This is a genomic window from Dyadobacter pollutisoli, assembly GCF_026625565.1.
GTDB classification, from domain to species: Bacteria; Bacteroidota; Bacteroidia; order Cytophagales; family Spirosomataceae; genus Dyadobacter; species Dyadobacter pollutisoli.
In genome coordinates this window covers 7,034,699-7,150,041 of sequence record NZ_CP112998.1, presented here as the reverse complement: position 1 = coordinate 7,150,041, position 115,343 = coordinate 7,034,699, and the positions used below count along the sequence as shown (strand labels likewise).

Annotated in this window: 100 protein-coding genes and 1 tRNA gene (1 of these 101 cut by a window edge); 45 read left to right on the top strand and 56 right to left on the bottom strand. The window is 44.4% G+C overall.

Going from position 1 to position 115,343, the window contains the following annotated elements; genetic code table 11:
* Positions 1-47 precede the first annotated feature (47 nt).
* From ON006_RS29715 to ON006_RS29700, 4 genes are all read left to right on the top strand, one after another.
* Complete coding sequence (locus tag ON006_RS29715) at positions 48-1,562, top strand: type IV secretory system conjugative DNA transfer family protein (protein ID WP_244822236.1); 1,515 nt, start codon at positions 48-50, stop codon at positions 1,560-1,562.
* A 33-nt stretch (positions 1,563-1,595) separates the two neighbouring features.
* Positions 1,596-2,366: a hypothetical protein gene (locus ON006_RS29710; RefSeq protein ID WP_244822237.1), complete on the top strand. Its 771-nt coding sequence runs from the start codon at positions 1,596-1,598 to the stop codon at positions 2,364-2,366.
* 174 nt (positions 2,367-2,540) lie between these two features.
* Positions 2,541-5,276 (top strand): MobF family relaxase, encoded by a 2,736-nt coding sequence (gene mobF, locus ON006_RS29705; protein ID WP_244822238.1) that lies wholly within the window; start codon positions 2,541-2,543, stop codon positions 5,274-5,276.
* Positions 5,260-5,658: a hypothetical protein gene (locus tag ON006_RS29700; RefSeq protein WP_244822239.1), complete on the top strand. Its 399-nt coding sequence runs from the start codon at positions 5,260-5,262 to the stop codon at positions 5,656-5,658. Before mobF ends, ON006_RS29700 begins: the two co-directional genes overlap by 17 nt.
* A gap of 67 nt (positions 5,659-5,725) precedes the next feature.
* Here ON006_RS29700 and ON006_RS29695 read toward each other — a convergent pair whose 3' ends face one another.
* The 6 genes from ON006_RS29695 to ON006_RS29670 all read right to left on the bottom strand — a co-directional run bounded on the left by ON006_RS29695 (position 5,726) and on the right by ON006_RS29670 (position 9,648).
* Complete coding sequence (locus ON006_RS29695) at positions 5,726-6,049, bottom strand: hypothetical protein (RefSeq protein ID WP_244822240.1); 324 nt, start codon at positions 6,047-6,049, stop codon at positions 5,726-5,728.
* A gap of 60 nt (positions 6,050-6,109) precedes the next feature.
* The gene (locus ON006_RS29690; protein WP_244822241.1) at positions 6,110-6,439 is read right to left on the bottom strand and encodes a hypothetical protein; all 330 of its coding nucleotides are present in this window, start codon (positions 6,437-6,439) and stop codon (positions 6,110-6,112) included.
* A 111-nt stretch (positions 6,440-6,550) separates the two neighbouring features.
* Positions 6,551-6,958: a hypothetical protein gene (locus tag ON006_RS29685; protein WP_244822242.1), complete on the bottom strand. Its 408-nt coding sequence runs from the start codon at positions 6,956-6,958 to the stop codon at positions 6,551-6,553.
* Positions 6,959-7,258: 300 nt separating this feature from the next.
* A complete protein-coding gene (locus ON006_RS29680) occupies positions 7,259-8,224 on the bottom strand; it encodes an ArdC family protein (protein WP_244822243.1) in 966 nt (321 codons plus the stop codon).
* Positions 8,225-8,463: 239 nt separating this feature from the next.
* Entirely contained in the window at positions 8,464-9,378 is a 915-nt protein-coding gene (locus ON006_RS29675; RefSeq protein WP_244822244.1) for a DUF8464 domain-containing protein, read from the bottom strand.
* A gap of 75 nt (positions 9,379-9,453) precedes the next feature.
* Positions 9,454-9,648 carry a helix-turn-helix domain-containing protein gene (locus ON006_RS29670; RefSeq protein ID WP_244822245.1) on the bottom strand — a complete coding sequence of 65 codons (195 nt, stop codon included), beginning with the start codon at positions 9,646-9,648 and terminating at the stop codon, positions 9,454-9,456.
* A gap of 349 nt (positions 9,649-9,997) precedes the next feature.
* Here ON006_RS29670 and ON006_RS29665 point away from each other — a divergent pair, with 349 nt between their 5' ends.
* Entirely contained in the window at positions 9,998-10,456 is a 459-nt protein-coding gene (locus ON006_RS29665) for a hypothetical protein (protein WP_244822246.1), read from the top strand.
* 161 nt (positions 10,457-10,617) lie between these two features.
* Here ON006_RS29665 and ON006_RS29660 read toward each other — a convergent pair whose 3' ends face one another.
* The 4 genes from ON006_RS29660 to ON006_RS29645 form a co-directional block, all read right to left on the bottom strand.
* A complete protein-coding gene (locus tag ON006_RS29660) occupies positions 10,618-10,812 on the bottom strand; it encodes a hypothetical protein (RefSeq protein WP_244822247.1) in 195 nt (64 codons plus the stop codon).
* A 62-nt stretch (positions 10,813-10,874) separates the two neighbouring features.
* Complete coding sequence (locus ON006_RS29655; protein ID WP_244822248.1) at positions 10,875-12,203, bottom strand: delta-60 repeat domain-containing protein; 1,329 nt, start codon at positions 12,201-12,203, stop codon at positions 10,875-10,877.
* 49 nt (positions 12,204-12,252) lie between these two features.
* The gene (locus ON006_RS29650; RefSeq protein WP_244822249.1) at positions 12,253-12,945 is read right to left on the bottom strand and encodes a recombinase family protein; all 693 of its coding nucleotides are present in this window, start codon (positions 12,943-12,945) and stop codon (positions 12,253-12,255) included.
* A gap of 243 nt (positions 12,946-13,188) precedes the next feature.
* Positions 13,189-13,377 carry a hypothetical protein gene (locus ON006_RS29645; protein ID WP_244822250.1) on the bottom strand — a complete coding sequence of 63 codons (189 nt, stop codon included), beginning with the start codon at positions 13,375-13,377 and terminating at the stop codon, positions 13,189-13,191.
* Between the two features lie 508 nt (positions 13,378-13,885).
* Between ON006_RS29645 and ON006_RS29640 the strand changes: the two genes are divergently transcribed.
* Complete coding sequence (locus tag ON006_RS29640) at positions 13,886-15,574, top strand: hypothetical protein (protein ID WP_267609927.1); 1,689 nt, start codon at positions 13,886-13,888, stop codon at positions 15,572-15,574.
* A gap of 36 nt (positions 15,575-15,610) precedes the next feature.
* Here ON006_RS29640 and ON006_RS29635 read toward each other — a convergent pair whose 3' ends face one another.
* From ON006_RS29635 to ON006_RS29585, 12 genes are all read right to left on the bottom strand, one after another.
* Complete coding sequence (locus ON006_RS29635; RefSeq protein WP_244822252.1) at positions 15,611-16,030, bottom strand: toxin-antitoxin system YwqK family antitoxin; 420 nt, start codon at positions 16,028-16,030, stop codon at positions 15,611-15,613.
* A 130-nt stretch (positions 16,031-16,160) separates the two neighbouring features.
* A complete protein-coding gene (locus ON006_RS32375) occupies positions 16,161-16,244 on the bottom strand; it encodes a hypothetical protein (RefSeq protein ID WP_374761303.1) in 84 nt (27 codons plus the stop codon).
* A 40-nt stretch (positions 16,245-16,284) separates the two neighbouring features.
* Positions 16,285-16,731, bottom strand: coding sequence for a toxin-antitoxin system YwqK family antitoxin (locus ON006_RS29630; protein ID WP_244822253.1), 447 nt, complete (start codon positions 16,729-16,731; stop codon positions 16,285-16,287).
* A gap of 483 nt (positions 16,732-17,214) precedes the next feature.
* Entirely contained in the window at positions 17,215-17,610 is a 396-nt protein-coding gene (locus ON006_RS29625; protein ID WP_244822254.1) for a toxin-antitoxin system YwqK family antitoxin, read from the bottom strand.
* A 118-nt stretch (positions 17,611-17,728) separates the two neighbouring features.
* Positions 17,729-18,478: a metallophosphoesterase family protein gene (locus ON006_RS29620; protein ID WP_244822255.1), complete on the bottom strand. Its 750-nt coding sequence runs from the start codon at positions 18,476-18,478 to the stop codon at positions 17,729-17,731.
* A gap of 33 nt (positions 18,479-18,511) precedes the next feature.
* Entirely contained in the window at positions 18,512-19,591 is a 1,080-nt protein-coding gene (gene arsB / locus ON006_RS29615) for an ACR3 family arsenite efflux transporter (RefSeq protein WP_244822256.1), read from the bottom strand.
* 2 nt (positions 19,592-19,593) lie between these two features.
* Positions 19,594-20,007, bottom strand: a complete 414-nt coding sequence (locus tag ON006_RS29610; protein WP_244822257.1) for an arsenate reductase ArsC — start codon at positions 20,005-20,007, stop codon at positions 19,594-19,596.
* 11 nt (positions 20,008-20,018) lie between these two features.
* Positions 20,019-20,513: a GNAT family N-acetyltransferase gene (locus ON006_RS29605; RefSeq protein ID WP_244822258.1), complete on the bottom strand. Its 495-nt coding sequence runs from the start codon at positions 20,511-20,513 to the stop codon at positions 20,019-20,021.
* A 25-nt stretch (positions 20,514-20,538) separates the two neighbouring features.
* Positions 20,539-21,102, bottom strand: coding sequence for a DUF6428 family protein (locus ON006_RS29600; RefSeq protein WP_244822259.1), 564 nt, complete (start codon positions 21,100-21,102; stop codon positions 20,539-20,541).
* Positions 21,103-21,151: 49 nt separating this feature from the next.
* Entirely contained in the window at positions 21,152-21,484 is a 333-nt protein-coding gene (locus ON006_RS29595) for an ArsR/SmtB family transcription factor (protein WP_244822260.1), read from the bottom strand.
* An 88-nt stretch (positions 21,485-21,572) separates the two neighbouring features.
* Positions 21,573-22,814, bottom strand: a complete 1,242-nt coding sequence (locus tag ON006_RS29590; protein WP_244822261.1) for a hypothetical protein — start codon at positions 22,812-22,814, stop codon at positions 21,573-21,575.
* Between the two features lie 49 nt (positions 22,815-22,863).
* Positions 22,864-23,433 (bottom strand): hypothetical protein, encoded by a 570-nt coding sequence (locus ON006_RS29585; RefSeq protein ID WP_244822262.1) that lies wholly within the window; start codon positions 23,431-23,433, stop codon positions 22,864-22,866.
* Between the two features lie 477 nt (positions 23,434-23,910).
* Here ON006_RS29585 and ON006_RS29580 point away from each other — a divergent pair, with 477 nt between their 5' ends.
* The 3 genes from ON006_RS29580 to ON006_RS29570 all read left to right on the top strand — a co-directional run bounded on the left by ON006_RS29580 (position 23,911) and on the right by ON006_RS29570 (position 29,391).
* Positions 23,911-25,107, top strand: a complete 1,197-nt coding sequence (locus tag ON006_RS29580) for a tyrosine-type recombinase/integrase (RefSeq protein WP_244822263.1) — start codon at positions 23,911-23,913, stop codon at positions 25,105-25,107.
* Between the two features lie 187 nt (positions 25,108-25,294).
* Positions 25,295-27,511, top strand: a complete 2,217-nt coding sequence (locus tag ON006_RS29575; protein WP_244822264.1) for an AAA family ATPase — start codon at positions 25,295-25,297, stop codon at positions 27,509-27,511.
* Positions 27,493-29,391, top strand: coding sequence for a UvrD-helicase domain-containing protein (locus tag ON006_RS29570; protein WP_244822265.1), 1,899 nt, complete (start codon positions 27,493-27,495; stop codon positions 29,389-29,391). The genes ON006_RS29575 and ON006_RS29570 overlap by 19 nt, the downstream gene beginning before the upstream one ends.
* Before the next feature lie 25 nt (positions 29,392-29,416).
* On the opposite strand, the gene ON006_RS29565 is transcribed toward ON006_RS29570, so the two are convergent.
* Positions 29,417-30,622: a site-specific integrase gene (locus ON006_RS29565; RefSeq protein ID WP_244822266.1), complete on the bottom strand. Its 1,206-nt coding sequence runs from the start codon at positions 30,620-30,622 to the stop codon at positions 29,417-29,419.
* Between the two features lie 390 nt (positions 30,623-31,012).
* Between ON006_RS29565 and ON006_RS29560 the strand changes: the two genes are divergently transcribed.
* The 5 genes from ON006_RS29560 to ON006_RS29540 all read left to right on the top strand — a co-directional run bounded on the left by ON006_RS29560 (position 31,013) and on the right by ON006_RS29540 (position 36,893).
* On the top strand, positions 31,013-31,363 hold the full coding sequence (locus tag ON006_RS29560; RefSeq protein ID WP_267609907.1) for an ISAon1 family transposase N-terminal region protein: 351 nt from the start codon (positions 31,013-31,015) through the stop codon (positions 31,361-31,363).
* Positions 31,359-32,342 carry an ISAon1 family transposase gene (locus tag ON006_RS29555; RefSeq protein ID WP_445440921.1) on the top strand — a complete coding sequence of 328 codons (984 nt, stop codon included), beginning with the start codon at positions 31,359-31,361 and terminating at the stop codon, positions 32,340-32,342. The genes ON006_RS29560 and ON006_RS29555 overlap by 5 nt, the downstream gene beginning before the upstream one ends.
* A gap of 87 nt (positions 32,343-32,429) precedes the next feature.
* Positions 32,430-32,780, top strand: a complete 351-nt coding sequence (locus ON006_RS29550; RefSeq protein ID WP_374761296.1) for an ISAon1 family transposase N-terminal region protein — start codon at positions 32,430-32,432, stop codon at positions 32,778-32,780.
* Positions 32,776-33,759, top strand: a complete 984-nt coding sequence (locus ON006_RS29545; protein WP_445440915.1) for an ISAon1 family transposase — start codon at positions 32,776-32,778, stop codon at positions 33,757-33,759. Before ON006_RS29550 ends, ON006_RS29545 begins: the two co-directional genes overlap by 5 nt.
* A gap of 191 nt (positions 33,760-33,950) precedes the next feature.
* Positions 33,951-36,893, top strand: coding sequence for a DEAD/DEAH box helicase (locus ON006_RS29540; RefSeq protein WP_244821776.1), 2,943 nt, complete (start codon positions 33,951-33,953; stop codon positions 36,891-36,893).
* Between the two features lie 139 nt (positions 36,894-37,032).
* Here the strand turns inward: ON006_RS29540 and ON006_RS29535 are convergent, their stop codons facing one another.
* From ON006_RS29535 to ON006_RS29525, 3 genes are all read right to left on the bottom strand, one after another.
* Entirely contained in the window at positions 37,033-38,328 is a 1,296-nt protein-coding gene (locus tag ON006_RS29535) for an adenylosuccinate synthase (RefSeq protein ID WP_244821775.1), read from the bottom strand.
* Positions 38,329-38,406: 78 nt separating this feature from the next.
* Positions 38,407-38,910 (bottom strand): Fur family transcriptional regulator, encoded by a 504-nt coding sequence (locus ON006_RS29530; RefSeq protein ID WP_244821774.1) that lies wholly within the window; start codon positions 38,908-38,910, stop codon positions 38,407-38,409.
* Between the two features lie 126 nt (positions 38,911-39,036).
* Positions 39,037-41,325: a RelA/SpoT family protein gene (locus ON006_RS29525; protein ID WP_244821773.1), complete on the bottom strand. Its 2,289-nt coding sequence runs from the start codon at positions 41,323-41,325 to the stop codon at positions 39,037-39,039.
* Positions 41,326-41,495: 170 nt separating this feature from the next.
* Between ON006_RS29525 and ON006_RS29520 the strand changes: the two genes are divergently transcribed.
* Positions 41,496-41,577, top strand: a tRNA-Leu gene (locus tag ON006_RS29520).
* Between the two features lie 167 nt (positions 41,578-41,744).
* Entirely contained in the window at positions 41,745-43,094 is a 1,350-nt protein-coding gene (tig, locus tag ON006_RS29515) for a trigger factor (RefSeq protein ID WP_244821772.1), read from the top strand.
* 58 nt (positions 43,095-43,152) lie between these two features.
* On the opposite strand, the gene ON006_RS29510 is transcribed toward tig, so the two are convergent.
* Positions 43,153-43,530 carry a helix-turn-helix domain-containing protein gene (locus tag ON006_RS29510; RefSeq protein ID WP_244821771.1) on the bottom strand — a complete coding sequence of 126 codons (378 nt, stop codon included), beginning with the start codon at positions 43,528-43,530 and terminating at the stop codon, positions 43,153-43,155.
* A gap of 251 nt (positions 43,531-43,781) precedes the next feature.
* On the opposite strand from ON006_RS29510, the gene ON006_RS29505 reads away from it, so the two are divergent.
* From ON006_RS29505 to ON006_RS29485, 5 genes are all read left to right on the top strand, one after another.
* Positions 43,782-44,456: a ClpP family protease gene (locus tag ON006_RS29505; protein WP_244821770.1), complete on the top strand. Its 675-nt coding sequence runs from the start codon at positions 43,782-43,784 to the stop codon at positions 44,454-44,456.
* A gap of 263 nt (positions 44,457-44,719) precedes the next feature.
* Positions 44,720-45,964 carry an ATP-dependent Clp protease ATP-binding subunit ClpX gene (gene clpX, locus ON006_RS29500; RefSeq protein ID WP_244821769.1) on the top strand — a complete coding sequence of 415 codons (1,245 nt, stop codon included), beginning with the start codon at positions 44,720-44,722 and terminating at the stop codon, positions 45,962-45,964.
* Positions 45,965-46,070: 106 nt separating this feature from the next.
* Complete coding sequence (locus tag ON006_RS29495; RefSeq protein ID WP_244821768.1) at positions 46,071-46,847, top strand: SDR family NAD(P)-dependent oxidoreductase; 777 nt, start codon at positions 46,071-46,073, stop codon at positions 46,845-46,847.
* Between the two features lie 133 nt (positions 46,848-46,980).
* Complete coding sequence (locus ON006_RS29490) at positions 46,981-47,940, top strand: 1-phosphofructokinase family hexose kinase (RefSeq protein ID WP_244821767.1); 960 nt, start codon at positions 46,981-46,983, stop codon at positions 47,938-47,940.
* A gap of 66 nt (positions 47,941-48,006) precedes the next feature.
* On the top strand, positions 48,007-49,068 hold the full coding sequence (locus ON006_RS29485; RefSeq protein WP_244821766.1) for a 6-bladed beta-propeller: 1,062 nt from the start codon (positions 48,007-48,009) through the stop codon (positions 49,066-49,068).
* A gap of 30 nt (positions 49,069-49,098) precedes the next feature.
* On the opposite strand, the gene ON006_RS29480 is transcribed toward ON006_RS29485, so the two are convergent.
* Positions 49,099-49,824, bottom strand: coding sequence for a hypothetical protein (locus ON006_RS29480; RefSeq protein ID WP_244821765.1), 726 nt, complete (start codon positions 49,822-49,824; stop codon positions 49,099-49,101).
* Positions 49,825-50,014: 190 nt separating this feature from the next.
* On the opposite strand from ON006_RS29480, the gene ON006_RS29475 reads away from it, so the two are divergent.
* Positions 50,015-52,336, top strand: a complete 2,322-nt coding sequence (locus ON006_RS29475; protein WP_244821764.1) for a TonB-dependent receptor — start codon at positions 50,015-50,017, stop codon at positions 52,334-52,336.
* A gap of 36 nt (positions 52,337-52,372) precedes the next feature.
* Positions 52,373-52,927 (top strand): hypothetical protein, encoded by a 555-nt coding sequence (locus ON006_RS29470; protein WP_267609925.1) that lies wholly within the window; start codon positions 52,373-52,375, stop codon positions 52,925-52,927.
* A gap of 52 nt (positions 52,928-52,979) precedes the next feature.
* Here ON006_RS29470 and ON006_RS29465 read toward each other — a convergent pair whose 3' ends face one another.
* Positions 52,980-53,390 (bottom strand): Fur family transcriptional regulator, encoded by a 411-nt coding sequence (locus ON006_RS29465; protein WP_244821762.1) that lies wholly within the window; start codon positions 53,388-53,390, stop codon positions 52,980-52,982.
* Between the two features lie 200 nt (positions 53,391-53,590).
* Between ON006_RS29465 and ON006_RS29460 the strand changes: the two genes are divergently transcribed.
* A complete protein-coding gene (locus ON006_RS29460) occupies positions 53,591-53,983 on the top strand; it encodes a MerC domain-containing protein (RefSeq protein WP_244821761.1) in 393 nt (130 codons plus the stop codon).
* Positions 53,984-53,988: 5 nt separating this feature from the next.
* On the opposite strand, the gene ON006_RS29455 is transcribed toward ON006_RS29460, so the two are convergent.
* Positions 53,989-55,239 carry a serine hydrolase gene (locus tag ON006_RS29455; protein ID WP_244821760.1) on the bottom strand — a complete coding sequence of 417 codons (1,251 nt, stop codon included), beginning with the start codon at positions 55,237-55,239 and terminating at the stop codon, positions 53,989-53,991.
* Between the two features lie 113 nt (positions 55,240-55,352).
* Here ON006_RS29455 and ON006_RS29450 point away from each other — a divergent pair, with 113 nt between their 5' ends.
* Positions 55,353-57,071, top strand: a complete 1,719-nt coding sequence (locus ON006_RS29450) for an IlvD/Edd family dehydratase (RefSeq protein WP_244821759.1) — start codon at positions 55,353-55,355, stop codon at positions 57,069-57,071.
* A 60-nt stretch (positions 57,072-57,131) separates the two neighbouring features.
* The gene (locus ON006_RS29445) at positions 57,132-57,929 is read left to right on the top strand and encodes an SDR family NAD(P)-dependent oxidoreductase (protein WP_244821758.1); all 798 of its coding nucleotides are present in this window, start codon (positions 57,132-57,134) and stop codon (positions 57,927-57,929) included.
* 5 nt (positions 57,930-57,934) lie between these two features.
* Here the strand turns inward: ON006_RS29445 and ON006_RS29440 are convergent, their stop codons facing one another.
* The 4 genes from ON006_RS29440 to ON006_RS29425 all read right to left on the bottom strand — a co-directional run bounded on the left by ON006_RS29440 (position 57,935) and on the right by ON006_RS29425 (position 62,203).
* Positions 57,935-58,648, bottom strand: a complete 714-nt coding sequence (locus ON006_RS29440) for a hypothetical protein (RefSeq protein ID WP_244821757.1) — start codon at positions 58,646-58,648, stop codon at positions 57,935-57,937.
* A 76-nt stretch (positions 58,649-58,724) separates the two neighbouring features.
* Positions 58,725-59,285, bottom strand: coding sequence for a gliding motility lipoprotein GldD (gene gldD / locus ON006_RS29435; RefSeq protein WP_445438765.1), 561 nt, complete (start codon positions 59,283-59,285; stop codon positions 58,725-58,727).
* An 86-nt stretch (positions 59,286-59,371) separates the two neighbouring features.
* Positions 59,372-61,210 (bottom strand): glutamine--fructose-6-phosphate transaminase (isomerizing), encoded by a 1,839-nt coding sequence (gene glmS, locus ON006_RS29430; protein ID WP_244821755.1) that lies wholly within the window; start codon positions 61,208-61,210, stop codon positions 59,372-59,374.
* Positions 61,211-61,396: 186 nt separating this feature from the next.
* Complete coding sequence (locus ON006_RS29425) at positions 61,397-62,203, bottom strand: glycogen/starch synthase (RefSeq protein ID WP_244821754.1); 807 nt, start codon at positions 62,201-62,203, stop codon at positions 61,397-61,399.
* A 207-nt stretch (positions 62,204-62,410) separates the two neighbouring features.
* Between ON006_RS29425 and panC the strand changes: the two genes are divergently transcribed.
* Positions 62,411-63,253: a pantoate--beta-alanine ligase gene (panC, locus tag ON006_RS29420; RefSeq protein ID WP_244821753.1), complete on the top strand. Its 843-nt coding sequence runs from the start codon at positions 62,411-62,413 to the stop codon at positions 63,251-63,253.
* 61 nt (positions 63,254-63,314) lie between these two features.
* Here the strand turns inward: panC and ON006_RS29415 are convergent, their stop codons facing one another.
* Positions 63,315-64,793 (bottom strand): Gfo/Idh/MocA family protein, encoded by a 1,479-nt coding sequence (locus tag ON006_RS29415; protein ID WP_244821752.1) that lies wholly within the window; start codon positions 64,791-64,793, stop codon positions 63,315-63,317.
* 310 nt (positions 64,794-65,103) lie between these two features.
* On the opposite strand from ON006_RS29415, the gene panD reads away from it, so the two are divergent.
* From panD to ON006_RS29395, 4 genes are all read left to right on the top strand, one after another.
* On the top strand, positions 65,104-65,454 hold the full coding sequence (gene panD, locus ON006_RS29410) for an aspartate 1-decarboxylase (RefSeq protein ID WP_244821751.1): 351 nt from the start codon (positions 65,104-65,106) through the stop codon (positions 65,452-65,454).
* A 45-nt stretch (positions 65,455-65,499) separates the two neighbouring features.
* The gene (locus ON006_RS29405) at positions 65,500-66,534 is read left to right on the top strand and encodes a lysylphosphatidylglycerol synthase transmembrane domain-containing protein (protein WP_244821750.1); all 1,035 of its coding nucleotides are present in this window, start codon (positions 65,500-65,502) and stop codon (positions 66,532-66,534) included.
* 83 nt (positions 66,535-66,617) lie between these two features.
* Complete coding sequence (gene rfaE2, locus ON006_RS29400; protein WP_244821749.1) at positions 66,618-67,106, top strand: D-glycero-beta-D-manno-heptose 1-phosphate adenylyltransferase; 489 nt, start codon at positions 66,618-66,620, stop codon at positions 67,104-67,106.
* Between the two features lie 7 nt (positions 67,107-67,113).
* Positions 67,114-67,794: a zinc metallopeptidase gene (locus ON006_RS29395; protein WP_244821748.1), complete on the top strand. Its 681-nt coding sequence runs from the start codon at positions 67,114-67,116 to the stop codon at positions 67,792-67,794.
* A 90-nt stretch (positions 67,795-67,884) separates the two neighbouring features.
* On the opposite strand, the gene ON006_RS29390 is transcribed toward ON006_RS29395, so the two are convergent.
* Positions 67,885-69,054: an FG-GAP repeat domain-containing protein gene (locus ON006_RS29390; protein WP_244821747.1), complete on the bottom strand. Its 1,170-nt coding sequence runs from the start codon at positions 69,052-69,054 to the stop codon at positions 67,885-67,887.
* A 127-nt stretch (positions 69,055-69,181) separates the two neighbouring features.
* Here ON006_RS29390 and gcvT point away from each other — a divergent pair, with 127 nt between their 5' ends.
* From gcvT to ON006_RS29350, 8 genes are all read left to right on the top strand, one after another.
* Complete coding sequence (gene gcvT / locus ON006_RS29385) at positions 69,182-70,264, top strand: glycine cleavage system aminomethyltransferase GcvT (RefSeq protein ID WP_244821746.1); 1,083 nt, start codon at positions 69,182-69,184, stop codon at positions 70,262-70,264.
* 36 nt (positions 70,265-70,300) lie between these two features.
* Positions 70,301-71,011 (top strand): 2-phosphosulfolactate phosphatase, encoded by a 711-nt coding sequence (locus ON006_RS29380; protein WP_244821745.1) that lies wholly within the window; start codon positions 70,301-70,303, stop codon positions 71,009-71,011.
* Positions 71,012-71,033: 22 nt separating this feature from the next.
* A complete protein-coding gene (locus tag ON006_RS29375) occupies positions 71,034-73,025 on the top strand; it encodes a hypothetical protein (RefSeq protein WP_244821744.1) in 1,992 nt (663 codons plus the stop codon).
* A 76-nt stretch (positions 73,026-73,101) separates the two neighbouring features.
* Positions 73,102-74,886 carry a PorZ beta-propeller-like domain-containing protein gene (locus ON006_RS29370; protein ID WP_244821743.1) on the top strand — a complete coding sequence of 595 codons (1,785 nt, stop codon included), beginning with the start codon at positions 73,102-73,104 and terminating at the stop codon, positions 74,884-74,886.
* Positions 74,887-74,941: 55 nt separating this feature from the next.
* Complete coding sequence (locus ON006_RS29365; protein WP_244821742.1) at positions 74,942-75,580, top strand: uridine kinase family protein; 639 nt, start codon at positions 74,942-74,944, stop codon at positions 75,578-75,580.
* A 43-nt stretch (positions 75,581-75,623) separates the two neighbouring features.
* On the top strand, positions 75,624-76,355 hold the full coding sequence (locus ON006_RS29360) for a hypothetical protein (protein ID WP_244821741.1): 732 nt from the start codon (positions 75,624-75,626) through the stop codon (positions 76,353-76,355).
* Positions 76,356-76,489: 134 nt separating this feature from the next.
* Positions 76,490-76,639, top strand: coding sequence for a hypothetical protein (locus ON006_RS29355; protein ID WP_244821740.1), 150 nt, complete (start codon positions 76,490-76,492; stop codon positions 76,637-76,639).
* A gap of 432 nt (positions 76,640-77,071) precedes the next feature.
* Positions 77,072-78,628, top strand: coding sequence for an asparagine synthase-related protein (locus ON006_RS29350; protein WP_310590308.1), 1,557 nt, complete (start codon positions 77,072-77,074; stop codon positions 78,626-78,628).
* Between the two features lie 34 nt (positions 78,629-78,662).
* Here the strand turns inward: ON006_RS29350 and ON006_RS29345 are convergent, their stop codons facing one another.
* From ON006_RS29345 to porU2 (ON006_RS29335), 3 genes are all read right to left on the bottom strand, one after another.
* A complete protein-coding gene (locus tag ON006_RS29345) occupies positions 78,663-79,253 on the bottom strand; it encodes a collagen-like protein (RefSeq protein WP_244821738.1) in 591 nt (196 codons plus the stop codon).
* 288 nt (positions 79,254-79,541) lie between these two features.
* On the bottom strand, positions 79,542-82,865 hold the full coding sequence (gene porU2 / locus ON006_RS29340) for a putative type IX secretion system sortase PorU2 (protein WP_244821737.1): 3,324 nt from the start codon (positions 82,863-82,865) through the stop codon (positions 79,542-79,544).
* 78 nt (positions 82,866-82,943) lie between these two features.
* Entirely contained in the window at positions 82,944-85,955 is a 3,012-nt protein-coding gene (porU2, locus tag ON006_RS29335) for a putative type IX secretion system sortase PorU2 (protein ID WP_244821736.1), read from the bottom strand.
* Between the two features lie 389 nt (positions 85,956-86,344).
* Here porU2 (ON006_RS29335) and ON006_RS29330 point away from each other — a divergent pair, with 389 nt between their 5' ends.
* Complete coding sequence (locus ON006_RS29330; RefSeq protein ID WP_244821735.1) at positions 86,345-87,868, top strand: malate:quinone oxidoreductase; 1,524 nt, start codon at positions 86,345-86,347, stop codon at positions 87,866-87,868.
* A gap of 237 nt (positions 87,869-88,105) precedes the next feature.
* Positions 88,106-91,030, top strand: a complete 2,925-nt coding sequence (locus ON006_RS29325; RefSeq protein ID WP_244821734.1) for a TonB-dependent receptor — start codon at positions 88,106-88,108, stop codon at positions 91,028-91,030.
* 93 nt (positions 91,031-91,123) lie between these two features.
* Here the strand turns inward: ON006_RS29325 and ON006_RS29320 are convergent, their stop codons facing one another.
* From ON006_RS29320 to ON006_RS29275, 10 genes are all read right to left on the bottom strand, one after another.
* Positions 91,124-91,501 carry a penicillin acylase family protein gene (locus ON006_RS29320; RefSeq protein ID WP_244821733.1) on the bottom strand — a complete coding sequence of 126 codons (378 nt, stop codon included), beginning with the start codon at positions 91,499-91,501 and terminating at the stop codon, positions 91,124-91,126.
* Between the two features lie 122 nt (positions 91,502-91,623).
* Positions 91,624-92,613: a phage tail-like protein gene (locus ON006_RS29315; protein WP_244821732.1), complete on the bottom strand. Its 990-nt coding sequence runs from the start codon at positions 92,611-92,613 to the stop codon at positions 91,624-91,626.
* Between the two features lie 129 nt (positions 92,614-92,742).
* Positions 92,743-93,336 (bottom strand): Uma2 family endonuclease, encoded by a 594-nt coding sequence (locus ON006_RS29310; RefSeq protein WP_244821731.1) that lies wholly within the window; start codon positions 93,334-93,336, stop codon positions 92,743-92,745.
* Between the two features lie 41 nt (positions 93,337-93,377).
* The gene (locus tag ON006_RS29305) at positions 93,378-94,223 is read right to left on the bottom strand and encodes a sugar phosphate isomerase/epimerase family protein (RefSeq protein WP_244821730.1); all 846 of its coding nucleotides are present in this window, start codon (positions 94,221-94,223) and stop codon (positions 93,378-93,380) included.
* A gap of 3 nt (positions 94,224-94,226) precedes the next feature.
* On the bottom strand, positions 94,227-95,438 hold the full coding sequence (locus ON006_RS29300; RefSeq protein WP_244821729.1) for an FG-GAP repeat domain-containing protein: 1,212 nt from the start codon (positions 95,436-95,438) through the stop codon (positions 94,227-94,229).
* Between the two features lie 86 nt (positions 95,439-95,524).
* Positions 95,525-99,094 carry a PVC-type heme-binding CxxCH protein gene (locus ON006_RS29295; protein WP_244821728.1) on the bottom strand — a complete coding sequence of 1,190 codons (3,570 nt, stop codon included), beginning with the start codon at positions 99,092-99,094 and terminating at the stop codon, positions 95,525-95,527.
* A 108-nt stretch (positions 99,095-99,202) separates the two neighbouring features.
* A complete protein-coding gene (locus ON006_RS29290) occupies positions 99,203-101,197 on the bottom strand; it encodes a glycoside hydrolase family 140 protein (protein WP_244821727.1) in 1,995 nt (664 codons plus the stop codon).
* Between the two features lie 261 nt (positions 101,198-101,458).
* Positions 101,459-102,700 carry a DUF6786 family protein gene (locus ON006_RS29285; RefSeq protein ID WP_244821726.1) on the bottom strand — a complete coding sequence of 414 codons (1,242 nt, stop codon included), beginning with the start codon at positions 102,698-102,700 and terminating at the stop codon, positions 101,459-101,461.
* A 14-nt stretch (positions 102,701-102,714) separates the two neighbouring features.
* Entirely contained in the window at positions 102,715-103,797 is a 1,083-nt protein-coding gene (rhaT, locus tag ON006_RS29280; protein ID WP_244821725.1) for an L-rhamnose/proton symporter RhaT, read from the bottom strand.
* An 82-nt stretch (positions 103,798-103,879) separates the two neighbouring features.
* Positions 103,880-106,129 carry a T9SS type A sorting domain-containing protein gene (locus ON006_RS29275; RefSeq protein WP_244821724.1) on the bottom strand — a complete coding sequence of 750 codons (2,250 nt, stop codon included), beginning with the start codon at positions 106,127-106,129 and terminating at the stop codon, positions 103,880-103,882.
* Positions 106,130-106,234: 105 nt separating this feature from the next.
* On the opposite strand from ON006_RS29275, the gene ON006_RS29270 reads away from it, so the two are divergent.
* From ON006_RS29270 to ON006_RS29260, 3 genes are all read left to right on the top strand, one after another.
* Positions 106,235-107,539, top strand: coding sequence for a UDP-N-acetylmuramoyl-tripeptide--D-alanyl-D-alanine ligase (locus ON006_RS29270; protein ID WP_244821723.1), 1,305 nt, complete (start codon positions 106,235-106,237; stop codon positions 107,537-107,539).
* Positions 107,540-107,757: 218 nt separating this feature from the next.
* Entirely contained in the window at positions 107,758-108,309 is a 552-nt protein-coding gene (locus ON006_RS29265) for a peroxiredoxin (protein ID WP_138366086.1), read from the top strand.
* A gap of 23 nt (positions 108,310-108,332) precedes the next feature.
* Complete coding sequence (locus ON006_RS29260; RefSeq protein WP_244821722.1) at positions 108,333-108,923, top strand: carboxymuconolactone decarboxylase family protein; 591 nt, start codon at positions 108,333-108,335, stop codon at positions 108,921-108,923.
* Between the two features lie 132 nt (positions 108,924-109,055).
* Here the strand turns inward: ON006_RS29260 and ON006_RS29255 are convergent, their stop codons facing one another.
* From ON006_RS29255 to ON006_RS29225, 7 genes are all read right to left on the bottom strand, one after another.
* Positions 109,056-109,814: a carboxypeptidase-like regulatory domain-containing protein gene (locus ON006_RS29255; protein WP_244821721.1), complete on the bottom strand. Its 759-nt coding sequence runs from the start codon at positions 109,812-109,814 to the stop codon at positions 109,056-109,058.
* A gap of 3 nt (positions 109,815-109,817) precedes the next feature.
* Entirely contained in the window at positions 109,818-110,645 is an 828-nt protein-coding gene (locus ON006_RS29250; RefSeq protein ID WP_244821720.1) for a TapB family protein, read from the bottom strand.
* A gap of 31 nt (positions 110,646-110,676) precedes the next feature.
* On the bottom strand, positions 110,677-111,156 hold the full coding sequence (locus ON006_RS29245; protein WP_244821719.1) for a hypothetical protein: 480 nt from the start codon (positions 111,154-111,156) through the stop codon (positions 110,677-110,679).
* The gene (locus ON006_RS29240) at positions 111,143-111,463 is read right to left on the bottom strand and encodes a hypothetical protein (RefSeq protein WP_244821718.1); all 321 of its coding nucleotides are present in this window, start codon (positions 111,461-111,463) and stop codon (positions 111,143-111,145) included. The genes ON006_RS29245 and ON006_RS29240 overlap by 14 nt, the downstream gene beginning before the upstream one ends.
* Before the next feature lie 36 nt (positions 111,464-111,499).
* On the bottom strand, positions 111,500-112,969 hold the full coding sequence (locus tag ON006_RS29235; protein ID WP_244821717.1) for a right-handed parallel beta-helix repeat-containing protein: 1,470 nt from the start codon (positions 112,967-112,969) through the stop codon (positions 111,500-111,502).
* A gap of 148 nt (positions 112,970-113,117) precedes the next feature.
* Positions 113,118-113,840 carry a LytR/AlgR family response regulator transcription factor gene (locus ON006_RS29230; RefSeq protein WP_244821716.1) on the bottom strand — a complete coding sequence of 241 codons (723 nt, stop codon included), beginning with the start codon at positions 113,838-113,840 and terminating at the stop codon, positions 113,118-113,120.
* Positions 113,841-113,846: 6 nt separating this feature from the next.
* On the bottom strand, positions 113,847-114,947 hold the full coding sequence (locus tag ON006_RS29225) for a sensor histidine kinase (RefSeq protein WP_244821715.1): 1,101 nt from the start codon (positions 114,945-114,947) through the stop codon (positions 113,847-113,849).
* Positions 114,948-115,246: 299 nt separating this feature from the next.
* Here ON006_RS29225 and ahcY point away from each other — a divergent pair, with 299 nt between their 5' ends.
* A protein-coding gene (gene ahcY, locus ON006_RS29220) for an adenosylhomocysteinase (RefSeq protein ID WP_244821714.1) crosses the window boundary here: on the top strand, positions 115,247-115,343 show its start. It continues 1,220 nt past the right edge of the window; the window shows 97 of its 1,317 coding nt (coding positions 1-97); it begins with the start codon at positions 115,247-115,249; its stop codon lies off the right edge, out of view.

Genomic DNA, 115,343 nt, shown 5'->3' with positions numbered 1-115,343 from the left:
TTTTTGAATTAATCCTCTATCAGTTACATCGTTAAGCATGCGCATCTATGAATCCGTTCGATTTAGACCGGCCAATCATTGAGCTGGCCTCAAGCAACGAAAAAAGTTCGTGGACTTTACGCCACGCCGTTGAAGGCGTCCAAATTTTCGGCGGCATAGGATCTGGCAAAACATCTGGATCAGGACGTATGCTTGCGTTGAAATATTTGTCTGCTGGATTTGGCGGATTGGTACTGACAGTAAAGCCGGACGAAAAGCAGGCATGGCAACAGTACTGTAAAATTGCTAACCGTGAGAAAGACCTTATTTGCATTGAACCAGGTGGCGATCATAGCTTCAATTTTCTTCAATATGTTTCAGCTAATGCTGACGGCAAAGATGCGATCACCGAAAATATTGTCGATGTACTCAAGACGGTCATCCGTGCCGGGGATTCCAAAGGTGGTGGTAAAACCGATGACGCATTTTGGGAGACTGCTCTGGACTTGCTCATTTTTAATGTGATCGATCTTTGCAGGCTCGCCTATGGCAAAGTGTCCATTCAACAGATGTATGATATCGTGCTGTCTGTCCCTAAAAGCCAGGATGGTGTCATCATTGAAACGCCAGGCGACGAAAACAAAGCGTTTCAAAAAGCGCTGCGCCTTGCAAGTAGAAATGTGGTCGAAAAAATCGACGCGTGGGAAAAAAGCCAGTCTGATGAATTCCGTGAACGTATGATGGAAGACCCCACCGGTTACGAAGCGGAGATGTTCGATGCAGTACCACAATCACGCGTACTTCGATTTGTAGACCAGTTTTTTACGGATAACCTCATTACCCTCAATGAGAAAACCCGTTCGATCATAGACTTCTCCTTTTCCGGATTTTTATTCAGGTTGCTTCGAGAACCGATTTATTCTCTGTTTTGTAAGTACGGATCGACTGTGACCCCGGAAGATAGCCTGAACGGTAAAATCATTCTTTTGAACCTTCCTGTAAAAATCTATCACAAGGTCGGAAGAGATTGCCAGGTACTTTTTAAATACATCTGGCAACAGGCAATGGAAAAAAGAAATGTCAACGAAAATTCGCGGCCAATGTTTCTCTGGGCGGATGAAGCGCAAAACTTTCTCCATGAGCACGATGCAAGTTATCAGGCTACCGCAAGGAGCAGCAGGATTGCAACGGTCTATATCTCGCAAAATCTCCCAAATTATTTCGCATCCATGGGAGGCGAAAAATCAGAACAACGTGTCAAAAGCTTCCTTGGCACACTCAGCACAAAAATTTTTCATGCGAACGCGGATATTGAGACAAACTCCTATGCGTCAAATCTGATCGGGAAAATTTACTTTATTAATGAGTCCGATCAAACCGGCCTCACACAACAATATTCAAAAAGCGTATCAAAATCGGTTGTTCTGGAACATGCCGTAAGATCAGAACAACTCATTCAGCTCAAGACCGGAGGGCCTCAGAACAAATTTATCGTAGAAGGGTATATGCACAGGCAGGGGGATACATTGTTCGGAAACCGCAATCATCTCAAGATGAACTTTAACCAGAATTATCAACCCTAAACATATCAGTTCCACTTTTACCCTTCTATGACTATGAAAAAAAACCTGTATTACCGCACAGTACTGCATCGTTCAAACCCGGTCAAAAATTTCTTCTTTGATCTTTTTACCGCTATTGCGTCCTGGCCGCGATTGTTACTTGAAGTGTTCATCCGCACCAACTTTGGCGAGCGGTATTTCTCGTTCTCCAGTTCGATTATCATGTTTGTCCTGCTTGCCGTTACGCCCCTCTTGATTTCAGCTTTGGGTTCAAGCAGCTATTATGGCGGTTTTGATCCCAAAGAATTCCTCATGGGCAACATTACCTGGTACTTGTTTCTTGCAGGGTTTCTTTACTGCGCTTTTCGACGGAGACAAGAAGTCAAACGCCTCCCCAGTGTATTTGACTTTGCCCGTTTCAGTCTTTCATCAGGACGTATCCACCCCTTATTTTATACCATCGTCATTAACGGAAAGCGCGTGGACAGTCGCATGATCGAGACCCTGTTTGAGCCTTTGTTCTTCTTCATCATCGGATTTTTCTTTATGCTCTTTGGTCAGATTGTCGGTATTCTGATCGTCGTATGCAGCATAGTCTATTCATTCAGCTACATGGCGGCATACAGCGTTGGGGACAATTTTGTCATGGATAAAATCGACGAATTGATTTGCAACCAGGAGCTTTACAATGCATTTGTTGACGGTGTAGATCCTAACAATACGCGTGGTGTTAATTATTATGGACGCCGTCCCGCAGATCCCGAAGCACGCCGAAAAGTTGCCGACACCTTTATGGAGGAAGAAGAAACTGTGGACGCGATGTAATGCCTAAGCACTCTTAGGGCAGATGTCTGTGGAAAAAGTATTTACGGAACCCATCCCCCTGAAAAGGCCCCGATATGCGCTCTGAACGCTTAACGGAAGTTATAGTTCTGTAACAAAAATAGAAAAATACCAAAGTCGATACGAACACGTATACAACGCTTTGTCATGATCCGAATGATACAAGTATCCTCTTCGGACAATGCGAAATCCTATTATACCGACGGACTTTCAAAAGGTGATTATTACCTGGATGATCAAGAATTAGCAGGGAAAATCAAGGGAAAACTTGCTGAACGTTTAGGCATCTCCGGTGATGCAGACAAAGACATATTTTATGCCTTGTGCGACAACCTGGATCCCAAAACTGGCGAACAGTTAACCCCGCGAATGAAGGAAAACCGTATCGTCGGATATGATATCAATTTCCATTGTCCGAAAAGTGTCTCGATTGTGCACGCACTTTCGAAGGACACCCATGTGTTGGATGCTTTCGAAGAAGCCGTTAATGAAACGATGGCCGATATCGAAAGCGACGCGAAAACACGTGTCCGCACGAACGGGCGCGATGAAGACCGGGATACGGAAGAACTTGTGTGGGGGCAGTTTATTCACCAGACGGCAAGGCCAGCGGATAAGCTGGCCCCCGACCCTCACCTCCACGCACACTGCATTGTTTTTAACGCGACCTATGATCCGGACGAAGAACGGATCAAGGCGGCGCGTTTCCGGTACATCAAACGCGATATGCCCTATTACCAGGCGATGTTTCACAAACGGCTTTCGGACCGGTTGATCGATCTGGGCTATGATATTCAAAGGACAAAAAAGTCCTTTGAAATCGCCGGTGTCCCTGCCCGTATTACCAAGCACTTTTCAAAACGCACCGATGAAATCGGACGGTTTGCAAAGGAAAAAGGTATTACTGATCCCAAAGAACTGGATCAGCTGGGGGCGCGCACGCGCTCAAAGAAACAAAAAGGGTACACGATGACCGATCTCAAAGCCGAGTGGCGGCGGCAGATCCGGGAATTAGGCAATAGCGGTGATGGCGAAGGAAGCGAAGCGGTACGCTTTGCGCCTAAAAAGGATAAAGAGCGGTATTCGGCCAAGGAATGTATTGATCATGCAATAACGCATGAATTTGAACGAGCTTCGGTCAAGCAGGACCGAAAATTGCTCGCTGCTGCCTATCGCCATTCAATCGGCGATGAGCAAACGAAAGTGGGCACCATCGACGAAGCGTTCGAAGCTGATGAGCGGATCATCCGCGTCAAGGAAAATACTGAGATGCTCTGCACAACGCACGAGATCCTGGCCGAAGAACGCTATATGGTCAAGATTGCCCGAAGGGAACAAGGGAAGCTTTTGCCACTGTACAAAAAGCTGCCGAAAATCCGTGCGCAAGATGATCAGCGCAATGCAATCGAGCACATCCTGTCTACTACAGACAGAATTTCCATCGTACGCGGCGGAGCCGGCACGGGGAAAACCACCTTGATGAAGGAGGCAGTGGAACATCTGGAGAACGCAGGAAAAAAGGTTTCAGTGGTCGCCCCGATTGCAAAAACGACAAGGGAAGTTTTGCAGGGGGATGGTTTCGAAAACGCTCAAACCGTCAGTAAACTGCTTAATGACAAGCAGCTGCAGAACGATCTTAAAAATCAGGTACTCTGGGTGGATGAAGCTGGTCTATTATCAAACAAAGATATGATCTCGCTGATTGAATTGGCCTCGACAAAAAACGCCCGGCTCATTCTGGGAGGGGATACCAGACAGCATACCGCCGTGCAACGCGGCGATGCGCTTCGTATCCTGAACAAAGTCGGGAAAATCAAGGCTGCGGAAGTCAACAAGATATTTCGCCAGCAAAATGATCTTTACCGGCAAACGGTTCAGTTCTTGTCCGATGGCAAGGTAAAAGACGCGTTCCACAATTTGGATAAAATGGGAGCTATCGCTGAAATCGATAAAGAAAACCCGCAGCAGGGTATTGTCGGAGACTATCTCTCCTCGGTCAAAAGCGGGCATTCGTCCCTTGTCATTGCACCAACCCATCAGGAAGGTGAACTAGTCACCAAGGCCGTCCGCACCGCCCTGAAAGCGGAAGGATTGATCGATCAGCAAGATGTCAAAACACGACGTTTGACCGCCCTCAATTTTACCGCTGCCCAGAAGACGGATTGGCGCAACATCGAGAAAGGCCAGATCATCCAGTTCAGTCAGAATGGGGTTGGCATCAAACGCGGAAGCCAATGGAAAGTGGTTGAAAGCACCGAACGGGACATCATCATTGCAAATGAGGAACAGAAGCAATTGAGCCTGCCTGTTCACCGCGCTGAACACTATGACGTTTTTGCCGAAGAAACCATTGATCTGGCAAAGGGGGACAGCATCCGCATAACCCGCAATGGTATCGACCGACACAAAGATGTGATGAGCAATGGGCAGATATTTAAAGTGGGGCAGATCCATGACAATGGGGATATTGAGGTTGAGAATTCAAAAACTCAATCATCCCACCGATTGCCGAAAGATTACGGCCACATAGCCCATGCCCATTGTATCACCAGTCATGCGAGTCAGGGTCAGACCGTTGATCGCGTCTTTGTTTCGGTGCCCGCTTCAAGCTTCGGTGCCACCAATTTAAAACAGATGTACGTCTCGGTCTCCCGTGGCCGTCACGGCGCACGGATCTACACCGATGACAAAGAAGCCTTGATCCAGCAAGCATCGAAAGCCGGTGACCGGGAATCTGCCATTGAGCTTGTGGCCAAACACTCTGATGACGACACCGTCCGTCATCAGCTTCGCGAGCAAATGGCTAGAAATAATGTCACGGAAAAGGAACCAGTGAGAGCACCGTTCGAAAGACCAAAATCTAGAAGTCGCGGCTATGAACCAGGGATTTAAATTACGATACGACGAATTACGGGAGAATGATCCGACCGGTGCGGCTGACAAGCAAGCACCGGTCGGTCATGGTCATTTATACACCGGCCAAAGCTATGCGCGTAGCCTTTGTTTTGTGTGGCCGGATGGAAAAAGGGTGCTGATGAACTACGCCTATTTCGTCAGTGCTGAATTCGATATCGCTCAGGAAAAGAATTGGATACGGTTGAACTTCTCCACAGCAGCCATTTTACTCTCTGGCTATCGTCTGGAAGAACTGTTTTTGCAATTGTTGGAGCATGTCCCGCGCATCATTGAAGTCATTGATGAACGCTACACCGACGTTGAGAATTCAATAGTAGGCGTGGTTACTGATATTACTATTGAAAGAAAAGACACGTAATGGTTGAAAATTACACCACAAATCTAAAAGATGAAGCCTCAAATTAAGAGGCTTCATTTCAGAAAATTTATAAAAAGTACGGAGTTTCGGAAGGGAACTGCTTGTTAAGCAGTTTAACAATCCTTTTCGGAAGATACTCACGTGGATCGTCATAACCGACCGTTACCTGATCCGGAATTTGCTCAATACCATTTCGTTTGATACTTGTGATAATTGTATTATGCATTCCCCAGTCCTGTACGACAACTTCATATCCCGCTTCTGTTAGGGTATCTTCCACAGTGTACGTCTCTATTTGTCCGTCGCCGTCGGAGAATCCGAATTTGCAAAAGGCTTCCTCCCAATTCCACTGTATCGTTCCACCGCATATGTTGCATTTTGTGATAGGCATTTCATTTCTCCATCATATTTGAGGTTAAAGTCCGGGCAGCGAATGGCTGCCCGGTTGTGGTTAGCGTTGCGTGTTCTTGCGAACAGTCAGTGAAACGCGTTGTCCCAAGGAATCCAGTGAGAGGTTCATCCCTTCATTGTCCTGGTGTTCCCAAGCGACACCTGCTTTAATCCATTCGGATTTACCTGTGCTTTCGTTTTGTTTCACGAAATAAACGGTATGGGTTGGATATTTAGTTGTGGTTTCGTTTTGGTCAGTCATCATCAAATCTCCTTTGTTTGTTGTTGATGATGGAAGCAAAAAGGCCCCGTCAGGACGGGGTAGCTCCCCGGAGTCAAAAAATCGATGCGCAGCGTCTATTTTTTGACGCAGTCGCCAGAGCTTTTTCATGAAATGAAAAAGAGGGATAAGCGTATCACGGCATGAGGGGTCATGCTGACATCATTCAAAAAACAACAAAGAAAGGAGATTTGATTTTAAAGGCTGATCAAGGAACACGTCCTATCTGAACCCATTCGCTGTGTAGAAAATAAGTTGAGAGCTATTGGCTGGGAGGGCTGTATTATGGGTGCTTATGGTTCCGACTCTGCTGATTAGAAATTCGCTGCCCCTGAAGTCAACTTCCATATTTTGAAGACTATATGGTAGCATCAACATATCGCTTCCAAATCTCTGTAATTCACGTGTGAACATTTCAAGCGTCTCCTGATCCGGACTACGAAAGCAGGATAGGTAAAAACTGCCCTTCTCCCATCTCGGGAAAATTCTGATCAGATCCAGTTCGCCAGGATTGGTCAGATACCAATAGGACGCAGGCTCACCAGAGCCGGACTGATAGCGGGAAAGCAACTTCGCTCTTGGCCAGAATTTAACAATAGCTGTATTCAGGGTGTTGATGATGTCTTTCAAAGCTTAATTTCGGTTTGGCGTTGCTTGATAAATTCCCTTGCTTCTTTCCCGTAGAGTTCTTTCAGATGTTTGTTTTTAAACTCGTCATAGTAAAAGAGCCAAATCATCTCTTCGGACACGATTATATATTTAATTGCCTTCATCTCGAAAAATCTATCAGATCAAATATATTGGAATAAATCCATAAATATGGATTTATTCCAATATAAATTTCTGCTTGTCGGTTACTGGATGTGATAGAGCTATTTAGCCAAACAAGCCGGGCAATTTAACTGCCCGGCTTGTTTGAAAGCTTCATCGCTATGATAGAACGTAATTCTCCACTCTCTGGAATCTCTGAATATATTCAACCGCCCTTTGAGCATGAGACGCTGCTGAAAATATAAACCGCTTATTTTCTTGAAGCTCTTTCGTCCAGGATTGAATGTAAGCTGCATGTTCTTCTTCCGGTATCGGCTCAAAACCAAGAATAGCAGCAAGGAAACAGGCTCCTAGCTCAGCTACCAGTTCTTCCTTCGCGTAACCTTCATCACCATATTTTTTTCTTCCAAAATCACGATCCAATCGTTTTGGATGCTTGGTCCAGTGAGTTACTTCATGGGCTAATGTTGCATAGTAAGCAATGACACTTTCGAAGCTTTGGAAAGGCGGCATCTGGATTTTATCAGCGGTCTGGTTGTAGGAGGCCTGACTACCTGTGTAGATCTCGGCTTTTGTCTGGGCGAAAAAGTACTCAAGCTCTTCATTACGTTGTAGCGAACTGGCCGCATTTGCTTCCGGCATTTGATAAAAGCTTTCCGGCAACCCATCAATCTGGGAAGCATTGAAAACAGAATAGCATTTTAGATAAGGGATTTTGTTGATCTTGGTTTCACCATCTTTCTCTTCCTCTTTGACGAGTTTGTCAGCATACACAACTTGTGTCCCTTTTTCACCTTTACGAACATTGGCTTTTAGCTTGATCGCCTGATCGAATGTCATCCAATGAGGAAATTGGTATTCTTTTTCGGCAGCAGTTCCCCAAAGCATAATGGTGTTAATGCCTGTGTAAGGAATATTGTTCCAGCGGAGCGGCAACATGACCTGACTCGCCAAGTGATCAGAATTCCAGGGCTTGCGCCATGTGAGATTTCCTTTTTCAAGATCGGCGAGAATCTTATTGGTCACGCGGGCGTAGATATCATCTTGAGAAACGGTTTGGGTCAAATTCTTCTCCTTGTAGTTGCTGTAGGGTTTCTTGCGATTTTGTGTTGAAGTGCTAGGCATTTCCTTTTCTCCATGCGGTTGGGATGACGGCGTTGGATCGACCTGACGGTTAGTGAGTGAACCGGCAAGAATTTTGCCTCGCGAGGAATGCCGCAGGCAGGGGAAAATTATTGTTGGTGGAAGGAGCGACGTCAGGTACAACGCAGGCTAAAATCCCGACCTTGCTCAGGAGAAAGGACGTTGCCATTTCGTAAACAATTGTCGGAAAGCGGGAGTACAATCCGGGTAAGAAGTGAGCCTTATCCGAGTTTCAACTCGTGCATATGCCAGGCATTGACATCTTTATGCGCCGCATAGAGACTGTTCATCGGAATATGTGTCAGACATTCTTCGGCTTTGAAAAACTCTGCCAGGGCTGATGTTGCTTTTTCACCTGCCGGATCATTATCCAGCCATGTGTAGGCAGTGCGATAACCGTATTTGTGAATATAAGCCATGGCCTGTTTAAGAAGAGCCACGGAATGCAAGATAATGGTGTCGCCTTTCAAGGGTCTCCCATTCAGCATGGCGACCGCAGATAAATAATCGAACCCAGCTTCGAAGATGTGTATAGCCTCTGGCTTTGCAGTTCTACCACGAACAAAGCTGATGGCTTTTGGTCTTAGACAGGCTTTGAAAAGCGGGTTCCGCAATTCAAAGCCGCGTTCCTCGTTCTCAAAACCGAGTGCAATAAACCGTTTGCCGGTATTGCGATTGTGAACCCGAAGCTCCCGAAAATATCGTTTCCCCAGCTCCAATGGGATGCCTCGTTTTTCCATGTAACGAATAAGGCCAAGATTTTCGAGGGGTCGATTTGATTTCAGGGTAAGCGGGCTGTCCTCTCTTTCAAAATGCCGCTCTTTCGCACGAGGAAAGACGGCTATCTCAGGGATGGTGCCAGCCATATTGTTCAGCCATCGTAGAGCGTCGCTTACTGTACAGTCCTGATTTTGTCGTTCTAAATAGGTTTGAGCAAAACTAAGGGGATCACCTCCGATCCCCTCCCCATGATCAAACCAGACATTGCCGTCAATATTCACGTAAAAGCTTGGTGTTTTTTCATTACGCCAAGGGGATAGGTAGCGAAGCTCCTTTTTGCCGGGATTTTCAGGTAAAAGATTAAGCTTGCTCAGTATTTCGGAAATAGGTATACGTTTCGAATGTTCGATATTCATTTGCGATCCTCAAAGAAAACGGTGGTGTTGGGCTAGGGAAGGAGAAGTTTTCTAAGAACTTTTCTTTCCCGACTTTTATCGGACCAGGCGGCGTTCGATAAAATTATCCAGGTCAGAACGACGATAGCGAACCGCACGACCCACTTTTAAGGGTCGAAGATCGTACCGCTTCGTACAATCCCAGACGGCCAACGTCCCTGGTGACACGCGTAAATACCGCGCAGCTGTTTTCCGATCGAGCAATTGCTCCATTTCTGGCTTATTAGGCATTTCAAAATTCCTTTCAATAATAAAAAAGTGCTTTCAGAAACAATTGAGCGTTCTGAAACCGCAAAAATGGATAGTGATTTTATCTGCGCGATGCAATACAAACAGAGTTTGATTAATGAATAATAAAAATCATTACTGTCTGGTAAGATAAAAACGTCGGAAACTGTTAGACGATTTTTATTCAAATGTTTTATGTCGTGATGGTTTGGATTATAGAAATCGAAAATTGCATCGAACCCATGTTTTTGAGCTTATCGTCTAAAATAACGCATTTTGTTTTTATCGGTTACTTAGATTTTATAAATTTATATGACTGACAATGAACATATTGACCTAACCAACAAGCAAGATGGATGACAGTTCTAATTTCCGGGAAAAAGGATATCCCATTTCGGACGAGTTGTGGAAAGTTCTTGTCTGCAACAAACCCCTTAAAGACGCTGAGGTGCTGTACAAAAGAGAAGCCATCCTCCATTTTATCAGCATTGGAATCGATATCGTTCGTGGAGATGGGAGAATACTTGGATATAATGCCAAAAACGACCGGTTTTACGATTCAATGCAGTATATGGGACAAGAAAACCATGGCCCGATGAACCATCTAGCGAAAATTGTCGCCCAGGGAATTGCGGGAATGTTCATTTTTGGCCTGACAGGAGTTGCCGCCCGTTACTTTCTTTGGAAAAACAACCTTCCCATGACACCAGCAATGATGGAGTTCATGCCTTTGCCGGTTCGATTGGAATATTTAGAAAAGGAAGCCGCTCGCATGGATTCGATCAACGCAGCAGAAATAAAGAACAACTAGGTTTTTCTAACATTAGTAACCGTCTATGAACGGGCAAAGGCAATCAGATTAATGTATCTCCCTCTACCCGCCAAAGCAATAACCCTTGCATACATGCTTCAAGGTATAAAATAAAAGCCATGTCCTGACTGAACATGGCTTTTAACACGAAATAACGACAATTACTTTCTGGTTTTTTCATCCAAGCGACTAAGCGAAATGTTGTGCGTTTTGTCGCCGTTTCCAAATTTTGTCCAACTACCCTCTTTCTCTGCCGATCGATATCCGTTCTTACCGACATACTTGTCTTGTTCTGACGACGACGCTCTAAAACCGTTGGATTTCAGAACTTTTTCTTCTTGTTTTGTCCAGCCCATAAAATAAATGTTTAGATGTTAAAAAAATTGATTTAGTAAATTCTTAGCAGTAGATCAGCAGATTACTTTACGTTAAGGCGAGCAATGGCATAAGAATGACTGCTATTCAGAATGTTCCCCGTGACAAGAAGCTTATCATTAGATTGCCTGAAAAGATTTTTCAAAGCGCTCTTGCTATCTGCAATATTATAGGAAGCCTTCGGTACGCCGTTACTATTGTATAGGGAAATATGTGTGTTATCCCCATTACTGAATGCATTTGATAGCGTAACAAAACTATTGTCGTCTCGAACAATTATGCCAATCGGATGGTTGGTTATCGTATTGACACCCAACGTCTGATCAATGGAACCGTCCGCGTTCAGACGCATCAGATTTAGAAAAGGATACTGGGTGTCCCGCTGGCTTTCGCTTACAAGAGCATTGAAACTTCCGCCCACCAAAATTTTCCCATTTTGTTCCGCAAGGCAAAGAGGGTCGCCTACACCTCCATTTATCGACTCTTTAAAATCAAAGCTTTCATCAAGACTGCCATCACTGTTGATTCTTGCAACATATCGGCGTTTGTTAAAAAACTTTACCCCTCCACACACCATCAGCTTCCCATTGGACAACTGAATAATATCATTGATCTCATTAGAGCCGATGATATGGGTATCGTCATTTACCCTTCTAATCCATGCTCCTTCAACGGAAAACGCCACTGTCCCGTTTGCATTGAGACCGAAAATGCCATTATAACGAAGGCTCAGCGAAGAATTAAACATTGATTGGCTGAAAACGATTTTACCGTCCGCCAAAACAAGCAAATTTGATATGGTTATTGTGTAAGAGGTTAACTTGGTTACATCGTAAGGCGTAAAACTATTATCCAATACCCCTGAGCTCGTAAGACGGATAATAGAACAGGTCTTACCGTTCACCAGGAACTCACCTGCCAGGATGACTTTTCCATCTTTTTGAACAGCAATATCATTCGCTTTTCGGATAAACCAACTTTTATCTTTCCCTGTGTCAAAATCCGCATCGTGTTGACCATCTTTAGTAACTCGGAACACCTGCTCAGCAGTTTTTTCGGAGCTGCCCCAGATAACAACTTTTCCATCAGGAAGCATTGCGGAAAAATTGGCTTTGCCTTCGTAAAGGGGGAAAGTCGGATCATAATCAACGAGATTATTTGTTCCCGGATTTGTACCAGGGTCGGGTTCCTCCTTCTTGGGGTCAGGTGCCGGATCATCTTTCTTCGCGCAGCCATACAAAGAAATTAAAGTTAGAGCGGTCATCAACGTGCTCAGCGAGCGCCGTTTCAGTAAAGATGGAAAGAAAAGGTTGAGCAAAACTCCGAACCCTTTCGCGCCGACATGCGGCGTCAAAGTAAAGTCATTTTTCATTTGAGATTTAGTTACGGTGAGTTTATTCTTTGTGAAAGTTTTTATAGTTTCAATATTCCATTGCCTGGCCGCCTGCCCATTTCAAGCGGTTCATTAATGTGTACACAGTACTTGGGTGCCACTGGCCCTCGCCACGAAATGTCGGAATCCTCCTTTTGTTCAGTTCCCTGGAAACGGCGCGTACGGAGGTTATTCCTTTGCTGCCAAGTCTTTTAATAATAGGTGACAGCTTATGGGCAAATTCCTCCGCTGCTTTTTTATTTGCCAATGAAAGTACCTTCCCATTTTTCCCGAGGATAACCCCTCTTTCCTTCGCTGCAACCAATGCCTCTTTTGTCGTATCGCTGATCCTCTGACGCTGTTCCTCTGCAACCGCCGCCAGAATATGGATCGTGAACCGGTTGGCGTGAGGATTATCAGTGACAACAATCGCAACATTCGACTTTACTATCCCGGCGATTTGTTCGACATCCCGACCCAATCGGTCAAGTTTTGCGACAACCAGTGTCGCTTTCAGTTTTTTACAAAGAGTAAGTGCCTCCAAAAGCATACTCCGGCATTTACGCGTTGACTTAACTTCTATGATTTCACTAAGCAGCTCGTAATCATTAGTCTGACAATAATTCAGTACCGCGATCTGCTGCGCGGCCAGCCCGAGACCACTTTTTCCCTGTTTCTGCGTTGAAACCCGATAGTACCCGATTGCCTGTTTCATAGCCTCTTCACTTTCGCTACTGTTCACGTGTAAACCATGGTTAACTTTGTAACACTTTGGTCTTAAAATCACGTTACTGGCCTTGAAAAAGAGGCGAGTTTACAGCAATTCGGGGGCAAGAAAATTCGAAAACTCGCATTCACCGTACATGTATATACGATCGTTTACTGATATACAAATTATCGTATCTATAATATGTGATAAACTTCACATACACTGTGGGTTGGTTTGCTTAGAGGATGTCTCGAGGTCGAGACATCCTCAACATCGTTATTTTTTTGTCATCTCGTTTAGTCTTTCAAGCGAGATGTTGCGCTTCATGTCACCATTGTGAAACACTGTTTTATTTTGTGTTGTGCGCGAGACAGTACCTTGCGTTCCAACAAAGGAATTGGCCCGGGACGCGGATTCGCGCATGCCGTTAGCCTTCATAGCATCTACTTCTTTTTTCGTGAACATGTCTGATAATATTTAATAGTTTAGAATACGCTAGTCTATCTAAACATCGGTCGCGATTATTGACGTATGCATCCGCTATCACCGTTAAATGCTTAATTAGAAGCTGGGACAAATTTATAATTAACTGTATATCAGCTCAAAAATCTAATACTTTAATATAGACGACAAGATCACTAATTAATTTCTGCAGACATTTTTTGTTGATATTTGAGCAGCTTCTGCAACAATGAAAAAATAAAAAATATTTTCTCTGCAGATAATTAAATTTTATCTGCAGAGAATTTCCAACTAACTGCAGTTTTTTGTATCTTATTGTCCTCTAATTTAGCATGTCATGTCACCCGTTCCCGCATACTACATGTTCCTACCGTGGCAAGTTTTGCTACGATATATCGGAAGTTTAGATAGGCCAACAGATTCCGGAGCATTATGCTACGCGATCCAAGCCTGTGACGATGCTGACGTATCCCCAGATGAAGCAGATTTCAGATCTGAACTTGGCATCAAAATGAAAGAATTTAAAAAAATCAAAGGCAAATACCAAGGGAAAGTATGCTATAAGATTGAGGAAATTTGGCACAAAAGGTTCCACAAAAATGACAGCATCATTAGTTTAGAAGGTTTCCCTGACTTCGTCAGGCTAGGAAAAGATGTCATTGAGTTTAAAGAGCACGGTTATCCTAAGGGTGGTAGAAGTCGATTTCATGCCGATATCGATACAATGCTTAGGTTACATCGAGATGATGATGTGCGGTCTCGCTTAGCGCTAGTCATCTGCGGGATGGCTCTGGATGCAATCAGTTTAAATAGCAAAATCGCCGATGCATCCATCGTGAAAGCACTCCAGATGACAATTCAGAAGATATATGAAGATAAGCCTGTTGCAGTCGCTCGCACCAAAAAAGTGAATGATAATGAACTGGTAACGTCAGACTTTTTGAAAGAGTTTGAAAACACCAATTGGCAGTGCTACGAACGCAAGGATACTAAACAAGGTGACAACTGGGGCATTGCTGTAAGCATTCTCAAAATTGGGAATTCACAATCGGGAGACTTCATTCGTCTCTACGATAAGATAGCAAAGCCTACTAAACCAACATACACCGGTACCGGTCATTATCTGTCACATTCCTCATATCTGGAAATACGCTTAGTCAGTAAAGAAGTTCCTGGAAAAATCAATTTTCTCTTGTTAAAAATTGGAGAAAAACCAATAGAGCAATCCGTTCTTATTGGTTTTTCTTTGAAATTTTCCCGTTCCTACAACCGGTACCTCACAAAGACCGTATACCTTAAGAAAAAAGACATAAATCATAAGTACAAGCCCCATGAAGTCCAAGAGTCTGATAACAACCTCATCCCATACACGTTATTCGAGAAAACGAGCTCAGAAGAGAGCGTGAACTACTCAGTTCCTGATAAATCGAAAGAAGTAGAAGTAGAAGAAGAAAAAGTAGAAAAAAAGAAAGTTCCACTAGAGGAGATAGATCTCGAGATAAGACAATTCTTGTGGAATAGGAGACGGAATCGAATGTCAATGCCAGCTGACATTTCAAATGCAAATCCAAATGATAATGAAAGCTCAATACAACATTGGCAAGAAAAGCGCTTTCAGGAAACAATGTCGGAAGATTTACTTACAACACTGGTTCGTAAATTCTTAGTAGTCTATCAAGGTTACAATGGTGTAGAAACAAAACCGGCGAGTGCTCAAAAATTACGAAAGGAAGTCCAGTATGACTCCCTTGAATTACGGAAGAATCCGGTCTCAATGATTTTTGAGGCTTCCTATAAACATAGCATAACAAATAGTCCAGGAGATGTAACTGTTATGGAGTTCGTTGGCAAAGCTCGTCGTAGTGGCACAAATGCCCAAATTATATTGGAACAGAAGAAATCTAATAAACCTCATGAAGGAATTTTGACTGGCACTTCCACGCAAGGCAACTATATTCTAATAAATTTTAGCATTTGGGAGCCAGTAACACACGATACCGTCATTGAAGGTTTACTCACTAGAATCGTGGATGATCGAACTGGCCCGGCATGTTATCGGTGCTTTTTGGTAGTAGACAAGAGAAAAAATGGCAGTGAGAGCTCCGATGAAAGTTGCGTCCCTAAAATGATAAAATCATTTCTCCAAGGAACAGAAAACTCTCTTACTATGAGCGTGCCTATCAAGAAGAGAACTTTTTAATCCCATAACATAAGCTTTTAACTTTAACAAATTGTCTCACAAAGATAGCTCGGGGTGCGCGAATAACGGTTTCTTGCCAGAACTCAACGCTTTCTCGACAATATAATTTCGATCTCGTAAAAAATCAGCCATCATATCCAAATGCTGTTCGTCGAAGTTAATGAACCTCCCTTTGTCAAGATAGCGCTTCTCAATTTTCCCCATCTTGTCTACATTAATTTGCACTCCATGCTCCACGTGATCCACGTAATCTGTTCTCCTGCGCATTTTGCCGTTTCGATACCATTCGGTAATTTGACCATTAAGCCGACCTTCAACAACTTCCGCAAAGAGTTTAGGTTTCCCATTTTTCCACCAGATTTTATGAGTCCCATGGACTTTGTCACCTAATAAGGGCATCTCACTTTTCAAGATGCCGTTTTCGTAATATTCTCTTTCAACGCTATATTCTGGCATAGTGCCCTCCTACGGCGGACATCGTATCAAAATTGAGACCTTATGTCAATGCCATAATCGGCTGTCGCTAAGATTTCACTGTCAGGAGCTCATTCCAATCCGTTGTGAAATGAGCTGATCTCATGTTTGCCTACGTTTTCCAGCTTGCATTGAGGCCAGATCTTCCTATTTCCGGCCTTTCTCTGCCAAACCGATGAATTATGCTGTCCAACATCTTCATCAGTTAGGCCAGTCGAGTATTTCAAGCACAATCCCTAATCCAGTTTTCTATTTAGCACTTTCGCCTGAGCAGCAGATGGATGATCGGCGTTATAATTCTCCAAAAAATCCGCCATTAAACTAGCATGCTGGGGATCAAAAACGACCTCGACACCATGCCAAAAGTATTTTGTTTCTGAAACCTTGTTGTACTTGTACCATTTGTGAATTCCATGAGGAATTCCCATTTCAAACGACTTCTCGGATTTCAAACTGCCATTTTTGCCCCAACACTTTTCTATTCCATGTGCTAGATTATCCTTGAATGGAATTGAGGCTTTAAGTTTTCCATCTCTATACCAAACTCTCAACTCTCCCTGACAAAGCCCGTTTACGCGAGTGGATTCACTTTTAATTTGGCCATCTTCATAATAATTAATAAACGTTGCTGGATCATAGGTCATGATATCCTCAAGCTCCTCTTGAAATCGAATAAACGACATATCATGCTTTTTCTGTTATGTCAAGGACAAGCCTGGGAAGCTTTGAATGAAAAACAACGAAGCATTAAATTTTATTTACTTTAACGCTGAGGGCAATACCAGAGGAATACTACACATGACTAAGCAACATAAACCTAATTAAGTGATTGAATTTGGTGAGCGTAACAGGATTTGAACCTGTGACCCCTTCCATGTCAAGGTAGCGGTATATCATTCTCATATTCAGATGCATCTATTAGAAAATCAACCTTCCGAGGAACACTAAATAGACTTAACGATAGCCAGACTGGGCCTATAAGCTATCGATGCCTGATCGTGAAGAAACATGAAGACGATGAGAACACAGCTTTCAAGGAAATACCGGATTTCGTTATTAAACACTTTGTTGAGTCCTTTGGTAGGAACTCTATTTCCTAATTGCTATCACATTCTGCCAACTAGCGAAATCGCGACGTTGCCCAAAAGATTGCAAACGCCAAAATCTTAGCAATTGCCCGGATTGTTTCCCTTGCCTTTGACAAGATGGTAACCATGTCCTTCTAAGAAGTCGACCATCATTTCAATATGGTTTTCATCAAACTCGAGATACTTCCCGTTATCAAGGTAAGTCTTCGTTACATTTCCATTTTTGTCGATTGCAGTCGATATCCCGAAACGCATATTGTCTCTAAATGTTTCTACCAGACTTAACTTTCCATTTCTATACCAGTGTTTAGCCTCACCACAAGCAGCCCCATCTACATAATCGCCGAAGTACTTGGGATTGCCATTTTTCCACCACGTCTTGTAAGTTCCGTGTGTCTTGCCATTCAACAGCGGGTTTTCAACCTTCAAAACGCCGTTATCGTAAAATTCTCTTTCAATGCTAATTTCTGGCATAGTGCCCTCCTGCGGCGGACAGCGTATCAAAGTCAAAATCTTATGTCAATGCCCTAATCAAGGAGAACTACATTCACGTTATCCAATATTGTATTGCAGCCGGTGACCATCCACCTGTCTACATTGCTCTTCGAAGCCTATCAGCCAGATCATCCGGCAATAAGCTTAACTCTATTGCCTGAGCTGCCTTCTCTACATCATATTGGACACGAATAAAATCAACCTTAACTCCATCGGGATTGGCAAAGTCTGCCGCTTTATCAACTGTCAGCAGCACATAGCAAGCACGTGGGTCTTCATCTTTCGGTTTGCCGACAGAACCTATATTAATCAGGTGATGAAAATGAGGTTTGGAGTCACTGCCCGAGCGGACAATTCGATGGTAGGGCTTGTGCGAATGACCAAAACATAGGATGTCTGCTTTATATTCTTTCAGCATAGCAAGCACGTAATTCTCTGGCAGATCTTCAAGAAGATATTCATTGATACTGCGCGGGCTTCCATGGACAAGCAATACATCAACGCTTTCATTGTTGAGCTCAAATGTGAGCCTTAAATGCTTCGGCAAAGTGAGCAGGAAGTCTCGCTCATTCTTACCAACCAGTTTATAAGCATAGTCCGTACTGTCCTCCCTGCTGCATCCAGTTTCTGAGGGATGTATTTTAGACACTTTGAGATCGTGATTTCCAGCAATGGTCGCAATCCGATGCGAACGGATTAGGTTGATGACCTGATTGGGCCAGACGTTATAGCCAATCAAGTCACCGAGACAGTACACGGCGTCAGGGCTTTGCTTTGATATATCATCAAGCACCGCTTCAAAGGCAGGTAGGTTCGCGTGAATGTCGGATAGAAGTGCTATTTTCATTTTTAGATCAATCTCATCAGAGAAATGCGCATTCTACTGAGAAGGAATTGTTGTTTTATAATATTTGTCCCGAAGCCAGAAGGCTACATTAACCAAGGCGATCAGCGCCGGTACTTCCACAAGCGGCCCGATGACACCCACAAAAGCCTGTCCAGAATTGATCCCGAAGACACCGATTGCGACCGCAATTGCCAATTCGAAGTTGTTACCGGATGCAGTAAACGCTATTGACGCATTTTGGGAATAGTCAGCACCGCGTGATCTAGCGACAAAAAAGCTTATCAGGAACATGACGACAAAATAGATCACAAGCGGTATGGCGATCAGCAATACGTCGCCCGGCAGCTGGACAATCAATTCACCTTTCAAACTGAACATAAGAATAATCGTTGCTAACAGCGCAACGAGCGTGATTGGAGAAATCAGCGGAATAAATTTCGCTTCATACCATTGTTCCCCTTTCAAAGCTGTCAATCCAAAACGACTCAGCATTCCAGCGGCAAATGGGATACCCAAGTAAATGCCGACGCTTATCGCTATTTCAGTAATCGTGATATCAACTTCCAGACCTTTCAATCCGATTAAGGGTGGTAGAACAGTAATGAAGAAGTATGCGTAAACACTGTAAAGTAAGACCTGAAAGACACTATTCAAGGCAACAAGTCCTGCGGCATATTCCCGGCTTCCCTCTGCAAGTTCATTCCATACCAGAACCATAGCGATACAACGTGCGAGCCCAATAAGAATCAGTCCAATCATGTAGTCGGGATGATCACGAAGAAAGACGACCGCTAGCACAAACATGAGTACAGGGCCAACAATCCAGTTCAATATTAGGGAGACACTCATCACCCTGGTATTTTTGAAAACCTCGCCCATCTTGTCATACTTTACCTTGGCAAGCGGTGGGTACATCATCAAAATCAGCCCCAAGGCGAGCGGAATATTTGTTGTACCGCTTGAAAAACGATTGATGTATTCAGGAACCGACGGAACAAAGTTCCCTAACACCACACCAACAGCCATCGCCAGAAAAATCCATAACGTAAGATATCGGTCCAAAAACCCAAGTCTTTTACGATTTGCCGCAGGGGCGCAATTAGTTGCAGACATGGTTAGAGATTTTCTTTCACAAATGTTTCGGAGTAATTCTTAATCATCTCACGAACGTTCCTGAACTCCGTGAGTATTTCCTGATAACTACCGGTAGCCTTGGCTGGATCAGGAAAATTCTGATGAAGTTTTTTAGCATTCGTTGGAAAATAGGGGCAGCGTTCCTTCGCATTGTCACACACAGTAATTACGAAATCAAAATCAACATTGCCGTATTCATCGATGTTGTTGGATGTGTGTTTCGAAATGTCGATCCCATCTTCGGCCATAATGGCAATAGCCTTTGGATTGACACCATGCGTTTCGACCCCTGCGCTGTATATGACAGCCTTATCGCCTGCAAAATGCCTGATATAGCCCTCGGCGATCTGGCTTCTGCAACTGTTCCCCGTGCAGAGCACTAATACTTTTTTCATTTGTTCTCCTTTTAATTTGTTCCTATTCGATTACTTCTGCGTTCGAGAAGATTGACATCACGCCAGACGCCTTGCATCTTTCCAATCCGTTCACGATAACCAATGATCCGGAAGCCATTTTTCTGATGAAGCCCGATGCTGGCCTGATTTTCCGGAAATATTCCGGCCTGCAATGTCCAGTACCCTTTTTCTTCGCTTCGCGTGATGAGATGCTTCAAAAGCATATCGCCTACTTTCTGTCCGCGATATGCGGAAGCGATATAGACACTAACCTCAGCAACACCTGCATAGACACATCGACCTGAAACAGGTGTGAGCGCTGCCCATCCTGCAACATCACCATTGTCAACAATAGCAACATAGCGCAAGTCAGATACATGGGATTGATCCCAGCTTTCCCATTCGGGAGGGCTTGACTCCAAAGTAGCTTGGCCTGTCGCTATACCATCGGCATAAATTTGTCTAACGATTGGCCAATCAGTCGGCACTAATTCTCTTATGATCATTGGTAAACTGCACAGGTTACAAAGACTAACAGCATCCACTTCCCGGCGTGCAGGCGGAAGCCTCCTCGCCTACTTCAACTAGTTGCGGCTTCTCCAGAACGGCCGGGCCACAGCACGCAGCACTTCCCGAATTTGTGCCACAGCTTTGATCACGTGTTAGCGCTTTGCATTGGGTGAAGTCTGGCACCAGATTAACCGTGAATGCTTCATCTCCTGAGACGAACTCACCTGGATACATCTGCCGCGTATCAAACTTCGAGTTTCCGAATTCGATTTTAACAATCGCATTTGGGTTCAAAGGCAAAGATTTTTCTACGAGATTGACGATTTTAAGGGCTTTGCCAACTTTCATTGAGCGATCCGCTTCTTTTACCGACGGTTCCCACAATTGTACAATCACTTCTGTCCAGCTATTCATTTGCCCGCCGCAATCAACCGAAACAATCGGTGCCTGTTTGATTTCAGTAATGTGATAAGAGCTGTCCACATATTTGCCCTCCTCATATTGGAATTGCAAATGTAGATCGGGGTTCTGTTCCAGGGTGTTTTTAAATTCACCCCAGGTCATTGGATTTAATTGGTTCATCATGACTCCTATAGTTTAAATGTAATATTACGATTGATTAGCTCAAATTTTTTTAGTTACAGCATGCTGGGGACGTTTCAAAGCTATCCAGCAAAATACCAAAGGCTTTCCTCGCTTCTTCCCAGACGATTGGATTAATACAGTAACAAACGCGGGGCGGATTGATCTCACCATGAATGATACCGATGCGCTTCAATTCTTTCAGGTGCTGCGAAACAGTCGCCTGGGCCAGTTCCAGCTCATCAACCAAGTCACCGCACACGCAAGCTTTCCGCGCCACCAGCAACTGGAGTATTGCTACTCGCGCCGGATGTGCAAAAGCCTTGGCCAGATCCGCGATACGGTTCTGCTGGTCGGTGAATATCTCGGTTTTTGTAAGTCCCATAATGCAAATATAGCACGAGAATTATCAATTGCAATATTACGATGAATAATTTTTTTGATACTTTAATTAATTCCGAAAAGCGCTTCTACTACTCACCTAGACTATCATTTTCGCTACTGTCCCGGACTTTGTTCTTCAAGTCGTAGGCATGCCCAATATAGTTTAGCACAACTTGCCATCCTCCGAATTTGTGCCCGCGAACGACGGGCAGGTTTTCCTTGTCTACATATTGGACGCGAAAAACGAATAAATCTGTAAGATCATGTCCCAGGACATTTAGTGTAAGACGGCACATAATATTAGTTTCATAAGATGCTTCATCATCGATTTCAGTGATTTCGGCATCGTGAAGAACAATGCCTTCCATGCATTCACGAATTTCTCCAGCACGCTTAGGAACGGTTCGCTCAACGTAATACAGACTTTGCTTTCCCATTTCACCATAATTACCTTTATGCCAAGCTTTCAAAAAGACTTTTAACGTCGCCTCAGGAGATAAGCTGCTTATTTCTTCTAAGGAATCAGTAGACAACGTCCAGCCAGACAAATGGTCTTTGGGCCTGGGTGACCATTCATTAAGCATTTTTTCTTGGATGCGTGTTTCCTCGCGCATCGCAATCGTTTCTTCCCATGATAACTCAGGTTCGGGCTTGGCATTGAGTCTATCTTCTCTCGCCCTGACAATATCCCTGACACATGATAAGTATGACCATGCTTTTGATACAACCAGCCTGTTGCCGTAGTTATTATCGCGACCATGCAATATTCCATTTCTGAATGGAATTGTAATTTCTTTATTATTGAACGCTTGACGTCTTCTTGCGAAAGTCGCCGTTAGCGACTGCAATCCTTCGGAATGTCCAGCAATGGCGTTCATCTCACTAAGATCCAATCCGTCTCGAAAGATACTCAAACCAAAAATATCCTGACCGACACCGTCTGCAACAAGGAGAATTAACGGGATTGCCGCGAGATATCGTTTCTCTTTTGTCAGTGCAAAAGCCTCGTTGAGTATATTTTCTCGTTTGAAAAAATAATCTGAACCTCGCAATCGCATGGATAAAAAATCCAAATTATCCCCTTCAAAATCCGTGCATAGCATTTGTTCCGCTTCGTCCATTTTATGCTCATCCACCAGCTGTAACGCCATACGGGCGGTTTCAAGGTTGGTTGACTCGGATGCGATCCATCCCAAAGGCTGGAAAACGTTGTCAAAACGCGTCAGTATCGTAACAATATCATCAGCTGCTGCCTTCATTGCTTTCAGCTCATCTCTCTGCTGTCGCGAAAACGCAATCTTACCAATTGGCGAGGATAGCAACAATTCCATCTGTTCGAATTGTTCAATCGTCTTCTGAAATTTCGGCGGAAGGCGCTTCCTAATTGTGCTCATGATCGTTGCCTTCCCGGGTTAATCGTCCTCCATTTTGACAAAACATAAGAGAATACCCTCGCTCATCCCCACCCGTTTTTATCTCGATAAAAATGCCAACCTGATAACACAGTGCATCGTCAAGTTCATGTCGTGTGTACGAACGAAGTTTGATCTCATCGTATTCCATCCCTACAAGGCTCGTTGTTTTCTTGATTTCAATGATGCATAAATTATCATCGTTATGACCACGCTTGTGAACAATGATATCCGGGTATGCGGATCTTTCGATAAGTTGATCGGCTAAAAAATCTTTTTCGATTTCTCGAAGTTTAAGTTCAGCTGCTAAGAGTTGCTCCTTGACCATTTGGACTTTCTTTCTTGCATAAACCTCTCCTCTCATCGCGCCATTATATTCACAATCCACACAATAGCCGTCAAAGAGGTGTTGAAGGTGACAAGCTAAGCGATGCGCGATTGACCTCTCACTGAGATCGTTTTTCAATAGCCAATCGTCCTCTTTTTCTAAGATTTTCAGGCCTTCATGGACAATTTCGATAACTTCTTCTTGTTTCATAACATGTCACTAACTTTAAGTGCTTGGTTGGAGGATTGGATAAACTAAGCCTACATTTCTCCGTCTTTAATGAAAGCAGATTCGGCGAATTTTTTAGCCATTGAAATCCAGATTTAACGTGTTAGAATCTAAACGGAGTTAAACGGGCATTGATCGGTTTTGAGGGTCACTTTGGGGGCACAAAAAAAATCGGCTGATGAGAAAATGTTTTAAATCAAGGGACTAAGGAAATAATAGTGATCACCTGCTCGAGGAGCCATTGTCTTTTTATCCTAGATAAATTGTTCTTATCAAAGTTGGAAAAATTCCGTTTTTCCAAGCTTTTGGCGTACGTTCTTTTCATCCGAGTTTCACAGACATCTATCCGCATTAACGCGATACCGGGGTCAAAATGGGGTCAAATTCATGATTTCCATAATGTCATGCCCCTAAATCTTAGTCAACCATCTGAAAACAAAAGAAGAAAGGACGTACCACATGCCTCTATGTGACGCTCAATGCCGCGCCTCAAAACCAACAGAAAAGCGCTATAGACTTTACGATCAGCAAGGCCTGTATTTAGAAGTATCGACTTCCGGTTCCAAACTTTGGAGACTGAAATATCGGTTCAATGGCAAGGAAACAAGATTAAGCCTCGGCCATTATCCTGCCGTCAGTCTTCAAGACGCTCGAACACACAAGGATAAAATTCGAGAGCAAATAAAGAACGGGATCGACCCTGTGGTTTCAAGAATTCAGGAAAAACTCATCAGGTCCCTGGACAATGCGTCGACCTTCGAACTCATTGCAAAAGAATGGCATTCGAAAAACGTCCCTGCCTGGAACCCGCGCTATGCGCAGACAGTCCAATATAGACTAGATAAATATGCCCTGCCCTCCATCGGTCGCTTTCCGATCACGCAACTCAAACCACCAATAATTCTGGCTTGTATCCGGAAAATCGAGCCCACAGCCCCAGAAATGGCGAGGCGCGTAAAAAACATGATCAGCCACATATTCAAATACGCAATCGCAACTGGCCGGGTTGAAACCGATTATACTTACGGATTAGAATTCGCTCTGACGAAGTACAAGAAGAAAAACTTTGCATCAATAGATATTGACGAACTACCAGAGCTCTTGGATGCGATTACTAAATGTAAGGCACAACTATACCGACAAACATACATTGCAATCTGGCTCATGTTGCTTACTGCACTTCGTACGTCTGAATTGATTGAAGCCCGTTGGTCAGAGATTGATTTTGAAAAAGCAATGTGGACTGTGCCTGCCGAGCGTATGAAAATGAAAAAACCGCATTTGGTCCCTCTTGCGACACAGACAGTTGACCTTCTAAGAGAGCTTCACGAAATCACTGGCCATAGAGAACTGATGTTTCCGAGTGTACCTCGTCCAAGAAAAGCAATGAGCAAAGGAACAATCTTGGTTGCTCTGAAACGAATGGGATACAGAAACAAGATGACTGGCCATGGTTTCCGGTCATTGTTTCTCGGAGTTGTGAAAGAGAAGCTTGGATATTCGCATGAAGTTGCTGACAGACAGCTCGCTCATGCACCGAAGAGCAGTGTTGACCGTGCCTATGACCGCGCCAAGTTTCTTCCACAGCGTAAAGCAATGATGCAGGAATATGCCGATTACCTCAAAACTATGCAAAATGACCAATTTGCTACTTAGGCATGCGTATGATTATTCCGCTACCCTTCAATAGCCAAGACAGTAATGTCAACAATTACCGTTGGATAATTTTCTTATGCGACACAAGGAAAGTTTCGGTTATAATCCCTTTACTTAGTGAATCTGCCCTACTTCGATGCGATGGCTGAGACTTATCTAACAAACTACCCTCTCTTTTAGGCATGCAATGAAGATTTCAAAAATTAAAGTACAGAACTATCGGCTTCTTAAAAAGTTCGAACTGGATCTTGAAGAGGATCTTTCCTTAGTAATAGGCAAGAATAACTGCGGAAAAACTTCCCTACTTTCTATTCTCAATAAGTTTATTAATGATAAAAGGTCAAGCTCCCGATCATCATTCACGTGCGACGACTTCAATATAGATTTTCAAAAACACTTAAAACAAAAGATCGAAGAAAATCAGGACTTCGGTGATAATTTCCTTGGATTGTCTCTAAAATTATTTATCAGCTACGATGCAACCGACGATCTGTCTAATCTCAGCAAAATATTGATGGATCTTGATCCGCTAAACACGTCCACAGTATTGGCTTTTGAGTACAGTATGTCGGATGAAGACTATCAAAAATTCAAAACTGCCTATAACGAATTTAAAATACTTAAAACTGCAAAAATAGAGGAACGATACAGTGATGCCGGAATCATCACCCCGGAGGAGCTTGCCGCGCGTCAAATACTAAGGGATCAGAAAAAACAACTCATCTTCCATGATTTTCTAAAAAACAATCATCAGACGTACTTCAAACTAAGGAAGAAGTCAGTACTGTTTGATCTAGCCAAAGGGATCGAAGATGATAGTAACTTCATAGATCTTATAAGTGAAGGAATTCAAGTCGATAAGATCATCAATCTGAATATAATCGAAGCAAGGCGTGATGTCTCCAATAATGACAAAGACAAAACACTCTCATTCCTCTCCTCAAAATATTACGAAAAAAAAGAAACAAACAGCAACGACTCAGTAGCCATCCAACAGTTTAAAGAAACTCTTACCGACACCGATAGTCAACTGGATGCCGTCTACGAAAATCTGTTTAAGAATATAGTTGAAAAAGTCGGCACTTTTGGCGGGGTAGCGCAAGGCGATTCCGTGATCAAGATCATATCAACATTGCAGCACCGAGAATTGTTGAAGGGCAATACAACTGTCATGTATGATCACAATAATGAACACTCATTGCCAGAGCATTACAACGGCCTTGGCTATATGAATTTAATAGGGATGATTTTCGAAATTGAAGTTCTGCTGGCCGATTTTCGGAGGGAAGATAGAGAGAATGAAAAGCCAGCAGATATCAATCTTCTCTTTATCGAAGAACCAGAAGCCCATACTCATCCACAAATGCAATATGTTTTTATCAAAAACATCAAAAATATATTGCAAGCCGCAAGTAAAGGCCTAAAACCTGGAGACATTGTATTCAACCTGCAAACCATAATTACCACACATTCTTCACACATAACGGCCGAAAGCAATTTTGATGACATCAAATACTTTACTAGAAAAGATAAAAATCAAGTCATTGCAAAAAACCTGAAAGATTTAGAAAAAGACTATGTTGCCGCAGGTGAAGACAAATACTACAAATTCTTAAAACAATATCTGACATTAAATAGGGCCGAATTATTTTTTGCAGATAAAGCAATTTTCATCGAAGGTGACACTGAAAGAATACTCTTACCCGCTATGATGAAAAAAATCGATCAAGAGTATCCAGCGACACCATTGATGTCACAAAATATATCTGTTGTCGAAGTAGGAGCATACTCCCACATTTTCGAGAAATTCATAAATTTCATCGATATCAAATCATTAGTTATAACAGACATTGACGGAGCAAAAGAATTCACGTCGAAAGACAAAGATGGCAAAGACGTTGTTGCAATAAAGAAATGCCGAATGGTGGATGCAACGAGCATAACGAATGCTTCTTTGAAGTTCTTCCACAATGGAAAATCCGAATCCGCTCATTATGTATCACTAAAACTTGATTGGAAAATATTAAGAAAAAACGCAAAAAAAGGGAGTTGGGCATCCAATCGAAAAGGCAGAATGCTGATCGTTTATCAAACAGCTGAGACAAATGATGACGGGCAAGCCTATCATGGAAGAAGCTTTGAAGATGCCTTCTTTCACTTGAATAAAAGCTTGCTTGTTACTCCAGCCTACGAGTTCAATAGTTTGACGGAAAAACATCTTACTAAATTCTTAGCTGGGGATATTGACGTTTATGATTTTGCAGACGACGCAGTTGGTAGCAAACCAACGCTCGCAATGGAGATTCTACTAAATAGCAAAACTGACGCCGAAAACAAAGAGTTTTCCAATTGGCAAACTCCGGCTTACTTAAAAGAAGGATTAATATGGCTGATGAAGGATTAGAGCCCGAAGTTGTCTCTATTTTCGAGCATATAGATAAAGGCGAAAACTTTCTCCTCAGCGGTGGAGCTGGAAGTGGTAAAACATATTCGTTAGTTCAAGTCATTAGAACTTGCATTGAAAGATATCCATATTCCAAAGTTGCCTGTATGACTTATACAAATGCAGCTGTTAAGGAGATCGAACGACGAATTGACAATAAAAATCTGAACGTGACAACGATTCACGATTTTCTCTGGGACAACATAAAATCATTCCAAAAAGACATTAAAAAGGCTCTTGTATCTTTGCTAAATAGTGAGGATTCCAAGATCAAAAGCCCCGATGGAGCTGTTGGTCCCGACTTTTTTGATCATCTACCAGAGGGCATTCAATACAAAGAATGGACGAGAGTCAAAGACGGCCACATCTCGCATGACGAAGTAATCGAGCTCGCGCACGAAATGTTTAAAAGCAACAAGCTACTCTGCGATATCCTTAAAGATAGATTTCAATTCGTATTTTTAGACGAGTACCAGGACACCCACCCACTCGTTGTTAAAGTTCTACTGGAGCATTTACAGGTTAGTAAGAAGCAAAATATTATTGGATTCTTCGGAGACTCCATGCAGTCAATTTATGATGACAGTGTCGGAGACTTGAATGCCTATATCGTAAATGGCAGTGTTAAAGAAGTTAAAAAAGAACAAAACAGGCGAAACCCTAATACGGTAATCGACTTGGCTAACAAGTTACGTTCAGACGGCTTGCAACAAAGGCCGTCTACCGACACGAATGCCCCTAATATGGAGGCTGGTGTCGTCGTTGATGGCAATATCAAGTTCGTTTATTCCAATGGCCAAAATTTAGATGACGTAAAAAAATCGATTGCGTGGGATTTTACTGATGTCAAACAAACCAAAGAGCTTAATCTTACTCATAATCTTATAGCGCCGAGAGCGGGTTTCGCCACTTTGATGGAAATTTACGACGGCGACAAGATTTTAGATTTTAAAAGGCGCGTGACCGATTATATCAAGGATGAACAGATAACTACCGATTTTTCGGCATATACGTTCGGCGAAGTGATTGATGAACTAGGGGTTACTCCAACTGCAGGACAACAAACATTTATTGATGACAACATTGGCCTATTCAATACCGCGCGCGACTATCCGCATGCATCTTTCAGCAAAATATACGTCGACAAAGAGGCCCTTATTGATGATAAGAAGCATGATGAGCAGGATGAAAACAAAAAAGGCTCAAAACGAGACGCATTGATCAAACACCTCTTTAAAATCGAACTCAATATTCAATTATATCAAGAAAATAGGTGCAACGAATTTCTGAGACGAACAGAATTTAAGGTAACATCTGTAGCTGATAAAATAAAACTTAAAGAAAATATTGAAGCGCTAGCAAATGGGACTGTTGCGACGATTGGTGAAGTTATAGATTTAGCTGACGCAGTTGGCATTTGTAAAAAAGATGACAAACTAGCAAGGTTTATCGATAAAAATGAATATCTGTATAAGAGAATTGCCAACGTCAACTACTCTGAGTTTCGGAAATTATATTCCTATTTAGAGGGCCAGACTCCCTTTTCTACGCAACATAAAATTAAAGGAGAAGAATTTGAGAACGTCTTGATAGTGCTGGATAATGGTGGATGGAATAAATACAATTTTCAGTACCTCCTCCATCCTGATATATTCAATGGCCTCACTCCGGCAAAAAAGAAGTCATATCCTGGTATATTGTCACGCACTCAAAAAATATTCTACGTTTGCTGCACACGCGCAAAGAAAAATTTAGTTGTGTATTATGATAATCCTGACGACCGCATTGTTCAAAGAGCAAAAGAGTGGTTTGGTGACGCCAATGTACGTGAAGTCAAATAGCTTTCCCACATGCTTTTCATTCATGTCATAAATTAATCACCGCATCAAGCGCATCATCGGTCGTTTTATTAATAAAATTGCTCTGATATCCCATTGTCGTCTTAATATCCGAATGACGATAAAGTCGCTGAAGAATGTTTGCTGGAATTCGGTCTGCAGAAATCTGAGCAAATGTATGTCTTGCAATGTGCATGGTGAGAGGTTTAGACAAACTCAACTTTTTCGCAATGTTCTTTAAATAATCGTTGCAGCTATGGACACGCGTCTTAATGTAACTTTGCACTTCATAAGATTTCGACAAATCTGGCATTTTAGCAAGGTCAGGAAAAACCAAATCATGCGCATTCGATCCTTGTGGATACTGTTTTAGTATTTCGGCAACCCTGTCAGGAACTTTCAGCGATCCAGCTTTGAGGTTTTTGCCCATCGCGTAGTAAAGTCTCCCGTTTTGAAAATCCGACCATTCGAGCCTTAGAACATCAGAAACGCGCATTCCTGCAAAATAAAAGGACACGAGCCACAGGTTTCGAGCATGGTTCTCACCAGAAGGTAAATCCAGCTCCTCAAGCACTTTCACTTCATCCGCGGTTAATCCAATCTTCGCACTATCTGGAAACTTGATAACTACCTTACCCTTCCCAAACGGATAATTCTTCTTATCTGTAACCCCGTCGGCAACCGCTCTATTGTAAATGGTTCTGATCACCACCAGGTGATTGACAGCTGTTCGCTCTGTCATCTTGAACGTACCAATCAGATATGCCTTGAATTTTTTCAGAAGACCTGGGCTTATCTCAGAGAAGTTGATGTCAGCGTTTTTCAGGAACTTCTTAAATTTGTTGATCCTTGGTTCGTCAGCCGATCTTTGATTGAACTTCCCTGTTGCTTTTAGCTGATCAATGTAAATCTGCGCCTGCTTAAAGAAGATTCCGTCCTTAGAGGCAAGAACTGCATTCTTGATAACCCTTGCGGAGCTATCTGTTTTATTCTTCTCCATCTCTAAAAGCTTATCAGTCGCCTCAGATACCCTGCTTGCGATAAGATTGTTTAGCCAGGCGGAATTTCGATGGGATTTCTTAACTATCCGTTTTTCATCATCCCAATCCGAAAGCGGGATACTATGACCAAGACTAGTTTGAGAAATCTTTCTATCTTTTATTATCCGCAGGTAGAGGTTATGCTTATCGTCGCTGTTCGGAGTTTTTCGAAGAACTACTGTAACCGATGCCATATCTGAATTGTTTAGAGGACAAATCTAATCAATTCATGCCAAACATTTGCCAAACAAATGACGATTTTATTTATATTTTTCTGCTTTTAAAAAAATATAAATAGCTATTAATCAACATATAACGATATATATCAAACCATATAAGACCATTTAAAGCAGGACTTAAAATCCTGTGAGCCGAAACGCTCGTACGGGTTCGATTCCCGTCCCCGGTACCACATGGTTTTAAGACCTCTAAAAGCTAACACACCTCTGTTAGCTTTTTTTGTTTCAAATTCAAACCCCTCAATTTGTAGAATTTAATTGATTTGATCCAATAATGGATCAGTCCGAAAAGTTGGGGGGAAGGAAAATAATTGTTTGTTTTGCGATGAATCAATTTAAAGAGCATTGCAAGAGTCTTACCAAGCCCTAGTCCGTTTCCTGTTGCCCGAGGGCATCCTCGATTATTTCGAGCTTTCCAAAATAGTTGAAGGCCTCACTGGCCTGAATATCTATCTGGAAGAAAAGAATCTTCCTCCTGCCGAATACAAGGATCAAAAATTAGAGTCCAAAGGCTTTTTACCCGAGATATACATTCAGGATTTTCCGATTCGTAACCAACGTGTCACACTCTGTATCAAGCGCCGCCGGTGGGAAGTCAAGGACACCGGCGACATTGTTAGCAGGGATTGGAATGTAGTGCAACAGGGAACTCGGATGACCAAGGAGTTCGCTGATTTTTTAAAAACAATGTATTGATAATAATCCCGTCAGTTGTTCACAGCTAGGCAAATACTTTCATCTCGACGGCAAACAGCTTCAACAGCAATACAAGGACCACATCAGTGATTACAAAGACTGGGGTCAGCGCGAGCATGCTGCTGAATGGCTTTTGTATCCAGAAAACACCGGTCCATATTTAAGTATTGACGAAACTTCACTATCCAATGGCGAACTTTACACGATTGTAACTAATAAGGCTGCAAAAGGTAGAAAAGGCTCTTTGCTGGCAATGATAAAGGGTACGCAAGCAGCATCAGTGATTGAGGTTTTGCGAAAAATTCCCAAGCGTATTCGCAGCAAAGTGCGGGAAGTAACACTGGATATGGCTGCCAATATGGGAATGATAGTCAGTCGGTGTTTCTCCAAAGCAGCAAAGGTTATAGACCGGTTTCACGTTCAAAAACTTGCTTATGATGCTGTCCAGGAAATCAGGATCAAACATCGTTGGCAAGCTCTGGATCAAGAGAATCAGGCTATTGAAGCTGCAAAGCAGGCAGGTGTGCCATACGAACCTGAAATTCTTGCAAACGGTGATACAATCAAGCAGCTATTGGTCAGAAGCCGTTATTTGTTATTTAAGCACTGCGACAAATGGACTGCTTCGCAAATCCAGCGTTCCAGATTGCTCTTTGAGCGTTATCCGCTCATAAACCAAGCCTACAAGCTGGCGACAGGATTAGGGACAATTTTTAGGACTTGTAAATCAAAAGAACATGCCTTCAAAAAGCTTGCGCTCTGGTACAATCAAGTGGAAGATTGCGGCCTTGATTCTTTCAAAACCGTTGCCAAATCTATTCAAACCCACTATCTGGACATTCTGAACTTCTTCAATAACAGAAGCACGAATGCTTCGGCTGAGTCCTTCAATGCGAAGATCAAGGCTTTTAGGTCGTCATCCAGAGGAGTGAGAGATATTCCATTTTTCCTATTCAGGCTTACCAAACTCTATGCTTAATATTCCCCAAGAATTCAGCTTGATCCCAGAAAAGTTGGGGGGCGATAAAAAAAGTAGTTGTTTTGCGATGAATCAATATTGAATGCATTGCAAGAGTCCTATTTAGCCCTAGTCCGCTTCCTGTTGCCGGAGGGCATCCTCGATTATTTCGAGCTTTCCAAAATAGTTGAAGGCCTCACTGGCCTGAATATCTATCTGGAAGAAAAGAATCTTCCTCCTGCCGAATACAAGGATCAAAAATTAGAGTCCAAAGGCTTTTTACCCGAGATATACATTCAGGATTTTCCGATTCGTAACCAACGTGTCACACTCTGTATCAAGCGCCGCCGGTGGGAAGTCAAGGACACCGGCGACATTGTTAGCAGGGATTGGAATGTAGTGCAACAGGGAACTCGGATGACCAAGGAGTTCGCTGATTTTTTAAAAACAATGTATTGATAATAATCCCGTCAGTTGTTCACAGCTAGGCAAATACTTTCATCTCGACGGCAAACAGCTTCAACAGCAATACAAGGACCACATCAGTGATTACAAAGACTGGGACCAGCGCGAGCATGCTGCTGAATGGCTTTTGTATCCAGAAAACACCGGTCCATATTTAAGTATTGACGAAACTTCACTATCCAATGGCGAACTTTACACGATTGTAACTAATAAGGCTGCAAAAGGTAGAAAAGGCTCTTTGCTGGCAATGATAAAGGGTACGCAAGCAGCATCAGTGATTGAGGTTTTGCGAAAAATTCCCAAGCGTATTCGCAGCAAAGTGCGGGAAGTAACACAGGATATGGCTGCCAATATGGGAATGATAGTCAGTCGGTGTTTCTCCAAAGCAGCAAAGGTTATAGACCGGTTTCACGTTCAAAAACTTGCTTATGATGCTGTCCAGGAAATCAGGATCAAACATCGTTGGCAAGCTCTGGATCAAGAGAATCAGGCTATTGAAGCTGCAAAGCAGGCAGGTGTGCCATACGAACCTGAAATTCTTGCAAACGGTGATACAATCAAGCAGCTATTGGTCAGAAGCCGTTATTTGTTATTTAAGCACTGCGACAAATGGACTGCTTCGCAAATCCAGCGTTCCAGATTGCTCTTTGAGCGTTATCCGCTCATAAACCAAGCCTACAAGCTGGCGACAGGATTAGGGACAATTTTTAGGACTTGTAAATCAAAAGAACATGCCTTCAAAAAGCTTGCGCTCTGGTACAATCAAGTGGAAGATTGCGGCCTTGATTCTTTCAAAACCGTTGCCAAATCTATTCAAACCCACTATCTGGACATTCTGAACTTCTTCAATAACAGAAGCACGAATGCTTCGGCTGAGTCCTTCAATGCGAAGATCAAGGCTTTTAGGTCGTCATCCAGAGGAGTGAGAGATATTCCATTTTTCCTATTCAGGCTTACCAAACTTTATGCTTAATATTCCCCCAGATTTTCTGCTTGATCCAATAATTTATTGTATATAATTATTTCATAAGACTTGCTCCGGCCGGTCTTTTTTTTTGCCCTCATTTAACCTATATTTGAAGTTTTCGAAATCGCAAAGAGGCTGTTTTTAATTCTATTCAACCTCTTGATCATCAACACTCCATCATTAGCCAACGATAAAAAATGAAAGTCTCTCCCTCAGAACCATTTAAGATTGTTTATTCAATTCTGAATCATGAGTATTTGGGGTACATCTTCGAGTCATTTGTAGTGCAGCTGAATCATCAGGGAGATTTCTCATTTCAAATACAGAACATTTCTTCCAAAAACATCAAAGAATTCCGCGCCGAACTGGACAACAGGGACTTTGAGCTCGTCGGATTGATCGATGATATCCAGCAGGACGCCATTCTCCGCAAATTCAATACCAAAAAACTGAGTGCCGTAGATTTCTTTCTCAAAGTTTACGATCCACAAAAAGGTGACAAAGTGATCCAGGAAACCATTGCGGGCTATCTTGAAAACTGCAAAGCCCGCATTCTGGAAAGACTAACCGGTAAAGACCTGTTTATAATGGGCAGTGACGGCAATCCGTTGTGGAAACCGGTTTCCTGGGAAACAGAAAAGGCTACGATCCGTTTTCATTTTATCAGAAATGAGGACAATACACATTACTTTCCGACGATCCGTCACCGGTTTCAAAAACTCGATTTTCAATATAAAAATGCGTTCCTGATTTGTGAAGATCCTGCCTGGCTCGTGCTGGACGGACATCTATACCACTTTGAAGGGAATGTCGACGGAAAAAAGATCAAGCCGTTTCTGGCTAAGAAATTCATAGCTATTCCCGGCCAGGTCGAGGAACAGTACTATGGCAGGTTTGTCGCTCCGCTTATCGCCTCTTATGATGTGGTAGCGAGGGGCTTTGAAATCCGGAATGTGTCTTCATCCCCCAAAACGGTACTGACCATTTCTGAATACATAACCGCTTCCAAAAAGGCTCCTATGCTTTTTCAGGACTCAGGCGAGGTGGAGATCATTGAGGAAGAGGACAATGATGTCGCGTTTGATCTCTCATTTCAGTATGCCAATTTTTCGTTTCGCTACGACAGCTTTGCTCATCCGTCCAGTGTTCACATGGAAAAAAGGGGAAATGATTACCTGTTTAATAAAGTGAAGCGGAATATTGAGGTTGAGAGCCAGAATGTGCGGCTACTGAAAGAATGGGGGCTCAATATGCGGAACGGCAAGGTTCAAATGCCAAAGTCCCAAGCTTTTGGGTGGCTGCAAAGCAATGTAGGCACGCTTTCTGAAAACGGGATCGTGGTAAGGCAAAACACGGCGGATGCCAAGCGGTATTTCCTGGGCTATTCGTCTCTCGACATTTCTATTCAGGAAGGGAGGGACTGGTTTGATATCAATGCAAAGGTGAGATTCGGTGAGTTTGAGATACCATTTATCCAGCTCCGAAATTATATACTCAACCGAAAAAAGGAATTCATCCTGCCCAATGGTGAAGTAGCGGTCATTCCGGAATGGTGGTTTACCAAATATTCGGAGTTCTTTTCTTTTACAGAACACCATGGTGACGACGAAAATTTACGTCTGCGAATGCATCACCTCGCGTTGGTCCAGGAGCTGAAAGAAGAAAATCTGGCCACTGCCATTATCAGCAGAAAACTCGAAAATCTTCGTGATTTCAACCACATTGAATCCATCGATCCGCCGGTTGGATTCGAAGGCACTCTGCGTCCATACCAAAAAACTGGTTACGACTGGCTGCAATTTTTAAAGCAATACCGGTTTGGCGGATGCCTTGCCGACGATATGGGACTTGGAAAAACCGTCCAGACGCTTGCATTGCTTCAACACGAGAAAGAAGCAGGCACCAACCGACCTTCGTTGCTTATTATGCCTACTTCCCTGCTTTATAACTGGCAGCTGGAAGCGAAACGTTTCACGCCTGAAATGAGGGTTTTGCTATACACAGGCACCAACAGGGAAAAGGATACGTCACAATTTGATCAATATGATCTGATATTGACTTCTTACGGGATCGTCAGGCTGGACATTGATATCATGGAGGACTACCGGTTCAACTATGTGATCCTGGACGAATCGCAGGCCATTAAGAACCCTGCTTCCATTATTACAAAATCAGTCAGAAAGCTAAATGCTGCCCAGCGACTCGTACTGACGGGCACCCCTATCGAAAACAATACGCTGGATTTATGGTCACAAATGTCTTTTGTAAACCCCGGCCTGCTTGGAAGCCAGTCATTTTTTCGGGACGAATTTCAAATCCCGATTGAAAAAAGAGGTGATGAAGAAAAGACCAAGAAGCTTTATAACCTTATCAAGCCATTTATTTTAAGGCGGCTAAAATCACAGGTCGCTACTGATTTGCCTGAAAAGGTTGAAAGCATTCAGTACTGTGATATGTCGGAGGAACAGGAAAAGGCTTATGAAGAGGCCAAAGCTTACTACCGGAACCTGATCCTGCAAAGCATTGACACCGATGGCATATCCAAGTCGCAGTTGGTGGTGTTACAGGGACTTACGAAGCTACGTCAACTTGCGAACCACCCTTTAATGGTCAATCCGGATTACATACATGGTTCTGGCAAGTTCGAGGACGTCTTGTACAAAATGCAAACGGTCATCAGCGAGGATCACAAGATTTTGATATTCAGCCAGTACATTAAGCATCTGGATCTTTTTCGCTCCTACCTGGATGAAAAAGACATTACTTATGCCTACCTGGACGGCTCTACTCGCGATCGTCAGGAGCAGGTAGAAACATTTCAGAACAACGAAGGCATTAAAATATTCCTGATTTCCTTAAAAGCAGGCGGGTTGGGGCTTAACCTTACCGCGGCTGATTACGTGTTTATTTTGGATCCGTGGTGGAATCCGGCGATAGAAGCGCAGGCTGTGGACAGAGCGCATAGAATCGGGCAGGATAGGACTGTTTTTACTTATAAGTTCATTACCAAAAATACGGTAGAAGAGAAGATTCTGGCTTTGCAGAGAACTAAGAAACAGCTGGCCGATGACCTGATTTCAAATGAAGAAGGTTTTATTAAATCCCTGAGCCGTGAAGATGTTTTGAATTTGCTGGCTTAACATTTGTCAGCCTGAGCGTAAAACAATGGTTCATTTAGCCCTAACGCTTGTCAGCCTGAGTGGAGTCGAAGGCACGTGCGTATGTGCCTTCGACTCCACTCAGGCTGACAAAGTCTCCTAAGGTACATTAAATAAGATACTAGATCGACAACGTTGCTGCTTCTCTACTGATCAATGCTTCTCTGTCCGGTCCTGTTGAAATGAATGTGATTGGCAATTTCAACTCCTCTTCCAAAAACTTCACGTAAGCCAAAAGTTCCTGCGGAATAGCATCAAAATCGTGAATACCATCCAATGATTGCTGCCATCCTTTGAAGTCTTTATAAACCGGCTCAACCGTCTCATCACACAAATCGTATGGAAGGTGGTCAGTCAATGTACCATCAGGAAGACGATAATTGGTACAAACACGGATATTGTCAAAAATCGTCAAAACATCTACTTTCATCATGATCAGCTGAGTAACTCCATTGATCATAATGGCATATTTTAATGCAGGCAGGTCGAGCCAGCCGCAACGGCGGGGACGTCCGGTAGTAGCACCGAATTCACGGCCTTCCTGACGCATTTTTTCACCTGTTTCCTCCAACAATTCAGTAGGGAACGGTCCGCTTCCAACACGTGTGCAATAAGCTTTAAATATCCCAAAAACCTCTCCTACCTGGCTTGGAGCGATGCCAAGGCCCGTGCAAGCACCAGCCGCCATGGTTGTGGAACTTGTCACGAATGGGTAAGATCCGAAATCAATGTCCAGCAAAGAACCTTGTGCGCCTTCTGCTAAAACAGTTTTAGATTCTGCTAATGCTCCATTGATAACATACTCGCTATCAACCAGCGTGAATTGCTTCATGAATTCAATTGCTCCAAAGAAATTCTCTTCCGACTTTGGAAGCACCTCCGAATAATCGAAAGAATAGAAATCGAGGATTACTTTATGGGCGTCAACCAGTTTCTTATATTTATCTGCAAAATTTGGAGAAAGTACATCTCCTACACGCAACCCTAGTCTTGCCACCTTATCCTGATACGCCGGACCAATTCCTCTCAAAGTTGAGCCGATTTTAGAATCACCTTTGGAGCGCTCATAGGCTGCATCCAGCAAAGCGTGTGTCGGAACAATGATCGATGCTTTTTTGGAAACAAATAAATTACTGATCAGGTCAAGGTTGTATTTTGCCAGATTTTCGATTTCTCTTTTAAACACAATCGGATCAAGCACAACACCGTTTCCAATGATATTTTGGATATCGCTGCGAAAAATACCGGAAGGAATCTGATGCAAAACATGCTTGATTCCGTCAAATTCCAGTGTATGCCCGGCATTAGGCCCACCCTGAAAACGGGCTACAACCTGATAACGTGGTGCCAGAACATCCACAATTTTACCTTTTCCCTCGTCTCCCCATTGAAGACCAAGTAATACGTCAACTTTCATTCAATTTATGATTACTGAAACTAATATGGTGTAAGGTTGGACCGGGAGCAATTACCCGCCAGTCCTGATGTTAATGCATTATCTGTCTTCGAATACCGCCGTTGTTTCCCGGGCTATCTCATTCCGGTTCTGGCAATTTTCCTTCGTGCAGTTTCCATAGAAAATAAGCGAATGGTGCATCACACTGAAATTCAGCATTTCTCCTACCATGTTCTGAATCGACTGGATCCTAGGATCGCAAAACTCCATTACTTTATGGCAGTCTGTACAGATTAAATGGTCGTGCTGTTTATTGCCGTAGGATTTTTCGAACTGGGCCAGGTTCTTGCCAAACTGATGCTTGGTAACCAGGTCACAGTCAACCAGTACGTCCAATGTATTATAAACAGTAGCGCGGCTCACCCGATAGCGTTTATTTTTCATGCTGATGTAGAGTTCATCTACATCAAAGTGATCTTCCCTGGTGTAGATCTCTTCCAATATCGCAAAACGCTCAGGTGTTTTACGTAGTCCTTTGTTTTCCAGGTAAGCCGTTAAGATTTTCTTTGCGGCTTCGAAATTTGGTTTGCTGGCTTGTGGCATATCTCTGATATTCTTGCGCGAAAATACGCTTTTTTACTTAAATCACAGTTACTCCGGAAGTCTTACTTAGACTATCCTGTTAAATACCAATTCAATAACATCTGACGACCGTAATGGTTCAATCAACTATTTACCACTGAGATTCGTATCAAATCTTTGAACATTATATACTCCTTCTACCTGTTCAAGCTTACCGATCAGGATATCCAAATGTCGCGTATCCTGCACATAAAGCTTGATATCACCATTGAAAACACCATCCTTGGTATCGATGGTCAGTCCCCTCATATTAATGTGAAGTTCGTTGGAAATAATCCTCGTCACGTCATTTACAAGCCCGACGCGATCCGTTCCCGAAAGATAAAGTCCGGCGAGGAATGCTTCATCTTTGCTTGACTCCCATTTGGCTTTGATGATACGGTTACCGTGCTTAGACATCAGTTCCGCGGCATTAGGGCAGGTGGTACGGTGAATTTTAATGCCTTCATTAATGGTGACAAAACCAAAAACGTCATCACCTGCAATCGGATTACAACACGGAGCTAATTTATAGTCGATCTTATCCATGTCGTCACCGATCAGTAAGGTATCACTGTCCGCACGATCGCCATGAATATGCTTCAAAAACTTCGTTAACGTCTTTCCATCGCCGCTGCCACTTGGTGCCGGTGTAGCATGGGCATTGTCGTTGGCTTTGCGTTCCTTGGCTTCTTTATCTCTTTTAAATCTCTTTAATTCATCAAGCTGAATGTACCCTTTACCGATTCTGTAAAAAAAATCGGTGGCTGTTTTACATTCGAAAAAAGCGCGAAGCTGGTTTACAACCTCAGCGGTAAGATCTATTCCCAGGATTTTTAGTTTTTTCTCAACCATTTGTCGCCCGTCAGTTTCGTATCGACGATTGTCCTCTTTGAGAAAATCCTTGATCCTCGCCCTGGCCTTTGAAGTAACCACTATCCGTAGCCAGTCTTCATTAGGCTTCTGTTTCCCGGAAGTAATGATCTCTACCTGATCCCCATTATTGAGCACGTAACTGATCGGCACCAGTATCCCGCCCACTTTGGCAGCCATGCAATGTGCCCCTACTTCCGAATGTATATCAAATGCAAAGTCGAGCGCAGTAGCACCGCTTTGCAACACTTTCAGTTCTCCTTTTGGTGTAAATACAAAAACCTCCTCATTGAATAAATTGCTCCTGAATTCGTCCAGGAACTCAATAGCAGCCGTTTTGTCACCAAAACCATTTTCCAGCGTCTCGCGCACCTGCGTGATCCACTGCTCAATGTTACCACGCACTTTGGTATCGTTGCCTTTGTATTTCCAGTGAGCGGCATAACCTTTTTCAGCGATCTCGTCCATCCGCGAAGTCCTGATCTGGACTTCCACCCACTGCCCGCTTTTACTCATTACCGTCGAATGCAGCGACTGATAACCATTAGCCCGCGGCGTGCTCAAAAAGTCCTTCAAACGGTCCGGGTTTGGCTTATAATGATCCGTCACAATGGAATATGCCTGCCAGCAAATCGCCTTTTCACGATCATTTTCTGCGGAAGATTCCAGCACGATCCGAATGGCAAAAAGGTCATAAATTTCCTCGAAAGGCTTGTTCTGCTTCCGCATTTTGTTCCAGATCGAATAAATCGATTTGGGACGTCCTTTCAATATAAAATTCAGGCCGGCAGCTTCCAGGTCCTGTGCGATCGGCTCCATGAATTTGGCAATAAAGCGATCACGGATACCCTTGGTTTCTCTTAATTTTCTCGCAATCGCCCGGTACTCCTGCGGCTCGGTATATTTGAGATATAATTCTTCGAGCTCGGATTTGATACTGTAAAGCCCAAGCCGGTGAGCAAGCGGTGCGTAAATAAAAATAGTCTCGGAAGCGATTTTCAGCTGCTTATCGCGCGGCATACTGTCCAGGGTACGCATATTATGCAACCTGTCCGCGAGCTTTACCAGGATCACCCGCACGTCGTCTGACAATGTCAGCAACATTTTCCGGAAATTTTCTGCCTGCTGGGACGAGCCGTATTCAAACCTTCCTGAGATTTTCGTCAACCCGTCGATGATTTTTGCAACTTTTTTTCCAAACAGCCGTTCGATGTCCTCAATACGCATATCCGTATCTTCGACAACGTCGTGCAAAAGTGCCGCAACGATCCCCGTTGTACCTAGCCCGATCTCTTCAACGACGATCTGAGCAACGGCAAGCGGGTGGTAAATATATGGTTCTCCCGACCGGCGACGCATATCTTTATGTGCGTCTACGGAAGTATAAAAGGCTTTTTTGATTAGTTTGGCATCATTATCCTTCAAAAAAGGCTTAGCTGTACGTAATAGCCTGCGGTATTTTTTAAGGATATCCTTACGCTCCTGTTCCAGATCAATGGTGAGGGATTCAACGAGTTGCTCCACTGCGATATTCTAATTGGTATGCTTCACCAAAATAACAAATTTTGGCGACATTTTTCAATATACTTCTACCAAAAGATAAAATTTTAAAAAAAGTTTGGATGTATCTAAAAAATAACGATACCTTTGCACTCCCAATTCGACAAAAGGCGTCGAGCAAGGGGTATAAGTGAGCGGGCGTGGCGGAACTGGTAGACGTGCTAGACTTAGGATCTAGTGCCGCAAGGCGTGGGGGTTCGATTCCCTCCGCCCGTACAAATTACAAGGGAATGACGGGGCGTCAGATTCCTATCTCAATTTAGAAAGATGAACTGCTCCGAAAGTTAAACCCGTCAAATGCCCTCAGGACTTCGTTTTGAGGGCATTTTTGTTTTTCTTTTCTATTTAATCTTAAAGGTATTTACCATTAGCATAAGCGACACATGGAAGTTTTGTTAGAAAAAAATTCGCCAACATTAGCCTCTCTGAAAGTTACGTTGACCAAAGAAGATTATCAGCCCAAAGTTGATAAAGTGATCAAGGATTATTCCAAAAAGGTTAACCTGAAAGGCTTTCGTCCGGGTAAAGTGCCATCCCATGTGATTCAGCGCATGTATGGTAAAAGCATACTGGTTGACGAGGTGAACAACCTGTTGAGCACTGCGGTGAGCAACTACATCAGAGAAAACAAACTGCAGGTAGTAGGTGACCCTGTTCCTGATCGTGAAAAAGCGGCGGAAGTAAACTGGGACAGCCCAAGCCAATTTGAATTCAGCTACGACCTTGGTGTTGCAACTGATTTCGAAGTAAATCTTGCTGAGCTTCCTGCTGTAAAACGTTACACAATCAATGTGGACGATAATGAACTGACTAAAACTGTTGACAGCCTTCGCGAAAGATTTGCAGAAAGCCTTCATCCTGAGGTGAGTGAATTGGGTGATATGATCTTCGGTGAGTTGAAACAAGAAACTTCTGAATTCACTACCCGTACTGCCATTCCTACCAAACAGGTTAAAGAAGATAGCGTTTCGAAGTTCATTGGTATTAAAAAAGACGATGTGATCGTTTTTGATATCCAGAATACATTTACCGACGAAGCGGCGATCGCTCACGTTACCGGTAAGAAAAAAGAAGACACTGCTGAGCTTTCAGGTGAATATACATTGGTTGTTGAAGACGTAACCCGCTCAGCACCTTCACAATTGAACCAGGAGTTTTTCGACAAAGTTTTAGGAGCTGGCCAGGTTGAAACCGAAGAGCAGTTCAACGAAAAGGTCCTTGAAATCATTAAAGGAAACTACGAGCGCGAAACAGAAGCACTTTTGCGTCGTGATATCGAGAATGCATTGCTGGAAAGCATCGCTATCGAAGTTCCTGCTGACTTTTTGAAAGATTGGCTGGAACGTACCAACGAAGGCAAATTTACCCGCGAGCAGATTGAGGAGCAATTCGAAGATTTCCAGAAATCACTGAAACTGAGCCTGATCAAAAATAAGATCGCCGATAAAGAAAGTGTTAAAGTAGAATACCCGGAAATCCTTGCATTTACGCGCGAAATGGTAAAAGGCCAGTTCGGGATTTATGGTGACGACGAAAGCATGAAAGAAACCATTGATCGCGTAGCACAAGGTTACCTTGCTGACAAAGAACGTGACAACTATACGAGCATCTTCAATCAGGTTTTTGATAACAAGGTTTTGGAAATTATCCGCAGCCAGGTTACTACCGACGAACAGACTATCGAAGTGAGTGAGTTTGAGAAATTGGCAAAAGGCGAAGAAGTAGCTGCCTGATTCACCTATTCATGAAATATTTTTTTTCACTGGCCCACACTGGGCCAGTGTTTTTTATTTAAAAGCCTATCCGTTCCCTGCCTTCCCCGATCTCCCGGATAACGCCCTCTCCAAACCATTGCCTGAATTTCAGTTTCCATTGATCCAGCTCATTCTGCAGTCTGCGGTTTTCGGCGAGTATCCTTGTATTTTCTTGCCGTAGCCATTCCGTTTCAGACATTGTCATTGCGTCAAAGCCTAACAGTTCGTGTAGCGGAACGTCCAGCAACTTGGCCACATTTTCGAGTCGTGAAACTGATAATTCCGTCCGGCCCCTTTCCATATCGCCGTAGGCGGTGGTAGACAGGCCGAGCATATCAGCCATATTTTCCTGTGAAAGGCCTTTTTGTAGTCTGATCTGCCTGATTTTTTCGGATAAGTTAGATGCAACATTCATAGCGCCTGTATGTTATTCTGTTGTAAAACCAATTTAATAATGCAATGTAATCACCACCTTCTCAACTCATCCTCGCAATTTTCGATAATTTATCACAAGAATAGACAAGGATTATTCAATGATTTACTCAAATTTGTGACAAGCAAAGAATCAGTAAGCGGGATTATAAACAGAAACTAACATAAATTGCTTTTTGTTCTTTTAGTCATTTGCCCTTTAAATATAAATTCAATTAAAATTTAAGTTTATCGATGAATCACGGAAATGAATTTAGAAAATATGCCGTTCACCACCTTGGAATGAGCGGTCTGACAGTAGACGGTTACGTAAACCACACAGTTGAAAATATGACCCGCTCGGTAATCGAAGAGCGTCCGATGAACTTCCGTGAAGTGGATGTTTTTTCACGCTTAATGGCCGACCGTATCATTTTTATGGGAACGGGAGTTGACGATAACATCGCAAACATCATTGTTGCCCAGCTTCTTTTCCTCGAATCGGCGGATGCGAAAAAAGACATTCTGATGTACATTAACAGCCCCGGCGGCTCTGTTTACGCGGGTCTTGGGATTTATGATACCATGCAGTATGTTCGTCCCGACGTAGCGACGGTTTGCACCAGCCTCGCTGCTTCCATGGGAGCCGTATTGCTGGCAGGTGGCGCGGCAGGAAAGCGTTCAGCTCTTCCCCATGCACGTGTGATGATCCACCAGCCATCGGGCGGTGCGCAGGGAACTTCGGTTGACATTGAGATCACAACCCGCGAGATCGTGAAGTTGCGTCATGAGTTGTACGAAATCCTTGCTAACCACACAGGTCAGACTGCTGAGCAAATCGGAATAGACTCTGACCGTGACAAATGGTTGAAAGCTACAGAAGCGAAAGAATATGGTCTGATCGACGAAGTATTGACGCGAGACAAATAATTATTGAGTATTTTTTTTTTGCGAAAGCACCCGGCAGCGCGTCTGTCCGGGTGCTTTTTAGTATGTGGTAGGCCCGCAATTTGGTAACCCGACTAAAAAACCGGAAATTTGTACCCATCGTAGTCACCGTCTCAGGTACAAGAGATTTTTGAAACAATAATTAAAGTCTTATTGTTAAGAGATTTCACGGTTTAATCGCGGTTTGTAAACAATAGTTCTGAAACTACAAACCGGAAATTCCAATAACTGTTTATATCGAATCAATGGCACAAGTAAGTTGTTCGTTCTGCGGACGTAAAAAAAACGAAGTAGATTTATTACTCTCCGGAATTGATGCACACATATGTAATCACTGCATTGCGCAGGGACATCAGGTAATTACAGAAGAATTGGGTTCAAAGGAAGATAAGAAGGAAAAGAAAACAAAGCTTCCCAAACTAAAATCCATTCCCCCAACCGAAATCAAGCGTTTTCTAGAACAATATGTGATTGGACAGGACGAGGCAAAACGTTCGTTGGCAGTAGCAGTTTATAATCATTACAAAAGGCTGAACCAGACTACTACGGATGACGATGTAGTGATTGAAAAGTCAAATATCATTATGGTAGGCGAAACCGGTACCGGTAAAACCTATCTTGCCAAATCCATTGCCCGCATTTTACAAGTTCCTTTCTGCGTAGCTGATGCTACCGTGGTAACAGAAGCCGGTTATGTAGGCGAGGATGTTGAAACGATCCTTACGAGGTTGTTACAAGCCGCAGATTACAATGTGGAAGCAGCCGAACGCGGCATTGTTTACATTGATGAAATAGATAAAATCGCCCGCAAATCGGATAACCCTTCCATAACACGTGATGTCAGTGGCGAAGGAGTTCAACAAGCGCTGCTTAAACTTTTGGAAGGTTCGTCGGTGAATGTACCGCCACAAGGAGGACGCAAGCACCCAGATCAGAAAATGATCACGCTGAATACTGAAAACATCCTGTTCATTTGCGGTGGCGCTTTCGACGGTATTGAAAGACATATCGGTAAAAGAATCAATACCAGACCGATAGGGTTCTCCGGCGATAACCGCATCATTGAAATTTTCGACAAAGGCAATCTGATGCGTTATGTGACAGCAATGGACCTTAAATCTTTCGGACTAATCCCTGAATTGATTGGCCGTCTGCCAGTACTGACCCATTTAAATCCATTAGATCGCGAAACTTTACGTCGCATCCTGACGGAGCCAAAAAATGCTTTGGTGAAGCAGTATAGCAAGTTATTTGCGATGGAAGGCATTACATTACATTTCGAGGATGAGGTGCTGGACTTCATTGTGGATCAGGCGATGAGCTACAAACTGGGAGCACGTGGCTTGCGAGCGATCTGTGAATCGATCATGACCGACGCGATGTTCGACCTGCCTTCACAAAAAGATGTTAAAGAATTCACGCTCTCGCTGGACTATGCGAAAGATAAATTTGAAAAATCTTCCATGTCACTATTGCGCTCCGTGGCTTAAACGGCATTAATCATTTTTCAAGACGACCTGTGCGCTCAAAGTGGGCACAGGTCGTTTTATTTTTTATATCAATAATCCTACTTTGCATGAAAATTTGATTCAGAGAATGGAAAATTGGTTAGTAAATAAGTCTATTGTAATTATTGGAGGAACGACTGGCCTGGGCTTTTCTGCTGCCAAAGCTTTTGTAAGAAACGGTGCAAATGTGGTCGTAGTTGGCCGCAATCCTGAAAACTGCCTGGTTGCCGAGCTGCATTTGGGGCATACTGCCCGTGCCAAGGCAGGCGATGCGACCCATCCTCAAACAGCTCTCGACGCGATTCAGCTTTGTATCAGGGAATTTGGAAGCTTCGACGGGCTTTACCATGTAGCCGGCGGAAGCGGTGAAAAATTTGGCGACGGTCCATTGCATGATCTCTCGCTGGAAGGCTGGAACAAGACGCTGGATCTCAACCTAACCTCTCTGATGCTTTCCAACCAGGCTGCGATCAGGACGTTCATGGGAATGAATAAGGGCGGTACCATTCTGAATATGAGCTCAGTACTCGGCTTTTCCCCAGCCTCGCGTCATTTTGCCAATCATGCCTATGCTACCGCTAAATCTGCCGTAATAGGTTTTTCTAAATCCATCGCAGCTTCATACGCTTCAAAAAATATTCGTGTAAATGTCCTTTCGCCTGGTATTCTGCAAGGCAGCGAGGACACAACTGACCAGTCTGAAAAGTTTGTTACCAGTAAGCAGCCACTGGACGGCGGTCGCTACGGTACTCCAACCGACCTGGACGGCGCCACGGTTTATTTAATGTCTGAATATTCCAAATTCACAACAGGCCAGGTGCTCACTGTGGATGGCGGCTGGGACATTACAGACGGGCAATTTTAACGTTTATGGGCTGGTAGTTGTGTGAAGAAATTGACAGGAACGCTGAGAACATCGCTTTTTTTCTTTTATTCGCGTAAATTAGTTCAACAGCTTGTTTCAATCTGTTGGTTTTAACTCAGAAAACCGTACTTCTATGGCAACCGGACCCATTGTAACCCTTACAATAAATCCTGCTCTCGACAAAAGCTCTAATGTAGCCCGCATCGTACCCGATAATAAACTGCGTTGCGAGACACCCAATTTTGAGGCAGGAGGCGGGGGTATCAATGTAGCCAAAGCTATTCACAGACTGGGAGGAAATCCGGTCGCTATCTTTACCATTGGCGGCCCTACCGGGCAGCGTCTTCACAAACTTGTTAAAAGCGAAGGCGTGGAAACCATGGTCATTGAAACAAAACAATGGACCCGGGAGAATTTTCACGTGCTCGAAACCAGTACAGGTTTCCAGTACCGATTTGGAATGCCGGGAACGGAAATGATGCCTACCGAGGTACGCTCCATTCTGGAAACAATGGAAGAGCTGGATCCAAAACCATCCTACATTATCGCGAGTGGCAGCCTTCCTCCGGGAGTACCAGCTGATTTTTATGGTCAGATCGCGAAAATCGCGCACAGCCAGGGAGCCCGTTTTATTGCGGATACTTCCGGCGACGCACTCCGCTATGCCACAGAGGCAGGAGTTTACCTTCTCAAACCCAACATTACCGAACTCAGTGAGCTGGTAGGTGTTGATAAGCTTGAAATGGACGAAGTCGATGATGCCGCAAGGGCACTTATCATTCGCGGGCAATGCGAGATCGTAGTCGTGTCTATGGGCGCTATGGGCGCTATGCTTGTGACGGAGGACCAGGTGGAACACATTCCTGCCCCACCCGTTCAGCCAAAAAGTACTGTCGGTGCAGGTGACAGCATGCTTGCCGGCATAGTATGGACGCTTTCACAAGGTAAATCCTATCGGGAAGCAGTTCGTATGGGGGTTGCCTGTGGTTCAGCGGCCACCATGAATTCGGGTAGTGAGCTGTTTAGGATGCAGGACGTGAACCGTTTAATGGACTGGCTGAACCGCTACGGAAAGCGCTATTCAGCAACCTAAGCAAATCTCTGACCATACAATAGTAAGAATGTACATACATTGTCTTTTTTAAATAAAAGACTTATCATGTCCGATACACAATCCCGTCGCGAGTTTGCGAAAATTACAGCTGTAACAGCTGCTGCCCTGACTTTTAAACCGTTTTATATCCTGAAAGCCAAGCCAAAAGTGGATGGCGAAGTCATCGGGCATGGTAGCCATAAGTACAAGGTGCACCAGGGCTGGGGAAACCTGGATGCTGCACAGTTTCCGGTAAATAACTGCCACGAAATGGTGCAGGACAGCAAAGGAAGGCTCATTATGGTGGGTGATGAAATCAAAAACAACATTCTCATCTACGACCGCTCGGGCAAATTGCTGGAAAGCTGGGGACATGAATTTCCGGGAGGACACGGCCTGACGTTATGGAACGCCAACGGAGAAGAGTTTCTGTTTATCTGCGATCCCAATACCGGTAAAGTTTTCAAAACTGATCTTAAAGGCAAAATCCTGCTCACCATCGAGCATCCTTCGAAAGTTGGTGCATATAAGGAAGCAGACGCATTCAAACCCACGGAAACGGCTATCGGTCCGGACGGGACGATCTACGTGGCGGACGGTTACGGGTCACAGTGGATTTTAAGATACAATCAAAAAGGAGAATTTATTGACAAATTTGGCGGATCGGGAGATGGCGACGGACAGTTTTCCACAGCACACGGCATAGCAGTCGATTATCGCGACAAGGCCAACCCTACCCTGCTGGTTACCTCCCGCGCTCACAATGCATTCAAGAGATTTACATTGGATGGTAAATACATTAGCACGATATTCCTGCCAGGAGCATTCGTTTGTCGGCCAGTTTTCAGCGGCGATACATTGTACGCTGGCGTATGCTGGTCGCGGTTACGTTACTTGAACCAGACACCGAACTCTGGCTTTGTGACGATTCTTGACAAAAACAATAAGGTAATTTCGAACCCCGGAGGTACCAAACCTGAGTACCGGAATGGAGAGTTACAGCTGATGCTGCAGGAGAAACCAATTTTCATGCATTGCCATGATGTTTGTATCGATAATGAGCAAAACATCTACGTGTGTCAGTGGAATGCGAAGAAGACTTATCCTGTCAAACTGGAAAGAGTTTAACGGGAATTTGCGTTAATCCGCTGGTGCCTATCAGCGGATTAACCTTACGGTGATCCCGTTGATGATCATAGTACCAATGGTCAGCAGGCCATATGCGACGCCAATCGGCATTTGTGGCACCAGCCAGGCCACTCCCACCAAAAATGCTACAAAGCCGTATCCGGCCAAAAGTAATCCATAAAGTATCCTGATCGCCGCGTCCGAGCCTTGCTGAGCGTGCGTAAAAACCGCGAGCGTCGATGTCATGATCGGAAAAGGCGTAAGTATGCCGCTCCAAGTTGGCCCCAGGTAATCGGCAGCCTGCGTCACTGCTACCACGAAAAATGTCGCGGCGAGCATTCTCAGGGGAATGTCATAAAGTGGTTGTTTCCTGAAATCTGTTTTGGCTTTCGGTTTTGGAAAAAAATATAAAACCGCCGTCAGTACGACCAGGTTTAAGCCAACTGCTGCGGCAATCGACATGCTTTGGCCCAGTGACAACAATGCCACAATAAAGAAAACAACGTAACTGATCATGACCGTGGGTAGCCACGACAACCGGGAGGACACAATCGAATAAACCAGTGCGAACAGGATTGTACCAACTGACCCTAACAAAGCAGAGTTAATAGTGGAAGCTGCGAAAGACGCTCCATGTTCCAAAGCGATGAAGAATGAAATGGGCCCTGCTACCCAGGGAAACCCTCCGATCCAGCCTCCCCAGCCCTCACCCCACCTTCTGACGGCAAGTGTTACACCCGCGATAAGCGGAGGCATGAGCAGGATTTTAGTAAAAAGTATGTCAGACAAAATTCGAAATGGCAGGTAATTGACTGCAAATTTACATCTCAGCAGGTAATAGCCTGTAAAAATGATAAAATAGTTATTGTTTTTAATTGCAACACAGTTGCAATTGTAATACTTTTGCAACGTTGTAACAAAAAGAATATAGTTACAACTGTATCTAATGAGCCGACTCCTTCTTTCTTTTTTGATTTTACTGGTTTCAATTGTCTCCCACGCCCAGAAGACCGACTGCGGATGTTTTGTGAAAGGAATAGTAAAGGATCAGCATAGCGGGCAACCGATTGTAGGTGCGACCGTATTGATCCTGGGACAAAATAGCGGCGTTTTCACGGATGAAAATGGCAGATATGAACTGCGTAACCTTTGTCCGGGCTCATACACGCTCGAATGCAGGATCGTGGGATACAATTCTTTCCGGCAAAAGCTGGACCTTACAGCCGGTCACGAAGAGAATTTCAATCTCTTGGAACAGGAAGTGCATTTAAAGGATGTGGAGATTACCGCCCACCGCACCGACGCGCCTTCTTCTCAGCCCTTAACGACATTGAGTGGCAGTGATCTGGAAAAAACGCGGGGCCAGAATTTAGGAGAAAGTCTCAAAGGGCTAGCGGGAGTTACCACTTTGCAAACCGGTTCATCTATTTCAAAACCGGTGATCCATGGCTTGCATAGCAATCGGATCCTGATCATGAACAATGGTGTACGCCAGGAAGGTCAGCAATGGGGCTCGGAGCACGCGCCTGAAATTGATCCTTTCATCGCGACCAGACTTTCTGTCGTGAAAGGTGCGGCAGGTGTGCGTTATGGCTCTGACGCGATCGGAGGCGTGATTTTAGTGGAGCCGGAAGAACTCCCTTTCGACAAATCATTAAGTGGTGAAGCCAATGCAGTGGGTTTTACGAATGGTCGCCAGGGCGTTTTATCCGGTACTGTGCAGGGCGGGATAAAGGGTTTCAAGGGATTTGGATGGAGAACGCAGGGAACGATCAAACGGGGAGGTAACATTAAAACTCCCGGCTATTATCTTGACAATACAGGCATTAGCGAGAAAAACTTCTCGCTGGCGGCAGGTTACCGACATAAAGGACTGGGTGTTGATGTTTTTTACAGCCGGTTCGACACCAAGATCGGGATATTCTCAGGCTCACACATTGGGAGCATTACTGACTTGTTGAATGTCATTAAAAATGGCGAACCGTTTGTCAAATCAGGGTTTAACTATGCGATCGGAAGGCCGAACCAGAATGTTACTCACGAGCTTTTAAAGGCGGAAACACATTACCATTTCCAAAATGGAAACCGTTTTCAATGGACCATTGCCCGGCAAATCAACGACCGGAATGAGTATGACCTGCACCGGCCACGAAACGACTCCATAGCTGCGCTCAATCACCCTGAGCTCACATTTAAATTGACGACATTAACCAATGATGTGATTTGGGACCACAAACCCATCGCCGGGAAAATTGCGGGACAATTGGGTGTCAGCACTTTGTACCAATATAACCTGATGAACGGGCGGCCATTGATACCCAACTTCAATCAGTTCAATATCGGATTGTTCTGGATGGAGCGGTATGTAAAAAATGGCTGGGAACTCGAAGCGGGCGTGAGATATGATTACCGGACATTGAAAACCTACCGGATCGTGAACCGGGAAAAGGTTGCGGACCACTTTACATTCCACAATTTCTCGGGAACATTGGGTGCGACGAGGAATTTTTCGGAACGCTTTTCGGCAAGACTAAATGTGGGTACTGCCTGGCGGGCACCGAATGTAAGCGAGTTGTTCAGCGACGGTGTCCATCATGGTGCTGCGGCTTATGAAAAAGGCGATGCGACATTGCAGCCCGAAAAAGCATTGAATACTATTGGAAGCGTAAAATATACCGACGCCAAATGGTCTCTCGAGATCGGTGGTTACTATAATTATATCTCTGACTTCATTTATCTAAAACCACAGCCCGAGCCAATTCTGACTGTCAGGGGCGCATTTCCTTACTTCAAATACACGCAAACTGATGCTTCTTTTAAAGGTGTTGACGTGTCGGCGAGCTGGGAGTTTATCAGGCACACTACCGTGTCCAGCAAGCTTAGTTATTTGAGGGTGTACGATCAGCGAGCTGATAATTACCTCGTGATGATACCGCCTAACCGGTTGGATAATCAATTGAAATACGAGTTGCCTGATGTTGGCAAATGGCAGAAAGTGTTTATCTCGGCCGGAAATCTTTTTGTAGCACAACAAAAACGCGTTCCACCGGCAAGTGATTTTTTGCCGCCGCCCAAAGCTTATTCACTATGGAGCCTGCAAGCGGGTGCGACGATTCGCGTAACTGAAAAACAGCAGCTTGAAATCGGTGTTAGCGTCCAGAACTTGTTCAATACCGTTTACCGTGACTACCTGAACCGGTTCCGCTATTATGCCAATGATATGGGAAGAAACGGCTCCCTGCGCCTGAAATGGAAGTTTGGCGCCTAAAAAGAATTTTAGTACCAATACATAAACCTGTTACTTATGAAAATGAACCGTAAATTAACCTGGATGTTACTTGTCGGCGTGGGAATGTCTTTCACCCAATGCAAGGATTCGGGAAGCGACGTAAAACCTGATGACGAAAACGAGCTGATCACTTCCGTAACCCTTAAATTTACCGAACAAGGAACGACGAACGTGTCTTCATTCTCCTATAAAGATGCCGACGGCGACGGTGGCAATGCAGCTACAAAGTTCGATACGATTACGTTGAAACCCGCAACAACCTATACGCTTACGATTGAGCTGCTGGATGAGAGTAAAACACCTGTCGACGACATCACCAAGGAGGTTGAAGAAGAGTCGGACGAGCATTTGTTTGTGTACACGCCATCGCCTGCTTCTCTTATGACTTACACTTACGGCGATAAGGATGTCAACAATTTTGTGATCGGATTGACTGGAAAGGCGGTTACCGGTGCTGCCGGCGATGGGAAATTGAAGGTTCAGCTGCGTCACCAGCCTGGGGCCAAAAATGGAAAGCCTGAGCCTGGAAGTGACGATGTCAATCTTGACTTTACATTGAAAGTCAAATAGTCATGTGAAGATTTGTTTGTGAGATCGATTTTGAGTGAATGATCTCACAAACTCAATTGCATTTTGGGCAAACTCCCTGAATCAGCAGGTTAAAGTTTTCAGCCTGATATCCCTCAGGTAAGTTCACTGCAGGAATGCGCATATTTTCCAGACAGTTGGTTTCGCCACATTCACTGCATTTGAAATGAATATGATCGTGGTGATGCTTTTCTTCCGAGCAGCTATGTGAACATAAGGCATATCGGAGCCCTTCGTCGTCCAGTACTTTATGAATGATCCCTTTCTCGAGGAAAGTTTTTAACGTTCGGTAAATGGTCACACGGTCGTAACTTTCTCCCAGCGCCCCTTCCAGATCTCCATGCGACAATGCATTTTTCTTGGTTATAAATGTTGAAAGCACGTCTTCACGGCACGTTGTCGTGCGTAGTTGATGTCCTTTCAGTGTTTCTCTTAATTGATCCATTGTTTCCAACAGTTTGATAAAATTGTACAGTTCCTCTATTGTAAAACCTTTACCGCCAAAGTTAAGTTCTAAGTTCTAAAATATCACGGCCTTTCGCCTTCTCCTGAAAAGTAATGGGCCGTTTGGTTAAAAAATATTCTGCAACACAGTTGCAAGTTAAGCTCAATCACCGTATTTTTGCAACGTTATTGTATCTAGGAATGAAAGCATCGCACTCACATGGCAAGGCCGATTATATTGGAATACTAGGTTCTGTATTGTGTATCATACATTGCCTGCTAATGCCTGCTCTGGCATTTGGGTCCTCCGTAGCGTCGCATCACGAGCACGCTGGCATGTTGTCGCTGGACTATTTCTTTATCCTCATCAACGGTATCGCGGTTTATTACGCTACCCGTAATCACAAGTCGCTTCCGGTAAGGATTATTCTCTGGGGAGCTTTGGTACTGTTTTCTACCTCACTAATATTGGAGGGGAAGCACGTTATATTCGCGTGGCTGGGCTATGCGGGATCTGCATTGTTGATCATTGGCCATCTTCTGAATCTGTACATCTGTCAGATCGCCCCTAAATTGAAGGTTCGGGTTTCTTAATCTTTTCATTTATCGTATTCTACTTCGAACCGGCTCAGATCAGGCCTCACGGATCTCTTTCTGTCCAGTTCATACTCAAAGATCGTTTTTCCTAAATTAGCCATGAATGGAAAGCCAATCTCGTCGTAATCATATTTATTGTCATTGAAAATCTGATCTGCATTGCAATAGATCACGGCGGTGAGCATAAACTCGATCCCTTTTTCGAAATCCGCGATGTAGGCGTTATCCAACAGGAAGCCGTATGCGTCACCACATTTATTGAATAATCGAATGTGCCTCGGCAAGCGCGTTTTGGTAGCTCCAAAAAGCAAAAATTTCACATAACCATCGTAAAGATCATCGGTATAGTGAGCCGGAAAGCTCGTCTCAACCGGAAATTGGGACATGTACTGATATAAAAAGCCATAGTCATCAGGCGTCAGATTGAATCTCTGGCCAGGCGGTACCTGATCCGGAAAGAACAATGTCTTCAATAACCTATGCTGTTCTTCCAGCGGGAAAAAGTTTTTACTTGAAAAATCAAAAGGCTCATTAACTAGCACGCCGTCCTTCATAAATCCTTTGCCTAAGAGAATCTGCTCAGGAGCTTTCAATTCCTTCTCATTATACCTGGCCGGCTGTTCAAATATTATTTCTCCACCTCTTTCAAAACGAATTGCATTGGTATAACGATTGTTTTCGGCCCCCATGGGTGAATCAAGGCGATGGACGATCCGCGTATTTGTAAATCCTTTGTGATGTAAACTATCATTGAATTCCTTCTGGCCAATAAATTCATACAACCTGTTAAACGCGTCGTTATCGCTGGCAAGAAGTATTTTTTTGGCATAATGGGCAACAGAAGGCAACCCGCTTTCAGATGTAGTGTCCGCATCCACCTTGGTTTGTTCCGGCCGATCAGCACCTGTGAACATGGGGGTGTACTTATCATATCCTAGCTTGTTCATTTTCTCGAAAGCCAGTGCGACAGCGGCCAGCTTCACGGTACTTGCGGGATAAAAATATTCAGCGCTGTTCACTCTATACCCATGTGTGGTAAAGTGCGGCTCGTTTTTCTTGTTCCGGTCAATGCGGGTGTACAATACCTGTATCCGGTACTTATCTGGATTATTGAGAATTTCTGAGAAGCGTTCCGGATGCTTTTTTAATAACTTTTCAATAAAACTGTCGGCCTGGAACTGTGCAATAGAAGGTAGTGCAACCAATTGTAAAAGTAAGTAAAACAACAATTTATAACCTCTGAAAACAGTCATGGATAATCCGGGCACGTGTAAAACGAAGATACAATTTTTATTTTAAAGGGCTGCCGGAATTATATTTTACTGATAGCCTCCTTTACTTATTTACATGTAAACTATGGCAACTAATGGACGAAAATAAATTACGCAGCCGGGGATGGTTCGGTAAGTCGGGAAAAGACGGATTTATATACAGGGCCTGGATGAAAAACCAGGGCTATCCGGCAGATGAGTTTGAAGGAAGGCCTGTAATCGGCATTTGTAATACATTTTCAGAATTGACGCCATGCAATGGCCATTTCCGTGAGCTAGCTGAGTCAGTGAAACGCGGTGTGTGGGAAGCAGGTGGTTTTCCACTCGAATTTCCGGTGATGTCATTGGGAGAAACGCTCATGAAGCCTACGGCAATGCTTTTCCGCAACCTTGCGAGCATGGATGTGGAAGAATCAATCCGTGCCAACCCGATCGACGGCGTTGTGCTGCTCTGCGGTTGCGACAAAACCACGCCTTCACTTGTAATGGGTGCTGCGAGTGTGAACATTCCTACGATCGTGGTTTCCGGTGGACCCATGCTTACAGGACGTTACCGTGGCAAGACCATTGGTACCAGTGACCTGTGGCGTTTCAGCGAAATGTACCGGCAAGGCGAGATATCGCAGGACGAATTTACCACTGCAGAAGCATGTATGTGCCGCAGCGCCGGTCACTGCGCAGTAATGGGTACTGCTTCTACAATGGCGTGTATGGTAGAGTCACTGGGGCTCACACTGCCTGAAAACGCGGCGATACCGGCCGCTGATTCGCGCAGGAAAGTTTTGGCACAGCTGTCTGGCCGGAGGATCGTGGAAATGGTGAAGGAAGACCTTCGTCTTTCTCAGATATTGACCAAAGAAGCATTTGAGAACGCAATCATGCTCAATGCAGCGATTGGTGGTTCAACTAATTTTGTGATTCACTTGCTGGCGATTGCCGGACGAATTGGCGTGGACCTTTCTCTTGATCATTTCAATGACTTGTGTGCAAAAGTACCGCTGCTACTGAATTTGCAGCCTTCGGGAGGTTACTTCATGGAGGACTTCTATTATGCGGGCGGCCTGCCTGTTGTGATCAAGGAAATGATAGGAATGCTGCACGACGGCGTAATTACCGCGAATGGTAAGACTATGGCCGAAAACTGCGCGTCGGCCGAATGTTTTGATCCCAGTGTGATCGGTACATTGGCTGAGCCAGTGAAAGATCTGACAGGTCTTGCTGTGGTTCGTGGTAACCTGTGTGAAAACGGTGCGGTGATCAAACCATCGGCATCATTGAAACCTGAACTGATGCAACACCGCGGTAAGGCCATTGTTTTCGAGGATATTGATGATTACAAGGCACGTTTGGACGATCCAAACCTTGATGTGGATGAAAATAGTATCCTGGTCTTGAAAAATGTAGGACCCAAAGGCTACCCGGGCATGCCGGAAGTGGGTAATATGTCGCTGCCAAAAAAACTGCTGGCGCAGGGTGTCATTGATATGGTAAGGATATCCGACGGACGTATGAGCGGTACCGGGTTTGGAACAGTTGTTTTGCACATTTCTCCGGAAGCTGCGGTCGGCGGAACGCTGGCCCTGGTGCAGGACGGCGATTTCATTGAGCTGGATGTTGAAAACAGAAAACTCAACCTGGAAGTATCGGATGAAGAACTGGCGCGTCGGCGTACATTGTGGAAGCCACTGGATATGGGTTACAACCGGGGTTATGTTAATCTTCACATCAACCACGTGATGCAGGCGCATGAAGGTGCCGACCTGGATTTCCTCAAAGGAGGTTCAGGGGATAAGGTTACAAGAGATTCTCACTAGACTATTGACCGGGAGCGAAACGGCTTCCGGTCAATTCAAAAACATTTAGTAGCGTAAAAAATGAACAGCCAATTATTCGACAATCAGGTTGCGATTGTTACCGGAGCGGGGCAGGGAATCGGATTTGAAATTGCGAAGCAGCTTGCCAGTCAGGGTGCGTGTATTATTTTGAATGATGCCGACAAATCGCTTGCGGCTGATGCTGCCCGTAAAATCCGCAATAAGGAAGGTGAATGTGTTGCATTTGCCGGTGATGCTTCTAATCCAGACATCATCGACGGCATGGTTGACGAGGCTGTCAAATGCTTTGGAAAACTTACATTAACCGTAGCCAATGCAGGAATTACGCTTTTTGGTGATTTTTTTGACTACCCGGTCGAAAATCTAAGGAAAGTCCTGGAAGTGAACTTGATGGGTTCGTTTTTATTGACACAAGCTTCGGCGAAGCAAATGCGTCTTCAAAAATCAGGTGGGAGAATATTGCTCATGTCGTCCGTGGTCGGGCATCAGGCGCACCAGTTTCTTGGAGCATATGCGATGACAAAGGCGGGCTTGGAAATGTTGGCCAAAAACCTGGTTTTGGAACTATCTCCGCACGGAATAACCATTAACACAGTCGCTCCTGGTGCTACATTGACGGAAAGAACGCTAGCCGAAGATCCGACCTATCCCAAAACATGGTCGGCGATTACACCTATGGGGAGGCCTGCTATCTGCGAGGACATTGCCAATGCTGCATTGTTCCTGCTTTCGCCACATTCAGGTCACATTACAGGACAAAGCCTGGTGGTGGACGGAGGGTGGACGTCGGTAAGCCCATTGCCCGATTTAAGCAATATGGCAGTTAAGAAAAAGTAAGATTATTATTCTCCGAGGCCCAGAAACAGCTGCGCTTCCAAATCATCTATACTCCCGTCCTTTGATAGAAATAACTCCCGTGGCTTGGAAGAAGCTGCGGGAATAACGGTCATAAAGCTTCTGTACTGCTCGTCAGTGATGATTTTCAGTAGCAAAGCTCTTTTCAGTACCATTGGAAAAGGTACTTTGAAAAAATTGGCAATGTCGGATGCCAGGAAATCGGGGATCTTGGAAATGTCATTTCTGAAAAAGCTCTCGACTTCTTCAAATGGCAAAAGTGCCTCGAAAATTAGTTGTTCGGAACGGGCTGCAAGGGAATTTGTATTGGAATAAAGCGTATGAAGGCCCAGCGAAACGGTCAATAAATGAATGTGATAATTGCGTTCATTAAGCTCCGAAGCAGCATTCACAAACACCCATCCTTTTTGACGATATATAGCCGAAAAACCTTTGAAAAGCGGATCAACATTGTGCAATTGCGCGATTTTAACACCCTCTGGATAAGGAAGTTTGTGACCGATCTGATGCACAATATCCTGAGCGTAAGAAATGTCTGCTACCTCACCAGCCGGCTCTATCATCCAGTCACCATTTACCAAACCTTCGAATAGCTGGTCCGCAACACGCTGACTTTCAACTTGTCCTAGATGCAGAACGATCCTGTTTCCGCGGACTGAAAAATCAAGGAGAAGCTGGTTTTTGGGTTGCTTTCTGGCCATAGTGTATCGTGTTGTTGAGGTGAGAGCCCCAAAGATACATGCTTCAAATTTCCACCGCAATATTCTTCACCACATTTTATCTCCACTCCAATGTGTTGAGAAGCTGGATCATGTCCTTTTGAATATAGTCGATCACAGGGGCCAGGGAGTCATTTTTGGTAGCCGTAGGAAAATAAACGGCACCTCTCAGGAAATGTTCTGTACTATCTGTTGTATAAAACTGGTAAGGACTGGGCACATCACCTTCAATCTTGAAAATAATGGCAGTACGCCCGCTTTTGGAAAGAACCCGCTGCTCCTGAATGGATGACGCCCTGATCTGATGCTTTCCGGCCAGCTTGTAGCTATCATTAATAAACGCTTTTAACCTGCCTGGGTCATTTTTCAACTCTTTATAAGTCAGCTGAATGCTGGCCTTAAACTGCGGATAATTGATAAAGATCCAGTCTTTTTCGGCCATTGAAAATGTATCCGGTACCACTTCTGCGTACCGGGAATATTCAAATGTATAGGGATGAGCCTCGGATAGTTTCTGGTAAGTATTGGAAGGCAGCTCTATCCGGTTGAACCCTTTTGGGCGGGGAACGTAACTCTGATCTTCTTTTTTTTCACAAGAAAAAATGATCAGCGCCGTCATAATCGCCGCGCAGCTATGTAACAGTTGTTTTAGAATTGGCATGATTTGAGAACTGAATGCACAAAACTAACGAAAACCGGAATTCTTTATTCCACTGTCACTGATTTCGCAAGATTCCTCGGCTGATCCACATTACGGCCGCGCATCACAGCAATGTAGTAGGATAGCAGCTGCAATGGAATCACAGAAACCAGCGGCGTCAGGATTTCATGCGTTTTCGGCACTTCAATCACAAAATCAACCATACCGGGAATCAATGTATCTCCCTCGGTAACAATGGCGATCACACGCCCCTTTCTTGCTTTTACTTCCTGAATGTTCGACACGATTTTCTCGTATGACCCGTCTTTCGTTGCCAAGAACACTACCGGCATATCTTCGTCTATCAATGCGATAGGTCCGTGCTTCATTTCGGCAGCTGGATAACCTTCCGCGTGGATGTAGGATATTTCTTTCAGTTTGAGCGCGCCTTCCAATGCTACCGGGAAATTCAGTCCTCGTCCGAGATAAATGAAATTTCGCGCATAGGTAAAGATAAACGCGATCTCTTTGATTTTGGAAGCGTTCTCGAACACCTTGCTTACCTTCGAAGGAATCGTTTCCAGCTCGATCAGTAGCTGACGATAAGTTTCCTCTGAAATGGTACCTTTTCTTTTTGCCGTCGCGATGGCCATTAACGTTAGCACAGTCACCTGAGCCGTAAATGCCTTGGTACTCGCCACTCCTATCTCAGGGCCCGCATGTGTATAGGCGCCTGCGTCGGTAGCGCGTGCAATGGACGAGCCTACCACATTACAAACGCCAAAAATGGTCGCTCCTTTTGACTTAGCCAGTTCGATGGCAGCTAATGTATCGGCCGTTTCTCCCGATTGTGAAATCGCGATAACGATATCTTTCTCGTTGATCACAGGATTACGGTACCTGAATTCGGAAGCGTACTCCACTTCCACATTGACGCGTGCCAGTTCTTCAAACAGGTATTCCGCTACAAGCCCAGCGTGCCAGGAAGTACCACAGCCAATGATCACGATCCTGTCGGAATTGGCGAGCTTATCAAGATAATTGCTCAACCCTCCCAACTGTAAATGTGCGTCGTCGGCACGTACCCTGCCCCGCATACTGTCAGCAATGGACCGTGGTTGTTCGAAGATCTCCTTGATCATAAAATGGTCGTAACCACCTTTTTCAATGGTTTCGAGCTCCATTTCCAGTTTCTGGATGTACGGAATGGTAGCGGTATTATCAAGATTTTGAATGCTGAGCTTTCCGTCACTGATCACAGCGACCTCGTAGTCGTCCAGATACACGACGTCTTTGGTATACTCAATAATGGGCGTCGCATCGGAAGCAAAAAAGAACTCCCCCTCCCCGATTCCAATGACCAGCGGGCTGCCTTTTCGCGCGGCAATAAGCTGGCCAGGATGATCCACCGACATCACTACGATAGCATATGCACCTACTACTTCCTTTAAAGCGAGGCGTACGGCAGATTCAAGCGAACCACCGGTTTCCAGCTGGATGTCTTCAATAAAATGAATGAGCACTTCTGTATCGGTATCGCTTAGAAAGACATGTCCTTTCTTAATCAGCTGTTGTTTGATGGACGCGTAATTTTCAATGATCCCGTTGTGGATGATGGAAAGCTTGCGGTTATTGGAGAAGTGAGGGTGCGCATTGACGTCGTTTGGCTCGCCATGTGTTGCCCACCGGGTATGCCCTATTCCGATTGTTGCTGTAAGATGTTTGTCGGCCAGTACACTTTCCAGGTCTGACACCTTACCCTTTTTCTTGTAAATATTCAATTTATCATTTTCGAGCAGGGCAATACCTGAACTGTCGTATCCCCGGTATTCGAGTCTTTTAAGCCCTTTCAAAATCAGAGGATATGCCTCCCTGTTTCCAACATAAGCCACAATTCCGCACATATTTTCGCAAATTTTGTTTGAGTGTATGTCAATGCTAACGTGCAAATAAATAGCAATAGAAACTGGTTAACAAGCTTATTTTTAATTTAATACTAAAAATTATCCAATTCAAATGAAGTGCTCGAACACATGCACAAAAAAAACGGCGACTTAAAAAAGCCGCCGTTTTCAATGATTGATTATTTACTAACTCATCAGGTCAGTATACAAATTGTAGTAAGACTCAGAGAACTTTTCGTCCTGCTCATCCAGCTCAACACGCTTAGGCGCATCATTGAAAATCTGGTTAAGGCTTTCGCTGCAGTGATCGTCCGCTTTCAAAACCGCATCTGCATAAGCACACCCGATTTTTACAAAACCTTCGAAATCCGCAGAGTGCAAATGGGCCAAAGCCTCATCGCTTACATCCATCGCTTTTGCTTTGCTTTGCAAATCTGCATCGAACTTGAAGTCAAAAGCATTGTTATGTACCGTAAATACACTTTTTGTATCCTTAAACATCGGATCGTTGCGATACGTAGTTTTCAAATACAATGGGATCAACGCTGTCATCCAGTCGTTGCAGTGAACTACATCCGGAGCCCATCCCAATTTTTTTACCGTTTCCAAAACCCCCTTACAGAAGAAAATCGCACGTTCATCATTGTCATCATAAAAATTGTTCTCTTTATCAAAGAACACTGATTTACGGTGAAAATAATCATCATTGTCTATAAAATAGACTTGCAGCTTCGCATTTGGAATAGAGGCTACTTTAATGATTAGTGGCTTTTCTTCATCTCCTACGGTAATATTTATTCCTGAAAGTCGAACTACTTCATGAAGCCGGTTTTTGCGTTCATTGATAAGACCAAAACGGGGAACAAGAATTCTGATTTCTGCACCTCGTTCCTGCATTGCCTGAGGAAGTTTCCTTACGTAATCGGCAACATCAGTGGTTTGGAGGAAAGGGTTGATTTCACTGGCTACATACAAAATTCGTAGTTTCTCCATAGATCTTTTAGCAGTTTGTGAAAAAAAGTTTTGCAAAATTATACAAAAAAAATCGCAATTTCAAAAGATATTCCAAACTAAGTGTAATATTGCGTTCAGTTTGGGATTTCCCGTTCCAAAATTTTCCAGCCTGTCACCACTAGTTGCCCACACAGATTATAAAGCAATAGTACGGCACCGGTTACTCCCTCAGATTTTACTTTTTCCATGGAAGTATTTACTTCAGTCAAAAGCCTTCGGAATTTTCTTGATCAGCAAATATTACAACAAAAAACCATTGGCCTGATACCTACCATGGGTGCCTTGCACGAAGGTCACATTTCGCTCATCGAGGCTTCCAAAACAGACAATCACATTACCGTTTGCAGTGTTTTTGTCAACCCGACGCAGTTCAACAATGCTGAGGATCTTCTCAAATACCCCAGGACGCTCGAAGCGGATTGTGTCATGCTGGAAAACGCCGGTTGTTCGGCCGTATTTGCGCCCTCAGTGGAAGAAATGTACCCGGAACCTGCTGTGCTCAAAATCAATTTCGGCTCGCTCGAAAGCGTAATGGAAGGCGCTTCAAGACCGGGACATTTTAATGGCGTGGGGATCGTGGTATCCAAGCTGTTTAATATCGTCCGTCCCCACCATGCTTATTTTGGTCAAAAAGATTTACAGCAGGTTTCGGTTATCAGAAGATTGATCACTGATCTCGCATTCGATCTTAAACTCGTTGTATGCCCCACTATCCGCGAAACGGATGGATTGGCGATGTCATCGCGAAACAGACGGCTCAATGATGAAGAAAGAGCCATTGCACCTCACATCCATCGTATTTTGACGACCTCAAAAAATAATCTGCTCGCAGGTAAGCCTGTAAAGGATGTTATAAAGTCCGCACACGGCGAGTTTGCAGGTATTAAGGAATTTACACTCGATTACTTTGAAGTGGTGGACGTGAAGACTTTGATGTCCATTGAAAGTATTGGTGCTGAAGATAGTAACGCCATTTGTATCGCAGCGTTTCTTGGGCCGGTGAGGTTGATTGATAATGTTGTTTTTTAAATTGTGAGACTGAGCGGACGGGACCGCCGGGCGGTCCCGTCCGCTCAGTCTCACAAAAGTATTACGACAATTTCCAGTCGCCGCGGTATTTGCGTTTTACGAACTGGTTGGCTTCGTCAAAGTTGGTGATTTTCATATTGTTACCATCCCATAGCAATTTCTTACGACCTGGATAGTCAAATCCTTTTCCATCAGCCTTTGCCTGACGCAGGTTATAGCTTCGGATACCCAGGTTACCCATGATCACCGTTTCTGTCAAAGGTCCGGCGTAGTCGAACGACGAAGTTAGCACCTTGTGCTCTTTGCTGTTGAAACCTGCTTTACAAGCGTCTGACCATGAAACGTGGTGACCGAACTCAGGCATGGTGGTGTATTTGTTTCCAAAATCACCTGGCTTGTATTCCAGCTTGGTTCCGTCTTTCAGATATACTTTGGGAGCAACACCGTACGTTCCGCAGGTCATTACCCCTTTTTCACCGATCAAAAGAACACCATTACTGCTGTCCGGCTCTCCCAGCGGATCATTTGCAGGAATCAGATCCGGGTGGAATGGACGAAGACCGCCATCATGCCAAGTCAATGTAACTTCTGATTTGTTGACTTTGTTAGCCGGGAATTTCAATTGTACTCTCGATGATGGCGGGCAGCCTTCAGGAATGTACTCAGCGGTCCAGTCTTTGATGAAAACCTGGCCCACGCTACATTCAAGTTCGGTAGGATAGCCTAGTCCCAATGTACGGAAAGCAGGGTCGATCAGGTGGCAGCCCATATCGCCCAATGCACCGGTACCGAAATTCCACCATCCACGCCATTTGAACGGGTGCCATGCCGGATTATAATCCACCCATTCTGCAGAACCTACCCAAAGATCCCAATCAAGATCTGCAGGAACTTCAAATTTGCCTGTTGGGACAGGGATACCTTGTGGCCATACCGGACGGTTTGTCCACACGTGTGCTTCGTGTACATTACCGATCAACCCTTTGTTGAACCATTCTTTCATCTGGTTCTGGGCAGGATTGGATGCTCCCTGGTTACCCATTTGCGTTACTACCTTGTATTTGCGGGCGGCTTCGGTCAGCATCCGCGCTTCGTAAATATCGTGCGTCAAAGGCTTCTGGACATACACGTGCTTACCTCTCTGCATGGCAGCCATAGCGATAATGGCGTGCATATGGTCGGTAGTAGAAACTGTTACCGCGTCAATGTCCTTTTCCATTTCGTCGAACATCTTACGAAAATCCTTGTATTTTTTGGCGTCAGGGTGCAGCTCGAAATTCTTTTTTACCTGTGCCTGCCCCCAGTCCACGTCACAAAGTGCTACCAGATTCTCAGCGCCTTTGTTCCATGCGTTGTTGGTGTCAGAAAAACCTTTACCGCCCACGCCGACACCGGCAATATTGAGCTTATCGCTTGGAGCGCGATAGCCCTTGCCCAGCACATGGCGGGGAACAATAAAAAAACTGCCAATTGCTGCTGCCGTAGTCTTTTGCAAAAAGTCGCGGCGGTTCACATCTTTCGGTTTATTTTCTGTATTCATCGGTTTAGTAATGAAAAAATAAAGTTGATAATAAAGTTTAAAGCATTCTTTACCGGAATATTACTGAATAGTACTAATTCACGCTTAAATATAATGATGTTCCCCGCAAAGTGTCGGGCATCAGACCGGTTCATTGAAATAAATCTTGTAATTAATATCATTAATCTATGTCCGGGAAGTACAATACAATGGCCTTTCAGTCACGGGAACCCTTCCTAAAACCACTATGTTTTGAAGGCTGGGTATTAATCCTGTAACTTTGGGAATTAATGCATCTTTAAAATAGAATCTCGACTTACAACACCGGGTAATGCAAATAACCATCATGAAATCGAAGATTCACCGGGTGAAGGTGACTCAGGCGGAATTGAATTATGTAGGCAGTATCACCATTGATGAAGATCTGATGGACGCTGCGGGATTGCTGGAAAACGAACAAGTACATATTGTCAACAATAACAATGGCGAACGCTTTGTAACTTACGTCATTAAGGGAGAAAGAGGTACCGGCATGATCTGCCTCAACGGCGCGGCTGCCAGGAGAGTACAGATCGGTGATATCATTATTATCATCGCATATGGCTCCATGACCCAGGAAGAGGCCAAAACCTTCAAACCAATGGTCGTTTTCCCGGATCACAACAACCGTCTGGTTGTGTAATCCAGCCATATCCAAAACTAACACTGCACATATTAAGGAGTAGCTATGAAGAACGTCTTACGTTACACGATATCGCTTGTGCTAGCAGGCGGCCTGATCTGGTTTGTTTTCAAAGACATCAATTTGTCCGAGATGCTCGACCGGTTTGCCAAATCCGACTGGCGATGGATAGCGGTTTCCTGCTTTTTCCTGCTATGTGCCCACGTTACCCGCGCCTGGCGCTGGGGAATGTTAATGGAGCCGCTAGGCCACAAACCCGGGCTGGTAAATAGTTCAGTGTCAGTATTAACAGGGTATTTTGCCAACTACATTGTCCCAAGAATGGGCGAGGTAACGCGCTGTGGTACATTATATCGCCTCGAAGGCATTCCGGTGAACCTCAGCTTTGGAACTGTTGTCGCGGAACGGATTTTCGACGTGATCATCCTCCTAATATTAATCGGCCTGAATTTCATTCTGGAATTCGAACGGCTGAGCACATTCTTTACCGATTTTTTCCAAAGTAAAATTGGGGGTAGCCAAGGTGGATCGGGAAGCGGTCTGTTACTCGGTATATTGGTAGGCGGCTTGGTTTTGGTAGCAGTAGCTGGTTTTATTTTGTTCAAAAATGTCGCTCTGAGAAATAAGATGCAGCAAAATGCGATCATTGCCAAGATTGTCAGTTTTGCGCAAGGAATGCTGGAAGGGCTGCTAAGCGTTCGCAAACTGCGGAGTCCGGGATTATTCATCCTCAGCACTTTAATGATTTGGGTGCTTTATTTCCTGATTTCATACGTACTATTCTTTTGTATCCCCGAAACCTCAGATCTGGGCCCACTGGCCGGCCTCACCTTGCTGGTAGTAGGCGCGATAGGCATGACGGCCCCCACACAGGGAGGTATCGGCGCATACCACCTGCTCGTCGGGAACGTTATGGTTCTTTACGGATTGTCACAAAATGATGGTATTACGTTAGCCACTTTCATTCACGGGGCACAAATGATATTTATGCTGCTGATTGGCGCACTGGCCTTTTTGTATGTTTTGGTACAAAACAAAAAAGCATTGCCAGAGCCCGAACAAGTGTCTGCCGGGAATTAATTTAAGAACTTACAATAGTCTGGGAGAATGGAAACCAAGTATGATACCATATTCCATTTCTATAATCCTATACCGCTTTAACAATGAATTTTACAGAAAGCAAGATCCTCAGATTAGAAGAAGCCATATCTACCATTGAAGACTGGCAGCGTGCTGGCCAAAAGGTGGTTTTCACAAATGGATGCTTCGATATTGTACATCTCGGACATATTGATTATCTTGAAAAAGCACGCGCACTCGGCGACAGGCTCGTATTAGGCCTTAATACAGACGCTTCTGTAAGCAGATTAAAAGGCCCGTTACGCCCGGTGGTCAATGAGTATGCAAGAGCAAGATTGATGGCTGCTTTATCTTTTATAGATGCTGTCATTTTGTTCGACGAACCGACGCCAAGTCAGTTGATTGAGGCAGTAAGACCTGACATTTTGGTCAAAGGAGACGATTATACTGTCGAAAATATTGCTGGCGCGGATTTTGTTTTAGGTAAAGGAGGTGAGGTAAAAACGATAGCCCTTGTCAAAGGATATTCGACTACCGCATTGATTGAAAAGATAAAACAAGGATATAAATAAGATAACTATGGCAGGTGCATATTTGATTGGTATACTCGTGATGGTCATTAGCCTTTACGTGCAATGGCGATTGAAGAGTAAATTTGAAGAGTATTCTCAGGTAGGCCTGAGCAATGGTATGAGCGGAAAGGAAATCGCGGAAACCATGTTGCGGGAAAGTGGCATTTATGATGTCAGGGTAGTATCTGTTGAAGGACGGCTGAGCGACCACTATAATCCTCAGGATAAAACGGTTAACCTTAGCCCGGACGTGTTTTACGGCCGCAGCGTATCGGCTGCTGCGGTAGCTTCTCACGAATGCGGACACGCGGTACAGCACGCGACGGCCTATAAATGGTTGCAGTTCAGGTCGCAAATGGTGCCTTTTCTGAGCGTTTCGTCACGTTATATGCAGTGGGTAATCCTTGGTGGTATCCTATTGCTGAACACTACGCCTATTCCGCTGACCATTGGTGTTGCGCTATTTGCAGCTACTACTTTGTTCAGTTTCATCACACTTCCTGTGGAATATGATGCAAGTAACAGAGCATTGGCCTGGATCCAGAAAAACAGGATTGTGAACGAGAAAGAGTACATTATGTCCGCAGATGCTCTTAAATGGGCCGCAAGGACATACCTGGTCGCTGCTATCGGTTCATTGGCTACTTTACTTTACTATGTAAGCCTTTTAATGGGCCGTCGGGACTAGCCTTCGGCTTCGCTCAGGCTGACATTGTTCACGTCAGCCTTATAATGTAAAAAAGTGTCAGTCTGAGCGGAGCCGAAGAACGACACTTTTTTATTTTTTACGCTGGTTCCAGTACACTACGACATTATGCGTAGCGCGGCCGGAGGCGATAATGTCCAAATCGCCATCTCCGTCCAAATCGGCAGGCAGCAGGTCTTCGCAGGCTATCTTGATCTTTTCATCTAAAACGTACTCCTGCCATTTTTTGCCTTCCGGGTCGGAGCCCACGAAAATCCTTACTCCTGTTTCCCCGAGCACATTCGGGTTGCGCCAGCCCATTACCACCTGGTCCCTGCCCTGCCCGAAAAAATCAGCGCATGCCAACGCGTGGCCTTCTTTAATCTTATCTGTTAATACCGTGCGATTGTCTTTGGAATACACCACCAGCGAACTTCCATGCATGGGCTCAATAGCTGCAGTAAACAACTGATTTTTCCCAAGGCTTCCCGTCCTGATCTCTCCTACTCCAGAACCTGCTACCATCCAGTTTCCCGACGGTGCCCATCCATCCGCACCATTCAAAAATACTTGCACGCCTTCCTTTCCCGCAATCGAAAGTCCCAAAATCCTGCCTGGCACCTCCATAGGCTGCATATTATGGGTCATGTGCATATTGGTTTCCACTAGTTCATAGCCCCAGATCGTTTTGCGGTTCTCAGGCACGTCGAAAATGATCAGTTTCACTCCTACACCTTCGCCGGCCGCATTTCCCTCGCCATGCAGCGGAAGTACCGCCAGTTGGAAACCACCATCTGCTTTCTTAACCCACTGCATCCGATGGATCGTAACCTCGTGATGCAGGCGCACCGGCTCCCAGGCCTGTGTCCGGTCGTCAGGAGCGGCGAGGTAAAATACAGCTCCCGATTGTTTCAGGTTTTTGGTTTCGGAAGGGTTCCATTGTGCGCCTACTGCTATTTCCACCTTTCCGTCGCCGTCAATGTCACGAGCTGCGATACATACATTATCCTGCTCGGTAAGGTCTTTGGCGATCACATATTTTGTCCAAGGCTGGCCTTTCTTCCCGGGGTTTTTATACCAAACAATTTCCTTTTTATCAGCCAACAGAATATCCGGCTTTCCGTCACCATCCACATCTCCCTGCGCGACGCCATAGCCAATGCTGATTTTATCGTCGATCAATTCACCATTGAATGTAGCTGTTTGCGCAAAACCCCTTTCCGCCGACAGAAAAGCCATGAAAGCTAATAATTGTATCTTCATAATTCTCACCTATTTTTTCACAATATACTTCAAAAAGAAGTGTCTGAACTTTGAAAAAAGAGTTTTTTGTGTGGCTTTGCCCTGCTTTGCATACTTTTGTAAATTAATGTGAACCAATTTACCATACATGAAAACTGTCCCTTTACATCAAGTTCATATCCGGTTAGGCGCTAAAATGGTCCCGTTCGCGGGTTTTGAAATGCCTGTGCGCTATTCTTCGGATCTGGACGAGCACCACACTGTAAGAAATAATGTCGGCGTTTTCGACGTGTCACATATGGGAGAGTTTAGTGTAAAAGGGCCGAAAGCATTGGACCTGATACAAAAAGTGTCGTCGAATGACGCTAGTGCATTGTACGACGGCAAAGTTCAGTACAGCTACCTCCCCAATGCAACCGGCGGAGTGGTGGACGATTTACTGGTTTACCGCATTAAAGAAGACGATTATATGCTGGTAGTGAATGCTTCCAACATTGAAAAAGACTGGAACTGGATCCAGAGCCAGAACACAGAGGGTGTCGCAATGGAAAATCTTTCCGACGCGCTTTGCCTTTTTGCAGTGCAGGGGCCCAATGCTACCGCTACTTTGCAAAAACTAACTTCGGTCGATTTACCCTCCATGGAATATTATACCTTCCAGATCGGAGAAATGGCTGGTATTGCGGATGTCGTGATTTCAGCAACGGGTTATACAGGTGCAGGCGGATTTGAAATATATGTTAAAAATGAGGACGCCGAAAAAATGTGGGATGCCATATTTGAAGCTGGCGCTGAATTTGGAATAAAACCTGTTGGCTTAGGCGCAAGAGATACATTGAGACTGGAAAAAGGCTTTTGTCTGTACGGAAATGATATCGACGACAACACTTCTCCATTAGAAGCTGGCCTTGGCTGGGTTACCAAGTTTTCGAAGGATTTTATCAATTCAGAAAACCTTAAAAAACAAAAAGAAGCCGGTTTGACTAAGAAACTGGTGGGCTTTGAAATGATCGACAGAGGAATTCCGCGCGGACATTATGAATTGTGTGACGCGGACGGTGGCAAACTGGGAGAAGTTACATCCGGAACGCAGTCACCTACGCTGCAAAAAGGGATTGGAATGGGGTATGTACCGGCTGCATTCAGCAAACCGGATACAGAGATTTTTGTAAAGGTCAGAGACAAACTGCTGAAAGCAAAAACAGTAAAGCTGCCTTTTGTAAAAAACTAAATCATTTAAACTGATACCCCGATTCGATTGCACTTTATGAAACAACTTGATGTTTGCCTCACGCCTGATCTGCTTCATTTACACAAGCTTAATAATTCAATAGTTGTAGTTGCCGACATATTCAGGGCTACTTCCTGCATGGTTACCGGCCTTGCCTATGGTGTAAAAAGCATTACTCCGGTCGCCAGTATTGAAGAATGTAAGTTCTTGCAGGACAAAGGTTTTATTGCCGCGGCCGAGCGTGACGCAAGAAAGGTAGAGGGTTTTGATCTCGACAATTCGCCATTCAGCTATATGAATGAGCGGCTCATCGGTTCAGAGATCGCAATGACAACTACCAATGGAACGTTATCTATTTCCAAAGCCAAGGCTTCCGCGGTAAAGGTAATGATCGGATCTTTTCTTAATCTGGGTGCATTGGTCAATTCTCTGAAATCGGAACCATACGACATTCTGGTACTTTGCGCGGGCTGGAAAGGAAGGCCCAACCTGGAAGATACGCTCTTTGCTGGCGCATTGGCCGACGCATTAAAAGAACAGTTTATGTTATTGGAAGACGGCACATTAATGGCCCAACGACTTTATCTTCAGAGCAAGGACAACCTCCTGGCCAGCGTTTCCAACTCGTCACACGTACGCCGACTGCAACGTTTGGGCATTCAGAAAGACATTTCCTACTGCCTTCAGACTGACCTTTACGATGTAGTGCCTGTACTGCGGGGAACCACTTTGGTGGCTATGAATTAAATACACAACTAATCATTATTACATGTTCAGATTCGTTTTGCTCATTTTTTGTGGATTAATGATTCTCTCCAATCAGGCAGACGCCCAGCGGAGAACCAGCACACCCAAAAGACAGATTTTTGCTCCCAAAAAGAAACCCGCTACTCCGGCAACGCAGCAACCCGCTGCCACTCCCGCAGATACGACTGGTCAGCCAAAACCTGCACAGGTCACTGCCCCGGCAGCCGACACTACCGGCAAAATTGATTCAACCATCATTGATAATGATTTACCTATATCAAAAGATACATTAACTGAAAAAGAAGCAGAAGAGCAGCTTGAAAAAACCGCTGTAAAAACGGTCGCTGACAGCGTTCATGCTTACAAAATAATCATTGACGATATTTCTTACTTATCGGTTTGCCCGGGTACCACCATTACCATACCATTCAAAACAGACGGGCCATTTGACGAAGACAACACATTTATTGCCCACCTGATTGACGCTTCCGGGAAAAGTGTCCCGATTTCTCTTCCGGTCAAAAAAAGCCCCATTAAGGCGGTAATTCCTTCTTACAAGATCGGAGGCGAGGTTTACAGAATACAGGTGGTCAGTTCCATTCCGGTCGTGCGGAGCCAGGAAGTGTCATTGCGATTATTGCAAACTCCTGCCGCAAGGATTGAAGTTGCGGACGGCACACAGTCGGTGCGGATCATGCCTGGCCAGGAAGCACATTTGCGCGTGAGCCTGACGGGAACTGCTCCGTGGTCATTTCGGCTTTCGGATAGCACCACCGTTTACCACACGATGTCCAACCCGCATTATCTGATCGTAAAGCCGAGAGATGTGAAAGCTTATAAGATATTAGGTATTTCCAATGCCTGCGGAAGCGGTACCATGTCGGGGGAAGCCATTGTGAATGTCAATAACAATCCGGAACCGAAACTGGAACTGAAAGAGGTGGAGAAAATCGCCAAGCTTTGCAGCGGGATACCATTCCAGGTGCCATTTAATGCTACGGGGAAATACAAGGAAGGAAACAAATTCGTGGTACAGATCGCCGACCGGACTGGTGCATTTAAAACCATATCAGCTCCTGACACAACTGGCTATATCATGACGGAGATACCTGCGACATACAAACCGGGCGAATACAAACTGCGCGTTACTTCTTCGGCGCCGTATCTCGTAAGTCAAACTACCAATGTGAGCATTGTTTCCCCTACCGTCACTGTTTTGCAAAAAGATTCGCTGCGGTTGGGTGAAAACGAAACCGGTGAGCTGACGTTGAAATTTACGGGTGGCGGACCATGGTTTGTCCTGCTGTCGGACGGAACTTACGAAAACAACATTCAGGAATCGCCGTACAAGATCAAAGTGAAGCCTTTTTATGATACCAATTACCAGATCACATCTGCCGGTGGCCTTTGTGGTGTTGGGAAATTCTCAGGTACAGCGAAGGTTACGGTCAAAAGTCCTCCTGCCAGCATTACCCTTGAAAAACTGCCCCAGAATATGGTATGTGCTGGTTCCACCATTGATATACCTTACAAAACCGAAGGCCGCTACAATGCAGGAAATAAATTCGTAGTGCAGATCACCGATAAGTCGGGACGATTTGTGAGCTTGCCAACCACTGTTACGCCTACTTCCATGAAAGTAAAAATAGCCGGAGTGGCTGTCGGCGATACCATTCGTACTCAGAAGATCAGGATCATTTCTTCGTCGCCCGCCGTATCCAGCGCCATTGAAGAAATCGACGTAATTGCTCCCGATAAAGCGATCGGCGAAGTTTCGGGAAGAGGGACTGTTACGGCAGGAAGGTCTACCAGAATTCAGTTGAAGTTCAAAAATGGTCTGCCGCCCTGGTCATTTACATTATCAGACGGAACTGCCATCAATGGCACATTCTTGAACCCGTACCTGATTTCGGTCTCTCCCACAACCACTACCGAGTATAAGATCAGCTCGTTAAAAAGCGGCTGCGGGACAGGTTCAGGTAAAGGATCAGCCATCATAACGGTTGACAACTAGCAGGTCAGAATTTAAAACCGGTTCAAAGAAAAGCGGATTGATAATGGTACGGCTTGGTTTACTGATTTTTCTTTGGATGCTAATAGCACCGGCTAGTCGGGGCCAGAATGTTCCATTGGGGCATTGGGAAAATCATTTCAATTATCTATCTGCACAGCACGTACTGCAAGTTAAGGACCGCATTTTTTGTTCGACTTACAATGGTCTTTTCAGTGTAAATCCCACAGACCAGGAAACAAAAACCTGGTCAAAATCTGACGGACTAACTGATACTGGCGTGAGCAGTATGGCCTTCAATTCCGAAGATAATCTTCTGTTACTCGCCTATCGGAGCGGTAATCTTGATCTTTTGTTTTTAAACGAAAAGTCCGAACCTGAGTCCATTGAATTATGGTCGATTCTTAATGAAACACAAGGGCTGCCTTCCAATAAAGATATCAAACAGGTTATTTTCCGAGATGATCTGGCCTACTTATGCACCAACTTTGGGATTGTAGTACTCAATCCAAAACTCAGGCAGGTAGAGGAAACTTACCGCTATATAGGTACCAATGGTGCACAGGCCGCTGTCAGCGGAATAGCTATTTCAGCAGATTCATTATATGCCATTACTTCTCAGGGATTACTGGTCACCTCCATGGCGTCTACGGTTAACCGACAATATTTTGCCAACTGGAAATTAATAATCACTCCGGCTGCCACGGTTTCCGTTACCTCACGCGGCAATACCATCTATGCAGGATTTTTGGGTAAAGGCGTATTCCAAAGCCTGAACGGCAGCTGGAAATTGGTCTACCCGTCCGACAGCAAACGTTACTCGATCACCAATAGCGATGATAGGATCATCATTACATTGGACAACCGGATTGTGGTGCTCGATAAGGATGATAAGCCCACATTAATAAACGATCTATTATTCAAAACGCTTTCGGAGGCCATTGAAACGAGTCCGGGCACATTGTGGGCCGCAGATCAAAAGAATGGCTTGCTTGCAAGTACGGCTTCCGATTTTAAGACAACTTCGCCAGCACAATCCGACACGACTATTTCTCCAAGAAAGGATTCAGTCATTCTTGACTTGGAAGGGTTAACCTGGGCACGATTACCCACGTATCTTGGCGGCGGGATATTGGTAAAAAACGCCCAAAATCAGCAAAGGGTCCTCTCAACCTCGATTGGCAATGGTACGCTGCCATCTGGCGTGATCAACAGTATTTCCATTGACCAGGATGGCTATATATGGTTTGCCAGCGACAAAGGCGTCGGCTATATTATACCCCAGGACGTATTGGGCGCAGCTCGTGTAGATGCTATTTTACCTGTTTACGGTGAACGAAGGTTATTTTCCAATGAAAAATGTACAGCGATCGCAACTGAACCTGGTAATAGAAAATGGATTGGTACCCGTACCGGTCTTTATCTTTTCAATTCGGATGGAACCGAGCTGGTTCAGAAATTCACTTCCGAAGACAGCCCACTGCCATCCAGCCAGATCAATGCGCTGGATTTTGATGCAGCCACCGGCACATTGTACATTGATACACCGGCAGGAATGGTATCTTATCGCAGCAACTCGACGCAGGCATCGGAAAATTTCTCGGCGGTGACCATTTTCCCAAATCCGGTCCGCCCCGGTTATGGAGGGGATGTTGGAATAAAAGGTCTGATGAATGACTCTGTTGTTAAAATTACCGAACTTTCCGGCCGTTTGATCTACGAAACCAGGTCGCAGGGCGGCACCGCCTCCTGGAACCTGAACGACTACACCGGTCGGCGGGCACGGGGAGGTATTTATATGGTTTTCATCGTTTCTGGTGACGGTACGGAGAAACTGGCAGGAAAATTGGCAGTTATTGATTAAAGTTATAATTTAAATTCATGTGAGACCTCAGCAACTAAGGACCTCATTTTCAGATATGACAACCCCGGAAAAAACACCATACATTGTAGGAATCACAGGAGGCAGTGCGTCAGGAAAAACTTTCTTTATGAAAAGTCTGATCGACGCATTTGACAAAAACGAAATCACCCGAATCTCTCAGGATAACTATTACAGACCAATTCACGAGATTCCGAGAGACGAAAATGGTGTTGAAAACTTCGACTTACCGGAGACAATTGATCATCATTTGTTCGCAGAACACATTGCCGTACTACGCGCGGGAAGGGAAGTACACCAAAAAGAATACACATTTAACAACCCCTTGATCAAGCCCGAAATACTGATTTTTGAACCACGACCGATCATTATTGTGGAAGGGATATTCGTTTTTTACTTTCCCGAAATTTCCAGGCTTATTGATTTGAAAATATTTGTAGATGCGAAGGAGCATGTTAAAATAAAAAGGAGAATAATTCGTGATAATAACGAGCGCGGCTATGATCTCGACGATGTACTATACCGCTGGGAGCATCATGTTGCCCCTACCTATGACAAGTTCATTCTGCCGCTACGCTCAGAAGCGGATATGATCATCAATAACAACTCACGTTTCGATACCGGATTACAGGTCCTGACTGGTTTTTTGAAAGGCAAACTGGCAGAGAGAAATTGACTCGTTTTAGTATTTTTACATTAGTTGAACCAAAATCGCATACATGAAACTATCTACACACATTAAACATTTCAGTCAGCCCAAGTCGTTGATTCTTACGTTTTCGCTGGGCATTATCATGACCGTTATAGGTTTCTCCTGCAAAGACAGCGATACAGATCCGGTTGACGTTTACGAATATTATCCGCTAACAGTAGGTAACTATACCGTTTACGAAGTGAAGGAGGAAATTTACTCCTCGGGGCAAGCAGGGCCTGTGAAAAAAACGTGGCAGGAGAAAGATGAGATTGAGAAAGTGGTTTCCAACGCAGAAGGCATTTCGACGTACACATTCTCCCGTTCAACCAGAAATACGCCGGCTGATTATTGGCAGAAGGTAAAAGAATTCACGGTTCAGAAATATCCCGATAAGCTCTTGACGAACATCGACAATCAGACTTTTTTCTCCATGGCGTTCCCGGTCGATTCGAGATTAAAATGGAATGGAAACACGTATAACAACCTGGAAGCCGAAGACTATCACTACGAAAACGTGAATCAGCCGGTCATGATCGGTACGCAGTCTTTCGACAGATCCCTCACCGTTGTCGAGCGCAAGGACACTTCCATTATTAACCGTTACATTGGAATAAAACAATATGGATTGGGTGTCGGACTGATTTCAGACGACCAAACTTCCTTTGAACTTTGCCAGAACGAAGATTGCATTGGCTCCGGTAAAATAGAGTCCGGCGCACATAAATCCAGGAAAATATTAGAATTCGGACGTAGGTAGAAATCGATACTCAACCGGTTACAAATGTGTCTGAACTTGATTTTTTCCTATTCAATGTTTCAAAAGTTTGGAAATTAAATTTATCTGACTAAATTTACGCTGGATACTGGTATTAATCATATAACAAATTCAAAATGAGAACAGTGACATCGCACTCTACACAGACAAAAAAGTCTTATCGCAAACCGGTTTTGAACAGATTCGGTAATGTAGCAAAATTGACAAAAGCCACAAAAGGAGGCAGTGAGGCCGATTTTGGTGGTGTAATGGATTTTCAGAGCTAGTAACACTTTATAACTTACTCATTTTGACAGTCGATGGCCTGTTTCGTTTCAATCAAAAAAATTGCGAAAGGGGCCTAGAAATAAAAAAATTGCCTGACGAAATAATTTGGGAAGGCGGTTTTATTCGAGTAAGAAATCAAAATAGAGTTAATTACAAGTTCCATCTTCTAGTTAAGGAAGACGAAGATTCAAAAAAAAAATTTAAACCCCTCATCAGTCGAGTCAACTGATTGTGAGGGGTTTTTGTTGTCTAACATTGCAGAAACTGTAAATAATAGTCCAGGGGATCTTGTAGTAACCTACTGTATTAAGCATAAAACCTGCATAATAAGGAGAGATGCTTTCGGGCTGATCCCCGTTTATTATTTTCATTTGCCTGATAGCTTTCTGGCTTTCTCTACAAGCCTGCCCTCATTACTCCGAATAGATGGTGTGTTGGATCATCTCACCATTAACACTAAAAGAATAATTCGGTACCTGACCTTTAGGGCAGATTCATTAGTAGACTATGATAGCGAGACTTTTTTTTGCCAGATCAATTCTGTTTTGCCGGCACATCAAATCATAGTGACCCCTAGTGACATCATAACAAAGTCCTGGGTAGATTTCAATCCTGATCAATGGAGCCAACTAACATCCTTGACAGAATTCGCAAACGTTTTTCAAAATTTGTTTCACAATTCGGTAGCAAACTCTGTAAATGGTGATATAGTGGGCTCTCACCTTAGTGGTGGAATGGATTCGTCATCGATTAGTTCTTTCGCAAGGAAACTATTCCCTTTAAAAGAATTCCACACTTTCTATGGGGCGCCAAACACTCAGTTTGCATCGGAAAATGAATATGCTCAGGCCGTCGCCGATCATATTGGATCTATACACCACGAAATTGCCCCTCAACATAATGATTTTGATCTTCTGACCAAATATACCTCAATATATGGACATCCGGAGACCATGATATTAAGTCCAGCATTGCAGGGGAGTTTACTCGAGGCTGCTCATTCTCACCGGTGCACCACGTTGCTCATCGGTCACGATGGCGACTCAATTGTAGGAAATGGTTTTGACTATTTGATTGAGCTCTTCCGGAAAAGAAAATGGGCCGAATTGAAAGAACTTTTGGCCCAAAGGACGCAAAATCCATCATTTCTAAGGCTTTTCAAAAACTGGAACACCTTAGACGAAGATGAGAAACTACAAGCCGTTTACCATGATTTTTTCGGGCGCAGGTTCCAGGAAGTAGCTGTAACAGCTTCTATCAAAGAGTTATTTACGTTATTTACTGACGTTAAAAGAAACTTTAACATTTCCACCCTCCATTTTCTGAAAAGAGGACTTAATTCTATTATTCATAAATTCCTGGATAAACCAATCCCCAATTCATTGGTCAAGGCATCTGCTCGTAATTCAAACCGGGAAAAATCAAAATTGAATAAAACGTTGAGTGAGTCGCTGAGCAAAAATCTTGAAGAGAAATATATGCATAGCTTTTCATCAGTTTATAATGCACAGTCTATCACAATTAATGAAGAATTTTTCGCATTAGGCAACCATTATAATATGCAGGCATCCTTGCCGTTCTTTAACAAAGAATTATTCGAACTTTGCATGTCCGTACCTTCAAAGTTAAAACTGGGAGATGGCATTGGCCGTCAGCATTTCAGAGAAGCAATGAAAGGCAGTCTACCAGAACAGGTTAGGACAAGGCGAGACAAAGCAGTGTTCGGCTCTTATGGACGTCTAGCTGCCAGAAGGCTATTCCGAGATGCAGAAGGGTTACTACAAAATGAAGAAAACCAAGTTTGGGATTTTATCGACAAGGTGGAGTTCAATAAAATAGTTAAGATTTTGCATGACGACAATCAAAAACCGCTTACATACGCAATTTCTCAGTTTCACATCTTACGCACGATATCACTTGCTGTTTGGTTCGATTGGCTGGTATCCTTAAATTTCAAGAACGAGACAAAAAAGAACTCTAAACCATGATTAGGCTTAGAGTTCCTAGTATCAACCGGTAATGCTATTTCTTTTGGTATATTTTCTTGATATTCGCTTCTGTGATACCTAAAGCTTTAACCGTTTGCTCATAGTCCTTCAAATTGATATTTGCTAAGCGCCCAGCATTCAATGCGGGAATTATTACAACTCTCAACTCCTCCAACTTACGCTTCTTGTTTTTAGGAGCAGGCGTTGCAGTGAAGAATTCAAAAAATAATTCGAGACCATCTACTCCGTAGTAATAAATATAGTCAATCACTTCATCCGCAAAAAGCACAGGACCAGGCAACGGGAAATAAACACCTCTCGATTTGATGAAAACCTGAACAGATCCCTTTTCTATCGACGCAACCTCTTCTTTGCTCATCCCTTTAAAAAAAGTAGTGTCTGAAAGAGTAAACCGTCCGTTCGCGTCCGTGGAAATCGTATCCATAAACACCAAGACTGATCCACCTACTCCCACTGTGTCACTTGCGCCATCTTTCCCATTTACCCCCGGATCTCCTTTGGGGCCAGCTGGACCTGCCGGACCGACATCTCCTTTGTCTCCGTCGCAACCCATCGAAACAAGTACTAAGCCTACAAAGGCCATCATCATCAGTTTTTTTAACATAGTAATACTGAGGTAAAGTGAGAAATAATTGATTGTCTTAAGATGAATGCTTAACTACCCCAAAGCTATTGACTGGGATTTTAATTTACAAAGTAACCTTGGGTTATTACTTATTGCTTGGTCTAAAATTAAGATTTTACAACGTCAAAGCCTTAAATTTTTACTCTCATATTGAGTAAACGGTTGTTTTCTATTAAATGGCTCTATTTTAATGCTGCTAAAAAATTTGTGCCAAATTTGAGATTTGGCACAATATTACTGCAACAAATTAGAGGTGCCACTATAATACTATCGCGTAGAAACAAATTTCCCGGTTATTTCCTGCACATTATTGTCCTTACCATTAAAGATAACCTTATAAATGTAGAGGCCAGAAGTTTTCGGAAACCAATACCACTCGGTTACGTTAGAAGCAGAAAGTTTCACTTCTTTGTTTTCACAAATTACTCCTTTCATGTCATAAATATACAGCCTGGCTGATTCAAGCAGTTTTACATCCCCAATTTTTGCCTCAAATCTAATGAAAGCAGAAGCTGGATTAGGGCTGACGACCATCTGCACGTTGTTATCCACTTTATCGATAATATCAAACTTGATTATGTAAGGTTTCTCGGATGAATTTCCTGCCTTATCGCTCGCTATCGCCAGCAGTTCATAATGTCCGGCCTTCAAGTCAGAGGAATATTTAAGTTGAAACGAGTGATTTGATAATTGCTCTATTTCAACCTCGCTATTGTTCCGATAAATCAATTTCTCATAATCGCACTTCTCATCTTGGCACCGTTTTAAATAAATATTCAAATATGACGTATCCGCATTAACAATTCGGTCATCCGTTACTATAAAAGCAATCAACGGATCAGATTGAACGACAGCATTGTTTTTGACAAGACGGCTGTCGAAGGATACATCCAAAATGGGTGCAACGATATCCTTAGCACTTTCCGATGGATATAAATATTTGCTTTGCGCTACCTCCCAGTCTACAATCAACTCTGCTTCATTATTGCTTTTTGTGAGTTCTAAAAGAGTCGACTTGGGATCAACCAGTACTTCTAATCGCTGTATTTGTCGATTGTTAAGTGGAATAGAAGAATAAACAGTGTCTGCAAAGGGAATGGCCTCGACGTTGAGTGAGATGGTAGATTTTGTGCCATTTTTAAAGAAAACGTTAATGTCCACTGGCAGTTTATCTGCTTTGTTGTATTTGCCGTTGTTAAATAATGTAATCGCTACCCTTACACTGTCCGAACTTCCGATGGGTATATTATTTGATTTCGAATACAATAATATACTCTCTTCCGGATCCACAGCGTAATCTGGTTTATCGACTCTGATCAAATGCAATGCAGGGTCTCCCTGCAATACCGATTGATGAATGTTAGCTACATCCATATAATTGCTCGGCTCACTCAGAATTGCCTTAATGGTATTCCTTTGAATCTTCCCAATCGGTAACTTTTCCGAATCAACATTTACGAACATTTCCTTGTACAAAGCATCCAGATAGCGAACTGTAGGGCTTAAATAACTATTAAATGAATTCGCAATAACGGCAATAGCTCCTTTTTTCTCTGCCACAACCCAGTCAAGCGAAAGTGGGATTTTATCAGTGGCAGAAAGGTTTGGATTAAGTCTTGCATTGAATATGTTACCTACACCACATCCATTAAAATACATCAAAGGATATTTTGCATAGTTTTTATAACCCCTATCCGCAACAGAAGCATATCCAAAGTTAAGATCAGTAATGTATTGAGCACCGTGGCCAATATATGAAATCATGCCTACCCCTTCATTCACCTGCGGTGTAATATTTACTTGCTCTGTTGGATCCAAGCCTTGCTTAACAAAAGATGTGACCAATCCTCCGAGTGTACCCTTTTCAATGCCGGGCACCAACGATGACAGAAAATCTTTGAAGCTATTTATTTCGCTGCTAGTCTTTCCTCCATTGATGTGTAGCACCTTTTTTTTCCAGCCATACTCATCTGAAACGTTTTGCTCGTAGTCCATTACTTTTTCCAAGTAATTTTTTGCATGCTGACTGGTCACAGCGCTTAACCTGCCAACTGGTATTACAGGCACGTCTGTCTTCTCACCCCCAAGCCCCGCTATTAGCAGCACATCGGATCCAGGGTATCCAATTGCGGGAATATCTCCTGCCAATTCCGGCTGCATTCTTTCCACAAAAGTGATGGACTTTCCGAACAGGAACAGATACTTGTCCTTATTTCCATCTGAAATCATAAATTCGACAAACCTCCGGATAGCCAACGGGCTAGTCTCTCCATAGTTGAACTGGTTATAAAGGTCTTTTATATTTACAACGAAAGTCTTATACCCACCACCTAAGTTCGACGAACGGTAGGCAGCATACTTCTTAGCGTCTTCGAATAAGAGATCGTTGGTGATTATTATATAGTTCGCAGAAGCAGGTGTCATTTTCTGAAAATCTGTTGTGAGAATTTCAGTTTTCTTTATCGTTTCTACATTCTCAGAGACAAAGATGGTTGACTTCTTGCCTTTTACTCCCTGAATTAAAAACTGACCGGATTTAACTGATATAATTTTTGGCTCATCCTGGTTTGAAATATCGTAAACCGCAGCCTCACTCTTAATGTCTGGCAGCAATACTTTTTTTGGGCCACTAATATCGGAGAGAAAAGTAAAGGCTTTTGACGTCTCTCCATTCATTAAGACATCCTGTGAATAGGTAATTTCAGTAAAGCCGATGGAAAATCTCTCCTCGTTCAACGTGTTCAACGACTTGACAGCAAATACAAAGCTTTCGTTGGCCGCGATATCAGTCTTCTCGATTTCAAACTCCGCAAGCTGTCCGATAAATTTATTTACTCTTACTGAGTTTACCTTTCGCAGACTTGCCGCATCTTTTCCAATATACAATTCAATATCCCGAGAATTATTACTTCTCCCATGAAGAAGAATTCTCATCTTAGGTTTTAAAGAGCTACTCTTACTAACCTTTTTTAATTGATAGATGTAAGTAAATAGCGTATCGCCCAAAAGTCTTGCCCCGGTCTTACTAGCACCATTCTCAAAGAAACTATTTAAGAAGTCGGGTTCGATGTAAATGGCGGTACTGTGAGAGTATTCTTTAGTATTCGCCAGAACGTCAGACTGTGTGTGAAAACTATATCCTACATTTCCTGTGTCTTCAAAAATTTGTCTCGTTGCACGTTTTCCATTATTTGTTCCGCTCGTGAGAAAATACACTCCCTGGGTGCTATAAATACTCGAATAAGGATTTAACCTCGAACTCATTGGCCTATACAACAGCGAATCGGAACTCCCATCATTTGGGACTCCGTAAAATGTAATTCCCTGATTATCTGTCGCAATGATCGCTACTTCCTTTCCTCTGTGGAAAAGTTGAAGCTTTTCCGGACTTGTTAATGGAAAATCTGTCGGGAGGGAGGCGAATGGAATCTTGTGAATACCCTTTTTATTGACTATAACTTTGATATACTTCTTCTGGTTAAAATCAATCCAACCATTGGAATAGGTGGTTGTGTCCTGGGCACTGATGCCAATTGACCAGAGCAGGTTAAAAAAAAGAATGACCTGAATAACGATCGTGCGTGTTTGCATTCTCATATGAGTTGGTTATAAAGCGTCAAGATCGTAAAACTGAATTCACGATCTTGACGTTACTTTTTCGAATCGAACTTACTTCTTTACGAGTTTTCTTTTAAATATATCTCCTTTGTCTGTAGCTATTTCCATAAAGTATACCCCACTTGGATAACCGGTAAGGTCTACTGAATATCCGGTACCTTTGGCTTGTAGGATTCTTCCTTTTCCATCCAATAAATTCCAGCTCTGAATGCTCATTTTAGGATCAAGTTGAATTCTAAACGTAGATGGGCTTGGATTTGGAGATACTACCACAGCTTCCGAGTTTTCAATCTCAACAGAGACCATTCTGAAATTTGTTCTTGCACCTTCAACACCTGGCCCTGGATTAGATGGCGCATCCACTTGCGCGAGTCTATAATAACTAAGGCCAGACAAAGGGTTATTGTCATAAAAAATATAGTTTTTATTCCCTTCATTGTCTCCGGCACCATCAATTACTCCAATTGCCTCAAACGTTTTGGCATCTTCGCTTCTTTCAACAATAAAGTGACTATTGTTCTTTTCCCTCGCGGTTGTCCACTTAACTTCCACTTTATGTTTGTCGAGCGCTTTTGCAGTAAACGACACCAGCTCAACAGGCAAAGCAGGGTCTGTCGTAAGTAAAGGTATAATGGCAGGATCCCCCAGTATCAAAGTCTGATGAAGGTTGGCTTGAACAAAATTATAGTTGTAGTTCGGTATATCCGGATTGACATTGGGCAGAGCCCCAATACTCTCAGCCACAGTCTCCTTCAGAATCGTTCCGATCGGCTTCCTAACATGATCCGCAGTAAACACTTTTGAATATTCTTTATCCAAAGCCGGAGTTAAAATAGATTCATATGCCTCCCAGGTGTTACCGAGCACCACAACCGATCCCCGATTTGGCGTCAATAACCAGTCAACAGTAAAAGGGCGCCTCTGATTGTTAGTTAGCAGTGTACTGACAGTTTCATTAAACCCCCGAAAAACATTATTCACATCACAGCCGTAAAAAAACAAGGTAGAATACTTTCCATTGTCTGTATATCCTCTGCCATTGTCGGACACATAGCCATAAAAATAGTCCGTTACCCTTGGATTGCCGTGTCCATAATAGGTTAATGCACCTGCCCCTTCATTTACCTTGGTAATGATACCAGGATCAGCCCATGTTTGACAATCAGTAAATCCAGTCGCTACTGGTGCAGGACAAGGATTGTTCAAATCCTTATTGAAGGCGAATACGTCCCCAGTAAATGGACTATTCGCCGCAAAATCGTTTGCTGCGTTAAGAAGATTAGCACTGAAGGTATTTATTTCACTGGCTGTTTTTCCACCAGCTACATGAATTACGTTTTTGCGATACCCTATTCCCACTGGATTGTTCAAATTTTCATATTCCTGTACTTTGAGCAGATATGCAGCAGCCTTAACCGGATCACTGGTAGGCAGCCTTCCGTGCGGAATGGCAGGGATATCCTGATTGGTTTCCCCTCCAAGGCCCGAAACCAAAAGCAAATCAGAGCCAGGGTAGCCAATAGAGGGCACTTCATTATCCAGATTTTTCGTCCCTAAATTATACGTTGTTGCATTTCCAATCAAAAACAAAAACTTGTTTGCCCTCTTTCCGTCAGATAGTAAAAAATCCACACATCGGCGTACAGCTACCGCGCTTGGCTCACCATAGTTAAACTGATTGTAAACGTCCTTGATCTTTAAAACAAGCGGTTTAAATGATTGCTTCGTTATCGGATTAATAGTTCCGGCCCGGTAGGTAGCATAGTTTTGTGCTGCAGTAAATAAGCCTTCAGTTGTAATGATCAGGTAGTCATAATTCGCTGGTACTATTGGACTAAATGTAAACATTGACATCTGTGAGCCAGCTACTACATTAGTAACCGTGGTTGCCAGAAGATTGAAAGTAGCATTACTTGTCCTGGGAATCGCAAAACTGGCTGCTGAGGCATTTGTAATAGCCTTTGGATGGTCCGCGTCAGAAATGTCAAAAAGTTGAAGTGTACCTGCACCCGGTAGGCCCGCCAAGTTAATCCGTGAAGCTGATTGTGCAGTGGGAGGAATGTTAAAAATATAGAAATTTCCACCTTGCATATCAAAATCCTGAGGATAAGTCACAGTATAATAGGACACTGAGAAAATATCACTACCGTCTGAATTATCGTTTGACTGAAATGCCAGCGTTCCCACTCCGTTCGCATCAATGTCACCAACCAGGCTTCCATTCAATTGTAGCTCAAATTCAAATTCCTTCGGTCTAAAAGGCGCGATATTAACAGACCCCGCCTGACGTAAATTACCGGCGTCTGGGCCAACACTTATGCGTATATCACGTGACCGCTGATTACTTCGGCTATGCAATAGCACCTTCACTTTAGGCTTGACTGTTGCTGCGGCTGCGTTTAGTTTCTTGACATTAAGTGCAAAGCCACTGACCAGAGTATTGCCAAATCTGCGCGTACCAGTCAACGTCTTTCCGTATTCGTAGAAGCTATTCAGATAAGTTGGATAAATGAAAATTGAGTTGCTCTGCGAAAAATCCGTTTTATAGGTAGTAATATCAGTATTTAAATGGTACGCCTCTGCTGCGACCGGTGGATTGGCGACACTACCCGAATTTATGGGGTTGGCTCTTAAACCCTTGTCGGTGCCAAGTACCAAAAAATAAGCCCCCTCGTCAGAAAATAAACTTACGTACGGATTCATCCTGGACGTGATACCAGGTTCATTTGCGTACGGTCTGCAAAGCAATTCATCAAATTTCCCATCATTGGGTTCTGCATAAAAAATAATCTTGCTTGCATCGGAAGATAAAATATCCACCTGTACTCCCCGATGCCAAAGTTGCAGATATTCATGATCAATTGTTTGAGCCGTAAACTCAACAGGCAAATCCGAAAAATTCACTTGCTGAATCCCTTTCACGGTTATTGCTAACCTTACATATTTTTTACCGCTAACCAGCCAGCCATTTCCATAGGTTCCTTTCCATGGAACCTGGGACATAGAATTTAGAGAGAGAAGGATTAGAAGAAAAAACAAATGAGTAGAAATACTTTTGTTCATAATTGTCTATTTAGTAATGTGTAATTAAATTAAGCTATAATAATATTTTATTCAGCACTGCGCGGCGTAGAAATTCAACGATAAAAGTAACTTTTAAGTACCTGGATATCAAAGTTATCAATAAATTCGTTAGCCTGGCAATTGATTTGTCATTTTAAAAGAGCCAACATAAAGATAACCAACTAAGCATTTGATTACGAGAATCGCGTCTCACAATTGCAACTAAAAAAGTTTTAATTGCCCCCTATCAAGAACTTGTAACTAGTCATAACTTTTATTTTTTAAATTATACTATTTTCGAAACAAATAGTGTTAGGATCGTTGTTATCCTATTGCATTTTGTATTTTTCCGGGCCTAGGCCCTTTGTAACATATTTACTTTTTTCGTGATGAATACCAAAAAGTCTTCAAAAACGAGCTCCCCTGATGTAGTTTTGATTGGGGCCGGTATCATGAGCGCTACCCTCGGGGTATTGCTCAAAAAATTAAGTCCTTCTATTTCAATTTCCATTTTCGAGCGCCTGGACCGTGTGACTGCTGAAAGTTCTGATGCATGGAACAATGCCGGAACAGGACATTCTGCCTTTTGTGAACTCAACTATACTCCCCAACTCGAAGACGGGTCGGTTGAGACTAAAAAAGCCATTAAAATTGCCGAGTCCTTTGAAGTTTCCAAAGAGTTCTGGGCGTACCTCGTCGAAAACGGGATCGTTGAACCTGATACATTTATCCACAATATTCCACACATGAGCTTCGTGTGGGGAAGTGAAAATGTTGATTATCTACACAAACGTTTCACAGCATTGACCCGCCATCATCTTTTCCGGGGTATGGAATATACCGAGGACAAAAATGAGATCAGCAGCTGGATTCCCCTGGTCATGAATGGCAGAAACCCGGACGAAAAAGTAGCTGCTACCAGAATGGAGCTTGGTACCGACGTCAATTTCGGTACGCTGACAAGGTCTATGTTCGACTTTCTTGAAAAACAGGAAGGTGTCAATCTGTACCTCAACCACGAAGTCGACGACCTCAAACGGAACCGCGAGGGAGCATGGACCATTGATGTGAAAGACCGCGAAACCGGAAAAAGTCGTAAAATACAAACCTGGTTTGTATTCATAGGTGCTGGGGGCGGTTCGTTGCCGCTGCTTGAAAAGTCGGGCATTCCGGAGGGTAAAGGCTTCGGAGGGTTTCCCGTGAGTGGTCAATGGCTTGTGTGCAACAAACCTGAAATCGTTGAAAAACACCAGGCAAAAGTGTACGGCAAAGCTTCCGTCGGCTCACCGCCAATGTCAGTCCCTCACCTGGATACCCGGATGATCGATGGCAAAAAAGCACTACTTTTTGGGCCATATGCTGGTTTTTCTACCAAGTTCCTTAAAAATGGTTCTTACCTGGATCTGCCTCTTTCGATTAAGTTGAATAACATCAAACCAATGCTGGCGGCCGGGATACATAATATTCCACTGACCAAATACCTGATTGATCAGGTAAGGCAATCGCCGCAGGATCGTTTGGAGGCATTGAAGGATTACCTGCCCGACGCACGTTTGGAAGACTGGGATCTTGAAAAAGCCGGTCAGCGGGTGCAGGTCATTAAAAAAGATAAGAAGGAAGGCGGTGTCCTTGAATTCGGAACAGAGATGGTTACTGCTTCTGACGGTTCTCTGGCTGCATTGCTTGGCGCTTCTCCGGGTGCTTCCACTTCGGTTTCTATTATGCTTGACCTCATTCAGCGTTGTTTCAAAGATGCCAAATCTCCTGAATGGCAGGCTCAGTTTAAAAAGATCATCCCTTCGTTTGGCAGGTCTCTTGCTACTGATGCGAATTTTGCTGCCATAACCAGAGCGAGAACGACAGAAGTCTTGCAATTGAATGCTTCACACCTGGAAGAAGAACTGACGGCATAGTCGATAAATCATATTTTAAAGTGAAACCCTTGGCCAAAACCAGGGGTTTTCTTTTTTTAATGCTATTTCGCGTTTGACAACATTAAAATAAAATCGCCCTCCTCAGCGTGTAGGAGGGTATTGACGAATAAATATCAACAGATATTTCAGAAAAATTTGATGGTATAAAAAACACCACTACATTTGTCTACTAAATCGATAGATTTATAGGTAAACACCAACCAATTGCACTAGTTTATGAAAACCGCGTACCTAGCCAAAAAGCTAGCTCTATTTTCCCTGTTATTTCTCCCATTTCTATCACTTGCACAGGGCAACAACTTCATTGAAATATCTGGTAAAATCGTTGATAAAACCGACAAAACAGCGCTTCCAGGAGTCAGCGTAGTCATCAAAGGAACCGTTGCGGGAACCACTACCGAGTCCGACGGCGGCTTTAAGTTAAGATCCAAAGCGAAATATCCTTTTACATTGACCATATCAAGCGTCGGTTTTCAAACGCAGGAGTTTGAAGTTACCGGTCCCGGCTCCAATCTCAATGTTGAGCTCGTAACACAAACCCAGCTTGCCCAGGAGATCGTGGTGACCGCTTCGAGAGTGGAAGAAAGCATTCTTAAATCGCCCGTAGCGATTGCTAAGCTCGATATCCGCGCCATCCGTGACTCTCCATCGCCGTCCTTCTACGACGCGCTCGAAAACGTCAAGGGTGTTCAGATGACCACTTCCAGCCTTACTTTCAAAATACCCAATACGCGCGGTTTTAACATTCCAAGTAACTATCGCTTCATGCAGTTGGTGGACGGTATCGATATGCAGGCGGCTACATTGGGTGTCCCATTGGGGAATGCCATTGGCCCTACTGAGCTGGACATTGCCAGTGTGGAAATTACTCCCGGTGCTGCGTCTGCGCTTTATGGTCTCAATGCCATTAACGGTATGTCTAACCTTTTGACCAAAAGCCCTTTCTTTTATCAGGGTTTGAGTGTGTATCAAAAAACCGGTGTAAACCACGTGGGAGGCACCGGCCGCGACGCGAGTATTTTAACTGAAACTGCTATACGTTACGCAAAAGCATTCAGTAACAAATTCGCATTCAAGCTGAATTTCGGGTATATGAAAGGTACCGACTGGTTGTCGGACACCAGACTCGACCAAAACCCCAACAATCTCAAAAGTGCTAACCCCAATTATCCTGCACTCAATGGCGCTAACAATGCTGCTTTTGATGGCTGGAACAAATACGGCGATGATGTATTGGCAGGAAGCAACACGGTTTCGGTGAGCGGATTGACCATCAATGGAAAAGCCAATCAGACCTTGAATGTAGCCCGTACCGGATACTGGGAAAAAGACCTGGTGAGCCCGAATGTGGATAACATGAAATTCGACGCGGCACTTCATTACCGGTTAAGCGATCAGGCTGAAATTTCTTACAGCTACCGCGTTGGTAAAATGGACGGTGTTTTTCAAAGAGGGAACAAGATCCAGCTGGACAATGTGGTCGTTCAAAACCATAAAGTGGATCTGAAAGGAAGTAACTTCCTCGTAAGAGCTTATATATCACTGGAAAACTCAGGTGATTCATTTAATGTAAAACCGCTTGCCGACAACATGGATTTGTCGACCGGCGGTAGCGGAAGCACCTGGGGAGCAGCTTACAAAACAGCTTTGAACACTTATGCAGAGCAAAATGGCGGCGGATTAACCGATGCTAACCTCGCAGCAGCAACCCAATTCGCGAGAGAAACAGCCGATGCAAAACGTGCGGTACCGGGTACAAAAGCATTTGAAGATCAGAAAGCATTGATCCGCAGCATTAATAACTGGGATATCAAATCGTCGACCATTCCTGACGCTCCCGCTTCCGGTGGAGCAGCATTGGTTCAGAAAAGCCATTTGTATCACATTGAAGGACAATGGGATTTATCCAAATACACCAAATATTTTGACCTGCTGATCGGCGGTGATGCGCGGGATTATCAGATTACACCCGACGGTAACACATTTGTAGATTTCTCACGTCCTATCGCGGACCGTGGCAAGCAACTGGAAGACGGCACTTACGGTGATAAGATCAATTACAAAAAAATCGGTGCATTTGCGCAGGTTACCAAAGTGCTTTTCAAGGAGAAACTGAAACTGTTCGGGTCGCTTCGCTACGATTACAACCCTGAATTTGACCCAAAACTGACACCACGTTTGGCAGCTGTTTTCTCCCCTACCGCTAACAACAACTTCCGTTTTACGTATCAGCAAGGATATCGTTTCCCCGGGTTGTTCGAGGCGCTATCTTATGTAAACAATGGTCGTGTGAAGCGTGTCGGCAGTCTTACTTACATTAATGAGGGCTTGGGATATCTGGACAACAGCTATACCCGCGCGTCCGGTGTTGTTTTCAATGCGGCTGTCAATGCGGCTGTTGCTGCCGGTGCAAGCCGTAACGACGCGGCACTGGCGAACCGCAATTTGCTCGTCAAAGCACAGCTGGACAAGGGTCGCCCGGAACAAATTCACTCCTATGAGTTCGGTTACAAATCTGTTTTCCTGGACAACACATTGGTTTTTGACTTTGATGCTTATACCAATACTTATGACGGTTTCCTCGGACAAGTTCAGGTGGACGTTCCGAAAGGCCAGACGGTAGGCACTGACGCAGCGGTACTAGCCATGTTGGACGCAAACCGTGATGCAGGACAGGATCGCTACCGTGTTTATACCAATGCAAAAAACAAATACCGCAACTACGGTTCAGCATTGGGCCTGACCTATAATTTTTACAAAAACTACACTGTTTCGGGTAACACCAGCTTTAATAAAATCAAGTCTAACGCGACGACTGACATATTCGTGACCGGTTTCAACACCCCGGAATGGACTGCTAACATTCAGTTTGGGAATCGTCAGATCGTTAAAAATCTTGGGTTCAGTGTCGTTTACAGATGGCAGCAAGAATTTAATTGGGAAAGTCCGCTGGTCAACGGAACCGTTCCGGCCATTCACACCGTCGATGCTCAGGTTACTTATAAGGTACCTCAGATCAAGGCGAATGTTAAAGTGGGCGGTAGCAACATTTTCAACAGAAACTATATTCAATACGCAGGTGGCCCAACATTGGGTGGCTTGTATTACGTAGCGCTTACATTTGATGGATTGTTAAATTAGGGTTCAAGTCAATGTAATGTTGGCTTAAAACAGGAAAGTCTCAGGCTGTTTAACCAGTTCTGAGACTTTTTTATTGGTTGACAAATAACATTTTTACTCAAATATTCCAGACTGATTCAGCCCCGCCACACCAACGTTCTTCCATTCCCCTGCCCGCTCATAAATGCTGTTGGTGATTACCCATCTGTCCGCCTCGGCATACTTCTCACCCCAATACTCACCTCCACGTCCCCTCGCCTGACCATACAATTGCAGCACCAGATCACCATGGTTCTGAGCCTGCGCCCAGCCATAAGCGTAAAAAGGGCTTTCATCATTTTTGGCATAAATGTGCGGTACTCCCCAGGTATCCCACAGAATTTCGGCTTGTTTATAAGAAGGTTTCTGCTGCGTGTAGGCTTTTTCTGTCTTGACAAAAACCGGAAACGAATAGAAAATCAGGAAATATTTAACCATAGGAGCGAAATGCATAATATTCGCACAAATTAAATATTTACAGTTTACTATTTTAACATTTGAACACTGAACAAATTTTTATTGTATCGAATGACTTACTATTTCAATTTTACAAAGAAGTCTATATTAACTATTGGTTAAAGCTTCATCACCAATCTTCCACAAAAATAGGAGTGAGGTGTCAAATCCAGGTAGTCAAAAGTTGACTGAAAAATTGCGGTATATATTCCGTCTCCCGGTTCCAATTCTAAGTCAACGGACACATCTCCACGGTTGTCACCGTTAGAATAGAAAGGACTGGAAACTTGTGGAGACGAACTTCCATCCTTCGATTTAAATATCGACAACACAACAAAGTTATCGGTTTCCCAATCTGGGCTAACCCAGCCAACTTGTACATCAAAATGATAAATTCCCTTTACAGGAGCAATAAAAACATTATGCGGATTTCCATTTATGTTGTTATAGTTATTGCCAATGTCATAATTCTCGACCGAAAAAGGAATCTTTGAATAGATATTCTTTCCTATTTTTTCGCTTCCTCCGCCGGCCATACCACTAGCCCTAAATGCAACTCCACCTTCCCAAGTCGCATTCCCCTGAGCATCACTCGTCAGTACCTTCCCAACGCCCGGAGCCTGTCCATTCCCGAATATCTTCACACCGCCTTCTGCCTTTAAAGCAACTCCTGCGTCACTTCTGGCATGAACGCCGGTTCCGCTTCCTGCACTGTAACCTTTGATCGCCGAGGAATTTGATCCGCCATGGTAATTTTCAATCAGAAAAGCGGCGGCAGGTTCTGAATCAGCGCCATAGTAGGGTAATTTCCAATCGGAAACCGCCCGCCAATCAGGGGAAACAGGTGTATTTGCGTTAAAGTAGAAACCGACGCCATTTTTCAGGTTTGGATTTGTATTGTAAACCAGCAAACCGTTTGCAGGGGCAGTTATGGTAGTTTTGTCGATAAGCGAAGTCAGCGACACTTTGGGAATGAGGATTCCTTTATTGGTACTTTGAATATCCAGTGCAGCACTCGGGTCGGGTGAGGTGGTATTAATACCAACGCCTTGTGCGAAAATCGTGTGATGAAAAACTAGTGCGGTAATCAGTAGTATGAGCTTTTTCATTTCAGCTGTTTGTTTAGATTGAATTTTGACAATTTCTAAACTTAAACATAGCTGAGATAGCATTCATTCAAGCTTTACCAAATGGCGGTAAGCGTTGAACTAACGGAAAAACCTTTCCGGAAACACTAACTACTTATCAGCAAAAATGTCCGTCAGGTCTATCGCGAGTTCCGGAAAGATTGCGGATTTCAAGATCTCTCCGTTAATCTTCGGATGCTGTCCGATGAATTTCCCGGACTCATCAAGAATAAAGATATGCACGTGTTCATATTCGGGATACACTACCCAATACTCTCTTACGCCGCTTTCTTCGTAAACGTCGAACTTCTGCTTCATCTCCTTATTCGAATTCCCCGGAGAAAGCACTTCAATAACCAGATCAGGTGCCCCCAGGCATCCCTGGTCATCCAGTTTTGAATGGTCACAGATCACGCAAATATCCGGTTGAAGAACCGTAGTAATTTCCTGATTGCTTTTCTTGTCCCGGGTAGGTAGTCTTACATCAAAAGGTGCCGCATAAGCACTGCATTTCTGCCCTTTAATATAGTTACCAATGACCCCAGTCAAATTCCAGATAATCGCCTGGTGTCGGCGTGAAGGAGCGGGAGGCATTTTGTAAATGTATCCTCGTATCAATTCCAAACGTTCTTCGAAATGCCATTTCAGATAATCGGCATAGGTGTATTCCCCGTTTAAATCCAGTTGTTCTAGCGTGTTGATCATATATTATTGTTCCTTTCTAACAATAATACCGAAAACCAAACTCAAAAAGCCAGCGACCTCAGAAATTTCAGCCCGTCGACGGCTATTGCTTCGCGGGAAGGTTCTACTTGGCGCCAGATGGATGCTGCTTTGGCAATGATCAGTACATCGGGGGTGAACGATTCGATGACGATATCTCCCTGGTAATTAATGTGGTCCAGCGCGGCAAAGATCCTGTCCCAGTTGATCTGATCGCCGCCGGGTGTACCACGATCACTGCCGGAAGCGTGTAGCAGTGCCAGCTTATCACCTGCTTTGTGAATCGCCAGCGCGGGGTCTTTTTCTTCGAGATTCATGTGAAAAGAATCGAGATGCACCATTAATGCGTCGCTGCCGACATCGTGAATCAGGCGGAGGGCCTGATCGCATGTGTTGATAAAATCAGTTTCGTAACGGTTGAGCGGCTCGATAGCAAGCTTCACGCGATGTTCCTCAGCGTATTTGGTCAGTATTTTGAGATTTTTAACAACGTTGTTCCATTGTCCCTGCTTCTTATCCTCAGGTACCAGACCAGCCCTCCCCACTGCCGAATAAATAGGCCCGGCAACCAGGCTGCTCCCAAGTATCGGCGCAATGTCTATCAATGCATGAATGTAGTCAAGAGAAGTGATCTGCTCTTTCCGGTTCCCGCGCAAGTCGCGCCCAGGCCCGGTTGCGGCGCATACCGAGCGACATTCCAGTTCATTGTCGTCTAATGCTTTTCTGATGAATTCGGGATCAATATTGGCCGGATCTTCCACTGCAATTTCCACAAAATCGAAGCCCCATTCCTTGAATTGAGGAAACCATGAGACACTCTCGTTCGTGAACGGCGAGGAAAACAGATAGGTATTGATCCCGAATTTCATATACTATTTCCCTTTTTGCTGGGTAAAAATGCGTACACCTTTTTTGTTGCCGGTAACGATGTCCAGTAATCCGTCATTATTAATATCCTCCACCGTCACATGCAATCCCACGCCCGAGTCATTATCGATTTCGTGCTTAATCCATGTCGGCGTCTTGCCTGGTTTGTATTCGTACCAGTTCACAACTGCCGGTTCAAATTCGCCCGGGTCATTCCCATTATGGGCAAAATAACGTTTGCCGGTTATCAAATCAAGGTTTCCATCCCCATTAATGTCCTTCAACGCCAGACCGTGGGTCTGGGAAAACGATTTATCAATATCATGATGTTTCCATATTGCATTGCCTTGCTCGTCTTTACCCTGCTCATGCCACCAAATGCCATAATTGTGCGCCGAAGCACTGATCACGTCATTCAATCCGTCGCCATTCAGGTCCATTACATACATTTGCGAGCAATCCTGCCCCAGGTCAGCGGGATGAAACTTCCAGTCTGCATCTTTCGCCTGCTTGGCCGGGCCGCCTTCCGGTCCCTCCCACCAGCCGCTTCTCACCACCACATCCTTGCGCCCGTCACCATTAATGTCCCCGTAACCGATGCCATGCGTGTACATATGCGTGGAGTTTTTCTCATCATTGCTGACGGTATACTTTTCCCAGGTACCATCGCCTTTTTTAGAAGGACATTTCAGCCAAATCACTTTTTTCGCGGTAGGATCATTGCAAAGCAAATCCAGCCGTCCGTCACCATCGATATCCACCAGCTGCGGCGATTCATTTCCAACTGACGAGTGGATCACGTGCGTAGGCCAGTAGCCAGGTTTCCCCTTCGGATTTTGGTGCCAAACCGCCGCCTTTCCCGGCCAATCGATCCTGATCAAATCGATCCATCCATCCTGGTCCACGTCCATAGCAAAATCCAGAAATGAGTCACTATAACTTCCATTCACGATAAATGAGTCAGGTTTGGCCAGTTCATGCGCTTTCCAACTCGGAGCTTCAAACCAGTATGCACCCGAAAGTACATCCTTTTTGCCATCCTTATTGACATCGCCCATCGCTGCTCCTTCGGCAATAAATTTTTTGGTCAGCTCCTGCTTTTTGAATGCTACGGTATGCCCCTTTTTCGCTTTGGTCTGCGCCTGCGCCGCTGGGATAGTCAGTAGCACGATCAGCCCGATACTCAGCCAATTCATTTTTCTCAAAACACTTTTCATCAGATATAATGGATTTAGGATTTTAACATTCACTCATTCACTCATTCACTCATTCCCGTTCCACGGCGGACTCATTCACTCATTAACTACCTAACACTCAACAAATAATCCAGCAAGGCATAAAAGTCCTTTTCCGGAATAATGCTCCTGAACTGGTCAGGCATCAAGGTGTATTTGGATGCCCGGTACTCTTTCATATCATTTTTAGCCACTGAAAACTCCTGCCCCGTCAGGTCTGCAAAAACCATCGCCTCACCCTCTGTTCTTCGATAAAGGCCAGTCATAGTCTTGTCATTTTTCAATATAATGTTATAAGTCCTGAAAGCCTCAGTTATATTCCTGTTGGGGTCGAGTATTTTTTGGGTCAATGCCTTATGCCCCCAGTTTCCGATACCGTCGAGCTGCGGACCTATCATTCCTCCCGAGCCCTGTATCTGATGACAAGAGCTACAATTTTGGACGAAAATAGCCTTACCTGCGTCCGCAACACCCTCCGACGGCTTGAAAGTCGCGATCCTGGTATCAATCAGTTTCTGTCTTTCAGCCCGCTCGTCAGCTCCGGCGCTGAGAAATTTGTCCATTTCTATTTGCTGCGCAGAATTTGCATTGATCGCAAACCGCTCTTTCACCGGAATTTCATTGGCAATGTCTGCATTAGCTTCTTCGCTTTTAAATGCATTCAACAGGTACCCGATCCCTTCCGAGGTATTTGCTAGCACTGTCGCGATTGCTACCTGCAAATTTCTCGCGCCGCCCGCCAGCTGCTTTTTTAGTAACTCATATATAGAAGGTGAAGATGCCTGGCCCAGATACCCCGCCAGTTTTTCTCTCAATGCGGGTAATTCGGCGGGATTGTCGAATACATCGCTCAAAACCGGCGCATTAGCATTGGCATCTATGTTCATCAATGCTCCCGCCGCAGCACTTCTGACCCGGTAATCCATCCAGGCAGCTTTTACCAGTCGCTGCAAATCCGGTTCCAGTGATTTGATCTTATACTCCCCCGCAATGTCCGCAGCAGCCACGCGCTGGTCTGTCAATAAGGAAGGTGCTTTGGCTGGTATTTCCAGCACCGCAGGTTCCAGTTTGCCTATGCCAATTGAGCCGATGTAGGAGCTATCCACCACTTCGATGTACCCCATTTGGCCTTCGAAAGCATTCAAATTGAAGGTTGCATTCTTGATCAAGTCCTTAAACTGACTCGTTTCTATCTGATTAAGCCGATATTCACCCGCCAGCTTACCATTGGCCAGCCTGATCCTTACCGCATTATTGGAAATGCCTTTTTTGGCAGCTGTGTTATGAATATCATTGTCAAAAACATTCATTTTGAGCGTTGCCGGTAACTTGAATGGTACAGAATACAAGACTGCTTTCGGTGCGTAACCATTTTTTTCGCTCAAAATAATCCTGAATGCGGGCATGACATTCGTCAGAAAACTTTCGGAAACCATCCATGGATTAATAGGTTCGCTGTTTTTCATCAGAGGCCTGTTTTTCCACAAATCTGTATTTTCCGAGATATTTCCCAAAAACCTGCCGGACAAACTGGAACCCCAGGCAATCAGTTTCCCGCCCGGCGCGGTCCCGCTTTGCTTCACCCCTGCCTGAATGGTTTTGTACAGCGAAAGTTGCGTCTCAGGATCACTGGCAAATTTGTCATTGATCAGGTCAATGGCTTTTTCCAACTGGTAAGGCGACACCTGCCGACCAATGTATTCCAGGTTTTTAACCAAATCTTTGGAAGGCAAATCGTGCGTCAATGTGTAATCCAGCACAAATGAAGCCGCCGCACCGGACGGTATGTCAAGCATCGCACGAGTAATTAATGCCGCCTGATCATCGTTCCATTTCATAGCCGGAATGCGCCACATTACGCTCTTGTCACGAATCGTATTTCGCACGCTGAGCATGGCAGTATACTTCAAATGCGTGTCCTCAGGATTTGTTTTATTATAAAGATCCATCAAAAGCGTAAGGTTCTCCGCCTTCGTAAAGCGGCCCAATATCTCCGCTGCCGTGCGCTGAACAAACGGATCTTTGTCATTTAATGCCTTCGTAGTCGCCTCATACTGGCTGTCCGCAAGCTTCTCTCCATCCAAAAGTATCCTGAATGCATGTACACGGATTACAGGATCCTGATGACTCAGCGCCTCGCTCAGCGTGGACTGATCCAATGCATGCAACCTTTGTAAAACCCACAGCGCGTGCACATATGCATTCGCGTCCGCATTATCCCCCAGCGAAGCACGTACAGGCTCAGCAGCCTTGTCTTTCCAGGTATCCACGATCCTGTCCGCTACCTTCAATCTCGTGTTCAGCTGCGGATGTTTCAATCCCCCGATCAGCTGATCCAATGTCGCTTTCGACCAATCGGTCACCTTCATATCCTGATATGCCTGGTCACCTTTGTACGTGATTTTCCAGATCCTGCCGCTCAGCCGGTCACGTCCGGGGTGGTTCAATGCTACTTCATAGTGACCAATGATCCGGTTGTAAAAATCAGCGATGTACAATGCCCCATCCGGCCCTACCTTCACATCCACCGGCCGAAACCAGGGATCTTTACTGATCATAAAAGGCTCTTCCTTTTTGGTAACGGGCGTGGAGCCTTTGTAAGTAACAGTATTGCGGTCAATGCGGCAGGTAACCACATCTCCCGTAAAAAAGCTTTTCCGGTACTGCTCGGGGAAATGGGTACCGGTGTAATAAACAAGTCCGGCGAGCGCAGTGGAGCCCAGTTCATAGGTCATCATTTCAGGCGCGAAACCGAGCCCGGCAGGTGCTTTTTTACCAAAATGCGGATAATCTCCTCCAAAGATCAGCTGCGTAATGGGCTTGGTATGGCAGTCCACAGAATACAGGTAGCCTCGTTCATCGTAGGCATATCCAAACGGATTGACACGCCCGAAAGTCGTTTGCTCCACCCGGCTGCCGTCCAGCTTCACCCTGAATGTGTTGCCGGAAGCCATTTTAATGGTATCGCCGTCTGATCCGGCCACATGGGAGGTATTTGAAAACCCGTGACATACCTGCAACCAGCCATCATATCCACGCATGAGGTTATTGACCATACCGTGTGTATCCTTGTGGCCAAACTCCCCTAGCAGCACTTTTTTGCTGTCCGCCTTGCCATCATTATCCGTGTCTTTGAAATAATATAAATTGGGAATGCTATACGCTATGGCACCGTCCGACACCGGCATGATACCGATCGGAATGTTGAGGTTATCGTCGAAATGTGTGAATGTTTCCGCCTTACCGTCGCCGTTTTTATCTTCCAGGATCGTGATCCGGTCCTTTCCGTCGCTCATTCCTGCCGCCATCGGATATTCCGACGACTGGGTAACCCACAGCCTTCCCCGGTCGTCGAACTCCATGTTCATGGGCTTGGTAATGTCGGGTTCTGACGCAAAAAGTGTTATTTCAAATCCTGGTGGAAGCACAAATGCCTGCCGCTCCTCTTCCGGCGTCCGGTAGTTGGTAGTCCTGATGTGTTCGGCGTAAATATCGGCGGCAGTCTTACTTTCGGTTTTCGCAACCGTGACATTTTTACCAGCCTTGTTTTTAGGAGTACTACAACTTGGTGCGTAAAGCAATAATGAGGTCATCAAAACGGCTGCACCAACATTTTTTAAATCATTGGATGTAATCATAAAATCCGGAAAAGGTATTGTTATTTAAGCGTTTAGGAATATTTTTCAACGAAATGGCATTGCTTACAAAACCCGGAATGACATGTTTTTACTGTGAGACTTAGGTTATCAAGCGGCTTTACTGTTTCTCCTGCGTCTAATTAGCCAGGCAACGATCACTAAGGCCAAGATACTACCTGCAACCGGTAGGGTTAGCAGCCTTCTGAATATTCTCGTGGATAATGAATCGCGCACAAAACCGTATTCCTGGTATGCTATATGAATGTCCCGCTCACCTTTGTAGATTAATTTCAAACCCCAGTCTGTTTCAGAAGGTAATGGTGGAAGTTTGATGATCCCGGTCTTGCCGGAAACCAACTGGCCATCACCCACATTGATCCAGCTGCCATTGCGTGGGTTAAACCACTGAGCGCTGTATACACTGTTGAGCTTACAGCCCCGGATCTCTGATTTCGGGCAACCCTTCTCGAAATACACCATAAAGATATTCTTATCCGGTGTGCGGGCGCAATAAGCCCAGCCTTCATAACTCAGTATATCATGCGTTTTATTGGGTGACACCAGGTCTGCCAATGGTACAAGTTCCTGGTACCGGCGCCCGATAGAAAAAGCGAAAGTTTTCAGGTATTGCATCTCTGCCGCAGATCTCCATTTGAAAGCGTCCCACATATGGATCGGCGCGGCTGGTTCTATATCGCCGCCCCATATACCTTCGGCACCATAAACGTGACCGGCAAGTCCGCCGGAGAGGAAGCTTCCGTAAATTCCCGATCGCACGATTTCATTGTCATGCTCGGTGCCGCCATCCGCACCCCGGGTGTAGTTCACGCCGTCCTTTCCCCTGTTGTCTTTATAACCTGAGTAATAAGGCTCGCCATTCAACGCTGGTTTTGGATTTTTAAGATTATATATCTCTGTCAGGTACCAGTAGTTATTGTGTTCCCGTTGATTGCCCGTCTGGTGCAATGTCACCCAGGAATCCTCGCCCCAGTTTTCGAGCGTGGACGGATTGGCGTTGGCGGACAACAGGTTTTCAAACGGCAGCGGCCCGAACCTTTTTTCAACATCTTTAATCGAAGTAACAAAATCTCCCGGGCTTACCGTTTTATCAATAATGTCGAGGTGCACCGGGCTGAGCACAGTATTGTAAGCCTGGTAACGAGAATAGAAGTATTGCAAAAAACGGGAATACGAATCAGGCCACCGATAGTATTTAAACCAGAGCAGGCTGGCATCCCGCCTGGTAGCTTCCATAAAAGGAATGATGCCATTAGCATTAAGATAGGCGACCTTCCGGTCAATGTATTTGAAATATTCCGGGTTAAGCCGCTCCATATCAGGGAAATAATTTTCGTAGCCCGGCACTTTTCCGGGGAACAAAAAAGGTCTTCCTCCTTCATTGTCCATATTCTTTGCACTGTTTGTCCCAAACTCTTCCCAAGCCGAACGTAAGGTTGTTTTCACAGAATCGGCTACTACCAGAATGTAAGAACTGTCATCGGTCTTCCAATTCGGATAGGCAGCGATCATACTTACCCAGTTGTAACCCTGTGCTTTCCGATAGCGTACGTAATCCTTAAATCCAGCCTTCGGGCCAATGGGCCTTTTCACTTCATCGTCATACCATTTGAACCGGTTAGCTCCCATGGAAAACCAGGTATCACCAATGGCCAGGTATGGTGTGCCGTCCGCGAAATTTAAAGCATGGTTATTAGGTGAAGTCCGAAGGAATCCACGCCTGAGTGGGTTGTCCAACTTTTCTTTCTGACTCCACTCAACAGCCGTAAAAGAACTCGTTTTGCCGGAAAGTCCCGGATCATTCGGAGTGGACCCACTTTTCCAGGTCCAGTCGCCCGCTGTTGTAGCCACCAACCTCACACGGAACGTATTGCCGCCATCCCAAAATCCGTAGATACGTTTTTTAAATCCCGGACCGGTCAGCTCTATCCATACAGTTACATCAGTATAAGGATTTTTGTAGGTATTGACGGCAGTAAATGTAAGCTCCTGCATTTCCCAGATGTGTACAGGCGTTGCTGCAGTAGTCCGTAAGCAGGCAAACAGGAGGAGCCAGGAAAAAAGTACTCTGATTGGGAAATTCATGTAATTTATGTTGACGCGATGAGAAGGCAATGGTACTCTTATAAAACTCGTAATGTTGTGATTTTTACTTTGAGCATTGGCCTGCATAGTAGCCATTTTCCTTATAACCGCTTCCTTTTTTTGCTGCTTACCAATTTTTCAAGCACTTTCTCATTGACCCTAACATAACGCTAATCAATATACGCTCGACCCAAAATCTCTCGTGTTCGCAGTGCATGCAGAGTAACAGCATTATTCCAACTGTCCTGCACTATCATGCTTTTATTCAAATATCTCTCCGATTTGCTCAATATTTACACCCAGTACCTTTTGGGAAATGTCATTAAGGCTGGCCGGGTCTCCTTCAAAATGGTAGGTACGCTGGCGATGCACCAGCGATTCCCCCGTTTTCAATGCGCGGGTGGAGGAGTTGGATTCCAGCTCATAGAATGGTCCCATTTGTGTTCCGTCTTCGAGTTTTCCGTCATTGTATGCATTCAATGCGTCCCCGTTGTAGGGATCTTTGTGAATTTCCCAGGATGATTTCAAGTATTTTTCTTCCGGTAAAAGACTATACTGGATGATCGTCAGAATGCCTTTTTCGGAATCGTAGCTGCCCGCTACATTGCGCGCAGAACGTGGCGCAATACCGATCTTACTTCTGAATTTGCCGTCTGCTTTGAGAAAAACCGTCGAATCCGCGACTTTGATCCTATCCGACGGGATCTTGCCAAAGTAGTCGTCGGTAATCAATGGCTTGTCTGATAATTTCTTTGAAAACGGTGCGATGATGACTGTCTTTTCGGTTGGGCGGAACATTCCAAGCAGCCAGATACCCAGCATTCCGGTCTCAGGCTTCCATTCTGCGTCTACGTTTTTAACTGCATTGACGGATTCATAAGCCACCGATTTGCAATTTCCTAACGCAGCAATGTCCAGCCCGCTGAGAATCGACGGCTGGTCGAGCATGGTTATTTTGCGTTTGATTTCAATGACAAATGTATTGCCTGAGTGGTTTTCGATCATGGCCCGTGCCTCGAAAGTAGCTGAGCTGCTATCTGATTCGGAAACCGCAAACGACACGGTGTCAATGATGGCAGGCGTTTGCCAGTTTTCAAAATCAAAGGATTTACCTTTTTTGAAATAAATCGAAAACTGACCGCCTTCCGGGGAAAGCCAGAAACGCTCTTCTCCGCCAAATGCATTCATATGTGGCTGATGCTCGCCACTTTTGATCAAACCGTAATTGATCCAGCCATAGCTATTTCCCTGCCCACCATCAGCTGTACTGGTCATAACCCGACCCTGATAGTCGGCGACGAGTATCGCCTGAGCGCCGCTGTTGTCCGGCGAATGGAGGACAATTGTCTTTTTATATTGATTCAAAAAGGCCAGGTCGTAGCCAAATGTGCCTTCGGTTAATTTTTGTTCCACGCTATTTTGCTCGCTTTGATTCTTTTTCTGACATGCAGTAATTACTGTCACAGCAGCAAAAAGTACCAGGATTGAAAGGTGCTTTTTCATAAAACCAAAAGTGCTTACTCTCTCAGATAGTTACCGTAACCCACGATCAGCACAGACAAAACAATCACCAATATCCCAGTCAGAATGGTCGTAATGGTCTTTTTACTAACACCTTTCCATTCTTTCAGGATCAATCCCCATGAATTGGCAACGAGGATAATGAATGCCATGTGCAGGATCCACGAGCTCGGCCCGTTGCCCAGTTTGCTTTCTCCCATGCCGTAAAAGAAGAACTGTAAGAACCAGGTCGTACCTGCAAGTGCTGAAAAAATATAGTTGGAAAGCAGCGGCGTCGAAGAGTCGGTGTAGTTACCGAAAGTTTTGTTGCGTGCATTCAGCATCATACACCAGATAAAATTGGTAGTAAGCCCTCCCAAAAGTATCACGACATAAGTCACATTGTTTTGGAATAAAAACTCACCCTGATCAGGATTAACGGCTTTCCACACTGCATTGGCCTCCTCTGCCATGATCTTGCCCGCATCGATCCCGAATGCAAAACATGCGCTCAGTACCCCGGAAATGATGGAAACGGTTAGGCCAAGACCTATCTTGAATTCGGTTTTATCGTCCTTTGCGAGGCCGCTTTTTTTCAGGTCACTATCTTTCATTGACCCTGCTTTTCCACAGATAACGATGCCGATCACACAAACCAGCAACCCAAATAATACCCATTGTCCCCAGCTATTTGTGAACAGATCAGATATTGTATCTTTTCCCGGCCTTGGTGAAAACTGATAATAAATGGAGGGAATCAATGCTCCAAAAACAGAACATAAGCCAAGAATAATGGAACTACCCAGCGCAACACCCAAGTACCTGACTCCTAAACCGTAAGTAAGACCTCCTATTCCCCACAAAACGCCAAAAACATAAGTGAGAACGAGTATACTGCCGTCGGTATGGGCGATAATTTCGGTGAAACCTGGGATGGTCAGATAGGCCGCAAGCGGCGGAACGATGAGCCACGAAAACAGGCCTCCCACGATCCAGTACGATTCCCAGGCCCAGCCTTTGACTTGCTTGTAAGGAATGTAAAAACTACCGGAGGCAAAACCTCCAATAAAATGAAAGATTACACCAAGAAGAGCTTGCATGAATTCAGAATTTTATCATGTAAGGGTTGGGGCAATGGTATCTACTCTACAAGACTTGGCAAGTCTTCGAGACTTACCAAGTCTACGGTTCTAAAACTACCTTACGCGTAACACGCACATCGCCTGCTTTCAATTCTAAAATATATAGTCCAGCAGGCCAGTTCAATGTGGAAATTTGCTTCTCCGTATTAGCCCTGATCGCCTGGTTCCGCAAAACCGTTTTACCGCTCACTGTCAAAATATCAACCGTTCCATTTTTTGACGACAACACTTTCAAATAGTCAGCAGCAGGATTCGGATAAACTTTGATCGTCGGTTCCAATGGAGGCTCAGTACCGGTAATGGTGACTGGCAACACATTAGTTAGCAGCCGGATACCTCCCGCATTACTACCTATCGCAAGATCTGGTTTTTTGTCGTCGTCATAATCTCCCACTGCCAGGGCGAGGTAGTTCCCGTAAACCGGCGCTCCGGCTTTTCCGTTTAGCGCTACCAATGCACTTTCTCTTTCTGTCCATTTGCCCCAGTCAGCACCGTGAAAAATACGGACATTGCCTGTGTGGTCAACGGTAGCGAGGTCAGGCTTGCCGTCGAGGTCGAAATCCGTGACGGCCAGTTGTGGCGAGCGACCTGCGAAATTGATCCCGACACCTGCAAAAGCGTCTGTTTCCAGTTTGAAAGAATACTGCTTATTGGTACCTGTGTTGGTATAATAGTAAATGTTGCCCTGCTGTTTTCCCACTATTAAATCTAAGTCTCCATCATTGTCGGCATCATAAAAATACGGTGAATCGCCAGTTTGAGACTCGGCAGGCATAGTAATGGTTACCGCTTCTCCCAAATTCAGCTGTGCCGCGGCATTGCCAGTAGCCTTGTTAGGAATGTAACGGTACTCCATTTTAAGCGTAGCAGTTGACGTTGCTGCAAATCCAAGATCGGCCACGCCGTCACCATTGAAATCCGTCCATTGAGGTTTAAGGTTGTATAACGCCAGCGAAGAAGGTATGTCCAAGTAGTTTTCAGATTCCACTTTGAATGCAGGTTCAGTTGCACTGCCTTCATTTTTCAGAAGCCAGAACCCGCCTTTGAATCCCGTCGCGCCTGGCATTCCGCCAGTACCAATGAGCATGTCCAGGTCACCATCACCATCGATGTCAAAAAACGAAGGTGACGCGTTTTCGCCGACGTCGAGCATCTGGTCTTGCAGGAAGTTTTTTTGTACCAGTTTAAAATCCGGCTTGTCGCTGGTGCCTGCATTGTGATAGTACCAGCCCGATGATTTGAAATCTGTCAAATTGAGATCGTTGGAAGGTACGCTGGGTGCGATCAGTAAATCTTTCACACCATCAAAATCCACGTCTTCCATAAATGCAGCCGGGAAAATGTGCAGCAAAACCGGATTAACCGCGGGATATGTGTTGGTAAAAGCCGTGTAATTTCCGATCAGTCCCTCCGACGAATTGGTCAGAAACGAAATGTGTTCATTGCTCACGTGCCCTACCAGCAGGTCTTTTTTGCCATCGCCGTTGAGGTCGTGTAGCATAATGGAGTTACCGGCATGCAGAATCCGCCCGCCCGAATTATCGACGACGCCACAGTCCACACCGAAAACAAAATCCTCGCCATCGCCTTTACGGAAATTGCCCCAGCAATCGCCATTCCGCATAAAAACAGGATTTTTGGAATTGCCCAAACTATCGGGAACACCGAATTTTTCCATGCTCAGGTTTTGATGCAGCTCAACATAAGTCCCCGAAAAATCGAACAAAAGCAAATCCAGATCGCCGTCGTCGTCAATGTCCGTAATACCGGGAATGTCCGTTCCCGAGACCTGCAAATTGATATTCCCCGAAAAACCTCTGGTATAGATCACATCTTCCATCAGTTTCCATGTCCACGAAGCACCTGCTTTCACCTGCTGGTACACACTGATTCCCAGCGAAGTACTCGCGAAAAGATCTTTTTGACCATCTCCATTATAATCGGCGAGGATCATCCAGTTGTCGGTTTGCGGAAAAAGCGATTCGTAGTATGGTGCGTGGATGTAGGTTTTTTTGGCAGGATTCAATGGGTCGGTGCCGGCCAGGAATGTGGTGACCTTACTATTGGTACGGTCGTACACGACCAGGTCTTCGTCGGTATCACTATTTAAATGCATTTTCAAAAACTGGGATGCATTGAGCCCACCTGCCCATGGGTTACTCAACTTCACGCCTTTGGAAGAAACACTGGTAACGGTATCGGTTTTGAACCAAACCTGCTGGGACGAGGCCTTTGAAAGAGCTAGTATGTAAAAAATAAAGAAGACACAGGAGGTATATTTCGTACGCATCGTTGAGGAATAATCTATTAGTTTTGCAGGTTCACGGCCGACTTATTTCACTTCTTAAACGTAACGAAATAAGCGCTCATAACTTTATAATGACCCGATAATTCCATGTACACTTCCACCGAAACACTTTATAACATATTCCAAAAAGGTGCAAAAATATCCACCGACACCCGCCAGGTGAGTGAAGGATGTATTTTTTTCGCATTAAAAGGAGATAAGTTCGACGGTAACCAATATGCCGCAGAAGCTTTGCAGAAAGGCGCTGCCTATGCTGTGGTAGATGATCCGGCCGTGGTTGCCAGCGATCGTTTTTTATTGGTCGAAGATGTACTGGCAGCATTGCAGGACCTGGCCCGGCACCATCGCAAAACATTCACTTTTCCCGTGATCGCATTAACGGGTTCTAATGGCAAGACCACAACCAAAGAACTGATAGCAAAAGTGTTATCGATGAAATACAACACCTACGCAACGAAGGGAAACCTCAATAACCATATAGGAGTACCGCTGACCATTCTGTCCGTTGACCCGGCCAAACATGAAATGGTGGTCGTGGAAATGGGTGCCAATCATCAGGCTGAAATCGCGCTGCTGAGCACGATTGCTCAGCCCACCCACGGCCTGATCACGAATATTGGCAAGGCACATTTGGAAGGTTTCGGCGGCGTGGAAGGAATCAAAAAAGGAAAGGGAGAATTGTTTGATTTTCTTTCCAAAAAGAAGGGGACCGTTTTCGCCAATACGACCCACGATACGATCATGGAAATGGTAAGCAAGCGCCGTGCATTCGGTGAAATCGTCTTTTATTGCTCCGAAAGCAGTCCTGTTAACCCCATTTTGTTGCAGGAAAGCCCTTTTGTGATTTTTGAAAATCATGGTAAAAAGGTCTCCACACACCTGCCGGGCAGCTATAACTTTGATAACATTTGTGCTGCGCTGGCAGTAGGAAAGCATTTTGAAGTGGCCGATGAGGACGCAAACGAAGCTGTAAGCACTTACCAGCCTGATAATAACCGCTCGCAGATCGTCAAAAAAGGAAGCAATACGGTGATTATGGATGCTTACAATGCTAATCCATCTTCTATGGCAGCTGCGGTGGCGAATTTTGCAAAACTGGATGCTCCGAAAAAAATGCTGATCCTCGGCGATATGTTCGAGCTGGGAGACGCTGCCGAAGAAGAGCACCTTGCGCTGGGCAAACTGATCGCTGCGGAAAACTTTGACATTGTGATTTTGTCGGGCAAACTGATGCAGCACGCATTGCCTGCCCTCCCCAAGGCTTACTACTTTCCCGACAAGTTTTCGCTGCATAACTGGGTCATGGACAACCCGCAAGAAAATACATACATTCTCATCAAGGGCTCCCGGGGAATGGCACTGGAAACAGTACTGGGAATGATACCGGGTTGAGCCGGATAATGACAGATAATATTAGTATAATTATATTGTTCAAATTTATATCATTATCGATAAAATCTATACTATCTCAATTTCGATAAATAAAACTAAATTAATTTGATTAAAACAAGTCTTTCCTCGCATAATACCAGGTGCGAGGTTGCCTGACGCTCGTGTCGTTTGTAGTTTTGTAACACCAAAAAATACAATTTATCAAACAACAAACAATCATGGCAAATAGACTGTTATCCGTGGGATCGACTTTCCCTGAATTCAAAAAAACATCAGTAGTGTCTCTTGAAAAAGGAAACGAATTCTACGATATTACCTCAGAAGATCATAAAAATGCTGAGAAATGGATGGTAATGTTCTGGTGGCCAAAGGATTTTACATTCGTTTGTCCTACCGAAATTGCTGAGTTCGGAAAGCATGTTGATGACTTCGCAGACCGTGACACAATCCTGATCGGTGCTTCTACTGACAGCGAATTTGTTCACCTTGCATGGCGCAAAAACCACGACGATCTTCGTGACCTGCGTTTCCCGATGCTTGCTGATACCTCGAAATCTCTTGCAGAAGAACTGGGTATCCTGGAAGCCAACGAAAAAATCGCTTACCGTGTAACTTACATCGTTGATCCACAAGGAATTATTCGTTGGGTAAGCGTAAACGACCTTTCAGTAGGACGTAACGTGAATGAAGTAATCCGTGTTTTGGACGCATTGCAAACTGACGAACTTTGCCCTTGCAACTGGGTAAAAGGGGAAGCTACATTGGCTTAATCCACACCATTTAAATAAAAGAAATGTATCCATTCGCAACTACGGGAAGCACTAAGGATTCCCTGTATAAAGAAGTGAATCTGCCCGCTGATTTTGAAAGCGTGCTGATCAACAAACTGGCTGCGCTTGATCATCGTTACCTGAAAGACCTTAAAATCAACATTGGTAACGTTTTGAAATCTCAGACATTGAACCGCAAAGAGGCGCTTTTGATCGCGCTTGCTGTGGCAGTGAACGAAAAGAATGCGGCTGTTATCTCTGCGATCGAGGAACTGGTGATCCAGGAAGGTGCTGAGGACAAGGAAATTGCAGAAGTAACTGCCTGCGTTTCATTGATGAATGCAAACAATGTGTTCTACCGTTTCAGGCACTTTATGCACAAGGAGTTTTATGACAATGCTCCTGCCGGCATCAAAATGAGCATTATGGTAAACCCGGTACTAGGCAAAGAATTCTTTGAACTCCTGAGTCTGGTAGTTTCGGCTTTGAATGGCTGCGAGATGTGTGTTACATCTCACGAGCAATCGGTACTGAACCATGGCGGAACCCCGGCGCGCATATTCGATGCGATTAGGGTTGGCGCTATTTTCAAGAGCTTCACTGTTCTGGTTTAAAAAAACTTGGCAAGCCTTAAAGGCTTGCCAAGTTTGCATTACTCATCCTACTTCTCGGTTTTAGCCAAGAAAACTCACTCCTCTCGTTGCTTGTTTTGACGTTGCAGCTATTTCCAGGCCGCTAATTTCTCCTTACTCGGTGTAGCTGATGAATGCGATGTTGTTGCCCCACATCGTTTCCGGCTCGAAATCGATGGTTATCTCACTTTCATATTCGTCATCTGAAAAGTGCTTTCTGAGCTTCAAGGGCATTTTCCCCGCGTCGCCATTATAATAAGCCGTCATCCTATATCTGCCCAGCGGAATGTCCACCAGTTTGCCATAGTCATCGGTGTAAGGCTTCCCGTGCTTCATTTTGAGTGTTTTGCCTTTTGATCCGTCGATCAGATTTCCTACCGGTACCAATGTGAATTCTATATTTTCAGAATCATAAATCGCGCTCATCAGTGCTTTGTTCACCTCAATGGTCACCCCATAGTAACCTTGTGCATCCACTGGCCGTTTTCCGGTCAGTTTCCATTGGAAATTTCGAACCGCTCCATCAATGCTGAACTCTTCATACACATCCGGATGCAAGTCAAATTCATATTCCTTACCATTATAGCGTCGTAGCATGTACGCGGAGGCCATGAAAGTGCCGACTTTCGGAAGCTGAATCTTGTAGTTACCTTTTTCGTCAGAACTCCCGATGGAGTAAGATGCGTAGATCATCGTATTGTCGACCACTACTTTGACCCCAGAAAGTGGTGTACCGTCTGTACTGGTCACTTTTCCCGTCGTGTATCCTTCCTGTGCACCAGGTTCATCAGGCGACGGTCCGTCGGTATCGGTACATGCAGCTGCAACCAACAGGATGCATGCCCATTGAAATAATATCGAAATGCGTCTCATCGGTTACTGGATTTTTTGCAGTTCGGTAGTTGATGTTTCGCCTTCTGACGACTCTTCCACGGACTTTACAATACCTATTTCCGGTGCTGTCCAGAGTGAAACATTGATCGTTTCCGTTGACTCTTCGGCCGGAACGCCTGCTGCCTGGAATTTGGTAACGGTCACGTAGCTGTACTGCCATTTGCTGCAATTGAAGGTCCCGGCTGGTGTTGTAACTGCCTCCTCCTTCACTACCTTGCCAGATTTGTAAGTAATTTTAGAACTGATCTCGGCATCTATATTGTCGCCTTCTTCGACGATAATCTGCATTTTGATCTTCATATTGATCGGATCGCCCTTGAAAGTGACAGGACTATCGACGGTACCTTTGTTGTCAAAAATCTGGTACTGTGGAAAGCCTGTCAGATCGAAATCCTCAATGTAAGCGATCGGCCGCAGTTCCTTAATCAATGCTGCAAATACCGACGGCAGTTGCAATTCATAGGTGGTGGCCCCATTTTTACTGTAAGCCTTGTAATCAACAGCGTACTGGCCATCCGCTACTTTCACCACGTTTTGAATGTTAGAAACGGACATTCCTGCCGAGTCTTTTACACTTTTCACCTGGGTAACTGATGTTTCAACGGTACCGTCCGAATCAACGATTTTGTATGTATACTGTTTCCCATTTTCCGGGATAATGGCTTTTTTGGCATTGACAACTTCATCCGGGACTACTTTGTTGTCATCGTCCTTACAAGACGCCAGTGCCATAACGGCTACCGCACAGGAGAATAGTACTGATTTCAACCGGCGTACCGGCAATGGAGAAATTGAATTTCTATTTAACATGGCTTTTTGATTTGATTAGTTTTTAAATTGATTATCGCACCTTCAACACCAGATGCAGAAGCAGCACGACAAATCCCGAGATAGAAAGGTAGCCCCGAATGAGAATGAATTTCAGCCATTCAGTCCTTGCCTCTTCGAAGCTTGCGTTTGTATTCAATAAATTGCTGTTAATAAGCTCATTAATCGGCTCACTGAACTTGACAATCAGAAACAAATCAACCACAAGCAGCAAAAAAGCGATGGGTACCGGCCCGTAGGACCAGAATCCGCCAGACTTATCGACGAGCAGAAACCATATGAACATGACCGCCAATGCGGAGAGGTAAACCACTTTGAACTTACCTCTCACCACCGGATCAACGGCTTTACGGAGCTCGATGAAATTTTCTGACGGAATGTTGTACAGTGCCTTTCCAAAGCCGAAATGATAAAAGGCTCCCTGTGCTGCGATCACAAAATAGAGCAGTACACCAACGATACTGATCACCGGGACAATATCAATTGATTTCATAAAGCTTCGGTGCCGATTGCAGGGTTGTGTCTTTGTCCAGCTCCATTTTAAGCTTACGGTTCAGGTATTTTCGTACCGAAACCCTTGAAATATCCAGCCTCGAAGGTTCCACACTTTCGGAAACCAGGTAGTTACTGTTTGCATAATATCTGACGGTGGTCGATTGCTCCCCAGGCTTATTTTCTGTGACCCAGAATCCCGCCTGAGGGTATGGCTGCCGGATGGATTTGTGCTTTCCCAGGGCAGTATGTTGTAGGCTTGCAGCCAGAAGCATGGCTGCAAGTGTTAAATATTTTATATGTTGCATGGCTAATTTTAAATCGATTCGAATAATGGGTATCTCTTACTCTTTCAGGAGTTTACCCTGAGCATTATCCGCAAATGTGTTTATTGTTTCAATGTCTTCATTGACGCTTGCCTGGTAGTTTACGTAAATTCCGTAACCTCCGCTGCCAGATATTTTCGAGTTTTTGATCTGCAACCTGGCCTGGCTTCCGTACACCGCTATGTTGGTTTTCTTGCCCGAAACCAATGGGATGCTTCCACCGCCTGATATGTCAACATGCTCAAACATGTTCTTCTGGCTTGTCGTGTAGCAGATCAATCCGCGCCAGAAAGCGGGTGTGTTCTCAACACCCCTAATCACAATTTTGGAAGCCTCTGTTCCAATTGCATTGATATAACCCTCGTCGATGGACATTCTTGCGTCTGCTGTCATTTCGATGACCACACCCGGCATAATTTTCCAGTTAGCATCCACAGTCAGGCTTTCCAGTACTCGGTACGGTGTTTTGTCTTTGAAACCTTGCCATACCACTTCTGCGGTCACATTTTTGGAAAGGTATGAGGCCATAATCTCCACCACATTCCTGCCATTTCCATTGGTAAATACCGAGTTCATATCCAGACTTGCCACGTGATCCGCATTCAGCAAAATACCTGCTTCACTATTGTCTTTAAATACATTGGACTTGAACAATGACAGGATCACACCCTGCTCTATCCATAAACCATATCCGTCGTTTTTCTCAAAGAGGCAATTCTTGATCGTAATCTGCGCTTTCGATGCTCCTGCGATTGCCATACCTGCTTTTCTTCCGCTGAAAAGCGCCTTGCTTCCTGCGTGTAGTACCTGCACATATTCGAGCGTGTTCGCGCTGCTCGATGACCTAAACACGACACCAGCCCAGAAACCTTTGGTCGTTTCTTTACCAATCAAACGGATTGGATTAAGCGAATCGCCTTTTGCAAGCAGGATACCACCATTGTCATTCACTTCCAGCCTTGCGTCCCTTGCAAATGCGATCACAACACCTGGTTTCAGCGTCAGTTCTGCATTCACCGTTACATTGGCATTCACAATGTAGTCGGGTATGGCCGGATTGGCGATACGGTCTTCCAAGGTAGTTTTTGCTTTAATGTTTGCTTCCAGGACGATCGGCTCAATAACTGTCGCGGTGACCAGTACCTTATCCTTGCTCTCTCCATTCGCGTTGCTGGTAGTGAGTTCCAGCTCGTATTCACCCGGAAGATCTGCGGTGAACTTAGGCTTTGTATCCGTGGTGGAGTTCAATGCGGCGGTACTCCCTGCCGGTTTCTTGGCAAATGCCCAGCGATAGTCGAACGGCTTACTTTCGCTGTCGGTGGATGCGCTTCCGTCCAGGGACACTACGTCGCCTGCATGTACATTCTGGTCTGCGCCTGCTCGCGCCGTGAGAGTGTTGGTAGGTTTTACATCCTCATCTTCTTTACAACTTCCCAAGAACACCGCGCATGACAGTACGGTTAGTAGGATTTTTTTACTTTTTAACATGGCTGATTGATCATTTACTTAAATAATAATTCACTGCCATTTTTTGATGGCGGTGCAATTTTAAGTCGAAATGATGATGATAAAACAGTCGGAGAGGTAAGTGTCGATTAACAACTTTTTTTATCGACAAACGGCATCCGTAGCGATGTCAGAATGTGAGTTTAAACCTCCGCTGGCAGTCATTGCGGAAGTTACGGCCGATCGGAAGCTCCTTTCCGGCGATTTCGATTTTGTGTGAATGGTAGCTTTCCACCTTGTCGACAGAAACAATAAATGAGCGGTGCACTCGGATGAATCCGTCCTCCGGCAGCAGCTCTTCCAGCAGGCTGATCTTTTGCTTTGATACTAATGATTTATCTTTCAAAACCACTTTAATGTAGTCCCTGAGGCTTTCAATCCAGAGGATTTCGTCCACATTGACCTTCACCATTTTCCGGTCTACTTTCAAATAGAGGAAGGTATCCTTGTTACTGACGGTGTTCTTCTGGGTGACCGATACTGGCGGATTACTGATGTTGAGCCCGGTGAAGACCTTGTCCATTGCCCGTAAAAAGCGCTCGAAAGGGATCGGTTTCAGGAGATAATCAACTGCATTGAGGTCAAAACCTTCCACTGCATAATCCTGGTAGGCGGTAGTGAAAATAACTTTCGGAGGATTTTTGAGACTTCTGAGCAGATCGGTACCTTTCAGTCCGGGCATTTTCACATCCAGAAACATCACGTCGATCTTTTCATGCTGCAGTATCTGAAACGCCTGGATCGCATCCTGGCAACGGGCCACGATTTCGACCTCGCTGAAATTACCGAGATAGTTGTCCAGTACTTCAATTGCGTGCGGTTCATCATCGACCAAAATTGCCCTTAATTTCATAATCTGCTAAATTTCAACCCTTTTATCCAGTTCAATTTCCAGGATCACCGCAAACATATCGTCCTCTTCCAATATCCGCAATTGGTGCGCGGACGGGTACAGAATGTCTAGCCTTTTATGGACATTTGTCAACCCAATGCTTACATGATGTCTTTTATTATCAGCAGAAGATCCGGTTTCCGGCTTGCTATTCGATATTTTAAATTTAAGTAAATTGTTCTTAACGCGGAGGTCAATGTTGATCCATGCCTGCCCTACCTGCTCACTCGCGCCGTGTTTAAATGCATTTTCAACCAATGGGAGAATGAGCAGTGGAGCAATTTTATATTCAGGCAATAAACCGTTGATACTAAAATTAATGTCCAACCGCTCCTCGTACCGGATCTTTTCCAGGGCAATGTAACTCTCCACGATCCTGATGTCCTTTTCGAGATCCACTACCTCGGTATTAGCCTCATAAAGCATGTATCTGAGGATTTCTGCCAGTCCCATGACCACAGACGGTGACCGGGGCGACTGATTCAACGTTAACGCATATAAATTGTTAAGTGTATTGAAAAGAAAATGCGGGTGCAGCTGCCCTTTCAGAAAATTCAGTTCAGCCTCAATGGCCGCTTGCCTTCTTTCAAACCACATTTTGAAGAATTTTACCGACAATGCGATCCATACAAAAATGTTGGTCTGCTCAAATGCGCTGATCAGGTACACCGGTTTGGCGAGCTGTTCCTGAAAACTTCCCTGCAGCTTTCTCCAGACGAATGTAGGATCTGATTTTTTAAGAGAATTATAAATCACCGGGTCCGCAACGAGTATTTCAAGCAGCCGGAAGGCCAGCGTTGAAAGTACCACACACAGCAGCAGGAAAATGAGCGATTCGACGTACTTTTTCCTATTGAAAAACCTGGGAATCAGGACATATGCAATGGAATAAAAGTAAAAGATATGGATCGGCAAAAACATCGCGACAATACCGATCGCAAGCCTGTAGTCAGGCATACCCGCTCCGTAAATAACCGTCAGTATCACAAGGACGGCTAGCCAGAACAATGCATGCAGTAAGATTCGTTTAGGGTCCTGATTAAAGATAATCGGGGTATTTGGGCGCATGAAGCAAATATAATTAATTCATGACCGAAAAAATGACCGTTCAGGTACTGTCGACATATACACTGAAATCGTCGACAAACTGCATCGGAAAGGGTTTGATATTGGCGGCAAGACAAAATATCTGCCAGAAAGTATTATAAACCAGCCTGTCACTCAGATAATGTCTAAAACAGAGCTATCACAGATAAAAAATCTAAATTCTGTTTCAAAATCACAATTTGTATCTATTATTCTTCCCCTCCGTGGTTTTTCTACTTAGTTTTGCAAAAGAATATAGACATTAACTAAACTGTAAAATAATGGCAACGTCAACCGAAACGTACATTCCTTACAAGGTAAAAGACATCTCGCTGGCCGAATGGGGCCGCAAAGAAATTACATTGGCAGAAGCTGAAA

Coding starts and splice junctions, on each gene's coding strand:
- ON006_RS29715 (WP_244822236.1), top strand. CDS start 48: ATGAATCCGTTCGATTTAGACCGGCCAATCATTGAGCTGGCCTCAAGC.
- ON006_RS29710 (WP_244822237.1), top strand. CDS start 1,596: ATGAAAAAAAACCTGTATTACCGCACAGTACTGCATCGTTCAAACCCG.
- mobF (WP_244822238.1), top strand. CDS start 2,541: ATGATACAAGTATCCTCTTCGGACAATGCGAAATCCTATTATACCGAC.
- ON006_RS29700 (WP_244822239.1), top strand. CDS start 5,260: ATGAACCAGGGATTTAAATTACGATACGACGAATTACGGGAGAATGAT.
- ON006_RS29695 (WP_244822240.1), bottom strand. CDS start 6,049: ATGCCTATCACAAAATGCAACATATGCGGTGGAACGATACAGTGGAAT.
- ON006_RS29690 (WP_244822241.1), bottom strand. CDS start 6,439: ATGAAAAAGCTCTGGCGACTGCGTCAAAAAATAGACGCTGCGCATCGA.
- ON006_RS29680 (WP_244822243.1), bottom strand. CDS start 8,224: ATGCCTAGCACTTCAACACAAAATCGCAAGAAACCCTACAGCAACTAC.
- ON006_RS29675 (WP_244822244.1), bottom strand. CDS start 9,378: ATGAATATCGAACATTCGAAACGTATACCTATTTCCGAAATACTGAGC.
- ON006_RS29670 (WP_244822245.1), bottom strand. CDS start 9,648: ATGCCTAATAAGCCAGAAATGGAGCAATTGCTCGATCGGAAAACAGCT.
- ON006_RS29665 (WP_244822246.1), top strand. CDS start 9,998: ATGGATGACAGTTCTAATTTCCGGGAAAAAGGATATCCCATTTCGGAC.
- ON006_RS29660 (WP_244822247.1), bottom strand. CDS start 10,812: ATGGGCTGGACAAAACAAGAAGAAAAAGTTCTGAAATCCAACGGTTTT.
- ON006_RS29655 (WP_244822248.1), bottom strand. CDS start 12,203: ATGAAAAATGACTTTACTTTGACGCCGCATGTCGGCGCGAAAGGGTTC.
- ON006_RS29645 (WP_244822250.1), bottom strand. CDS start 13,377: ATGTTCACGAAAAAAGAAGTAGATGCTATGAAGGCTAACGGCATGCGC.
- ON006_RS29640 (WP_267609927.1), top strand. CDS start 13,886: ATGAAAGAATTTAAAAAAATCAAAGGCAAATACCAAGGGAAAGTATGC.
- ON006_RS29635 (WP_244822252.1), bottom strand. CDS start 16,030: ATGCCAGAATATAGCGTTGAAAGAGAATATTACGAAAACGGCATCTTG.
- ON006_RS32375 (WP_374761303.1), bottom strand. CDS start 16,244: ATGTTGGACAGCATAATTCATCGGTTTGGCAGAGAAAGGCCGGAAATA.
- ON006_RS29630 (WP_244822253.1), bottom strand. CDS start 16,731: ATGTCGTTTATTCGATTTCAAGAGGAGCTTGAGGATATCATGACCTAT.
- ON006_RS29625 (WP_244822254.1), bottom strand. CDS start 17,610: ATGCCAGAAATTAGCATTGAAAGAGAATTTTACGATAACGGCGTTTTG.
- ON006_RS29620 (WP_244822255.1), bottom strand. CDS start 18,478: ATGAAAATAGCACTTCTATCCGACATTCACGCGAACCTACCTGCCTTT.
- arsB (WP_244822256.1), bottom strand. CDS start 19,591: ATGTCTGCAACTAATTGCGCCCCTGCGGCAAATCGTAAAAGACTTGGG.
- ON006_RS29610 (WP_244822257.1), bottom strand. CDS start 20,007: ATGAAAAAAGTATTAGTGCTCTGCACGGGGAACAGTTGCAGAAGCCAG.
- ON006_RS29605 (WP_244822258.1), bottom strand. CDS start 20,513: ATGATCATAAGAGAATTAGTGCCGACTGATTGGCCAATCGTTAGACAA.
- ON006_RS29600 (WP_244822259.1), bottom strand. CDS start 21,102: ATGATGAACCAATTAAATCCAATGACCTGGGGTGAATTTAAAAACACC.
- ON006_RS29595 (WP_244822260.1), bottom strand. CDS start 21,484: ATGGGACTTACAAAAACCGAGATATTCACCGACCAGCAGAACCGTATC.
- ON006_RS29590 (WP_244822261.1), bottom strand. CDS start 22,814: ATGGAATTGTTGCTATCCTCGCCAATTGGTAAGATTGCGTTTTCGCGA.
- ON006_RS29585 (WP_244822262.1), bottom strand. CDS start 23,433: ATGAAACAAGAAGAAGTTATCGAAATTGTCCATGAAGGCCTGAAAATC.
- ON006_RS29580 (WP_244822263.1), top strand. CDS start 23,911: ATGCCTCTATGTGACGCTCAATGCCGCGCCTCAAAACCAACAGAAAAG.
- ON006_RS29575 (WP_244822264.1), top strand. CDS start 25,295: ATGAAGATTTCAAAAATTAAAGTACAGAACTATCGGCTTCTTAAAAAG.
- ON006_RS29570 (WP_244822265.1), top strand. CDS start 27,493: ATGGCTGATGAAGGATTAGAGCCCGAAGTTGTCTCTATTTTCGAGCAT.
- ON006_RS29565 (WP_244822266.1), bottom strand. CDS start 30,622: ATGGCATCGGTTACAGTAGTTCTTCGAAAAACTCCGAACAGCGACGAT.
- ON006_RS29540 (WP_244821776.1), top strand. CDS start 33,951: ATGAAAGTCTCTCCCTCAGAACCATTTAAGATTGTTTATTCAATTCTG.
- ON006_RS29535 (WP_244821775.1), bottom strand. CDS start 38,328: ATGAAAGTTGACGTATTACTTGGTCTTCAATGGGGAGACGAGGGAAAA.
- ON006_RS29530 (WP_244821774.1), bottom strand. CDS start 38,910: ATGCCACAAGCCAGCAAACCAAATTTCGAAGCCGCAAAGAAAATCTTA.
- tig (WP_244821772.1), top strand. CDS start 41,745: ATGGAAGTTTTGTTAGAAAAAAATTCGCCAACATTAGCCTCTCTGAAA.
- ON006_RS29510 (WP_244821771.1), bottom strand. CDS start 43,530: ATGAATGTTGCATCTAACTTATCCGAAAAAATCAGGCAGATCAGACTA.
- ON006_RS29505 (WP_244821770.1), top strand. CDS start 43,782: ATGAATCACGGAAATGAATTTAGAAAATATGCCGTTCACCACCTTGGA.
- clpX (WP_244821769.1), top strand. CDS start 44,720: ATGGCACAAGTAAGTTGTTCGTTCTGCGGACGTAAAAAAAACGAAGTA.
- ON006_RS29495 (WP_244821768.1), top strand. CDS start 46,071: ATGGAAAATTGGTTAGTAAATAAGTCTATTGTAATTATTGGAGGAACG.
- ON006_RS29490 (WP_244821767.1), top strand. CDS start 46,981: ATGGCAACCGGACCCATTGTAACCCTTACAATAAATCCTGCTCTCGAC.
- ON006_RS29485 (WP_244821766.1), top strand. CDS start 48,007: ATGTCCGATACACAATCCCGTCGCGAGTTTGCGAAAATTACAGCTGTA.
- ON006_RS29480 (WP_244821765.1), bottom strand. CDS start 49,824: ATGCCTCCGCTTATCGCGGGTGTAACACTTGCCGTCAGAAGGTGGGGT.
- ON006_RS29475 (WP_244821764.1), top strand. CDS start 50,015: ATGAGCCGACTCCTTCTTTCTTTTTTGATTTTACTGGTTTCAATTGTC.
- ON006_RS29470 (WP_267609925.1), top strand. CDS start 52,373: ATGAAAATGAACCGTAAATTAACCTGGATGTTACTTGTCGGCGTGGGA.
- ON006_RS29465 (WP_244821762.1), bottom strand. CDS start 53,390: ATGGATCAATTAAGAGAAACACTGAAAGGACATCAACTACGCACGACA.
- ON006_RS29460 (WP_244821761.1), top strand. CDS start 53,591: ATGAAAGCATCGCACTCACATGGCAAGGCCGATTATATTGGAATACTA.
- ON006_RS29455 (WP_244821760.1), bottom strand. CDS start 55,239: ATGACTGTTTTCAGAGGTTATAAATTGTTGTTTTACTTACTTTTACAA.
- ON006_RS29450 (WP_244821759.1), top strand. CDS start 55,353: ATGGACGAAAATAAATTACGCAGCCGGGGATGGTTCGGTAAGTCGGGA.
- ON006_RS29445 (WP_244821758.1), top strand. CDS start 57,132: ATGAACAGCCAATTATTCGACAATCAGGTTGCGATTGTTACCGGAGCG.
- ON006_RS29440 (WP_244821757.1), bottom strand. CDS start 58,648: ATGGCCAGAAAGCAACCCAAAAACCAGCTTCTCCTTGATTTTTCAGTC.
- gldD (WP_445438765.1), bottom strand. CDS start 59,285: ATGACGGCGCTGATCATTTTTTCTTGTGAAAAAAAAGAAGATCAGAGT.
- glmS (WP_244821755.1), bottom strand. CDS start 61,210: ATGTGCGGAATTGTGGCTTATGTTGGAAACAGGGAGGCATATCCTCTG.
- ON006_RS29425 (WP_244821754.1), bottom strand. CDS start 62,203: ATGGAGAAACTACGAATTTTGTATGTAGCCAGTGAAATCAACCCTTTC.
- panC (WP_244821753.1), top strand. CDS start 62,411: ATGGAAGTATTTACTTCAGTCAAAAGCCTTCGGAATTTTCTTGATCAG.
- ON006_RS29415 (WP_244821752.1), bottom strand. CDS start 64,793: ATGAATACAGAAAATAAACCGAAAGATGTGAACCGCCGCGACTTTTTG.
- panD (WP_244821751.1), top strand. CDS start 65,104: ATGCAAATAACCATCATGAAATCGAAGATTCACCGGGTGAAGGTGACT.
- ON006_RS29405 (WP_244821750.1), top strand. CDS start 65,500: ATGAAGAACGTCTTACGTTACACGATATCGCTTGTGCTAGCAGGCGGC.
- rfaE2 (WP_244821749.1), top strand. CDS start 66,618: ATGAATTTTACAGAAAGCAAGATCCTCAGATTAGAAGAAGCCATATCT.
- ON006_RS29395 (WP_244821748.1), top strand. CDS start 67,114: ATGGCAGGTGCATATTTGATTGGTATACTCGTGATGGTCATTAGCCTT.
- ON006_RS29390 (WP_244821747.1), bottom strand. CDS start 69,054: ATGAAGATACAATTATTAGCTTTCATGGCTTTTCTGTCGGCGGAAAGG.
- gcvT (WP_244821746.1), top strand. CDS start 69,182: ATGAAAACTGTCCCTTTACATCAAGTTCATATCCGGTTAGGCGCTAAA.
- ON006_RS29380 (WP_244821745.1), top strand. CDS start 70,301: ATGAAACAACTTGATGTTTGCCTCACGCCTGATCTGCTTCATTTACAC.
- ON006_RS29375 (WP_244821744.1), top strand. CDS start 71,034: ATGTTCAGATTCGTTTTGCTCATTTTTTGTGGATTAATGATTCTCTCC.
- ON006_RS29370 (WP_244821743.1), top strand. CDS start 73,102: ATGCTAATAGCACCGGCTAGTCGGGGCCAGAATGTTCCATTGGGGCAT.
- ON006_RS29365 (WP_244821742.1), top strand. CDS start 74,942: ATGACAACCCCGGAAAAAACACCATACATTGTAGGAATCACAGGAGGC.
- ON006_RS29360 (WP_244821741.1), top strand. CDS start 75,624: ATGAAACTATCTACACACATTAAACATTTCAGTCAGCCCAAGTCGTTG.
- ON006_RS29355 (WP_244821740.1), top strand. CDS start 76,490: ATGAGAACAGTGACATCGCACTCTACACAGACAAAAAAGTCTTATCGC.
- ON006_RS29345 (WP_244821738.1), bottom strand. CDS start 79,253: ATGTTAAAAAAACTGATGATGATGGCCTTTGTAGGCTTAGTACTTGTT.
- porU2 (WP_244821737.1), bottom strand. CDS start 82,865: ATGCAAACACGCACGATCGTTATTCAGGTCATTCTTTTTTTTAACCTG.
- porU2 (WP_244821736.1), bottom strand. CDS start 85,955: ATGAACAAAAGTATTTCTACTCATTTGTTTTTTCTTCTAATCCTTCTC.
- ON006_RS29330 (WP_244821735.1), top strand. CDS start 86,345: ATGAATACCAAAAAGTCTTCAAAAACGAGCTCCCCTGATGTAGTTTTG.
- ON006_RS29325 (WP_244821734.1), top strand. CDS start 88,106: ATGAAAACCGCGTACCTAGCCAAAAAGCTAGCTCTATTTTCCCTGTTA.
- ON006_RS29320 (WP_244821733.1), bottom strand. CDS start 91,501: ATGCATTTCGCTCCTATGGTTAAATATTTCCTGATTTTCTATTCGTTT.
- ON006_RS29315 (WP_244821732.1), bottom strand. CDS start 92,613: ATGAAAAAGCTCATACTACTGATTACCGCACTAGTTTTTCATCACACG.
- ON006_RS29310 (WP_244821731.1), bottom strand. CDS start 93,336: ATGATCAACACGCTAGAACAACTGGATTTAAACGGGGAATACACCTAT.
- ON006_RS29305 (WP_244821730.1), bottom strand. CDS start 94,223: ATGAAATTCGGGATCAATACCTATCTGTTTTCCTCGCCGTTCACGAAC.
- ON006_RS29300 (WP_244821729.1), bottom strand. CDS start 95,438: ATGAAAAGTGTTTTGAGAAAAATGAATTGGCTGAGTATCGGGCTGATC.
- ON006_RS29295 (WP_244821728.1), bottom strand. CDS start 99,094: ATGATTACATCCAATGATTTAAAAAATGTTGGTGCAGCCGTTTTGATG.
- ON006_RS29290 (WP_244821727.1), bottom strand. CDS start 101,197: ATGAATTTCCCAATCAGAGTACTTTTTTCCTGGCTCCTCCTGTTTGCC.
- ON006_RS29285 (WP_244821726.1), bottom strand. CDS start 102,700: ATGAAAAAGCACCTTTCAATCCTGGTACTTTTTGCTGCTGTGACAGTA.
- rhaT (WP_244821725.1), bottom strand. CDS start 103,797: ATGCAAGCTCTTCTTGGTGTAATCTTTCATTTTATTGGAGGTTTTGCC.
- ON006_RS29275 (WP_244821724.1), bottom strand. CDS start 106,129: ATGCGTACGAAATATACCTCCTGTGTCTTCTTTATTTTTTACATACTA.
- ON006_RS29270 (WP_244821723.1), top strand. CDS start 106,235: ATGTACACTTCCACCGAAACACTTTATAACATATTCCAAAAAGGTGCA.
- ON006_RS29265 (WP_138366086.1), top strand. CDS start 107,758: ATGGCAAATAGACTGTTATCCGTGGGATCGACTTTCCCTGAATTCAAA.
- ON006_RS29260 (WP_244821722.1), top strand. CDS start 108,333: ATGTATCCATTCGCAACTACGGGAAGCACTAAGGATTCCCTGTATAAA.
- ON006_RS29255 (WP_244821721.1), bottom strand. CDS start 109,814: ATGAGACGCATTTCGATATTATTTCAATGGGCATGCATCCTGTTGGTT.
- ON006_RS29250 (WP_244821720.1), bottom strand. CDS start 110,645: ATGTTAAATAGAAATTCAATTTCTCCATTGCCGGTACGCCGGTTGAAA.
- ON006_RS29245 (WP_244821719.1), bottom strand. CDS start 111,156: ATGAAATCAATTGATATTGTCCCGGTGATCAGTATCGTTGGTGTACTG.
- ON006_RS29240 (WP_244821718.1), bottom strand. CDS start 111,463: ATGCAACATATAAAATATTTAACACTTGCAGCCATGCTTCTGGCTGCA.
- ON006_RS29235 (WP_244821717.1), bottom strand. CDS start 112,969: ATGTTAAAAAGTAAAAAAATCCTACTAACCGTACTGTCATGCGCGGTG.
- ON006_RS29230 (WP_244821716.1), bottom strand. CDS start 113,840: ATGAAATTAAGGGCAATTTTGGTCGATGATGAACCGCACGCAATTGAA.
- ON006_RS29225 (WP_244821715.1), bottom strand. CDS start 114,947: ATGCGCCCAAATACCCCGATTATCTTTAATCAGGACCCTAAACGAATC.